A 113,596-nucleotide genomic window follows, 5' to 3' on the forward strand; every position below is an offset into this window, starting at 1 on the left:
CCTCGCCGCGCACCACCCAGATAATCTCGACATCCGCCGCGCTCTGCAGCACTTGCAGCTCTGCGGCATCGGCAATTTCGATCACCGCCAGCACCTTGCGCCCGGCGGGCAATTCTTCCAGGCGCCGGCCGATGGCGGGCAGGGCGGTTTCATCGCCGATCAGCAGGTAGCTGTCAAAGATATCCGGCACGATCATCGAACCCCGTGGCCCACCGATATACAGATGCTGGCCGACTTGCACCTGCTCGGCCCAGGTAGACGCAGGGCCATCGCCGTGCAGCACGAAGTCGATAACCAGTTCGCCACTGTTCAGGTCGTAACGCCGTGGCGTGTAATCGCGCATCGCCGGTTGCGGGCCGTCGCCCTTGATGGTGAACGTCGGGCTTTCCAGGGCCGCTTGTTCGGCGGGGTTCTGCGGGAACAGCAGCTTGATGTGATCGTCACTGCCCAGGCTGATAAAACCCGCCAGTTCCGGGCCGCCCAACGTAATGCGGCGCATGCGCGGGGTGATGTCCACCACCCGCAGTACCTGCAGGCGGCGACGTTTGATGTCGTGGGTCACGCGATGGATGGTTTGTGTGTTCATTGGTCTTTCCCGTCGGCAATGGCTTGCGCGGTGCGGTTGAGCAGCGCCGCGACACGCGTGATTTCGTCCGGGCTCCAGCGCCCGTGATGCGAATGCAAGGCATGGCGCAGGTTGTGCACCGCCTCGTGGATTTCCGGTGGCCGGTCCTGGCCGCGCAGCGAGCGTTTGCTTACGTCCATGCGCATGCGAATGCCTTCGAGGGCAACCGCCTGTTCGCTCAATAAGAGACGACCGGCATCGGTGATTGTGTAGCGTTTTTTTCCGCCCTCGGCGTCGCCCGTAATCAATTCGCTTTCTTCGAGAAAGGTCAGCGTGGGGTAGATCACCCCGGGGCTGGGGCTGTAGGCGCCGTCGAACAGGGTTTCGATCCGGCGGATCAGGTCGTAGCCGTGGCAGGGCATTTCGGCGATCAGCGCCGGTAGCAGCAATTTCAGATCACCCGGCGCAAAGACGCGCGGGCCACGCTCGGCCCGTTCGCGGCTGGAGCGTTTGTCAAAGATGTCGCGGCCGCTACCGGTTGCGCGGTGGGAATGAGGGTCTTTCATCGTCGTGCTCTCTGAAAAATCAAGATACAACTTAAGATATATCTTATCTCGCGTAAAGGCCTTCTCCGATGAACGGTTCGGCGGCCGCCAAAGGCGATGGCGGACTGGTTATGACGAAATACCGAGTTATTAAAAAACTAAGCTAGGATTAAAAGATTGAGTTAATACTCTAATTGAATGTTTGATTAAGCCCCGTTGTGTCGGTATGTCATACGTTTCTTACAGTCCGAGTTTTTAACGCGTGTAGGCCGTAAGTTTATAGTCTCTTTGTAGGATGTGTATTACAGGTGCTGATGGCATTATTTGTATTTTTTGTTTTTGTCTCACTAGTTGTATGGCCTATGGCTACATGCTTTAGAGAAGGCTCTGGCTTACTTTGTTTTTGATTCAGTGGAAGATATGCCTGCGTCCTAAGACACAGCCAGATATTGAAAAGATGTGCTCTTTAAACGCGTGAGAAAGTTGCAAGCTGATCGGGCTTTCAACTCAATTAATGCGATATACAGGTACCTAATAATGCTCAAGAAAACTGCTTTCGTACTGCCACTGGTTATGTTGGCCTTCGGTTCTTCCAGCGTCTTTGCTGCCGGTGAAGCCACCAGCGTCATCAACATCAAGGCAACCATTCCTACCAAACAGTTCCATGCACAACCGCTCAACCCGGACTTCGGTCGCGATGAGACCATGACCTACAACACCGTGACCGGTAACCTGAGCAGCCTGCGCGAAACCTACGCGGTAAAAAATACCGACGGTTCGATCAAGGCTTACATCGAAGGCGGTCCAGCTTCCCTGAGCAACGGCACTGCCTCCATTGCCCTGACCACCTCCTTCAACGGCGTCACCCTGACCGGCTCGCCGCTGGAAGTTGTCGATGATGCCAGCTCCACTCCAGGCACCCAGGCGGATCTGGTTATTGTTCCAGCCAAACCAGCTGACACGGATGCAGGTCTCTTCACTACCAACTTCACCGTGGTGTTCGACCACGAGCCTCGCGTCACCCTGTGAGGGTGAGAAGTTGACCCGTAAACATCGCTTTATTGGGTAGCGGTTACCGATCAACAGGCGGTTCTTCGTCGGTTGATCGGTTCTCAATAGTTTGATTTTCCGTATTCAGAGTATTCCGTTCATGTTCCCGATGACTCCCATCGCGGCAGCGCTTGCCCTGTCGTTTTGTGCGGGCGCGTTAGCTGCTCCAGTGGCCGATGGCACAACACCGCGCAGTTTGCTGGCTCAGAGCAAGGGTTTGCCGGCGGACTTTGAAGAGCACTTTTTCGATGTGCCCCTGGCCGTTCGAGTTGAGCGTGACCAAGAGTTCGTAGGGGAGGCAATGATTGTCTTGTCTCGTGAAGACACCCTGACCCTGATTTCGTTTAACGACCATGAAGGAAGCCCGGTCAAGGACGATGAACGTGAGCGCTGGGCCGAGTACCTCAAGCAGCAAGTGCCACTGGGCACCTGCGAGAGTAATTGCCCCGATCAGTTGCTGGCCGTGCACTACAACCTGGAAAAATCCCTGGTCTCACTGCTGACCGAGAACGCCGAGCGCGACACCGAAAGCCGGCGTTATCACGAGCTTCCCCATGAGGGCAGCGCAGGCCTGATTGTGCGTAACCAACTGAACCTTAACGGCGGCCAGGGCCAGGACACGGGCGGGCGCTTTGGGATTGACGCCAGCAGCAGCCTGGGCAATTGGAGCCAGGTGTTGAACGCGCAGTTCTCGCGCCTCGGCGGCCCGGACGACGACGCCCTCAACCATGCGGTGTACTCGCTCTACACCCAGCGCGAACTGGAAGGCCAGTTTTTGCGCCTGGGTTATTTCACACCCAATGCCGAAGGTCTCACCCGGCAACTGCGCACGTTCGGCGCCAGCCCCGACACCGCCATCGGCGTGATGTACGGCAGCTCCGACACCTTGATGATCAACAACCCCAAGGCCAGCATCTATCCGATTGCCATTACCGCCAACCGCCAGGGTTCGGTGGAGATTTATCGCAATGGCCTGTTGATCAACACCCAGCCTGTCACCAGTGGCCTGCAGAACCTGGACACACGTCCGTTGCCCGGCGGGATCTATGAGGTCGAGGTGCGCCTGATAGAAGACGGCCAGGTCACTAACACCACCCAGGAGTTGGTCTACAAGCCCAACAACTGGCGCAACAACGATGACCGCTGGCGCTATAACGTATTTGCCGGCCGGGAAAGCAAGTTGCTCAGCAACTGGGATGAACAGTCCAGTGGCGACACGACCGCCGGCGCCTCCCTCAACTACCTGGCCCACCCGCGCGTGGTGTTGGGCGTTTCGGGGCGCCAGGTCAAAGACAGCATGCAATACGGCACCTCCATCGACTGGACGCTTGCCAGCTCCGCCAGCGTGTACGCCAACGTCTACCAGACCGACAACTACGGCACCGGTGTCGACCTCAACGGGCTCTACAACTATGGTGCCGGCACGGTGGTGTTTAACCACACTCGCAGCTGGCTGGACACCCGTAATACCTACGAATACCTGCCCGATGGCACGCGTATTCGCCAGGTGAATGTGTTTGTCGGCCAGACCAGTAACTCATCGATTTCCCTGAATCACCGGCTCAGTAACCTGCGTTCGGTGAGTGCCAGACTGTCCCACACCGAAGGTAACGTAGAAGGTGTTGGCCTGGACCTGGGCTGGAGCGAGCGCACCCATCTGTTTGGCAGCGACGCCAACTGGCGCTTGTCCCTGTTCGACCGGCCGGGCAGCGCCAGCACTGGCGACAAACGTAATCGCGGCGTCGATCTGAGTGTCAGCGTGGCCCTTGGCGGCCCGGGTGAACAGTGGTCCGCCAGCCTCGGTACGCGCACCGCCCGGGACGGGTCGCGTGATAACAACGCTTCTGTGACCTATCGCAAAGACCTGCAAGACCACCTGCTGCAAAGCGTCTCGGCCACGGCAACTACCGACACCTACGGCATCGGCATGTCAGGCATGGCCAGCTTTGACACCGAAGCCCTGCAGGGCGATGCGTTTGTGCAGCAATCGTCGTTCAACAATGAGCTGAGCGGTGGCTTGAACCTGGAGAGCACCCTCGCCCTCGGCGGCCAGAAGATGGTCCTCACCAGCCAGTATTCCGGTACCGGCGCAGGAATGATTGTCGACGTCGAGACCGATATCGACGACATCGCCCTGCGCGCCGATGACTTCAGTGGCGGCAGCACCGCGTTGCGGATTGGGCGCAACTTTATCCCGATCACGGCCTACAAGGGTGGCTCGGTGACGTTCGACTTTGAGGGCAACCACGCGCCTTCGGCCTCGATCCAGCCGCACCGTGTCAGTTACCACCTGAACAAGGGCGGGGTGGAATACCTCAAGGTCAACGTGATGCAAACCGTGACCGTCCTCGGGCGCCTGGTCGACCCACAGGGCAAACCGCTCAAGGGCCATCACGTCATCAACCACGCCACCCGTGGGGTGAGCGAAGTGGATGGTTTCTTCTCCCTGGAGATGAACGCCAGCTCGCCGACCCTGGAAGTGCGCCACAACAATCAGTTGCTGTGCCAGTTCCGTCTTGATCCGTCCAAAGCGCCCAGCGAAAACAATGTGCTGATGATTGGTGATTTGCGCTGCACGCCGGACACCTTGGCCGATTCCACCCTTAACGCTCAGACCGCTGGTTGAATGTCATGACGAGGTCATCCATCAGCATGAAAACCATGAGCGCACTGTTTAGTCAGGTTGTGGCCGTGGCAGCGGCCCTGTTGTTCAGCTCGTCGGCGCCAGGCGTTACTGAAGAGATCACGGCAGTGTTCCGTCCGGATCCCGGCAACCCGATGGCGAACCAGTTTGAGAACACCACGCCGCCTGGAGGGTATTGCCGTGATCACCCGGCGTATTGTCAAAATGGGGTGTTCAGCATCAATTTTCCGATCAGCTTCAACGCCGTCGTTCCGATTCAGCCTTTGGACGAGATACGTAACGGGCCGATGTTCCAAGTCCCTTCTTCGTTAACGGCAGTGACTGTCAGGCATCGGGAGATAGGGCATACAGAACAGGTTCTCCTGCGGGTCAGCGGTATAGGCGGAGCCCATGAGCAGACGCAGCCACTGCATGAGGGTACATGGGAGGGGAGCAACTGGGTCAATGCTCCATCCCCGTGTCAATATGGCGGCGTAGGGTATGGCAACGCTTACTATTACGGGTTTTTCTGGCGGGTACCTCCAGGCGCCGGTGTTTGCTTCAAGCGCCCTACGCACATCCTCCCTGACTTCAAATACTCGAACTTGAGTATTTCCTATGAACTGATCACACCGAACCCTCTGGGTATGTTATCGGGCACTTATGAGGGGACTCATAATTTTCTGATCGGCCCTGGCCAGGACTTCGACATGGGTGACGTCATGTTGCCCGACGACAACCTATTAACGCTCAACTTCGTTCTGGACGTGGAGCACGCCCTTAAGGTCGAGCTTCCTCCGGGCGGTAATCGTATTGAGTTGGTCCCTCAGGGCGGCTGGCAAGCCTGGTTGAACCAGGGCCGCAAACCCGCGCGGTTGTTCCGCGATCAGACTTTCCACATCTTCGTGTCGTCGCGTTTCAAGATGCAGTTGGAGTGCGAGCGTGTAATCGGCGACACCTGCGCCTTGAAAAACGGTGACGGCCACGAGGTCCCCCTGGATATCAGCGTAAGCCTTCCCCACGGCCTGACTCGTCCCGATGGCTCCGGCGTTGACCGGCAACCTTTGCTCTTGAGCGGTGCTGGTACCGAGGAGTTCCAGCCAGGGTTCTACGTCAATCACCGCCCGGGAACGCTGCATTTTGAGGTCAAGAAAGAACACGTCGACACGATGGTGGCCCAGGGCGGTACCACCTATTCGGGCCAGGTAACGGCCATTTGGGAGTCGGAACTCTAAACGTGTCATTACCGGAGCTTGGAGATTTTTATTAAATGAAAAGTATATGGCTGAAACGTCAGATTCAGCGCGGTTCATTGGGCCTGTTGTTTTTCGGGTGGGGAAGCTGTGTGTTCAGTTCGTCGGCACTAGGCAGTACTGAAGAGATCACGGCAGTTTTCCGACCAGACCCCAGCAACCCCATGGTGAACAAGTTCGAGAACACTACGCCCATCAGTTCGATTTGCTCAGCCCATATTCCGGCCCGTTGCAAGGCACTGAACATTTTCAGCCTGCGAGACAACAACTTTACCGCGGCCTCCATTGCACCGATTGTGGCTAATCATGAGGATGAGCGGCAGGGGTTCATGGTCAAGGTGCCGTCCGATTGGCGTGACTTGACCGTAACGCACATGGCCACTGGAGAAACCGAGACCGTACAGCTGCGTATCGCCGGTATTGGGGGATTATGGACCGTTCCCCGGCCTCCAGGCGTCTCAGCGTGGGGGCAGCCCGGGATTGCGTGGACGACCCAGTGGCGGAGAGCTCCGAGTCCCTGCCAAAGTACCAACCACCTTGCAGCCGGTGTCACCACCGCTTCGTATTTTTGGCTGACACCTGAAGGGGCGGGGGCCTGCAGCCGGCAACCTTCTAAGGACCTGGCGACCTTGCGTTTTAATACCATGGAGTATGCCTACGAACTCAGGGCTCCCAACCCCTTGGAAATGTCCGGTGGTCAGTACAGGGGAGGTATCACTTACACCATGGGGCCGGGTGGGGACTACGACTTCGGTGACGTGATGATCCCCTCCAAAAACAGCATCACGTTTAACTTCACCTTGAGCGTGGAGCACGATCTCAATGTCGAGGTCCCAGCGGGGGGTAACCGTATCGAGCTGGTACCTCAGGGCGGCTGGCAAGCCTGGCTGAACCAGGGCCGAAAACCTGCACGCCTATTCCGCGACCAGACCTTCAATATCTCCGCGTCTTCGCGTTTCAAGATGCAGTTGGAGTGCGAGCGTGTAATCGGCGACACCTGCGCCTTGAAAAACGGTGACGACCATGAAGTGCCCCTGGATATCAGCGTAAGCCTGCCCCATGGATTGACCCGCCCGGACGGAGGCGCCGTGAATCGCCAGCCATTGCTCTTGAGTGGTGCTGGCACCGAAGTATTCCAGCCAGGCTTTTACGTCAACCGTCGCCCCGGAACTTTGCACTTCGAGGTCAAGAAAGAACACGCCGACACGATGGTGACCCAAGGCGGCACCACCTATTCGGGCCAGGCAACGGTCATCTGGGATTCGGAACTTTAATCATGCGAATGAAGTATCTATTTGCGCTGTCCGCGCTTTGTTGGTCGTCGCTGTCACAGGCCGCCCCCAACATCAATGTCGGGGTGTTCTACGACTACCTCGACGGCGATAAATCCACCTACCTCAAGCGTGTCTTCAATGGCGGCGACAGCACGGCGTTTATCAAGGTCGCGGTGATGGAAATTATCTACAACGCTGACGGCTCGTCTGAGGAAGTGGAGCTTAAGAGCAACGCCGACAACACCGCCCGCGACGGTCTGATGGCCACCCCGGCGCGCATGATCGTACCGGCCAATGGCATGCAGGGCACACGCTTGCTGTACCTGGGCGAGCGCGAAAGCGAGCGCTATTTTCGCCTGCGCTTCGTGCCGGTAATGCCCGAAAAAGACGATGAGTTTGGCGTTTCCAGCGACGATCGCGAGGCCTACAAAAACAGCCTGTCGGCAGGCGTCACGGTGTTGGCGGGATTCGGCACGGTGTTTTTCGTGCGCCCCAAAACCACCCGGTTTGACACGCGCACCGAAGACCGTGAGGGCGAGTACGGGTTGCGCAACGCGGGCAACAGTGTGGTGGTGGTCGATGAGTTCAAGGACTGCTCCACCGCTGAACCCCAGGACTGCCAGCCCACCACCAAGAGCCACATCCTGCCCGGTCGCGATTTCAGCTTTACCAAGCAGGCCGGTCGCACTTATCGCTTTACCCTGATCGAGGGCGGCGAGAAAAACACACATGAGGTCAAAGGCTGATGGTCATTGAGAGAGCTCATGCGGGCAAATTCCGCAAAGTCGTCCTGGGGATGTTGCTGTTGGTGATCGGGGTGTTGCTCAGTGCCCAGGCCTTGGCCATTCGCGAAGTGCAGGTCTTCGACGTGTCGGTGACCATTCCCACCCGCGACTTTTATGTACTGCCGATCAACCCCGGATTCCTGGAGCGTGAGCAGGAAATGGCCTGGCACCTGGTGCCGGGCACCCTCAAACCGCTACGTGAACACTTTGATGTGAAGAACAGCGGCGGCGGCATTGCGGCGCGCCTGAACCAGGCGCCCGTCCTGTCCAACGGCCCTCGTTCGATTGCGTTGAACGTCACCTTCAACGGCCAGGTGTTGAGCCTGGACGAAACCCTGGTGGTGCCGGAAGCCGAAGCCCGTTTCGGTAAACGGGTGTTGTTGGAGATTGCCGCGGTAGAGCCTGAGGGCGGTTATACGCCGGGTGAATACTTTGGCAGCGTACATCTGCTGTTTGATGCGGTGAGGCCGTGATGTCGAACGATTTAGCGAGGTGCTTATGAAATATCTATCTGCTGTGTTGGTGTTCTGCCTGTGGTCCGTCAATGTCCAGGCCGGGCCGGCCATTCATGTCGGGGATTTTTACGACTACTTGAGTGGTGATAAAAACAACTACCTCAAGCGCATATTCAATGGCGGCACCAGTACCGCCTTCGTCAAGATCAGCGTGACCGAGATGCTCTACAAGCCTGACGGCACGTATGACGAAGTCCCGGTCAAGAACCAGTTGGACGCCCTGATCGCCAGCCCGGCGCGGCTGATCGTGCCGGCCACCGGTATGCAGAACACGCGTTTTGTATTCATGGGCGAACGTGACCGCGAGCGGTACTTCCGGGTGCGCTACCTGCCCGTGGCGCCGGAGAAGGATGACGAGTTCCGGGCCACGGAAGAGGAGCGCAAGGCTTATGAGGACAAGGTCGCGGGTGGCGTGCGGGTGATGGCCGGCTACGGCACGGTATTTTTCGTGCGGCCCAAGGACAGCCGTTATGACACTCGGATCGAAAACGGCGGCCGCAACTACACCTTGCGCAATGCCGGCAACACGGTGGTGGTGGTGGATGAGTTCAAGGACTGTTCGGCCAGCAATCGAACCGATTGTGCACCCACTACCAAGAACCACATCTTCCCGGGGCGGGTGTTCAGTTTCGAGAAACAGCCCGGTCGCGTGTATCGCTTTCAGGTGGTGGAAGGCGGGACTGACAGGGTTGTGGAAGTAAACGGCTGAATCGTCTCGGCCCAGTACCTGTACGTCGCTTGTGACGCGTTCGGTTATTCGTACGCATCCAGCAGTGCTTGTCGCGTCAAACGGCGCGCCAACTCGTTGTAGTCATCCTGGATGTCACTGTAAAGCCGTCGCACAGTGGCATCGGAGAAGGGTTCTTCGGCCAGCACCACGGTATGGGGGATCGTCAGTTCATTGGCCAGCGTGATGATCTGTTCGCGCAAACGTGCCTTGCGCTCAGGCGTCACCTCGGCGCCGATCCATTCCGCGTGGGCATCCCGTAAATCCTCCAGTTGGCTGCCGGCGTGTGTGCGTTTCTCGGCTTGAGCCTTGAACGCTTCCAGATGGGCGTCATGCAGGTAGTCGGCCCAGAACGGTTGCTCAAGAATGCCATTGACCAGGCCGTCGCCCTGTGACAGCTCGATAACCTGGCGCACCGCAGTATCCAGATGTTCTTGAGTCAGCCCGGCCGTGTTGCGGTAGACCATGTGTTCGGACAGCCACGGCAGGTCGAGACGGCGTTTGAGCCCGGTTTGGTAGGCGAGGTACACCTGCACATCATCGACCTGGTTTTCACCGCTGCCAAACGCCTGGCCCAATCCGCCCTCGCTTTCTGGCGCGACGCGATGCTGGATTTCCTTGTGGGCGATTTGGTTGATCTGCTCCAGGCGCCAGGTCTGCTTGGCCAGTGTCACCAGGTGGCGTTCGAGGTGAGGGCTGTTGTCATTGCGGATGATTTCCAGCAGGGTTTCCACGCCGATACGGTTGAACGTATGGGCCCCGGCATCTGCGCACAGGGCCGGTGGGCCGGCCAAACTGAATACCCGCTCGCGAAACCCGGTGTTCTCATAGGCACGAAACACCACCTGCCAGATTCGCTGGGAGAGGTCCTCGCGACCTTGTTCAAACAACTGCGCATCGATTTCGGTTTGAAAACCTGCAGGCGGCTGCAACAGTCTGAACACCTCGAACAAACCCTGGGAGCCGTGTTCCGCTTCCACCTCGTCCCACACCTTCTGTGCCGTGTTGCGCTGTTCAGGTGTCAGGCCAACCATCCAGAATTGGCTGTCGGTTTTACCGCCGCGAGGCGTGGTGCGGTAAGGGTCGATCCCCTGGGCCCGGCGATAACTGACGAAGCGTTGTTCATCCTCGAATTCAAGCCTGGTCATATCCAGCCAACTGTTGGCCACAATCCCGGCGGCGGGAGTTTCTGGCGCAAACACGGGGACGGTGTTGATCGCCGTGTTTCTCAGGTCCAGTTTCAGCAGGGCGGGCCTCGGGCTTTCCAGCCCTTGCGGCCATTGAGTGATACCGGCTCTATTGAGTACCAGCAGGCGCAGCTCCGGCATTTGGCTGACATCCGGTGGGGTTTCCAGGCGGGTATTACCTTCCAGATTCAAGGCGCGCAACTGTGGGCATTGTTTAAGCGTGGCGTGGTCGGAGGGCGACCATGCAATAGGGTTGTCACCCAGGTTCAGGACGGTCAGGCCGTTCATGGGCAATATCTGCGACGGCACCTTGTCGAGACGATTGGCCGACAGGTCCAGGTCGCGCAGGTTGTGGAAATTATCGAGAAAGGGTAATTCGCGATCGCCCAGCGCTGAGCCGCTGAGATTCAAGCGGGTGACATGACTGAAGTCTGCTCGCAGTGGTCCCAGGCGTTCCAGGTGAAGACCCAGGGCCAGCCCGTTCAAGTCCAGCAGGGCACCGCGGGTTTTCGCTTCCATCGGTTGCATGCGCAGGTAGGCACCGTCTTCCCAGCAGGCAGTCAACCCATGGATGACCTGGTGCCGAGTGTGTATTTCAAGCAGGGCTTGATCGGTGCTTGCCATAGGGTCTACGAGTGGTTTTTTGCGGAACCTGTTCAGGTCTTCGTGCAGCGTCGCATGGTCAGCTTCAAGTGTGCCGAGCAGTTGCTCGCCTTGCAGAGTGCTCAGGTGGGGCAGCACTTTCTGGATCTGTTCCTCAGTCAAACGTGGGCACAGCTTCATCAGTGTTTCCCGAGGGGTCGGCGGCTGTGGGGGTTGCCTCAGGACCCATCGGCGGAAAGCCCCCCACATGGGTTTTTGCAGTAAGTGTTGTGTGGTGCGCTGCTCAGCCGGGGCTAGCGGGCTGTCCGCTATCACGTTGCGGCGTTCGGCCGGTGGCGCCAGTTGCGCTTTGAGCCATTCCTTGAAGTTCGCGCCTTGACCTGGCCGGTAGTCAAGCGTGTCCGTGGGGACCGCGCGCAACAACGCTTCATAAAAGGTGTACTGCGGCGGCGGGGTGGAAGGCGACGCAGCGTGCAGTTGGTAACGGCCCTGGCCCTTGTACAGGAGTATTTTTTTCGTGCCCGCGTCGGCCGGCCCCACCTGGCAACGCAGGCTGCCGCTGGGCGTCTGATCGTGAATGGCAACGTTCAAGTCGCCCAGGGCATCGGTGTGCAGGCGCACGATATTGAGGGCCATGCGCTCGGTGTCCGGGGTCAGCAAGGCGTCGTGGTAGAGGCCTTCACTGGCATGGCTGGCGCGGACTTCATTGGTCAGTTCCCGGGCCAGGTTTTTCAGGCGCAAGGGGATGCGCCGTTCACGGCTCATCACGCTCGACTCTTGTGGCGAGGTGCGCAGCAGCAACGTGGTCACCAGGTCTTTGGGCAATAGCGCAAACTGCTGTTGAATCAGTCGGCCCTGCGGGGTATTGAGCGCTTCATGGGTGCTGTAAAGGTGGTTGAACACGCTGGTGTTCTGCTGCACCAACTCATTGGCCAGGCGCTCACGCAGCGCCATGACGGGTTCGGGCAGGGTTTGCGCGCCGGGCGCTGCAAGCAAGGCCATCCGCTCGGTGTCGCTCAGGAACGCGATGACCTGTTCGAACCACTGGCCGGCTTCCACAGCCTGATAGCTGAGGCGCAGGGTGTTGGCAGCGGTGACGTCAGTGGCGCCGTAGACGATGGAGTGGCCGGTCAAGTCGCTGTTGATGAACACCTGGATGGCTTTGTTTGCTGGCCAACCCTGGAGTTCGGTGGTGGTTTGCACCGTCCAGTTGGGCGGCAGATCCGCACTGGCCCCGGTGCGAACCTGCTGCGGGGCACTTTCGAGTTGCTGGCGCAGCTTTATCCGTTTGAGGCTGTCGGCCAATAGCGGCGGTGGGGTGTTGCGTTGGGCGTACATCATGCGCAAGGCGTCGTCGTGGGTGCCGCTGGTCTGGCAGGCCTGTGCAAGTTGGGCGGGGCTGAGGTCCTCCACCGCAGGCCCGAGGCGCCGACGCAGCGTCTCGCTGTCCCAGGTGTTGGGGGCCTCGCCTTCATGGATCCACGCGCCACTGGCGTGATGCTCGATGCTGGGTGAATAGGCGCCGGGACGGGTGGGATGCTTGATGCGATGGGTGTGGTGGGTGGCGTCGTATTCGATGACGTAGTGCCGGTTATCCAGCGGCAGGACTTTCTGGTTCTGGTGCGTATGCAGGCCCAGTTCATCGGGCTGAGAGTCGCTCGCCAGCTGCAGGTTGTCGTGGGCGTAACGCGCCAGGTCCGGGTTCCACAGGCGCTGTTGCCCGCCGACTTCAACCGCGCGCAAATTGTCGACGAAGAGCGAGCGTTTGAACGCGCTCGCGACTTCTCCACCGACGGCGAAGAGTGCCAGTTGGATCGTATCGGTGGCGACCGTGACGAGGTGTTCGGCGGCTTCTATAAACTGCCCTTCGGCCAGGTCTACCACGCTTTCGATCACATCGCTGGCCAGTTGGTAGGCGGTGTATGCCAGCATCAGCTCGCCGAGGAACGGCACGAACGGAGTGATGACCAGCAGCGCGACATTGAAAATATCCGAGAGGATTTTTGTGAAGTTGTCCCACCAGGCCCAGCGCTCTGCTCTGTCGGCGTCGGCCGTAGGCACCGCGATGCTGCGTGCGTCGTTGAATATCTTGTTGAAGGATTGCTGGTAGCGGTATTCCCATAGATCGCCCTCAATGGCGGGCGAGGAGAAGTGCAGGTTGGGATTGTCCAGCGGCGCTTCCCGCCATTGAGGGCGCGGCTCCAGTGGCTGCGCCGGGTGCCACCGAACGTTGGGCAGCCGCTGATTGAGTCCGGCAAAGAAATGCCCGCGTTGGTTATGGTCGACAAACTGGCTGAAGAACTGTTGATAGGTTTGCCCCTGGCGAGACGGTATCGACGCATTGGTTTGCAGCTTGCGGGTCAGGTCGAGCATGAACGCAAGGCTGGAGGTGTACTCCTTGACGGGACTCTCGGGGTCATGGGGGATGTAGGCGATCAGTTTCGAGACGCTGGAAACCCGATCCAGGTCAGCGGCGATCAGCAGGATACCGCTCAGTGAAGCATCGAGGATGTGCAGTTGATAGAACCGCATCACGCCACGTTCGCCGCGCAACGCGCGCATCAACACGTGGTAGGCCGCGGCACTCAGGTCCGCGACCTGTTGGCCGTCGGTGGGCAGGTAAGCCAGGTGTGCCGCCGCCTTGAGCGCGGCTTTCTGGCTGGCGATGACCTGGTTTTTCAAGGTGGTGCGTGCGTCCAGATCCGTTGGCAGCAAGTAGTTGTTCAGGTGTTGTTGATAGCGTGCGCCGAGGTCCAGTTCACGGCACAAGGCCTTGAACTGTGGGATGGACATCGTGTCGCTCAACGCCAGGGGCTGGAAGTGGCCACGGTAGTCGGGACGGGTGATATAGCTGGAGTCGCTTTCGAAGGATTCCCCGACGGCAAAGTTCTGCAAGGCCGCGTCGAGCAATGACACCTTACGGCTGGTCACGCCCTTGAAAAAACTGTGGACGTACTTAGGCAGTTTCTTGGCGATATACAGGTGCAGAAACGTTGATTTGACGTTCAGGTCAAGGTGGTACTTGTCCAGAATGGCTTGTTTCAGCAGGGGTTGGGCAAAGGCATACACGTCCTGTATGTCGCGCAGTTGTCGGTCCACGGCATTTTGCGTCCGCCAGCCTTCAGCATTGGCCGTTTGCAGGTCTTGATGCTGTGCGGGGAGGGCGCGGGTGTAAGCGGGCAGTCGAGAAAGGTCGGCGGCGCTCATCTGATGGGCCCGGGCCAGGGAGGCGGTGGCAAGCCAGTCCGGAATTGTCTGTTTGATCAAGTCATAGTGAGGGCCTTTATAGGCACGCGCAGACGTGCTGGAAGGCAGTGAACGTATAGGCATCAAGTTGAACTCGTTAAGTGGCTCGAGTGCCTAGCCTATCCGTCGAAATCAAGAACAAACGTTCAATATATTGCAGCTAAGTTAGGACTGAAGTGTGCGGGTTGTTGTGCGAATGCAGAATTTATATTCTCAGAGTGAGTTTTAACCCTTTAAATCGGTAAGTTATTTTAACTTTGAAAGAGCTTGCTCCCCTGGCTGGCACTGCGTCCGGCTGCCGGGTTGCAAATAAGGGCTGAGCAGCGGCGCCATGCCCTTGAGCACTTGCACCGGCAATGCCGAGGTGAAGGTGAAGCCTTGGGCCGAGGCGCCGGGGACGAATGCGGTCAGCGTGCCGAAATGGCGGTCGCCGATATAGAACACAAAGGTGGCGGTGCGGTTGATCGCCTTGGAGCTGAGTAGGCGCCCGCCGGCACCGATTGCTTCGATGCGGTTGTCGCCGGTGCCGGTCTTGCCGCCCATGGCCAGGGGTGTGCCGTCAGCCAGTTTGAAGCTGCCGGCCACACGTTTTGCGGTACCGGCATCCACCACCTGGGACAACGCCTCGCGCAAGGCGTTGGCGACTTCACTGGGCATGACCCGCTTGCCTCGGTCCGGGTTGTTGACCAAGCGGGTTTCATACGGGGTGCCGGCTGCAAAGTGCAGGCTGTCGATACGCACGGTCGGCTCGCGCACACCGTCATTGAGAATGATCCCGACCAGCTCCGCCAGGGCCGCCGGGCGATCTCCCGAGCTGCCAATGGCGGTGGCCAGGGACGGCACCAGGTGATCGAACGGGTAGCCCACAGCCTGCCAGCGTTGATGAATATCCAGGAATGCTTCGATCTCCAGCATGGTGCGGATGCGACTGTCGCGGGCGCTCTTGTGGCGGCTCTTGAACAGCCAGCCGTAGACTTCCTGGCGTTCGTGCTCACTGGCGGCGACGGCCTGGGTGAAGGTGGCGTCGGGGTGGTTCAGCAGGTAACCGAGCAGCCACAAATCCAGTGGATGGACCTTGGCGATATAGCCTTGGTCCGGCAGGTCGTAGGCGCCGGGACCGTAATCCTTGTAGAGCTTGGCCAGGCGTTCATCGGTGAGTTTTTCCGGGGCCTTGGTGGGCAGGTGCGCGCGCACGAAACGGTTGAAGCTGTCCTGGTTGGCCTGGGGCAGTAGATAACGGTGCACTGCGGCCAGGCGCATGGCGGTGGGGTGCATGCTGTCGAGAAAAGTATCGAGCCGGGCCTGGGTGTCTTTGTTGCGGTAGCGCTTCCAGAAGCGCAGCAGGAAGGTGGTGCCCTCGCGGTCGGCGAATTGCGCCAGGTACTCCTGGCGGCGTGGGTCGCTGTCGTCCTTGAGCAACTCGGCGCTGCTGTTGGGGCCCTGATAGGTGCTGTAGCGCACCAGGTCGCGCATCAGGCGAATGAACGGCAGGTTGATCGACTCACGCAGGGCCTCGCGCAGCGTGGGGTTACGCCCGTTGTCTTCGTTGCGAAAGTTATTGAAGTGATGCAGGCCGCCACCGGTGAAAAAGCGTTCGCCGGGGCTGGCCGAATATTGCCGCTCGAGCGCCGCGTCGAGCATCTTCGGCAGGCTCCGGTCGCGGTTTTGCGCCAGGTAATCCACGGCCCAGCGCGACAGGCGATCCTGCTCGTCGACGCTAATCTTTTTCAGCTCGGCGGGGGGCTGGTCGGCATAACGATCGTGCAGTTCGCTGATGATTTGCAGGTAGGTGGTCAGCACCCGCAGCTTGGCGGTGGAGCCCAGTTCCAGCTTGCTGCTCTCGTTGATATCGAAAGGTTGGTCGGTGTTGTCGGTCTGTACCCGCACCCGTGCGCCATCGGCGGTCATCTCATAGAGCGTGAAGCTGTAGCGCACTTGCGCGGTGCTGGCGGGCGTCAACAGGCGCGGGCCGAGCAAGCCGATTTGCCCGGCGAAGGCGGGGTCGGCCAGGTGCTTGAGGTAGGTGGTGGCTCGGGTTTGCAAGTCATCCTGCAAGGTGCTGGTGGCGGACAGGTCCAGGCGGTCGAGGTCGTACAGCGGGCGATTGAGCAGGGCGGCCAGGCGGCTGCGGGCAACACTGATGCCTTTGTTGGTTTCAATCGGTTGAATCGTCGGCTGTTGCAGCCAATCGCGATAGCTCACCTTGCTGGCCAGGGCGGCCTGTGCCAGGGCCGGGTCGATGACCGCGTTCTGCGCGAGCAGGCGAATGTGGCTGTCGGTCAGGTTCGCCAGTTCGGCGTGGCCCTTGGACAGGTAGTGCGAGGGCCGGCGCTGGGCGATCATCAATGACAACACTTCACGCAGGGCCAGGCCTTTTTGCCCGAGGTTTTGCGCGCTGCTGTCGGCGAGCAGGGCGTTGGTGCGGTTGAAGTCGGCGCCGTACCACACCCGCAACCCTTCGGCCAGGCCATGCACTTCACCGTGACCGGGCACGGCGGACAACGGCACGCTGTTGAGGTAGTCGCGCACGATATTGCGGCGTGCCTGCAAGGTCTGCGGACCATCCTGGTAGGCGCGTACGCTGGCGGAAAACATCTGCCGCAGTTTCTCGCCGCCCGACAGGGTCAGGCCGTCGGGGGAGTGACGGTACTTTTCCAGCTGGGTCGCGAGGGTGCTGCCACCGGCGGTCTGCCCGGGCAAATGCAGGAGCCTGGCCACTTGTGACCAGGCCGCTTTGGCGAAGCGCGGCCAGTCCACCGCCGGGTTGGCTTCGGGCTGAGCCGGGTCGAGCAGGTCGCGGTTCTCGATGAACAGCAGGCTGTTGACCACCACCGGCGGGATCGCGGCGAAGTTTTCGTACAGTTGTTGCGGATAGTTGTATTGGTAGAGCGGCACGGCGCGGCAGTCGGTGATGGACAGCCCGGCCTGGATTTTTTCCGCGTAGGGCACGAACAGGCCCTTGGTGCTGTAGTCCATCAATTCGGCCGAAAAGCGCGCCTGGGTTTCAATCACATAACCGCGTTTGAGCAAGCGTGGCAGGAACGTGCCGAGGTCGCTGTAACCGAGACGCCGGTCGAAGGGCCCGGCGCCGGGATAGGCGATTGCCGGGCTGGGGCCGGGCTCCAACCGATAGGTCAGGTCACGGGCCAGGCGGCTCAGTTCCTGGGCCTGCAGGCGTGAGGTGCGCAGCTCCTTGGCGACGGCAAACCCCAGGGCCGCCAGCGCCATCAACACAATCAACCAGAACAGGCGCCGTGCGTAACGAGGCCTGGGTTTATTTTTGGATAAAGGCGCTGGGTCCGAACTGCCATGTACTTTCGCAGCCTTGCTCGATTCGGTTTGCCACAGTGCGCCCATAGTCGATTGATCCCTTCACGCAGATAGATCGGACTTGCCTGAAGTTTAGTCGCTGATGGCTGGGTGTGAGGGAATTGTGTTTTGAGTGTAGGAATTTTCCGGTGGATCTACAGCGGCGCCTCCGCGACGTTTTGTCGCCCGATGCAGGTCAGATGCTCCTGTAAAATTGCATTTTGACCAACGCTTCCCCTAAATTGCCTCGTTTTTATAGTGAAAGGCCCTACTCCGGGCTTTTTATACTGCACGCCCCGTTGATCTTGCCTGGCAAGACGGGCCCGTCCATGAGGCGGCCCCGGTTTCAACAAGGGCGCAGGCTTACCGGCTTGCACCGTGGAAACTCGACGGACAATCCAATAACAAGATGAGGTTGTATCCCTATGCCAGTCGGCAACCAACTGCCCCATGGCGAGACCGCTTCAGGCGGCCCGCTCAAACGCGAATTGGGTGAACGGCATATTCGCCTGATGGCCCTCGGTGCCTGTATCGGTGTCGGCCTGTTCCTCGGCTCGGCCAAGGCCATCGAAATGGCCGGCCCGGCCATCATGCTGTCCTACATCATCGGTGGCCTGGCCATCCTGGTGATCATGCGTGCCCTCGGCGAGATGGCCGTACACAACCCGGTCGCCGGTTCCTTCAGCCGTTATGCACAGGACTACCTCGGCCCGTTGGCCGGTTTCCTGACCGGCTGGAACTACTGGTTCCTGTGGTTGGTGACCTGCATCGCGGAAATCACCGCCGTGGCGGTGTACATGGGCGTCTGGTTCCCCGACACCCCGCGCTGGATCTGGGCCCTGGCGGCGCTGATCAGCATGGGCACCATCAACCTGATCGCGGTCAAGGCCTTCGGTGAATTCGAATTCTGGTTTGCCCTGATCAAGATCGTCACCATCATTGCCATGGTGATCGGCGGCGTCGGCATCATCGCTTTCGGTTTTGGCAATGACGGCGTGGCGCTGGGCATCTCCAACCTGTGGACCCATGGCGGCTTCATGCCCAACGGCGTGCAAGGCGTATTGATGTCGTTGCAGATGGTGATGTTCGCCTACCTGGGCGTGGAGATGATCGGCCTCACCGCCGGTGAAGCGCGCAACCCGCAGAAGACCATCCCCAGCGCCATCGGCTCGGTGTTCTGGCGCATCCTGCTGTTCTATGTGGGCGCGTTGTTCGTCATCCTGTCGATCTACCCGTGGAATGAAATCGGCACCCAGGGCAGCCCGTTCGTGATGACGTTCGAGCGCCTGGGCATCAAGACCGCAGCGGGCATCATCAACTTCGTGGTGATCACCGCCGCGCTGTCGTCGTGCAACGGCGGCATCTTCAGCACCGGGCGCATGCTCTACAGCCTGGCGCAGAACGGCCAGGCGCCCGCGACGTTCGGCACCACCTCAAGCAATGGCGTGCCACGTAAGGCGCTGCTGCTGTCGATCTTTGCCTTGCTGCTGGGCGTGTTGCTCAACTACTTGGTGCCGGACCAGGTGTTCGTGTGGGTCACCTCCATCGCAACCTTCGGCGCGATCTGGACCTGGCTGATGATCCTGCTGGCCCAGCTCAAATTCCGCAAAGGCCTGAGCCCGGCCGAGCAGGCGGGCCTCAAGTACCGCATGTGGCTGTACCCGGTCAGCTCCTACCTGGCGCTGGCGTTCCTGGTGCTGGTGGTGGGCCTGATGGCTTACTTCCCGGACACCCGCGTGGCGCTGTATGTCGGGCCTGCGTTTCTGGTGTTGTTGACGGTGTTGTTCTACGTGTTCAAGTTGCAGCCGACCAATGGGGCGGTGCGTTCTGTAGCCTGAGGGCTTGCCTGGGATGGTGGTGTGTCAGTCACACCGCCATCGGGGGCAAGCCCCCTCCCACATTTAGACCTGCAGCGACAACGCGATTCGTGCTGGTCCTGATTGGGCGTAGCATTGTCCTGATCGAATAAACGCCGCAAAACCCATGTGGGAGGGGGCTTGCCCCCGATGGCCATAGGTATCTACACAACTGTGTAGCAGCAGCCTACGCTAACCACGATGCGAAGCGAGCCGCTCTTGATCTTGCTCTTGATCTAGGCGCCCCGTTAAACCACGCTGGCCGGAATTCGACAGTGATTTGGGGGGTAAACCGGCAGGGATGCCGGTTTAGCCGCCCCGCGCCATGGATGGCGCGTGGCGGCGGCCCCCCAAATCACTGTCGGATTACGGGCACACCGAGCCTAGGCGAGGTGCCGAGTGGTGGGGCAAGAGCGTTTTGCTTACTTTTGCGCTTTTCAAAAGTGAGACGCCGTAAGGGCGGAACCCTAAGCCGCCGTTACCGCAGCAACGGATATGTACTCGCTCTGATCCAACATCCTGGTCGTCTGTCAGGCCGCCATCGGGGGCAAGCCCCCTCCCACATTTAGACCTGCAGCGACAACGCGATTTGTGCTGGTCCTGGTTGGGCGCATAGCATTGTCCTGATCGAATAAACGCCGCAAAACCAATGTGGGAGGGGGCTTGCCCCCGATGGCAGTATGTCAGCCAGCTAACATGCAGCTGATACACCGCCATCGGGAGCAAGCCCCCTCCTACATGTCAATCAGCCGGGCACTAACCAGGCGCGGCGACAGCGGCTCTGCGCTGGTCCAATTGCTTGTTGAATTCCAGCCACGCGGCAAACAGCATCATCACTGCGGCCCCCACCAGCGCGGTGAATATCCGCATGGCAATGGTGTCACCGGTCAGGGCGTTGGCCATGTCCGCCAACGGCGCCAACACCACACCCAGGCAAAAGACTTCCAGGGAGTAGCGCCCCATCCGCGCCAGTTGCCGGGCCAACCTGTGTTGCGTCCAGCCGACACCGGGGAGCAATTTGGCGGTGACATAGGCCAGGGCCAAAAAGTGCAGCAAGCGCACCGGTGACAGGTCGGTCTTGCTGATGGGGTACAGCCATTCGCCGATCAGGCTTGGCATCCAGGCGTCGTGCACCTCGGGCCAGCGCCACGACAGGGTGATCACGCAGCTCGTCAGCACATAAGCCGCCGCCGCCAGGAACAATGGTTGGCGCAGCACAGGCCGCGGGTCAGCCGGGCGTGCTGAACGCAAGGCCGCCGCGCCACCGAGGATAAACAGGCACTGCCAGGTCACCGGGTTGAAGTACCAGACCCCGCCGTTGCTGGCCGGCAGGTTCCAGCCCTGCCAGGGCGCCAGCAGGTACACCGCCACAGAAACGGCCACCGCGATCCTCGGCACACGCAACAGCAACGGCAGCGTGAGGGGCAGGCTCAGAATCAGCACGATATACAACGGCAAAGGGTCGGTCAGGTTGGGCTTGAACCGCAGCAGCAATTCATCGACCAGGGCCTGCTGGGTATTGTTGAGGAAATACTCCAGGCCCATCTCTTGCACCAGGTCGCGGGTTTCGATATGGCTGTTGGCGAATATCACGATGCCCATCAACAGCGCCAGCAGGAAAATATGCACCACGTAGAGCGTCCACACCCGGCGCAGGATCTTTAAACAGGCGATGAAATAACCATCACGCTGCAGGATCTTGCCGTACGCCAGTACCGCCGCGTAGCCGGCCAGGAATACGAAGATTTCGGCGGCGTCACTGAACCCGATGTTCTGCACGGTGACATGGGCCAGGGGATTGTGGGGAACGTGATCCCAGAAAATGAAGATCAACGCCAGGCCCCGAAAAAAATCGATGCGTGGGTCGCGTCCGTTCAGCATGGCAGCGGGCTCTTGAACAAGTTGTTGAGTGAAGAGTGGCGAGCGCGCGCGTTGTCGTACGCCGCACGCCGGGCGGGCGCAGGTTGGCGGTATTTGTAAGCAATTGCAAAGGCTGGGTATTACCGAATGTCTCAATGGCCTGCCCGAAGGCCGGGCAGGCTTCAACCGTGTGAATCAGGCGGCGGCTACTTCATGCGGTTCAAAACTGTCCGCCCGCGCCATCTGCCACATACGGGAATAGAACTCGCCATTCACCTCGCCGGTGAGCAGCTCGCCCGGTTTGAGGAACACATGCAACTGCGAGAACAGCTTGATCTCGGTCGCCGACATGCGTCGCACCAAGTGCTTGGCCGACAACTGCGACGGATGTTCCAGCCCGGCGGCGGCGAGCATTTCCGCCAGGGCGTGGAGGGTATTGCGGTGGAAGTTGAACACGCGCTGGGCCTTGTCCGGCACCACCAGCGCACGTTGGCGCAGTGGGTCCTGAGTAGCGACGCCGGTCGGGCATTTATTGGTGTGACAGCTCTGCGACTGAATGCAGCCGATGGCGAACATAAAGCCGCGCGCCGAGTTGGCCCAGTCGGCGCCGATGGCGAGCACACTGGCGATGTCGAAGGCACTGACGATCTTGCCGCTGGCGCCGAGCTTGATCTTGTCGCGCAGGTTCAGGCCCACCAGGGTGTTGTGCACGAACAGCAGGCCTTCGCGCAGCGGCACGCCGATGTGGTCGGTGAACTCCACCGGTGCCGCGCCCGTGCCACCTTCCTTGCCGTCGACCACGATAAAGTCCGGAAGGATGCCGGTTTCGAGCATGGCTTTGGCGATGCCCATGAACTCCCAGGGGTGGCCCAGGCAGAACTTGAACCCCACCGGTTTACCGCCGGACAACTCGCGCAGTTGGGCGATGAACTGCATCAGTTCGATCGGCGTAGAAAATGCGCTGTGGCGTGACGGCGAGATGCAGTCCTCACCCATCATGATGCCGCGGGTGTCGGCGATTTCCCGGGTGACTTTATGTTTGGGCAGGATCCCGCCATGACCGGGTTTGGCGCCCTGGCTCATCTTGATCTCGATCATGCGCACTTGCGGGTCCTGTGCTTGGGTGGCAAAGCGTTCCGGGTCAAAGCGGCCGTCACTGGTACGGCAGCCGAAGTAACCGCTACCCAGCTCCCAAGTGAGGTCGCCGCCGTTTTCGCGGTGGTAGGGGCTGATGCTGCCTTCGCCGGTGTCGTGGGCGAAGTTGCCGAGTTTGGCGCCCTGGTTCAGCGCGCGAATGGCGTTGGCGCTCAGTGAGCCGAAACTCATCGCCGAAATATTGAACACCGACGCCGAGTACGGCTGTGTGCACTGCGGGCCGCCGACCATCACGCGGAACGCGCTAGGGTCGCTCAACGGCGCGGGCCGCATGGAGTGGCCGATGAATTCAAAGCCCGACTGATAGACGTCGATCAAGGTACCGAAGGGCTTGTCGGCGGTTTCGTTCTTGGCGCGCGAATACACCAGCGAACGTTGGGCCCTGGAGAAGGGCAGGGCATCGCTGTCGGATTCGAGCAGGTACTGGCGGATTTCCGGGCGGATGGCTTCCACCAGGTAACGGATATTGCCCAGGATCGGGTAGTTGCGGCGCACGGCGTGGGGGCTTTGCAGCAGGTCGAAAATGCCGATCAAACTGAGCAGGCCGGTGACTATGGTGATGGGCCACAGCCATTCATGTTCGATAAAGGGCAGGCTGGTCAGGGTGAATATGACGCATGCGGCAAAGAACGCGTAACGGCTTAGTAACGACAGGCTCATACGGTTTTCCTTGGTTCGGACTCTTGAGGTCGATCCGCCATTCTGCGCCTGTACTGAAACAGGGAACAAGGATCGAAGGCCCTGGGGCGGTATTTGCACAGGCGCGGGCCATGGAACCGTTCGGCGAAAGGCGGCCACTATTGTGCAGGACGCCCTTTCTCTCATGCATTTGGAGTCATCGCTCATGTCGAACATATCTGCCGCTTTCGGCCCTTCCATTATTCATCAGGGCGCGTCCGCCGCGATCGACCGTGAGCAGCGGATGCAATCCGCTCAGCATCAGCACACTTCCCACGCGTTGCGCGACGGCACCCCACCGGGAAAATTCCAGCGGTTTGCCGCTGACGCGGCCAAGAGCCTGTGGTTTATCCCAGGCATGAGCAACGTGCTGCAGGGAATTGCAAAGGCTAAGCCAGGCCTTGATGGCGCCATCAGCGGGGCGCTGGACGGGTTTCGTAAAACCCGCGAAGACGGTTTTGACAAGGCGCTTCTCGGCGCGGTTACCGGAGACTACAAGGCGATGGCGGAGGGTTACGTTGGCGCGGTGGTAAAGAACGAAGCCACGCCTGAGTCCGTCAAAAAAGGGCTGCGCGAAGGTTCAGGCTTGTTAGACCTGGCCGCGACGCTGCGCCAGCAAAAAATAGCGCTGCAGGCTTGATGGGTCACTGGCCGTACCCGGCGGCGGGCCCTACGCCGCCGTCTGCCGAATCGGCAGCACCACCCGAAACGTCGTGCCCTTGCCCAGCTCGCTGCTGACCGAGATATGCCCCCGGTGTTTCTTGACGATGCCGTAGGATAATGACAGCCCCAACCCGGTGCCTTCGCCCACCGGCTTGGTGGTGAAGAACGGGTCGAAAATCTTCTGCACGGTGTCGGGAGCAATGCCGCAGCCGTTGTCCGCCACTTCCAACCAGATGGTGTCGCCGTCCACGCCGTTGCTGATGGTGATGGTGCCGCGCTCTGGCCCCATGGCCTGGGCGGCGTTGATCACCAGGTTCATCACCACTTGGTTGAGCTGCGAGGCCAGGCATTCGATGTCCGGCAGGGGCGTGTAGTGCTTGACCACATCGGCCTTGTACTTGAGTTCGCTGGCGACGATGTTCAGCGTCGAATCGATGCCCTGTTGCAGGTTGGCGAACTGCCAGGTCTGGTCGTTATCCACCCGCGAGAAGTTCTTCAGGTCCTTGACGATCTGTACCACGCGGCCAATGCCGTCCTTGGACTCGCGGATCAGCACCGGAATGTCTTCCTTGAGAAACTCCAGTTCCAGTTCTGTGCGCAACGCCTTGAGCCGGTCACGCTGATCCTGCGCCGGGATCAGCGCTTCGCTGTGTTGATATGCCTCCAGCATCTGTTGCAGCTGGTTGAAGTAGCTGTCGAGGGTGCTGAGGTTGGATGAGATAAAGCCCACCGGGTTGTTGATCTCATGGGCGACGCCGGCCGCGAGTTGCCCCAGTGAGGCCAGCTTCTCCGATTGCACCAGCTGGCTTTCCAGGTGCTTGCGTTCGTTGATTTCCAACTGCAACGCCTGGGTGCGTTGTTCCACCAGCTGTTCCAGATGCTGGGTTTGCAGGGACGCGCGCCGGGCCATGTCCCATTTATTGGCCAGGGTGTTGGCCATTTGCTGGACTTCGATGTTGTCGAACGGCTTCTTCAGGATCAGCAAGCGGTCATAGGCGTTCAGGCGCGACAACAGGTCATCCCAGGAATAATCTGAGTACGCGGTGCATACCACCACTTGCAGGTCGGGTGCGACCTTCCACAGTTGCTCGATGGTCTTCGCGCCGTCCCAGCCTTGGGGCATGCGCATGTCAACGAAGGCCAGCGCGTAAGGGCGTTGTTCGGCCATGGCGGTGGTCAGCAAGGCCAGGCCTTCTTCGCCGCCATAGGCGCAGTGCAGCTCGAACGCCTGGGCTTGCGGCGTGGCGGTGTCGCCAAACAGCGCCGACTCCATCTCGTCCAGCGCCAGGTTGGATTCTGCGCTCGGCATCAGGATCTTGCGGAAATCCTCATGGATGGACGGGGTGTCATCGATCAGCAGGATGCGCCGGTTGGGAGGCTGGTTCATGCGGTACTTCCGACAAGGGTCAAGGGAATCGTCAAGGTAAACACCGCGCCAAGGCCCGGTCCGTCGCTGTGAGCCGTGAGCTGGCCGTGCATTTCCACGGCGGCCAGGGCACAGCTGTGCAGGCCGAAGCCGTGGCCTTCCTTACGGGTGGTAAAGCCGTGGGTGAAGATCCGCGTCATGTTTTCGACCGGTATGCCTTCGCCATCGTCCTTCACACTGATTTTAAGGGTCTGGTCACCTACCTGTTCGACCCTCAGGGTGATTTGCCGTGGTCGCTCGGAAAGACCGGTCATGGCGTACTTGGCGTTGCTGATCAGGTTGACCATGATCAGCAGCAACCGATGTTTGTCCCCCAGAATCTGCGGCACCGGCGCGTATTCCTTGACCACCGTGACGTGGTGACGCGTCAACGCGCCGGCGTTCATGCGCAAGGCATCGTCCATCAAGCCACCAATGTCCACCGGCTCCAGCAGTGTGGAGGCGCCGGCATAGGATTGCTGGGTCGAGACGATGTCCTTGATGTGGTCGACGCTTTTGCTCAGCTGCGCCAGCTCATCGCTCATGCCTTGCTGCTCGATGGCAATCGCGTCCACCAGTTGGTTCAGGTAGCCCGGCAGCAATTTGCCTTTTTCATCCTCGGTGAGAAAGCTGCCCAGGTCGCCCTGATGCGCGTTGATCAGTTGCATGGCCTTGCCCAGGCCCAAGGCCTTGCTGCTGCGCAGTTTGCGGCTGACCAGGTCGGCGGAAATATTCACGCTGTTGAGCACGTTGCCGACGTTGTGCAGCACGTTGGTGGCGATCTCTGCCATGCCTGCCTGGCGGGCGCTGTCGAGCAGCTCGCTCTGGGCGTCCTTGAGTTGTTGCGTGCGCCGTTCCACCCGTTGTTCCAAGGTTTCGTTGGCCGATTGCAAGGCGCGGTTGACGCGGTTGATCTCGGCGAAACTGCGCAGCAGGCGCACGGCCAGGTAGAGCAGCAGCACCACCAGCAACGTCGAGAACACCAGCAGGTAGCGGTGGTATTGATGTTCGATGAGATCGGCGGCCTGCTGGTCCTGATCGAGGTGGGTGGTCAGCGCGTCGAGGTGCTCGGCCACGGGCACGGCAGCAATCCGTTCGAGCAGGCTGTTGACCACAGGCTGTTCGCGCAGGATCAGCGAAATATGATTGCTGAGGATATCCACCGGCGCCTGGAACTCGACGGGCAGGCTCTGTTTGTTGATCGCCAGTTTGCCCAGGCCCACCAGGATATCGGCGGCGCGCTCGTCGCTGGTGACCTGGGCGAACTCCAGGCTGCTGAGCAGCAGGTCGTAGGTGTCGGTGGCCACGCTTTGCATTTGCAGGCGGCCTTCGTCGTCAATGCTGTTGAATTGGGCCTGGATGTCATCTTCGGCGGTCGGCAGAAACGCCAGCGAATTACGCAACACCGCGTTGTGGGATTTGAACTGGTCCACCAGCCGGGCTTTGTCCTGGATGGCCGCCTGATAGGCCGCCTGGCTGGCTTGCCAACCCGGCAGGTCGGCAGCGCTGTGGTAGGCGCCGCGGCTCGCAAGTTCAGCGCCGATCCGGGTCATTTCCGTCAGGGGCATGACCAGCGGGTCGTAGTTATGGGTCAGCGCGATCCGCGCCTTGAGCACTTCGCTGTCCCACTGGGCATTGAGCTGCTGGAGCTGGCGGATCAGGTCGCGCGACAGGGTATAAGTGGCCGTCTGGTCGCGGGAAGACTTGAGGTACAAAAACACCAGCGTGGAGGCCAGAAACAGAGTCATCAGGCCAAGCAACACCTGGCTGGCGCGGCGGCGATACAGGCGTGACAAGCGTCTCATAGGGGCTTGCCCGCCCAGTTACCGGTCAGGGTCTTGAGAAATTGAATAATCAGGTCCTTGTCTTCCTGGGTCGGGTTACGCCCCAGTTGGTACTTGAACATCACATCGACTGCTTCTTCCAGGGTCTTGGCCGAAGCGTCGTGAAAATACGGCGCGGTGACGGCGACATTGCGCAGGCTGGGCACCTTGAACACATAGCGGTCCTCTTCGTCCTTTGTCAGCAGGTAGCGCCCCAGGTCCGTCTCCTGCGGGTTGCCGCGTGCCTGGAAGTAATCGCCCATCACTCCGAATTTCTGGAACATATTGCCGCCGATGTTCACGCCTTGGTGGCAGGCGATGCAGCCGTACTCCTTGAAGCGCTGGTAGCCGTACTTTTCCTGGGTGGTCAGTATCGCGGTGTTGCCCTGCAGATACTGATCGAAGCGCGAGTCGGGCGTGAGCAGCGTGCGCTCATAGGTAGCCAGTGCGTTTTGCACGTTGGCGGCGCTGAGGCCATCGGGGTAAGACTGGGCGAAGGCGCGTTGGTAGACGGGCAGGGCCGCCAGGTTCTGCACCACGGTGTTCCAGTCGCTGCCCATTTCCACGGGGCTGGTGACCACCTGATCAACCTGTGCTTCCAGCGTGTCTACCCGACCATTCCAGAACTGCTTGAAATTCAGGCTGGCGTTGAACACCGAAGGCGTGTTGAGCACCACAGGTTTACCGTCAACGCCGATCGAGAACGGCTTGTTGTCGGCGCCGCCGGACTCCAGGCGGTGGCAGCTGGCGCAGGACAGCGTGTTATTCGCCGACAGACGCGGCTCGTTGAACAACTGGCGGCCCAGCTCAACCTTGGCCGGGTCCAGCGCCGGTATCGCCGGCATGGGCTTGAGCGCCTCGTTCAGCGGTGCGGCGGCCAGCGGTGCGCCGCTGCCCAGGCACAACGCGAGAATGAAGCCGGTACGGACAGTTGAAACATGGCTCAAGCGAGCACTCCTTGCGGCCTGGGGCTATTGATCGGGCATCAGTGTCGCGCTACCCACCTGCAGCAACTGGACGAAATCCTTCGGCGCCAACGCTTTGCTGAAGAGAAAACCCTGGCCCTCCTCACAGCGCTGGGCTTTGAGGAAATTCAGCTGGTCGAGGGTTTCCACGCCTTCGGCAATGATGTCCAGTTTCAGGCTTTTACCCATGCCGATGATAGCGCTGATCAGTTGTTCGTCCTGACTATTAATGCTCAGGCCGCGCACGAAGGATTGGTCGATCTTCAGCACATCGATGGGAAAGCGCCGCAGGTAGCTGAGGCTGGAGTAGCCCGTGCCGAAATCATCCAGGGCCAGGCGCACCCCCAGCGCCTTGATCCTTTGCAGGATCGCCACGGTTTCGTCGACGTTCTGCATCAGCACGCTTTCGGTAATTTCCAGCTCCAGCAGGGCGGGCGGCAGGCCGGTTTGTTCGAGGATGGCAGCCAGGTTGTCGACGAAGTTGCGTTGGCGAAAGTCGATCGCCGAAATATTCACCGACATGCGCAGCGGCGCCAGGCCCATGTGCCGCCAGGCTTGGGCTTGTGCGCAGGCCTGGCGCAGTACCCACTGGGTCAGGCGCACGATCAGGCCGCTGTCTTCGGCGATCGGAATGAACTCGGCCGGGCTGATCCAGCCGGACCTCGGATGAAACCAGCGTGTCAGCGCCTCCGCGCCGACGATCCGCCCGGACTCCAGTTCCAGCTTGGGTTGGTAGTGCAGCACCAACTCATCGCGCTCAAGCGCCTGGCGCAGCGCGCTCTCCAGGTTTTGCTGGTGCCGGGCGCGCAGGTTCATGTCTTCGGTATAAAAACTGAAGTCGTTCGGGCCGTGCTCCTTGCTGGTGTGCATGGCAGTTTCAGCCTGCTTGATCAACCCCACCGCGTCGGCGCTGTCGTTGGGGTAAACGCTGATCCCAAGGCTCGCGGTCACGCTCAGGTCCTGCCCGGCGACGTGCCGCGTCGCGCTGATGGCATTCAGCACTTTTTGCGCAATGTGCTGGGTTTGCTGGGGGTGCTGGATATCGTTGAGCAGGATCACGAACTCATCGGCGCCGTAGCGAAACACCGAATCCGACGCACGTACCGTTGCCACCAGGTTCTGGCTGACCTGCTCGAGCACTTCATCGCCCACCGGGTAGCCCAGGGCATTATTGATGCGCTTGAAGCGGTCGAGCCCGATAAACATCACCGCCAGTTGCGTGTCATGTCGCCGGCCCAGGGCGATGGCCTGGGTCAGCCGGTCGCCCAGCAACGTACTGTTGGGCAGCCCGGTGAGGGCGTCGTATTGCAACAGGTGCGAGACCTTGAGCAGTTCCTGCACGCGTTCTTCGATGGTGCGCTCCAGGCTGATCACCTTGAGCGCCGCGTCCTGGGCCAGTTGCCATTTCCACGTCAGGGCGCTGGCCATCTGGCGGATTTCCAGGTGATCGAACGGCTTTTTCAGGATCAGCAACTGATCGTTGTACTTCAAGCGCGCTTCAATCGCCTCGAAGGAGTAATCGGAATAGGCCGTGCACAGGGCAATTTGCAGGTTGGGGTCGACATCCCACAGCTGTTCGATGGTTTGCAGCCCGTCCCAACCGGGGGGCATGCGCATGTCGATAAACACCAGCGCATAGGGCGCCTGGGCCTGCAGGGCTTTGTTCACCAGCGCCAGCGCTTCCTGGCCCTGGTAGGCGGAGTCCAACTCAAATGCCTGGCGTACCGGCGCGGCGGTGCCGAAAAGGGCCGACTCCAAGGTGTCCAGCGAGGGCTCGCCGTGCTCGTCGGCGCAGAGGATCTTGCGAAAATCCTGGTGGATCGAAGCCGTGTCATCGACGATCAGGATGCGACGGTTGGCCCGCCCTGATTCCGGGGTCATGGTGCCCTGCGCCTGTGCAGAAGACTCGACGGCATAACGATTCCTTCCCTGGTTTTACAAGCAAAGGGGTGTGAACATGCAGTGACAGCATAGCTGAGCTCCCTTGATATCGACGGCCAGTTGGCGTCAAATCAACAGCATTTTCGCGCTGCTGGCCTGGATCGGCACGGCGCACCGGTTCAATTGAGCTTCACATCGTTTAATTTGAAGGCAGAGTCGCCATGGATGAACAACTCGCTACGAAGTCCGCTGTGCTGCTGGTCGACGATGAAGAGTCGATCCTCAACAGCCTGCGCCGCCTGTTGCGCAGCCAGCCTTACGAGGTGGTGTTGGCCACCAGCGGCGCCCAGGCGCTGGAGATCATGGCAACCCGGCCCATCGACCTGGTGATGAGCGATGCGCGCATGCCCGGTATGGACGGGGCCACGCTGTTGGCGGAAGTCCACCGCCTGTACCCGGCCACCGGCCGCATCCTGCTCACCGGTTACGCCGACCTGACCACCATCGTCAAGGCGATCAACGATGGGCAGATTCACCGCTACATCAGCAAACCCTGGAATGACGAAGAGTTGCAGCTGGTCTTGCAGCAAACCCTCGAACATCAGCGGCTTGAACGCCTTGCGCGGGAGCAGAACGACCAGCTCAAAGCGCTGAACGCCACGCTGGAAAAGCGTGTGACGGCGCGTACCGCCGAACTGCAACAGACCGCCGACATGCTCGACCTGGCCTACGACGAGCTCAAGCGCAGCTACGTGACCGGTACCGAAGTGTTTTCGCTATTGGCCAACCTGCGGTTGCCCAAGGACAAGCAGACCAACCGCGCGTTGATCGAATTGATCCGCGTGTACTGCGCCGCCCAGGTCATGGATGAAGCCAGTACCCGCGACCTGACCATGGCTGCGGCGCTGTACAACATCGGCAAACTGAGCTGGACCGACAGCATGATGGTTGCGCCGTCCGACAAGCTGCACAGCACCCACCGCGCGCTGTATCGCGAATACCCGACCCAGAGCGAGTCGCTGTTGATGACCCTGGAGCCGATGAAGGACGCGGCGCGGATCATTCGTCATCACCAGGAGCGTTGGGATGGCTCGGGGTTTCCCGACCACCTCAAGGGCGAGGCGATCCCGGCGGGTTCGCGGCTGCTGAAACTGGCCGTGGACTTCATCGAGCTGCAAAAAGGCCTGATCCTGGAGCGGCACCTGAACAGCGACGAAGCGTTGCTGTATATCCGCAAGTACGCCGGGCGCCTTTACGACCCGGAATTGGTCGAGGATTTCGTGCAGGCCTGCGCCACCTTCCTCAGCGATGTGACCCTGGGCGACCCTACGGTCAGAGTCCTCACCACCCGCGAACTTGAGGACGGCATGGTCCTGGCGCGCAACCTCAACGCCGACAACGGTATGCTCCTGCTCAACGCCGGCAAGGTGCTGAACCTGCCGCTGGTGGACAAGCTGATCGCGTTCGAGTCGATGGAGGGCGCAAAATACAGCGTATTTATCAAACAACCCGACGAGATAACGATTCCCACATGAACTCTTCAATTATCCGCATCGCTGCAGCGGTCCTGATCGACAAGCACGGCCAGACCTTGCTGGTGCGCAAACGCGGGACCCTGGCGTTCATGCAGCCCGGCGGCAAGATCGACGCTGGCGAACAACCGGTCGAGGCGCTGGCCCGCGAGCTGCAGGAAGAACTGAACCTGCGTATCGATCCGGCACAAGCTGTGTACCTCGGCCAGTTCTCGGGGCCCGCGGCCAACGAGCCGGGCTTCACCGTGCAGGCCGACATGTTCCAGCTGCACATCGACGTGGCGGTCACCCCGGCCGCTGAAATTGAAGAAATACGCTGGATCGACCCCATGGGCGACGGCGGCCTGCCATTGGCGCCGCTGAGCCGTGACCAGATCCTGCCGCTCTACCGCGCGTCGCTGATCGGCGCATGACGATTCGCCCACTCAATCCCTGCGATGCCGAGGCCTATCGGGCATTGATGCTCGAGGCCTATGATGCTTATCCCCAGGCGTTCACCTCCAGCGTCGCCGAGCGCGCAGCGATGCCGTTGAGTTGGTGGCAAAAGCGCCTGGACGGTGCGTTGGACCGTTTGCTCGGCGCATATGCCGGCGACGCACTGGTCGGCATCGTCGGCCTGGCGTTCGAGCCTCGGGAGAAAGCGCGGCACAAGGTGACGTTATTCGGCATGTACGTGACTCAAGCCCATCAACGCAACGGCCTGGGCCGCCGGTTGGTGCAGGCGGCACTCGACCAGGCGCGCGAGCACCCGCGCCTCAAGGTGGTCCAACTGACCGTCACCGCCGGCAATGACGCCGCCTTTGCGTTGTACCGGCGCTGCGGCTTTATCCAGTACGGCCTGGAACCGTTGGCGGTGCGGGTGGGCCTGGACTATTTCGACAAGATCCACATGTGGCGTGAGCTGCGCGGCGAGGGTTAAGGGGGCATTACATTCCCCAGGCGACCGGCCTGGCACCGTGATAATCAAAGATACCTCGGAGTACGAAGACATCTTTGCCATCCTCTTTTGCGGTGCGCTCAATGGCCACCCGCCATCGACCACGGCCCGCGCCTGCCTCTACCTGGGGTAAATCAATATAGGTGTAGTTGCCGATTTTTTTGCGGCTGACACGACCTGCCTGAATGTCCTCGGTGATCTGCTCAAGTTTGTTTCTCGCACTGTCTGATAGCAGCGGGATCTGCGCTTCTAACAACTCGTCCTGCTTCACGATGTTGACTACGGGGGCTCGGGCCGTTGGGGGGCCGGGGAAGGTGTCGGTGTGGGGGATGGTTTTTCAATTTTTTTGGTGGGTACACGGGCGACGTCAAACTCTAAAGGCTCTGAAAACCGAGGGAGGTTCTTTTCAAATTTCGTGACGGCGACACTGTCGATCATTCTTACGCCAGACTCACCGCTCTTGTATGTACCGCTAGACATGGCGATATAGGGAATGCCGGATTTTTTAAAGTCCTCGGCGTAGGAGTCCACGCCAAGTTCCTTGAGCTTTTCCTTGAATTTTTCTGTTCTGAACAGGGTTAAGGATTCTCGTACTTTAGGGTCCGACAAATGCGATTCCAGCGCCATTGCGAGCGAAATTTTTTTATCGGTGGCTATTTTGGTAAGCATTTGCTGGCGTCCTTTTTCGTTCAGAAACGCGTTAAACGAATCCGTTGGCCAGGTTGAAAGTTGATATTTTTCATCAAATTTATTCAGGCTCTTCATCTGCTGAGGTGTGATCGCATAACCTACAAACTGTGCGTTTGTGTCGGGGTCCTGAATTGTAATGGAGGCTCGGATTTCTTTTGAAAAGTTGTCGTTTTTGCCAATTAGTCTTTTTATTTTTTTAAATAATTTATCTTTGTCCAACGGGAGCAGGGGAGGGACCAGATTCGAGGTTGATCTGTTTATGTGGACGTAAATCTCCGCTTCCGAATGCAGCCTCAACAATGCGTCACGTAATTCATTTTTGGCGCGCGGGCTTAAATTCTGCTGCCCCGAGACGCTGCGACGAAAGGTGGCTTCGTCGATATTGCCCATCTGCTGTCGTGCGTTCGCCAGCAGTGTTCGCTTCTGTAACTCGGTCATTTCTTTAATGAGGGGTTCGAAATACCTTAACTGCTCATCTGTTGAGTAAATACTAAGCGCCGCGATCAGGTCGGCATCGACTTGCTGTTCAGGCGTGAGCCCGCGCAGCCTGCCCATCGCCGTGCCGCCGCCCGCTGTCGTGCGTTCGAAACGTGGCTTCCAGCTTTTAGCGTTGCCCGGCACCACCATAAAGTTCGCACTGTTTCCTGCCGGGTCTTTTACATAGCGCGCACCGTCTTCGACAAAAGACTGATACAGGTGATAACGCCCGCCTTGATCCCTCATCGCGATCAGTTGGTTATTGTATTTGTCAAAAAGACACGGGGCATTGCCCGTTGTGCGCGACAGCGTGTAGTGGTTCGCCTGGGCAAATTCTTCCACGTCAAAGAATGCGTCGATCTGTTTGGGCAACCGATACGCGGCAACATCGACCCAGGCCGGCTCCAATGGCCGGATCGAGGCCGTTGTGAGCGCGATGCGGATCTTGTGGCGGGGGCCGATTTTTCGGACCAGCCCCGGCACACGGCGGCCCAGTTGTCTGACCAGGCTTAGGCCTTTATCGATGCCACTGCGCACCAACATCCGTGCGGCTTTGAAGGGCATCAGGTCGATAAAAAAATCGGCCACTTCAATGCCGAACATAACGGCGTTTACGGTGGACTCGCGGGAAATCTGCGCATTGCTGCGTGAATGGAAAGCGGTATACGAGAGTTGAAACCCGAGCTGCGCCAGATACAAATACGCGTGAAAATTGCCGGTTATTGTTATTAAGGCATAGCGGTGCACGCCGCGTGTATCGCTGAAGATTCGTGAGCGCTCCTGCGCATCGTTGGTGGCCATGCGCTCGCTGAAATAGGCTCGCCATTGCGGTTTTGCGTTCAGCACGTCCAGCTCCCCCAGGCCGTTGGGCAGTTCCCTGAAGGGCGCGTCATCCGGGGCATCCGGCGTATACAGCACGCAGACGCCGTCAGGCTTGGTGCGTTTTCGCTGAATGATCAACACGCCATTGATCACGTGCCCCCCTCGGCCTCCTTCCAGTACGCTGCCCATCACCAACAGATTCACGTCGATCTCGAACTCGCTGACCCGGGGGCGTTTTGTGGAATCGGGGTACTCGAGCACCGCCTTTATCCAGTCAAATCCGCTTCCGGGCGTCTTGAATATAAACAGCTTGTGAATATCGGGATTCAACCGGCTCTCCAGGGCGTCCTTGTGCATTTTCGCCGCGTTGGCGCGCTGCCAGGCGGTGGCGAAGCTGTTGCCTTCGCTGCCCTGCGAAAAGGTTGACCTCAGGTATTCGGCGTATTTTCCTCCAATGTCGGCTTCTTGGGCGAGCGCGCGTAAATCCGAATCGCCCAGCGTGCCCTTGGTGTTGCCGTCGGTATCGACGAGGGTGGCGGTGGCGCTGATGGTTCTGTTGAAGTCATGCGCGGACCATGGGTCGACATTGCGCTGGGCGTAACTGCCCAGTGTGCGCAGGTCTATGACGACCTGGCTCTTCCAGGTGCCACGGGTCAGTGTCTGGCCTTCCAGAAACCGTGGGATGCTTATCTTTTCATCGGCGGTGATGTAAACGACCGAGGTGTTCTCGTCGCGGTACCCCGTCAACTCGACCGGCAGGAGGAAGGACAGACGCAGACGAACCAGGCTTTTATACGGGGCAATATCCACGTCGGCATAGGCCGGTTTCTGTTTTTTCAGGACCTTGTCTGTTTGTTCGAGTGAAAACGCTTCCAGTGTCTGAACCTTTTCAAGAAAAGGCATGAGCGCCGCATTGCTGTCACTCATCGCCTGTTCCAGATGCCTGTAGCGGGCCTGGTCGTGCGCGTCGGCAGTTTTCAGCCACTCGGGTTCGCTTACGTCTATCAGGCGCAGATTACGTGTGACAAAGGCATCGGCGATGTCCAGATACTGGGTGATGTCCGCCGCCAGATCGAGTTCGCCGGCCACCGGCAATGTCTCCTTGCGCAGGGCTTGTCGCACAGCAAAATATTGTCGAATTCGTACTGAGCGAACACTGTACGCCACGATATCTGCCTCTATCGTTGGCGGGCTTGCGGCCAGCACGGGCAAACCGGACAGCCCTGCGCGGGCCGTTTTCGACAGGCTTGCGAGCAGGCGCTTGCCGGCCGGGCCGCCTTCGCGTAGGCGTGCCGCCACGGCCTGATTCAAACGGCCCAGGTTTTCATATTCCTCAAACTCCTCGCCCGGGCTGTACAGCATCACGCTGCCCGTAGGCGGAGTCTTGCCCGTGGCGTTGAGGATGAATGCCGCAGCGAACTCACTGCCGTCCTCCAGCATCAGCCGGTATACCGCAGGTCTGTCGTCGATGGCGAAGGCCTTTTCCCGCGCCGCCGCAGTGGGGTACTTGAGCACATTGTCGGCCAATGTCCGCCCGGCCGCCGACAACGTGCCATCCAGCGTGCGCAGCGCCAGTTGATGGGCCAGCACCTGGCGACGCAAGGCAATCAGTTGTTCCTCCGAGTCGGGTTGGTCATCCTCGGCGGTGCCCCAGAACGCGTTCAGACTTTGGATGACGGCGATTTCCGTCGAGCCGGCCAACTGCGCCGCCGTGCCGTTTGAAGACAGGTGCTTGTCCGCGTCCAACGTGTTGGGTTCCCGGTAGAAGGCACCGCTCTGTTGGGTCAAATAGGTGCCGCCGTCTGGCGCGCGCAACCGGATGAGTAACGACCCCAACGGTTCGCTGGACAAGAGTTGCCGTTGCCCCTCCTGATCCTCCCGGAAACGGCTGTAAAAGATCTGGTTGGGGTTGATGGGCCGGGGCAAATGGGGAAATGCTTCAGTCAATTTATGCTGATACACCCTGCCCATGCTTGGCTGTGACTGCATCAAGTCGTCGGTTTTGACGTTGAGTTTGGCGAGCTCGCCGATAAGGTGATCCTGCTGCTTCTCGGTCGAAGACGCCGGGGGTACCACAGGCAACGTCACAGGCTGAAAAGTGACGAGGGGCGTGTATTTGGCCTGGATCGGTTGTGGATCGTCACCCTGTTGGGCTGGGGAAGAAGGCAATGAAGTGTGCATGCGCGAACCCTTACAAAAGGGCGCAAGTTGAGCGAAGTTGCTGTGCGCCCGGATGAATGTGAGGGTCGAGTGTAGGTGCGGCGCCAAGGGGCTCAGCGGTGCATGTGTCTCGGACAGCCGAGCCTAAGCGAGGTGCCGAGTGGTGGGGCAAGAGCGTTTTGCTTACGTTGGGGCTTTTTGTACTGATCCAGCATCTCGGTCGGCTGTCAGGCCGCCATCGGGGGCAAGCCCCCTCCCACATTTGGAACGAGGCATCAGTTAGAGAGGCTTCGGCTCCCGAGCCGCTACAGGTTCAGGGCCGTGCCAAAGTTGGCAGGTAACGGGGAGCCTGTCGCGGGCCTCAGCGCACCGCACTCACGCCATCGAGCGTCGAAAATGACGTGTCTTTGGCCGTCAGCAAGAAGTCACGCATGTACGGCGCATCGAGCATGTCCGCCCGAATCCCCGCATACAGCGTGGCGAACAAACCTTTCTCGCCCAGCCGCTTGGCCTTCACATAACCGCGTGAGCTGTACTCGTGCAGCGCCCAGTGGGGCATGCCGCACACGCCACGGCCGCTGGCCACCAGTTGCATCATCATCACCGTGAGCTCCGAGGTGCGCACCTGGGCGGGTTCCACGTCGGCCGGCTCCAGGAAGCGGGTGAAGATGTCCAGGCGATCACGCTCCACCGGGTAGGTGATCAGGGTTTCTGTCAGTAGGTCTTGCGGCACGATGTAGGATTTATTCGCCAGCGGGTGCTGATTGGCCACGGCGAGCATGGCTTCGTAGGTGAACAGCGGCACATAAGTGATGCCCGGCAGCTCCAGCGGGTCGGAGGTCACCACCAGATCGAGGTCGCCACGGGCCAGGGCCGGCAGCGGCGCGAAGGCAAAGCCCGAGGCCAGGTCGAGCTCGACTTCGGGCCAGGCATCGCGGAACTGGTCGATGGTCGGCATCAGCCACTGGAAGCAGCTGTGGCATTCGATGGCCATGTGCAGGCGCCCGGCGGTGCCGCCGGCCAGGCGTGCGATGTCGCGCTCGGCGCCGCGCAGCAGGGGCAGGGTGGCGTCCGCCAGTTGCAGCAGGCGCAGGCCGGCGCTGGTGAAACGCACCGGTTTGGTCTTACGCACGAACAGCGGCATGCCCAGGCGCTCTTCAAGTTCCTTGAATTGGTGAGACAGCGCGGACTGGGTCAGGTGCAGGCGCTCGGCCGCCTCCACCAGGCTGTCGGCTTCGCGCAGGGCGTGCAGGGTCTTGAGGTGACGGATCTCGAGCACGGGCTCTCCATGAAGACAATTTGTGATGAAGTGGGATGGCGTGAGTTTGTCTCATGTTGCCGCGCATGTCGACCAGGACCGCCTGGCATTCTTCATCAAACTGTCATCGAACTGTGGCAGCGCGCTTGAACAAACTTCATCAGACTCGCGCTCTACTGGGGTTCTGCGTTTCGGTGTTTTTCATGCGCGTGTTGCTTTTACTGGCCGCTCTGTTGTTCGGCCTGCCGTCTTTTGCGGCTTCTCGATGTGACGTCAATGTCCCGACCCAAACGGTCGACCTGGCTCAGGTAAGCATCGCCTACCAGAGTATCGGGCGTGCGTCCGACCCTGCCTTGCTGCTGGTGATGGGCCTGGGCGGGCAGTTGATCCACTGGCCTGACGAAGTGGTCGTCGCCCTGTGCCAGCAAGGTTTTCGGGTGATTCGCTACGACAACCGCGATGTTGGCCTGTCCACCTGGCGCCAGGCACCGGCCAGCGCCAACCTGACTTTCGAGGTGCTGCGCTACAAGCTCGGCCTGCCGGTGGCGGCGCCCTACACGCTGACCGACATGGCCGACGATGCCTTGGGTTTGATGGATGCGTTGCAGGTCCGGCAATTTCATGTGCTGGGGGCGAGCATGGGCGGCATGATCGCCCAGCACCTGGCGGCGATGGCGCCGCAGCGGGTGGAAAGCCTGACCCTGATCATGACCAGCTCCGGCGCCGAAGGCCTGCCGGCCCCGAACGCGGCGTTGGTGCAGTTGCTGTCGCGACGCAGCGCGCCCAATCGCGAAGTCGCCCTGGAACAGCAAGCCGATCTGCTCGCCGCGTTGGGCAGCCCGAATGTGCAGGATGATCGCCAGGCATTGCTGCATCAGGCGGCGCTGTCCTATGACCGTGCCTTCAACCCCGAAGGCGTGAAGCGCCAGATCATGGCGATCCTCGCCGAGCCGAGCCGCGTGCCGTTGCTCAACCAGCTGCGGGTGCCGACCCTGGTGGTTCATGGCACCGCCGACCCGTTGCTGCCGGTGATGCACGGCGTTCATCTGGCCGCGCATATCCAGGGCAGCCAGTTGAAATTGATTCCAGGCCTGGCCCACCGTTTCCAGGAGGCGTTCAAGGCGCCATTGCTGGCGGCGGTGCTGCCTTACCTGCAAGCCCATCGCGAAGATACCGCGCACTGGGCGCAGATCGACCTGGGCGAGCCTTCGAAGCTGCTGTGAAGGTGGTGTATCGTGTCGCTTTTGCGGCGCATTAATGCCAGCGAGGTGGCCTGCCCATGAGTACTCCCCTGAAAATCGATTTCATCAGCGACGTGTCTTGCCCCTGGTGCATCATCGGCCTGCGCGGCTTGACCGAGGCCCTTGATGAGCTTGGCGCCGAGGTGCAGGCCGAGATTCATTTCCAGCCGTTCGAATTGAACCCGAACATGCCCGCCGACGGGCAAAACATCGTTGAGCACATCACCGAAAAATACGGCTCCAGCGCCGAGAAGTCCCAGGCCAACCGCGAGCGCATTCGCGACATGGGCGCCGCGTTGGGCTTTGCCTTTCGCACCGATGGCCAGAGCCGCATCTACAACACCTTCGATGCGCACCGCCTGTTGCATTGGGCCGGTACTGAAGGCTTGCAATACAACCTCAAGGAGGCGCTGTTCAAGGCCTATTTCACCGACGGCCAGGACCCCTCCGACCACGCGACCCTGGCGATCATCGCCGAAAGCGTCGGCCTGGACCTCAAGCGCGCCGCCGAGATTCTCGCCAGCGACGAATACGCTGCGCAGGTGCGTGAGCAGGAGAAGCTGTGGATCACCCGTGGCGTGACCTCGGTGCCGACCATCGTGTTCAACGACCAGTACGCCGTCAGCGGCGGGCAGCCGGCTGAAGCCTTTGTTGGGGCGATTCGCCAGATCATTAGTGAGTCCAAAAACTAAAGCCAGACACCGATCAAATGTGGGAGGGGGCTTGCCCCCGATTACGGTGTGTCAGTCACCAATAGTTGGCTGACACACTGCTATCGGGGGCAAGCCCCCTCCCACATTTTGATCTGCGCTGGTCTGAATATCTCCCTGGCCCATCCCTTGCATTGACCCCCTAAAGCCCACCCGGTCTGCGGTTGGGCGCTGCCATTAGGGATGAAACACTGCCTTGAACATTCTTGACCTCGACCACAGCCTCACCGCTCAGGCGCCGATTGCCCAGCGGTTGGCCAGCGGCCGGGCCACGCGCCTGGATCTGCTGGACCTGGGCCCGAAGCTGCGCCTGTGGTCCACCGAAAAAACCTGGAAACGTTTCGTCGAGCGCCTGGCCCAGCGGCCACGGCCCAGGGATGCGCGCCCGGAAATCCTGTTCGTCGGCTCCGGCGACTATCACCATCTCACGCCGGCGTTTCTCGCCGACCTGAAAGAACCCATCAGCCTGATCCACTTCGACAACCACCCCGATTGGGTGCGCTTTGCGCCCAAGCGCCACTGTGGTTCGTGGGTCAACCGCGCGCTTAAGATGCCGGCGATCAAACGCATCGTCACCCTGGGCCCTTGCAGCGACGACCTGCATAACCCGCAGTTGCGCGGCGGTAACCTCGGCGCCCTCAAGCGCGGGCAGTTGCAGCTGTTCCCCTGGCAGCACCCGCCCTCGAAAGTCTGGGGCCGGGTTGGCGATGGCGCCGGGCACCGGCAGCAGGAAAATCACCTGCACTGGCGCAACCTGGCGGAGCTGGACTGGGCCACGTTCCTGGATCAGATGATCGCCAGCCTGCCCACCGAAGCGGTCTGGATCACCCTCGACAAAGACGTGCTCGCCAGTGAAGACGCCGCCACCAATTGGGACCAGGGCGGCATGCGCCTGAGCCACTTGCTCCAGGCCCTGCGGGCGTTGGCCGCGCATAAACGCATCATTGGTATCGACGTGTGCGGCGAGTTCGCCGCGCCTGCCTTCAGCAACGCGTTCAAGCGCTGGGAAGCCAAGTCCGACCAGCCCCCGCCCGAGCGCTGGAGCGCGCAGGATTTGCAGCGCAATGCCGCGACCAATGCGGCGCTGATCGATCTGTTCGAGGAGTTGTTCCCGTGAGCCTGACCGTCATGATGTTGCTGGCGCTTTCCATCGTGCTCGATGTGGTCGGCCAGCTGTGTTTCAAACTGGGCGTGGACCGTTTGCCGCAACTCGATGGCGGTTTCCGTCTGCGCGCGTTCTGGGGCCAGGTGTTCAATGCGCCGCTGCTCTGGGCCGGCATCGGCGCCTATGTGATCGAGTTTTTCGTCTGGCTCGAAGCCTTGTCCCGTGCGCCATTGAGCCTGCTGTTTCCGCTTGCGGCGTTGGCCTATTGCCTGGTGGTGCTGGCAGGCAGGGTAGTGCTCAAGGAAACCGTCAGCCGACGCCGTTGGCTGGGCACGCTGGTGATTACCTTCGGCGTGATGTTGGTGGCGATTGCGGGGGGCCAGGCATGAGTACGCAAACCGTCGACGCGGGCTGGTTGCATGGGCGGCTTGGCACGCTGGTGCTGTGGGCGCTGTTGATCGCCACTGAAAGTGCCGGGCAGCTGTTTACCAAGGTGGCCGGTGATCAATTGGGGCAGATGGATTTCACCTGGCAGTGGCTGGCGGATGTCGCGCGCAACCCGGGGATTCTGGCGGCGATTGCCAGTTATATCAGCGCGTTTTTCGTGTGGATGCTGATCCTGCGGCGCAGCAGTTTGTCGTTGGCCTTTCCGTTGAGTTCGCTGGTGTTTGTGGCGGTGCTGCTGGGGTCTTGGCTGGGGTTGGGGGAGCACATCAGCCCGCTGCATTGGGTGGGGGTTGTGGTGATCATTGCCGGTATCGCCCTGCTGGCCGAAGGCGAAGAGAACTGAAACACGGGGCCATGTGGGAGGGGGCTTGCTCCCGATAGCGGTGTATCAGCCAAAGGTGTATTGACTGACCCACCGCCATCGGGAGCAAGCCCCCTCCCACATTTTGACCGAGGTGAATCAATCGAATGTGTAGCTGATCGCCGTCTGCACCTGGCCTTGGTTCACCTCGCCGGCTTGCCTGACGATGCTGCTGTTGGCCGCCGAGCCGACCAGGTGCACCCAACTCGCGCTGGTCAGCAATGACCAGTTGGGCGCCAGGGGGAACTGGAAGCTTTGGCTCAAGGTGACGTTCTGGAAACCGCCACTGGCGTTGTAGGCCTTGAACCCCGTGGCGGCCGCCTCGTTATCGTCCACCCCGAAAAACGTCTGGTTCTGGCGCGCGTCGGCAAAGTGCGCCACCAGGCCGCTGCTGCCGATAATCCCACCGCCCAGCGGGTAACCGAGTTCACCGCCGACCTTGCCCAGCACCCCGCTCTGGGAATGACCACCGCCCACGGCCTGGCCCAGCTGCGCGTAGACCCGCCAGAAATCGGCCGGCGCGTACTGGACGAAACCGCCGACCTCGGCCATGTCCGACACATTGCGCAGGCCTTGCAGCGCGCCGTTGGAGGTACGCCCTGACAAATAATTGATGTACGGGCCGGCGGTGAGGCCGTGGGCGTTCAGCGCGCTCCAGGTCAAGCCGTCATCGGTGCTCAGGCTGACGTCGCCCCAGTCCAGGTCCAGGTAGGGCACGGGGCGGGTTTCGTAGCGGCTGCCGGTCGGGTCGTGGGGCTGGTAGCTGACGCCTGCGCCGACGTCTCCAGTGATGCCACCGGCCTGGGCACTGAGGCTCAGCAGTCCGACGAGCGCAGCGCATGTGATCCTTAACATGGTCACAGTTCCTGATGAGTGAACAGGCGCGCATGAACGCGCAAACCCTGGCGCCGGCGCAAGCACTCATGTTGTTTGTAGCAAGCTACAAAAATTGTAGCTTCCAGCACACATATCACCCGGTGTATCGAGCAAACCCCCAGCCCCGCTGGGCTTTGGCCAATTGGCACGCTCCCTGCTCTACCGGTAGGCAAGCGCATACAGCGCGCCTCTTTCCAAAGGTAGACGCAATGATCCAATGGCATATCGTGTGTGACTTCGACGGGACCATCACCCCCACCGATGTCATCGACAACGTCCTCCAACGCTTCGCCGGCCCCGAATGGGAAACCATCGAACAGGAATGGCTGGACGGGCATATCGGCTCACGCGAATGCCTGAGCCGCCAACTGGCGCTGATCAAGGCGACCCCGAGCGAGCTGCTGGCCTATTTCGATAGCGTCGAGATCGACCCGGACTTTCCGGACTTCGTCGATCACGTCATGGGCCTGGGCGCGACCATCGAAGTGGTCAGCGACGGCATCGAGCAAGGTATCGCGCGCATTCTGTCGCGCAACTACGTGACCTTGCTGCCGATCCTCGCCAACCGTCTGCGCCAGGTCGACCAGAACAGCTGGCGCATCGACTTCCCGTACGCAAGCGCTGCCTGCCGCGCCGCTTCCGGCAACTGCAAATGCAAATCCACGCCGCGCAACAAGCGCGTGCTGGTGATCGGCGACGGCAAGTCCGATATGTGCGTGGCTTCCACCGCCGACTTCGTGTTCGCCAAGGGCAGCCTCGCAGAGTATTGCATCGCCCACCAGATTCCCCATGCGCGCTTCGACAGCTTTGCCGAAGTGCCTGCATTGCTGGCGCAACTGCCACAAGGCATCGCCGCCAACGCCACAGCCTTTACTGCCGACACTCAGGAAATTTTCCATCATGTCTGATATCCGTATCGCTACTACCGAAGACCAGATCCTTCTGGATAAGGAAGCCAAGTACTGCTCCTACGGCGACACCGTGCATTACATCGAGCCGCCGCGTATTTTCAGCCGTTGCGAAGGTTCCTACGTGTGGGACACCGAAGACCAGGCTTACCTCGACCTGCAGATGTGGTACTCGGCCGTCAACTTCGGCTACGCCAACCCGCGGCTGAATAACGCATTGAAGCAACAGATCGACACCCTGCCGCAGATTGCCAGCCAGTACCTGCACAAGGGCAAGATCGAGCTGTCGGAAATGATCGCGGTGGACGCCAAGAACAAGTTCGGCCTCGACGGTCGCGTGCACTTCAACGTCGGTGGCTCGCAGTCGATTGAAGACTCGTTGAAAGTGGTGCGTAACGCGTCCAACGGCAAGAGCCTGATGTTCGCCTTCGAAGGCGGTTACCACGGGCGCACCCTCGGTGCCTCGTCGATCACCTCCAGCTTCCGCTACCGTCGCCGCTATGGTCACTTTGGCGAGCGCGCCAACTTCATCCCGTTCCCTTATCACTTCCGTGGCCCGAAGGGCATGACCAAGGAAGAGTACGGCAGCCACTGTGTGCAGCAATTTGCGCGGTTGTTCGAGACTGAATACAACGGCGTCTGGGATCCGAAAACCAACCAGTGCGAATACGCGGCGTTCTACGTCGAGCCGATCCAGGGCACCGGCGGCTACGTGATCCCGCCGATGAACTTCTACCGCGAGCTCAAGCATGTGCTGGACCAGCACGGCATCCTGATGGTCAGCGACGAAATCCAGATGGGTTTCTACCGCACCGGCAAACTGTGGTCGATCGAGCACTTCGACGTGCAGCCGGACGTGATCGTGTTCGGCAAGGCGCTGACCAACGGTCTCAACCCGCTGGGCGGCATCTGGGCCCGTGAAGAGTTGATTAACCCTAAAATCTTCCCGCCAGGTTCGACCCACTCCACCTTCGCCTCCAACCCTTTGGGCACCGCGGTCGGCCTGGAAATGTTCAAGATGACCAGCGAAGTCGACTACGGCGCGATGGTCATGGCCAAGGGCAAATACTTCCTTGAAGGCCTGCAGGACTTGCAGAAACGTTTTCCGATCATCGGCGACGTCGACGGCCTGGGCCTAGCGCTGCGCTGCGAAATCTGCGGCCCGGACGGTTTCACCCCAGACAAGGCAACCCTGGACTACATGGTCGAGGAGGGCATGAAAGGCGACATGCTGGTGGATGGTCAGAAGCTCGGCCTGATCCTCGACGTGGGCGGCTACTACAAGAACGTGATCACCCTGGCGCCGTCCCTGGAAATCAGCTACCCGGAAATCGACCTGGGCCTGAAGCTGCTCGAGCAACTGCTGGTGCGAGCGACCACACGGTGAGTGTCGGCGAGATCGACCTCGGTGAAGGTGATGCCGGCTTCGTTCTCGGTGCTGGTCCGGTCGGGATCCTGTTGATCCACGGCCTGACCGGCACCCCGACGGAATTGCGCCAGGTCGCCAAGGGGCTGGTCAAGGCGGGTAACTGCACGGTGTACGTGCCCACCCTGGCCGGGCACTGCGGCGATAACAGCGACCTGCAGGCCACCGGCTGGCGCGACTGGTACGAAGGGGTGCGCAAGACCTTCGCGCAGATCGGGCGGCGTCACGCGCAAGTGTTCGTTGGCGGCTTGTCCATGGGCGCGGTGATGTCGATGTATGTGGCTGCCGAACACCCTGGGCGGGTTGCCGGGCTTCTGATGTACTCCACCACCTTGAAGTACGACGGCTGGAGCATCAACAAACTGGCGTTTCTCACGCCGTTGCTGATGAAGATTCCGTTCGGCGTGCACCTGTGCAGCTTCGAAGAAAAGCCGCCCTACGGCATCAAGAACGAACGCCTGCGGGCCGTCGTCGAGCGGCAGATGAAGCAAGGCGAAAGCAGCGAGGCGGGGTTGTTGACCATGGAAGGCATTACTGTGCGCGAGTTGCACCGCCTGAACGCCGTGGTCAGGAAACGCATGTCCGAGGTCAAGGTACCGACGCTGGTGCTGCACTCCATCGAGGACGACATCACCAGCCGCTGGAACGCCGATTATGTGGAGCGCCACCTCGGTGGCCCGGTGACCAAGATCCTGCTGGATAACTGTTACCACATGATCACCGTCGACCTGCAATACCGCCGGGTGATCGAGTTGAGTGCCGAGTTTGTCGAGCAGCATTCGGTGCAACTCAATCGTGTGGCCTGACCCGCCTACCTGTAGGAGCGAGCTTGCTCGCGAAGGTCGTTAACGATAACGCGTACTGCCAGGCTGAGTACGTTGTCTGGGCGATCTTCGCGAGCAAGCTCGCTCCTACAGGGGGGCGGTGTTGATAAGGAAAAACTGTGATAACCACCCAAGCCTTCCCGACCCTCCGGGCCATCCAGCGCGATGCCTGGAATGACTGTTTTCCCGGTGCCCTGGAGGACTGGGACTATTACCTCGCGGTGGAAAACGCCGCGATCGATGACTTTCAGTGGCGTTACCTGGCGGTTTACGAAGAGGGAACGCTGGCGGCAGTGGCTGTCGCGTTCATCACCCATTATCGTCTCGACACGACGCTGTCGGGCGCTGGCAAGCGCTTAACCGAACGTGTGGCGCGACTGTGGCCGGGTCTGTTGCAACTGGGGTTGTATGCCCTCGGTTCGCCGGTGGCCGAGCGCTGCGACGTTGGTTTTGCCAGTGGCGTGGCGGATGCGCGGCGCCCGCAGTTGCTCAAGCACTTGCTGGAGGTCGCGCGCCGGGATGCGGATGACTTTGGCATCGGCCTGCTGGCAGTCAAGGACGCACCGAGCAACGACCCGCATTGGGCCGAAAGTTGCCGTGCGGCTGGCTTTCAAAGCATGCCGAGCCTGCCCACGGGCGTGTTGCCGCTGCCCTACGGCTCAGTGGACGCTTACCTTGGCTCGCTGGGTAAATCCACCCGCAAAGACCTGCGCCGCAAACTGCGCGCACCGGGGCCGCGGGTGGAGTGGCGGCGCAATATCGATGATGTGCTTCCCGAGGTCATGCGCCTCTATGAAGCCACGCTGATGCGCGCGGACTTGCAGTTCGAACGCCTGCCCGCCGGTTACTTCACGGGGATTCTCGAACAGCTGCAAGCGCGTGCGGTGTGTGTTCTTTACTGGGTGGACGAGCACCTGGTGGCGTTCAATCTGATCCTGCTCGACGAGCATCGGCTGATTGACAAGTTTTTCGGGCATGACATCGCGTTCAGCCGTGAGTACAACCTGTACTTCCGTAGCTGGCTGACCAATGTCGACTACTGTATTCAACACAATATTGCGGTGTACGAGTGCGGCCAGGCCGGGTATGCCAGTAAACTGCGCCTGGGCTGCCAGTTCCAGGGCAACAGCCTGTTCTTCCGCCACCGCAATCGGTGGGTCAACGGCGTGCTCAAGTTAGTCAAAATGTTGTTCCGACCGGATCGTTCCGACCCTGCCATGGCTGCTGCGATAAGCGAAACCTGATGATCACCAAGACCCGCCAGAAAGCCCGCCCCTTTGCCATTTCGCGATGGAGCGTCCAGCGCAAGCTGGTGCTGGCCTTCTGGCTGGTCAGCGTCATTCCGACCATGATCGCGGCGGAATTGGCCGCCACCACGCTGTCGCAGATTTTCGACAGCAACGTGCGTATCTGGCTGCAGGAGTCGACCAAGATCGTCAAGGACGAGATCGGCGACATCCTTCACGACAACGCGCGCATGGCCAAGCTGTTCCTGCGCTACACCAGCCCACCCTCATCGCGGCAGGCCGAACGGCATGACCGGCTCACCGCCGACATCGCCGATGCCACCGACATCGATGTGGTGGCGCTGATTCGTAGCAGTGATCACAAGGTGGTGTTCAGCACCGCCGCCGACGACATCGTCAAGCAGATCAACCTGACCAGCAACACGGTGTTGCAGACCGTACAGGTGGCCGGCGTCAGCACGGGCCTGGTGGTATCGACCTTCGAAACCAACCGTGATGGGGTCGATTATCTGTTGCTGGTGGCCACCTACCTGGACAGCAGCTTCCTTACCAGCGTGGCCGATGTGCATTCTCTCGACCTGCGCCTGTACCTGGCCAATGCCACGGGGTTTTCCGAGATATTTTCCACCCAGCGCTTCGAAAACCACCCGGCGCGCATCCCGAAGAATGTCGAAGCCGAGCTGCGCAGCACCCGGCAGCCGAGCGAGCAGTTCACCAACCAGTACAGCGGCTTGTACTGGCCGATATTCAACGATGCCGGCGAGCTGCAAGGCGTGATCTTCAGCGGCCTGCTGCGCCACACGAGCCTGGTGGGGCTGGTGAATCAGAGCAACTTGTTCGTGCTGATTTTCCTGGTCAGCTCGGCGCTGTCACTGGCGGCAGGGGTGTGGGTGTCGCGGCGCCTGACCCAGCCGCTGCGGGACTTGTCCCAAGGCGTGAACGCGGTGATTTCCGGCAACTACGCGCACCGGGTAGAGGTCAGCGGCGGCGACGAGCTGGCGCAACTGAGCAGCACCTTCAACCACATGACTGAACGCCTGGGCGAATTGCATCACCTGGAAGCCCAACTGCGCCGGCGTGATCGTCTGCACGCCCTGGGTGAAGTCGCCATGGGCCTGGCTCATGAAATCCGCAACCCGTTGGGTATCATCAAGACGGCCACTCAACTGTTGCACCGGCGCGCCGACCTTCCGGACGCCGACAAACGCCACTTGGAGTACGTCATCAGCGAGGTCAGCCGGATCAACGACCTGATCACCGAATTCCTCGACTTCGCCAAGCCCAATCCGCCGATACGCGTACAGCAACCGGCCCGCCCGTTGGTGGAAGACATCCTCGGCTTCTGTGGCCCGGAGTTGAGTACTCACAATATCGATGCACAGATAGACGACCAGGCGCCCGACGCTACGCTCTACGCGGATGCCAAGCAGCTCAAGCAGGCCTGCCTGAACCTGATTCTCAACGCCATCGACGCGATGCCTGAAGGCGGGCGCCTCACCCTGGGTATCCGCAGCGTGGGTGACACCACCGTGATCAGCATCGCCGATACCGGCCAGGGCATCCCGGCGGATATGGTCGAGCGCATTTTCACGCCGTTCGTCACCACCAAGGCCTCGGGTACAGGGCTGGGCCTGGCCAAGGTCTATTCGATCATGGAGAGTCACGACGCCAGCATCGAGTGCGTCAGTGAGAAAGATGCCGGCGCCACCTTCAACCTGTACATTCCGGCTAACGGTGAAGACGACGGCGAGGATGAGAACGGGCATGACGCATAACGTATTGGTGGTCGACGACGAGCCCAAGCTCTGTGACCTGTTGTCATCCGCCCTGAGCCAGAACGGCATCCAGGTGTTTACCGCCGGTAATGGCCTGCACGCGCTCAAGGTGCTGGAGCAGGAGGACATCGACCTGGTCATCAGCGACTGGCGCATGCCGGGCATGGACGGGCCGGCGTTGCTGGCGGAAATCAAGCAGCGCTATCCGCAGTTGCCGGTGATCGTGATGACGGCCTACAGCACCGTGAAAAATGCCGTGCAGTCGATGCGCAATGGGGCCTACGACTACATTGCCAAGCCGTTCGATATCGACGAGCTGGACATCACCGTGGCCAAGGCCCTGCAGTTTCGCGACATCATGCGCGATAACGCGCGCCTGCGTGCCGAGCTGGATGAACATGCACAGTTCGACAGCCTGGTGGGTGACAGTCCAGCGTTTCGTAAAGTGTTGCAAGCGGTGGACTCGGTGCGTGACAGCAGCGCAACCATCCTGCTGACCGGCGAAAGCGGCACCGGCAAGGAAATGGTCGCCCGCGCGATCCACAAGCATGGCAGCCGTGCCGACCAACCGTTCGTGGCGGTCAATTGCGCGGCGATTCCCGAAGGTCTGCTGGAAAGCGAGATGTTCGGTCATCGCAAAGGCGCTTTCACCGGCGCCGTGGCCGACCGGGTAGGGCGCTTCATGCAGGCCGACAAGGGCACGCTGTTTCTTGATGAAGTCGGTGATATGCCGTTGGCCTTGCAGGCCAAGATTTTGCGTGCCTTGCAGGAACGGGTCATCGAACCGGTGGGTGATCCCCGCGAGCGCAAGGTGGACGTGCGGGTGATTGCCGCGACCAACAAGAACCTGCTGGACGCGGTGGCCAACAAGGAATTTCGCGAAGACCTGTATTACCGGCTGAATGTCTTCCCGATTCCTTTGCCGGCTCTGCGCGAGCGCGTGGAAGACATCGCACCCCTGGCCCGGCACTTCGCCCGCACCCTCAGTGCGACCGCCGGCAAACGCATCACCGGGTTCAGCCCCGAGGCCTTGCAGGCCATGGCGGCGTACCACTGGCCGGGCAATATCCGTGAGCTGCAAAACTGCGTGGAGCGGGCGACCATCGTGGCGGCTTCGTCGGTGATCGAGGATATCGATTTGCCGGGGTATTTGTTTGCTTCGAAACCGAGCGAGGGCGGGGTGACGGCGATCCTCAGCGACGGGCCGGGTGTGCCACAGGACCTGGATGCGGCGCTGGCGGAAGTGGAGAAAGCCTACATTTTGGCGGCGTTGCAGGAGAGCAATGGCGTGCAGGCTGCGGCGGCAACGAAGATCGGTATCTCGGAGCGCAGCTTCTGGTACCGCCTGAAGAAGCTGGGCATCCAAGTCGACAAAATAGTCCGCTGAAACACTGTGGTTAAAACTGTGGGAGGGGGCTTGCTCCCGATAGCGGTGTGTCAGCCACAGATATATTGACTGACCCACCGCAATCGGGGGCAAGCCCCCTCCCACATTTGGACTGTGGTGTGTCAGGTGTGCAGGCGTACCCAGACACTAACCAGCACCGTTGCCGCCATCAGCCAGGCCACTGCGGCCACGGCGAGCGATGCTTCCAACCGCATCCGATCCACCATCACATACAAGGTCGCCAAGTACACGAAGTACGGAATGATCGACCACATCCCAAACACAATGGTGGTCTTGAGATCCTCGACCGAACGGCCCTTGCCGACGATGTAGTGGGCAATCAGCGCGAAGGTCGGAAACAGCGGCACCAAGCCTGCGATGTAATAGTTTTTGGTCTTGGCCAGTGCGGCCAATATAAGCACCACCGCCGCGCCGAGGGCGGCTTTCAAGAATAGATCCATCAGTGACTCAACCCGTATTTTTTGACCTTGTCGAACAGCGTGGTCTTGGCCATCCCCAGTTCCTGGCTGGCCTGGGTCAGGTTGCCGCCGCTGCGTTGCAGGGCGTCAACGAGCAGGTTGCGTTCGAAGGCTTCCACCGCCTCGGTAAAGGCCAGGCCGTGGGTGCTGCCGCCCGTGCCGCTTTTCTTGAACGCGGGCAGGCCCAGGGCGAAGCGTTCGGCGACGTTGCGCAGTTCGCGCACGTTGCCCGGCCAGTCGTGGCTCATCAGGCTCGACAGGGTCTGGTTGTCCAGCTCCGGGGCGATGCGATCGAAGCGCAGTGAGGATTGCTGCAGGAAGTGTTCGAACAACTGCAGGATATCTTCACGGCGCTCGCGCAGTGGCGGCAGTTCCAGGGTGACCACATTGAGACGGTAGTACAGGTCACTGCGGAACTGGCTGGCGCGGCTCAGTTCATCGAGGTCGGACTTGGTGGCGGCGATCACCCGGCAATCCACGGCCACGCTCTGGTTCGAACCCAGGCGTTCGAGGGTGCGTTCCTGCAGGACCCGCAGCAGTTTGATCTGCAGGTTGATCGGCATGCTTTCCACTTCATCGAGAAACAGCGTGCCTTCATGGGCGTGCTCGATCTTCCCGATGCGGCGCTTGCCGGCGCCGGTAAACGCGTTGGCTTCGTGGCCGAAAATCTCGCTTTCGAACAGGTTCTCCGGCAGCCCACCGCAGTTCAGGGCGACGAACTGGTGGGCGTGGCGCCGGCTGAAGTCATGCAGGCAGCGCGCGACCAGCTCCTTGCCGGTGCCGGTTTCGCCTTCGATCAGCACGTTGGCCGACGTGTCGGCAACGTTGGCGATCAGTTCGCGCAAGTTTTGCATCGCCGGCGAGCGCCCGATGATGCGGCCCTCCAACGAATCGCGCTCGGCCAGTTGGCGCCGTAGCGACCAGACTTCCCGCGCCAGCCCACGCTGTTCAAGGGCACGACGGGCGACGTCTACCAGGCGCTCGGGGGAGAAGGGTTTTTCCATGAAATCGTAGGCGCCGTTGCGCATGGCGCCGACCGCCATGGAGATGTCGCCATGCCCGGTGATCAGCACCACCGGCAGGCTTTTATCCAGCGCCTTGAGGCGAGTGAGCAAGGCCAGGCCATCTATGCCCGGCAGGCGAATATCGCTGATGACAATGCCGGCAAAATTCTCGCCGATATGGGTCAACGCTTCTTCGGCACTGCCCACGCCAACGCTGGGGATGTCTTCCAGCGCCAATGCCTGCTGGCAACCCAGCAGCACGTGGGGGTCATCTTCGACGATCAGGACGGTGAGGTCTTGGGGTTCAATATTCATGTCGACTCAACTTTTTCAGCGCCCGCCAGCGGCAGGTTCAGGACAAACGCGGTACCACCAGCGGCCGGATGTTCTACGGCCAGGCTGCCGCCGGTGGCCGCCGCAAGGCTTGCGGAGAGGGTCAGGCCCAGGCCCAGCCCTTGCTCGCCGGGCTTGGTGGTGAAGAAGGGCTCGAACAGGTGTTTGCGTGCCTCGGGGTCGATGCCGTGGCCATTGTCGCGCACCCGCAGGCGATATTTACCCTCGGCGCTCTGGCCTTCCAGCCACAACTGCGGCGCCGGTTGCGCCTGCATCGCATCGAGGGCGTTGCCGATCAGGTTGACCAGGATCTGCTCCAGGCGCGTCTGATCGATCTGCAACTGGGCATGGGTGAAGTCACGGTGCACGGCCAGGGACAGGTTGTCCAGGCGCGCGCCGAGCACCTGGAACGCGGCGTCCACCGCCTTGGCCAGGTTCGCTTCGCCCTGGTCGTCACCGCGCCGGGCGAACGAGCGCAGGCTGGCGGTGATGCGACCCATGCGATCGATCAGTTCGTTGATGGTCTTGAGGTTGGCGCTGGCGGTGTCCAGGGCGCCACGTTCGAGGAAGCGCACGGTGTTGCCGGACAGGGTGCGCAGCGCGGCCAGGGGTTGGTTCAATTCGTGGGCGATGCTGGTGGACATCTGGCCGATCGCTGCGAGTTTGCCGGCCTGCACCAGTTCGTCCTGGGCACGGCGCAAGGTCTCTTCGGCCTGGCGCCGTTCGCGGATCTGGCCTTTGAGGCGTTCATTGCTGGCGCGCAGGTCGGCGGTGCGTTCGGCAATCCGTCGTTCCAGCTGGCTGTTGGCTTCCTGCAAGGCCTCCCGTGCGGCGAGGCGGGTGGCGATGACCTTGCGCCGCTCGTTCCAGGCAATCAGCAAAAACGCGACCAAGCCAAACGCGACGGCGACCAGGATGCCCTGGTTGATCGCGGCGCGGCGTAGTTCATTCAGCGGGGTGAGCAGGGTGAAGTTCCACGGTGTGTCATTCAGTGGCCGGGTTTGCGCCAGGTAACTGACTTCTTGCTTGTCGTTGACCACTTCGCTGTTGGCCGGGAAGGTCAGCTTTTCGCTGCCTTCGTTCAGCCGCTCGCGGGCCAGGGGTTCCAGGGCGTCCAGTGTCGCCCAATAATATTGCAGGCTGTTAGCCAGCCGGTCCCTGGTGTCTTCGCTCAGGGGACGCACGGCCTTGAGGCGGCGGGCCGGGTCACTGGACAGGATGATGATGCCGTTTTCGTCGCTGACAAAAGCTTCGAGGCGCGCGCGTTGCCAGCGCTCTTCAAGCGCCTCCAGGCGGACCTTGACCACGGCGACGCCGATGATTTTGCCATGCTCTTCCAGGCCGTGGGCCAGGTAGTAGCCGGGTTCGCCGTTGGTGCTGCCGATGCCGTAGAAACGACCGGGCTGGCCGCGCACGGCGTTCTGGAAATAGGCGCGAAAGGACAGGTCTTCACCCTGATAACTGTCGGCGTCGCGCCAGTTACTGGTGGCCAGCACCCGGCCGGTGGTATCCATCACGTAGATGGCGCGGCTGCGGCTGCGGCGGTTCAAGCCTTCGAGGTAATCGTTGACGGTCGTGCGGGTTTCCTGGTTGGGGTCAGCCAGGAGCAGGGAAACGCTGGATTCCAGCTCAAGCAGGCTGGGCAGGTAGGTGTATTTGCTCAGTTCGCTTTCGACGGTGCGGGCGTGCAACTCCAACTGGCGTTCGCCGTTGTCGCTGAGGGTGCGGATGCCATAGTACTCACTGACCCAGAAGCCGATATAACCCAAGCCGATCATCAGGGCGATGATCAACGGCGGCAGGAACAGTTGACGTATCAGGCGAGGCTTCACGGCAAGTGATGGCGGCGCAGCGCGATAGGGGGTGGGGTCGCATTTCATCACAGATGCCTTGGGTCAACCAGCGCTGCCGGCCTGTGCGGTCAGTGTGGGAGGGGGCTTGCCCCCGATTGCAGTGTGTCAGTCGGTATATCTGTCGCTGATCTACCGCTATCGGGGGCAAGCCCCCTCCCACATTGGTCCGGTTTCTTCAGTGGATGCGCTGTAATACTTAGTGCTGCAGGATTTTCTCAAGGAAGTGCTGCGCACGTTCGGAGCGGGCGCTGATGTCGCCGAAGAACTCTTCTTTCGGGCAGTCTTCGATGATCTTGCCAGCGTCCATGAAGATCACGCGGTCGGCCACTTTGCGGGCGAAGCCCATTTCGTGGGTCACGCACATCATGGTCATGCCTTCGTGGGCCAACTGCACCATCACGTCGAGCACTTCGTTGACCATTTCCGGGTCGAGCGCCGAGGTCGGTTCGTCGAACAGCATGACGATCGGGTCCATGGCCAGGGCGCGAGCAATCGCCACACGTTGTTGCTGGCCACCGGACAGTTGGCCCGGGTGCTTGTGTGCATGGGCCGACAGGCCGACGCGCTCCAGCAGTTGCAGGCCCTTCTTGGTGGCTTCTTCCTTGCTGCGGCCGAGCACCTTGATCTGCGCGATGGTCAGGTTCTCGGTGATGGTCAGGTGCGGGAACAGTTCGAAGTGCTGGAACACCATGCCCACGCGCGAGCGCAGTTTCGGCAGGTTGGTCTTCGGGTCGGCGATGGAAGTGCCATCGACGATCACGTCGCCTTTCTGGAACGGCTCCAGCGCATTCACGCACTTGATCAGGGTGGACTTGCCCGAGCCGGACGGCCCGCACACCACGATCACTTCGCCTTTTTTAACCTCGGTGCTGCAGTCGGTCAGCACTTGGAAGTCGCCATACCACTTGTTGATGTTCTTGATAGAGATCATACGGCAAACCTTTTTTGCAGACGCTTGACCAGCAGCGAGGCGGAAAAGCTGATGATGAAGTAGACGACACCGGCGAAGATCAGGAACTCATTGGAGCGGCCGATGATGTCGCCGTTGGAACGGGCAGAGTTGAGGAAGTCCACCAGGCCCACGGTGTAGACCAGCGACGTGTCCTGAAACAGGATGATGCTCTGCTGCAGCAGCAGCGGGGTCATCTTGCGAAACGCCTGGGGCAGGATGATCAGGCGCATGGTCTGCCCGTAGGTCATGCCCATCGCCTGCGCGGCGGCCATCTGGCCCTTGGGGATCGACTGCACGCCGGCCCGCACGATTTCGCAGAAGTACGCGGCTTCGAACATCATGAAGGCCACGACGCAGGAGGTGAACGCGCCGATCGGCGTGTCTTCACCGGTGATCCAGCGCAGGACGAACGGCACGGCCAGGTAGAACCAGGTGATCACCAACAGCAGCGGGATCGAACGGAAGTAGTTCACATAGGCGCCGGCCACACGGGACAGCAGCTTGCTGGACGACAGGCGCATCAGCGCGAGGATCGTACCCAGGATGATGCCGCCGACCACGCCCATGACCATCAACTGCAGGGTCATGACCATGCCGTTCCACAGGCCCGGGATCGCGGGGATGATACCGCTGAAATCGAAGTCCATTATTTACCCCCCACGGAGATCAGGCCGGGCACCGCGACTTTCTTCTCGACCACGCGCATCAGCAGCATCAGGCTCATGTTCAGGGTGAAGTAGATCAGCGTGGCCAGGGTGAAGGCTTCAAACAGGTTGGCCGAAAACTCGGCGGTCTGCTTGGTTTGCGCCAGCAGTTCCATCAGGCCGATCAAGGACGCCACGGAGGAGTTCTTGAACACGTTGAGGAATTCGGAGGTAAGCGGCGGAATAATGATGCGATAGGCCTGGGGCAGCAGCACGTTCCAGTAGATCTGCGGCAGCTTGAAGCCCATGGCGCGCGCGGCGGCTTCCTGGCCACGGGGCAGCGCCTGGATGCCGGTGCGCACTTGTTCACACACACGGGCGGCGGTGAACAGGCCCAGGCACACGACGACGCTCAGGTAGGCCGAGGTGGTCGGGTTCAGGTCTTGTTTGTACCAGTCCTGCAGGTTCTGCGGCAGCAGATCGGGTATCAGGAAATACCAGATGAACAGCTGAACCAGCAGCGGCACGTTACGAAACAGTTCCACGTAGCAGGTCGCGATGCCCGATACGAGGCGGTTTGGCACGGTGCGCATGACCCCCAGAATGGAGCCCAGCAGCAAGGCAATGATCCATGCCACGACAGCGATGGCGATGGTCCAGCCCAGGCCGGCGATGTACCAGTCGAGATAAGTCTCGCTGCCAACGCCGGTGGACTTGAAGAACACGCCCCAGTCCCAGTTGTAATTCATTAGGGTCTCCCCTCGAGATCGATCGATGTACAAGCACCCGCTTGGGACAGTCCGTTCCCTCCTGACGTTGAACGTCAGGCACACGCAATCGGCTCGAAAACCGCCAGGTCGAGTGTTCCAAGTTAAAGCCAGCAGGTAATTACAAACGCCTGAGGGAGTTTGACTCCCTCAGGCGATAAGGTTAGCCAGGTTTTAGATCTTTACTTCCGGAGCCGGTTTGTCGCTCGGGTTCTTGATCAGTTCCTTGACCTTGTCGCTCATCGGGAAGTTGAGGTTCAGGCCTTTTGGTGGAATCGGGCTTTCAAACCACTTGGCGTAGATCTTGTTGATTTCGCCGGACTTGTACAGGCTGGCGATGGCGTCATCCACGGCTTTCTTGAAGTCTGGGTCGCCTTTGCGAACCATGCACGCGTAGGCTTCGAAGGACTGCGGAGTACCGGTGATCACCCAGTCATCCGGCTTCTTGGCCTTGGCTTCTTCGCCGGCCAGCAGGGCGTCGTCCATCATGAAGGCAACCGCGCGGCCGCTTTCGAGCATCTGGAAGGATTCGCCGTGGTCTTTGGCGGAGATGACGTTCATGCCCATCTGCTTGTCGGCGTTCATCGCCTTGATGATGCGCTCGGACGTGGTGCCGGCGGTGGTCACGACGTTCTTGCCTTTCAGGTCGGCAAAGTCAAGGTAGGACGGCTTGCCATCCTTGTCTTTCTTGACCAGCAGACGGGTGCCGATTTCGAAGATGTTGGTGGTGAAGTCAACTTGCTGGGCGCGTTCGGCGTTGTTGGTGGTGGAGCCGCATTCCAGGTCTGCGGTGCCGTTCTGGATCAGCGGAATACGGGTCTGCGACGTCACCAGGTTGTATTTGACCTGCAGATCGGGCTTGTTCAGGTCTTTTTTCAGGGCTTCAACGACGGCCAGTTGAATGTCATGGGAATAGCCCACGGGTTTGCCCGAGCCATCCGCAATGTAGGAAAACGGAATAGAGCTGTCGCGGTGAGCGAGAGTGATAGTGCCGGAGTCGTTGATTTTCTTCAGCGTGCCGGTGAGTTCGGCGGCGAAAACTGGAGTGCTGATCAGAGCAGCAGCAATAGCTGCGCCCAGGATATGGGGAACGATGCGCATCAATACTTCCTCGACATTTGTTTTTTTTATAAAGCCAGCTAAACGGCTCTCTTGTACAGCGAATGCCTTGACGGCTGCTGAGGCGTCTCAGGCAATCGTCAGGAAGTGTAGAGCATGAGTCGTGCCATACCCGAAACAAAAGCTTAACTTCATGATTTATATGGTTATTAACTTTGTGTGACAGTGTCAGCTCACTACCGGGGTACGGCAAACCGAATAGGAGCAGGTTCTGCGTTCGGAAAACCGAATGGCAGGCACTCCTAAGGTAGGAGCGAGCTTGCTCGCGAAAAACGCAAAAACGCCGCGTTTATTCTGGATAAACGCGGCGCTCTCGGGTTTTTCGCGAGCAAGCTTGCCCCTACAGTCTCGGGATGGCGTCAGGCCGCTTCGATCTTGCTGCGCGTCTGTTCAACCTTGGACAGGTAGCGTTGCAGGTTGTCCTGCTCTGCTGCAGTGGTGAACAGGCCCAGCTTGGTGCGGCGCCACAGCACGTCTTGAGGCTGGGTTACCCATTCTTCGGCGCACAGGTAATCGACTTCGCGGGTGTAAAGCCCACCGCCCAGGTGCTCACCCAGATCAGCCAGGGTTTGCACACCTTCCAGCAGGCGCCAGGTGCGGCTGCCGTAGGTGGTCGACCAGCGACGGGCGATCTCGCTCGGCACCCAGTCGAACTTGTTGCGTATGGCCTCGGCCAGGGCTTCTGGTGTGGTCATGTCTTCGCCGCCCGGCAGGCTGGCCTTGGCGGTCCAGCTTGGGCGCATCTGGGTGAAGTACGGCGCCAGTTGCGCCATGGCCGATTCGGCCAGCTTGCGGTAGGTCGTCAGCTTGCCGCCGAACACCGACAGGATCGGCGCCTCGCCGCTGCCGCCGGACAGCGACAGGGTGTAGTCGCGGGTAATGGCCGATGGGTTGTCCGATTCGTCGTTGCACAGCGGGCGCACGCCCGAATAGGTGTGGACGATATCGTCACGGCTCAGCTGTTTCTTGAAGTGTGCGTTGACCACCTTGAGCATGTAGTCGGTTTCACCTTCGGTGATCGCAACTTTCGCCGGATCGCCGGTGTATTCGCGGTCGGTGGTGCCGATGATGGTCAGGTGATTGAGGTACGGAATCGTGAACACGATGCGCTGGTCTTCGTTCTGCAGAATGTGCGCATGGGCACCTTCGTAGAGTTTCGGCACGATCAGGTGGCTGCCTTGGATCAGGCGAATGCCGTACGGCGAATCCAGCTTCAGGTCGTCCTTGATGAACTTGGCGACCCATGGGCCGGCGGCGTTCACCAGCGCCCGGGCGCGGATCGAGAACAGGCTGCCATCGGCGCGTTGCATGTTCATTTCCCACAAGCCGTTGCTGCGGTGGGCACTGACGCAACGGGTCTGGGTGTGGATATGCGCGCCTTTCTCGCGCGCGGCCATGGCGTTGAGCACCACAAGGCGGGCGTCGTCGACCCAGCAGTCGGAATATTCGAAGCCTTTGGTGATTTCGCTTTTCAGCGGGCTGTCGGCACCGAACTTGAGGCTTTTCGAACCGGCCAGCTTCTCGCGTTTGCCCAGGTGGTCATACAGGAACAGGCCGGCACGGATCATCCAGGCCGGGCGCAGGTGCGGACGGTGCGGCAACACAAAGCGCATCTGCTTGACGATGTGCGGGGCCTTCGCCAGCAGCACTTCACGCTCGGCCAGGGCTTCGCGTACCAGGCGGAACTCGTAGTGTTCCAGGTAGCGCAAGCCACCGTGAATCAGCTTGCTGCTGGCAGACGACGTGTGGCTGGCCAGATCGTCCTTTTCGCAAAGGAATACCGACAAACCGCGCCCGGCTGCGTCTGCTGCAATGCCGACGCCATTGATCCCGCCGCCGATAACGGCAACGTCATAGACTTCGGCAAGCGGTGGTGCAGGCAAGGTAGAAGGGTTCATCGGCTGGCCTCGCGATCTTTTCGTATTGGAATTCGAACATTAATGTTCATTTGCGAAAATGTTAGCTGATAAATGCGCGCGCAGCCAGCCAACTTCGATTGAAAAAACTCATCGAAGGGTGGGGAAAGGAAAATTTGTGAACTGATAGTTCCCACGCTCCCGCGTGGGAATTGAGCCCATGACGCTCTGCGTCACAGCGGACGCGGAGCGTCCTGCGGTGCATTCCCACGCGGAGCGTGGGAACGAGATGTCAGACGACTTCCAAACGAACCTTATGCTGATTCAACAACTGCACCAACGCCGGCACCGGCTGCTGATCAGTCACCAGGCAGTCCACCAGACTGATCGGCCCCAGGCGGATCATGGCGTTGCGCCCGAACTTGCTGGAGTCCGCGGCCAGAATCACTTGTCGCGCGTTGGCGATGATCGCCTGGGAAACCCGCACTTCCTGATAGTCGAAATCCAGCAGGCTGCCATCCTCATCGATGCCACTGATACCCACCAGCGCAAAGTCGACCTTGAACTGATTGATGAAATCCACACTGGCCTGGCCTACCACGCCGCCGTCACGGCGCACATTGCCGCCGGTCAGCAACACATCGAAGTCGTCCTTGGCACTGAGCATGGTGGCGACGTTGAGGTTGTTGGTGATGATTTTCAGGTGATGGTGATTGAGCAGCGCACGGGCGATGGATTCGGTGGTGGTGCCGATATTGATGAACAACGAGGCGTGATCGGGGATCTGCGCCGCGATGGCTTCGCCGATACGCTGTTTTTCATCGCGCATCTGGTCGGCACGCATGGCGTACGCGGTGTTCTCGACACTGGAGTCATAGGCCGCGCCGCCGTGGTAGCGGCGCAGCAGATTGGCGTCCGCCAGCTGGTTGATATCGCGGCGGATGGTTTGCGGGGTGACAACGAACAACTGCGCCATTTCCTCGATACTGACGTAGCCGCGTTCGCGGACCAGTTCGAGGATTTGTTGTTGGCGGGGAGGCAGATTCATGGGGCGTCCTTTGGGCTGCCATACAAAAGTGGCCCATGATGACGCAGGAATCCGCTCCCTGCCAGTTACAACCGGTGTAGATCCGGCGCTTGGCTTATTCGGCGCCTTCGTGCGGCTCCCAGTCGCGGGTGCGGCTGACTGCTTTTTGCCAGCCCGCGTAGAGTTTCTCTTTAGCCGCTTCATCGAGCTGTGGTTCGAATTCGCGCTCGATCACCGCTTTGCCGCGCAGCTCGTCCAGGCTGCCCCAGAAGCCACAGGCCAGGCCTGCCAGGTAAGCAGCGCCGAGGGCGGTGGTTTCGCGCATTTGCGGTCGTTCGACCTGGGTGCCGAGGATATCGGCCTGGAATTGCATCAGGAAGTTGTTGGCGACTGCGCCGCCGTCCACACGCAGGGCTTTAAGGCGTTCGCCCGAGTCCTGTTGCATGGCGTCGAGCACGTCACGGGTCTGGTAGGCAATCGACTCCAGGGCTGCACGAATAATGTGATCCACGCGTACGCCACGGGTCAGGCCGAACAATGCGCCACGGGCATACGGGTCCCAGTACGGCGCGCCCAGGCCGGTGAAGGCCGGCACCAGGTAAACGCCGTTGCTGTCCTTGACCTTGCCGGCAAAGTATTCGGTGTCGTGGGCGTCGTTGATGATTTTCAACTCGTCACGCAACCACTGCACGGTGGATCCGCCGTTGAAAACTGCGCCTTCCAGTGCGTAGGCCACTTCGCCACGCGGGCCGCAGGCGATGGTGGTGAGCATGCCATGCTTGGATTTCACCGCTTTGTCGCCGGTGTTCATCAGCAGGAAGCAGCCGGTGCCGTAGGTATTTTTGGCCTGGCCGGGTTCGACGCACATCTGGCCGAACAGCGCGGCTTGCTGGTCGCCGGCAATGCCGCCGATGGCGATGCCGCTTTTGGTGCGGCCGTAGATCTCGGACGAAGATTTAACTTCCGGCAGCATTTCCCGTGGAACGTCCAGAATCTCCAGCATCTTCGCATCCCATTCCAGGGTGTGGATGTTGAAGAGCATGGTGCGCGAAGCATTGGTGTAGTCGGTGACGTGGGTCTTGCCGCCGGTAAATTTCCAGATCAGCCAGCTGTCGATGGTGCCGAACAGCAACTCGCCGTTGCGCGCACGCTCGCGGCTGCCTTCGACGTTGTCGAGGATCCACTTGAGTTTGGTACCGGAAAAGTAGGGGTCGGTGACCAGACCAGTGGTGTCGCTGATGTATTGCTCGTGGCCGTCGCGCTTGAGCTGCTGGCAGATCTCGGTACTGCGGCGGCACTGCCAGACAATGGCGTTGTAGATCGGGCGGCCAGTGATCTTGTCCCATACCACGGTGGTTTCGCGCTGGTTGGTGATGCCGATGGCGGCGACCTGGTCGTGGTGCAGGCCAGCCTGGGCCAGCGCCTCCACCATCACCGCGCTCTGGGTGGCGAAGATTTCCATCGGGTCATGCTCGACCCAGCCCGCCTGCGGGTAATGCTGGACGAACTCGCGCTGGGCGGTGCACACCACGTTGGCGTCACGATCGAAGATGATCGCGCGGGAACTGGTGGTGCCCTGATCGAGGGCAATGATGTAGTTCTTATTCTGAAGGTCGGTCATGTCAATTGCCTTGGACGAAATAAGGAGTCAGAAATCAGCCGGGGTCACGAAGGGCAGGGACCCTGGCTGGCGCTTTCAGGAAATACGGGTGTTGCCGTTGACAGCCGTGTCAGTTGTTTCAGCTATAGCAGGTGCGGCGCTCGGCAGGTGACGGGCAATTAGCCCGCGATACGCTGCGGCGCCGAGGCATGCGCCCACAATCGGCGCGAAAATCGGTACCAGGAAGTAAGGAATATCGCGACCGCCAGTAAAGGCCATTTCACCCCAGCCGGCGAAAAAGGTCATCAGCTTGGGCCCGAAATCCCGCGCCGGGTTCATCGCAAAGCCGGTCAGCGGGCCCATCGCGCTACCAATCACAGCGATCAACAGGCCGATCAGCAGCGGCGCCAGCGGGCCACGGGGCAGGCCATTGTTGTCGTCGGTCAGGGCCATGATCACACCCATCAGGATCGCGGTGATGACCATTTCCACCAGGAACGCCTGGGCCGTGCTGAGCAATGCATGGGGATAGGTGGAGAACACCGAAGCCAATTCCAGGCTGGCCTGGGAGCCACGCACCATGTGGTGGGTTTGTTCGTAATCGAAAAAAAGATTGCTGTAGAGCGTGTACACCAGCGCGGCGGAGCAGAAAGCACCGGCGATTTGGGCGAGGATGTAGAAGGGCAGTTTGCGTTTTTCAAAGTCGGCAAAAATACACAGGGCGATACTCACCGCCGGATTGAGGTGAGCCCCGGAAATACCGGCACTCAGGTAGATCGCCATGCTCACGCCGACCCCCCAGATAATGCTGATTTCCCACAAGCCAAAGCTCGCACCCGCGACCTTGAGCGCAGCGACGCACCCGGTACCGAAGAAGATCAGCAGCGCAGTGCCGAGGAATTCGGCCATGCATTGGCTCGAAAGTGAAGGCTGTTGAAGAGCAGTTGTCATGGAAAACCTCAGTTGTTGTTCTTGTCTGGCGCAGGCCTCAACGGGCCGTTGCGCGATTTTCACCGAGACGAGGATCCCCATCCTGTGTCACGGCTTACTGCTCGAGTACCGAGGGCTATTCCTACAGTATTCGGAAACGAAAAAATATAGACAAGAATGACTGCTGTCAAAGGTCGAAAGTGAACTACCAGTCACTTTCGAACTATAGGTTTGATGAATGATCACGCTCATCACATTAAATAAGATTGGCGGATAGGGCGGACTAGAGCGTTTTGTGCGGGGTTGGCCTAGAATCGAGTCTCAGTTTGCTACGTCCGGAGAGGTCATGACCCCCGCATTGGATTTGTTGAAAAAAGTTCGCGCCGAACATCGCATCCATAGTTATGAGCACGATCCCAAGGCGGCTTCGTATGGCCTGGAGGCCGCGGAGAAATTGGCTCTCGACCCGGCGCAGGTGTTCAAAACCTTGCTTGCCAGCAGTGAGAAGGGCGAATTGCTGGTGGCGGTGGTGCCGGTCGTCGGAAGTCTGGATCTGAAAGCCCTGGCTCACGCGGCGGGCGTCAAGAAAGTCGAAATGGCCGACCCGGCGGCGGCGCAGCGCTCCACCGGCTATCTTTTGGGCGGCATCAGCCCTTTGGGGCAAAAGAAGCGCTTGCGCACGTTCATCGATGTGACGGCGCAGCCGTTTGCGACGATTTTCGTCAGTGCCGGTCGGAGAGGGTTGGAAGTAGAGTTGCCAGCCAGTGTGTTGGCTGAGCATACCCAAGCCATCTTCGCGCCGATTGGCCGGGCCTAATGATCAGCCCTGTGGTGATCCAATGTGGGAGGGGGCTTGCCCCCGATGGCGGTGGGCCAGCTAGAGATAAGCTGACTGACCCACCGCTATCGGGAGCAAGCCCCCTCCCACAAGGTAGCGGCTTATTCCTGGAACAGCACCAGATGCTCGGCGGCCACTCGAATGCCCACATCCGTGCCCATCTGCTGATCGACGTGGCTGGGGAAAATCGACTCCAGCTGCGCGCCCGTCGCAAGTTGCAGACGGTACAGCGTTGACGCACCAAGGAAGGTCTTGCCAACAATCCGCGCTTTTAGTGCACTGTCCGGCGCATAGACGATGTCATCCGGGCGCAGCAGCACCTTCACCGCGCCACCGGTGGGCCAGGTATATGCACGGTTGCCACGCAGCTCGCCCAGCTCAGTGCTGACGGACTCGGGCGAGCTCAATTGACCCTGGATGAAATAGCCCTGGCCAATAAAGCTGGCCACATACGGTGTCTGCGGTTCGTGGTAGAGGTTGTAGGGCGTGTCCCACTGCTCAAGACGACCCTCCTTGAACACGCCCACATGATCGCTGACGGCGAAGGCTTCTTCCTGATCATGGGTGACCAGGATCGCGCTGGTGCCGCGCGCCTTGAGAATGTCGCGCACTTCATGGCTGAGCTTGCGCCGTAATTCGCCATCCAGGTTGGAAAAGGGTTCGTCCAGCAGCAGCAGCTGCGGCTCCGGCGCCAGGGCGCGGGCCAGGGCGACACGTTGCTGCTGACCACCGGAAAGCTCGTGGGGGAAGCGCTTGTCCAGGTCTTTGAGGTTGACCAGTTCCAGCAATTCGGCCACTACGCGTTCTTTTTGCGGGTGCTTGCGGATGCCGAAGGCGATGTTGTCGGCCACGCTCAGATGAGGAAACAGCGCGTAGTCCTGAAACACCATGCCGATGCGACGTTTCTCGGGTGCCAGCGTGAAACCGGCACTGGAGATCACTTCGCCCGCCAGGCTGATTTCGCCTTCGTGCACCGGCTCGAACCCCGCAATTGCGCGCAGGGTGGTGGTCTTGCCGCAGCCCGAGGAGCCCAGCAGGCAGCCGATGTCTCCAGCGTTGAGGTGCAGATTGAGGTTCTGCACCACCCGTTGATCTTGATAGCCGCATGCCAGATTGCGCAGGTTCAGCAGTAATGGCTGGCTCATGCGTGGTGGTACGACGGCGGAACGAGAAATTCGAGCAGGGCCTTTTGCGCATGCAGGCGGTTTTCGGCCTGGTCCCAGGCGACCGAGCGTGGGTCGTCGAGCAGGTCGAGGCTGATTTCTTCGCCACGGTGGGCAGGCAGGCAGTGCATGAACAGCACGTCCGGCGCGGCCAGGTCGAGCAGCGCGCGGGTCACCTGGAACGGCGCGAAGAGGGCCAGGCGCTTGGCGGTTTCGTCTTCCTGGCCCATGGAGGTCCAGACGTCGGTGCTGACCAGATGGGCGCCGACCACCGCGTCTTTCGGATCGCGCAGCAGTTGCACGCGGCCATCGGCCTTGGCCAGGAACTCGGCGCTGGGTTCGTAACCCTCGGGGCAGGCGATACGCAGGTGGAAGTCGAACTGGATCGCGGCTTCTATATAGCTGTTGCACATATTATTGCCGTCGCCGATCCAGGCCACGGTCTTGCCCTGGATCGAGCCGCGGTGCTCGAGGAAGGTTTGCATGTCGGCCAGCAATTGGCACGGATGCAGGTCATCGGACAGGCCGTTGATCACCGGCACACGCGAGTTGGCGGCAAATTCGGTCAAGGTGCTGTGGGCGAAGGTACGGATCATCACGGCGTCGAGCATGCGCGACATCACGATGGCGCAGTCGCTGATCGGCTCGCCACGGCCCAATTGGGTATCGCGCGGCGACAGGAAGATCGCCTGACCACCCAATTGGATCATGCCGGCTTCGAAGGACAAGCGGGTGCGGGTCGAGGACTTCTCGAAAATCATCCCGAGCACGCGGTTTTTCAGAGGCTCGAACAGTACACCGCGGTTACGCAGGTCTTTAAGCTCAATGCCTCGACGGATCACGCTGACCAGCTCTTCGGGCGTGCAATCCATCAGGGAGAGAAAGTGCCTTGCGCTCATCATTAACTACCTTTTGCAACAGACCGCAGATACTCAAAGCCTTGTTTATTGTGACAACGGGCGAGACCTGCGGCGAAAGCCGCACGGGGCGACGAAATAGGGGAAGGCGCGATATTGACATTAAATGTCGCGTCTTACCAATAGGGCTACGGTTTTTAAGGGTGTTCAAGCAGGGCGCCGAAGCGCGTTTGAAGACGGTTTCCTGACAGCAGCGGCCCATTTGTACACTGGCGCCGAGACCTTTTGCAATGCGCAGGGGCGGCTCCGGGCCTGGTTTTAGCGGTTTCAGGCGCGTGCGGGGAGGTTTCCGAAACATTTGCTCACTCTTGGCCCTGCTTTGGCCTATGGCTGCCGATTCACCGCGCGAACGTTGCTGGCGCACCGAGCGGTCGCGGCCCATAGTTGAACAAAGCCCTTATAAAGAGACTGGCCATGACCAAGACTCTCCATCACCGTGCCTGCCACCTATGCGAAGCGATCTGCGGCCTCACCCTGGAAACCAGCCAAGGCGACGACGGCAGCCTGGCGATCACCTCGATCAAGGGCGACCCGTTGGACACCTTCAGTCGGGGGCACATCTGCCCGAAAGCGGTGGCGTTGCAGGATATCCAGAATGACCCGGACCGCCTGCACCAGCCTATGTTGCGGGTGGGTAATGAATGGCAACCAATCCCGTGGGAAGACGCCTTCGCGCTGGTAGCCGAACGCCTTGCGGGCATTCAGGCCCGGCATGGGCAGAATGCGGTGGCGGTGTATCAGGGCAACCCCAGCGTGCATAACTACGGGCTGATGACCCACAGCAACTACTTTCTCGGCCTGTTGAAAACGCGTAACCGGTACTCCGCGACGTCGGTAGACCAACTGCCCCACCACCTCTCCAGCCACCTGATGTACGGCCATGGCTTGTTGCTGCCGATTCCGGACATCGACCACACCGACTTCATGTTGATCCTGGGCGCCAATCCTCTTGCCTCCAATGGCAGCATCATGACCGTGCCCGACGTGGAGAAGCGCCTCAAGGCCATTCAGGCCCGAGGCGGCAAAGTTGTGGTGGTCGACCCGCGCCGCAGCGAGACGGCGGGGATTGCCGATCAGCACCTGTTCGTGCGTCCTGGCGGTGACGCGGCCTTGTTGTTCGGGCTGCTCAACACCCTGTTCGCCGAGGGCTTGACCCGCGACAGCCATTTACCGGTTGAGGGTTTGGAGACCGTGCGCCAGGCGATCGCCGGGTTTACCGCCGAGGCCATGAGCCGTCAGTGTGCGGTGCCAGCCGAGCAGATCCGCCAACTGGCGCGGGACTTCGCGGCGGCGGATAAAGCGGTGTGCTATGGGCGCATGGGCGTCTCCACCCAGGCGTTCGGCACCCTGTGTCATTGGCTGGTGCAACTGATCAACCTGGTGACCGGCAATCTGGATCGGGTAGGCGGCGCCTTGTGCACCACGCCGGCGGTGGATTTGGTGGCCTCGACCGGCGGCGGGCATTTCAATCGCTGGCAGAGCCGCGTGTCCGGGCGGCCCGAGTACGGCGGAGAACTGCCGGTATCCGCCTTGGCCGAAGAGATGCTCACCGAAGGCGAAGGGCAAGTCCGCGCCCTGGTGACGGTGGCCGGTAACCCGGTATTGTCGACGCCCAACGGCCGTCAGTTGGAGCAGGCGCTGGATGGGTTGGAGTTCATGGTCAGTATCGACCTCTACATCAACGAGACCACGCGCTATGCCGATCTGATCCTGCCGTCCACGTCGGCACTGGAGAATGATCACTACGACACCACCTTCAATATGTTCGCGGTACGCAACGTCACGCGCTTCAATCGCGCGATCCTGCCCAAGCCTGAAGGTGCGCTGCACGATTGGGAAATCTTCGTCGGCCTGGCCAAGGCGTTCTCGGCCCATACCGGCGTGGTGCTCAAGCCGACGATGCCGCCTGCGCAGATGATCGACTTCGGGTTGCGCGCCGGGACTTATGGGGATGCATCTGCGCGCAAGCTGTCGGTGGCGATGCTGGCCGATCATCCCCATGGCGTGGACCTGGGGCCGCTCCAGCCAAACCTGGCCGAGCGGCTGAAAACCGCCGATGGCAAGGTGCAGGCGGCGCCGCTAGTGATCCTGGCGGACCTGGCGCGTTTTGCGGCGCAACCGGTGCCCGTGGCTGACGAACTGCTGCTGATCGGTCGTCGCCATGTGCGCAGCAATAATTCCTGGATGCATAACTATCATCGGCTGGTGAAGGGTAAGCCGCGCCATCAACTGCTGATGCATCCTGACGACCTGGCCAGCCGGCAATTGAACGACGGTCAGCGGGTGCGCGTCAGCTCACGCATCGGCATGGTCGAAGTCGAGGTGGTCGCCAGCTTGGACATGATGCCCGGCGTGGTCAGCCTGCCGCATGGCTGGGGGCACGGGCGCCCGGGTGTGCAGATGAGCATCGCCAGCGGCCAGCCGGGGGCAAGTGCGAATGATTTGACCGATGAGCGGCAGTTGGACGAGCTCTCCGGCAATGCGGCGCTCAATGGCGTGCCTGTGAAAGTTGCAGCGGCGTGAGGCTGGCTGTCGGCGCGCCCGAGCATCCTGCAGGTTTTTTGCGTTACAATGCGCCACCGTGCCGACCCGTGAGTCGCAAAGTTCCTGCAGAGGTGTTCCATGGATATCATCGAAACGATCAAAGAGCAGATTGCCAACAACACCATTCTGCTTTACATGAAAGGCGCGCCAAACGCTCCCCAGTGCGGTTTCTCCGCGAAAGCGTCCCAGGCCATCATGGCGTGTGGCGAGAAGTTCGCTTACGTGGATATCCTGCAGAACCCGGAAATCCGCGCCAACCTGCCTAAATATGCCAACTGGCCGACTTTCCCGCAGCTGTGGGTGGCCGGTGAACTGGTTGGCGGTAGCGACATCATCACTGAAATGGCGGCTGATGGCTCGTTGCAAGCGTTGATCAAAGATGCAGCGGAAAAAGCGGCAGCCAAGACTGAAGCTTGATGCTTTGGTAAAAGGCCACGCAATAAAAAGCCCCGCCTCTCGTAAGAGGGCGGGGCTTTTTTTTGGCTTCTCTGTAGGAGCGAGCTTGCTCGCGAAGCACTTAAGGCCCCCGCGTTTATCCAGAATAAACGCGTTGCCTGGGCGTTTTTTCGCGAGCAAGCTCGCTCCTACAGTAAACAAGAACTACGGGGTTATTCGCCCATTTGCGATTGCAGGTAGTTCTCCAGGCTGACTTTGTCGATCAGGCCCAGTTGGGTTTCCAGCCAGTCGATATGCTCTTCCTGGTCTTCAAGAATATCTTCCAGCAACTCGCGGCTGCCGTAGTCGCCAGTGGCTTCGCAGTGAGCGATGGCGGCCTTGAGGTCGCTGTGGCTCTTGCGTTCAAAGCCCAGGTCGCTGCTGATCATTTCCTGGGTGTGCTCGCCGATATTCAGCTTGCCCAGGTCCTGTACATTCGGCAGGCCTTCGAGGAACAGGATGCGTTTGATCAGCGCATCGGCGTCCTTCATGGCCTTGATCGATTCCTTGTATTCGCGTTTGCCCAGCTTTTCCAGGCCCCAATCGTCATACATGCGTGCATGCAGAAAGTACTGATTGATCGCGACCAGTTCATTGGCAAGGATTTTGTTGAGTTGCTGGATGACTGTGATGTCGCCTTTCATGACTGGGGTCCTGCCCTGTAATCGCTGTGTAGGGGCAGAGTTTGAGCGGCGAAAAACCTGGTGTCAAACCTAAGTTATTGAATAATAAATGAAAATTAATCGGAATAAGAATGTTTGTGTTCCGCGTCTTGACGCTAACTAATTGAATTGCAGGCATAAAAAAACCGGACACGGAGTCCGGTTCTTTAAAACACGCCTATTTAAGCGTGTGTAAATTCTGCTGAGTAGGGCACGCCAGCCTGGGCTGTCTGCAACTGCGTGAGCGTTTCCCGTACCACTTGCTTGGCGAGGCATGCGCATTTACCGCACTGGCTGGCAACGCCGGTGGTTTCGCGCACTTCCTTGTAGCTGCAGCAACCTTCATAGATTGCTTCGCGGATTTGTCCGTCGGTGACGCCAGTACAGAGGCACACATACATAAGGGAGAACCGTCGCGGGTTTAGGGCTTGAGTGCGATGGATCTTAATGTTAACGAGAATGATTGTCAAAGTAGTTTCATCAACGATCGCACGCACATTGCCCGCGCGCTGACGAACGGTTTTTTCGGTGTATGATGGTCAGTCTTTACGAAGCGTGACCGCGTCACAGGTTTGTCGCTGACACAAGGCAGACTCGACGCTGGTCCTGTTACTTCAATCGTCACCCCTTCATCAGGAGATATCCAATGAGCGTACTCGTCGGCAAACAAGCCCCGGATTTCGACGTACCCGCCGTTCTCGGCAATGGCGAAATCGTAGACAGCTTCAAACTGTCTGAAGCCATCAAAGGCAAATACGGCCTGGTGTTCTTCTACCCGCTGGACTTCACCTTCGTCTGCCCATCCGAGCTGATCGCTCTGGATCACCGCATGGACGATTTCAAGGCGCGCAATGTTGAAGTGGTCGCCGTTTCCATCGACTCCCACTTCACTCACAATGCCTGGCGCAACACCGCCATCAATGATGGCGGCATCGGCAAAGTCCAATACACCATGGCAGCCGATATGAAGCATGATATCGCCAAGGCCTACGACGTTGAGTCCGAAGGCGGCGTGGCATTCCGTGGCGCGTTCCTGATCGACGACAAGGGCGTTGTGCGCTCGCAGATCATCAACGACCTGCCGCTGGGCCGTAACATGGAAGAGCTGATCCGTCTGGTCGACGCTCTGCAATTCCACGAAGAGCACGGCGAAGTCTGCCCTGCCAACTGGAAAAAAGGCGACAAAGGCATGACCGCTTCCACCGAAGGTGTTGCGGCTTACCTGACCGAGAACGCTGGCAAGCTGTAAGCCAGATTCAAGGTAAAAAAAACCGGCCTGGAAAGGCCGGTTTTTTTATGCGCGGGATTCAACCTCAGTCGTTGAAGTCTTCCCAACCGCCCATCTGTTTCCAGCGATTGACGATGCCACAGAACAGCTCGGCGGTCTTCTCGGTGTCATAGCGAGCCGAGTGCGCCTCGCGACCGTCGAAATCGATACCGGCTGCCTGGCAGGCTTTTGCCAGTACGGTCTGACCATAGGCCAGGCCGGCAAGCGTAGCGGTGTCGAAGCTGGAGAATGGATGGAACGGGTTACGTTTCATGTCCAGGCGCGCCACGGCGGCATTCAGGAAGCCCAGGTCGAAACTGCTGTTGTGCCCGACCAGGATCGCGCGTTTGCAGCCATTGGCCTTCAGCGCTTTGCGTACGCCACGGAAGATGTCGGTCAGCGCCGCTTCTTCACTCACTGCCATGCGCAAGGGGTGATCGAGCTTGATCCCGGTGAACTCCAGGGCTGCCGCTTCGATGTTGGCCCCTACAAACGGCTCGACGCGGAAGAAGTGGGTGTGTTCCGGGTACACGAAGCCTTGCTCGTCCATGCCGATGGTGGTCGCGGCAATTTCCAGCAAGGCATCGGTGGCGCAATTGAAGCCGCCGGTTTCTACGTCGATAACGACAGGCAGGTAGCCGCGGAAACGTTCGGCCATCGGGTGGCGCGAACCGCCCCCACCGGCGTGTTCCTGGTCGTCATCGTAATGGTCTTCACTCACTTGCTTTCCTCCAGCAGGCGCCAGCGCAGTGTTTCACCGGCGCGCAGCGGGATAACGGTCAACTCGCCAAAGGGCAGGCTGGCAGGGGCGGTCCAGTCTTCACGAACCAGGGTGATGCGATCGGTATTCGCCGGCAGGCCATAGAAGCGCGGGCCATTGAGGCTGGCGAAGCCTTCGAGCTTGTCCAGGGCGTTGCGTTGTTCGAACGCTTCCGCGTACAGCTCGATGGCAGCAAACGCGGTGTAGCACCCCGCGCAACCGCAGGCGGCTTCCTTGGCGTGCTGCGCGTGGGGCGCGGAGTCGGTACCGAGGAAGAACTTCGGGCTGCCGCTGGTGGCGGCATCCAGCAAAGCCACCTGATGGGTGTTGCGCTTGAGGATCGGCAAGCAGTAGAAATGCGGCCGAATCCCGCCCACCAGCATGTGGTTGCGGTTGTACAACAGGTGATGTGCGGTGATGGTCGCGCCGACATTGGCCGAAGCCTCGGTGACGAACTGCACGGCCTCTGCGGTGGTGATGTGTTCGAACACCACCTTGAGCGTCGGGAACAGCTCGACCACGCGGCGCATGTGCTCGTCGATGAAGATCTTCTCGCGATCGAACACATCGACATCGCCACGGGTGACTTCACCGTGGATCAACAGCGGCATGCCGACCTCAGCCATGGCTTCGATGGCCGGCAGGATCTTGTCGATGCTGGTGACGCCGGAATCGGAGTTGGTGGTCGCGCCCGCCGGGTACAACTTGGCGGCGTAAACGTAACCGCTGGCCTTGGCCTCACGAATTTCTTCAGGCTGGGTGCGGTCGGTAAGGTAAAGCACCATCAGCGGTTCGAAGCGGCTGCCGGCCGGGCGCACAGCGAGGATTCGCTGGCGATAGGCATCGGCTTCGGCCGCGTTACGCACCGGGGGTACCAGGTTAGGCATGATGATGGCACGGCCAAACGTGCGCGCTACATCGGCCACGGTTTGGGGCAACGCAGCACCATCGCGAAGATGAATATGCCAGTCGTCGGGACGCAGCAGGGTCAGGCGGTCGGACATTGGGGATTCCAGGCGGGTCAATCTGGAGGGAATGCTACCGGAAAAGACTCGTGCAGGCACTCGCTATCAAGTTTTGCAGGATGCGACCGATAGCTCTGGGTATGCCTTAACGATGTATGACGCTTTGAAGTGTTGTAGAAACCAGTGGAGCCTCCCGTGCGCCAGCATTATCTAGCCCTGCTCAGTGTGTTCGCCAGCCTGCCCGCGATGGCCCTCACGTTCCAGACACGTCTGGAGAATATTGAGTGGAAGGTGGAGGGCGATCAGTTCGAATGCCGACTGACCCAGCCGATCACCGATTTCGGCTCGGGTGAGTTCGTGCGCCGGGCGGGTGAGCAGGCGACATTTCGTCTGAAAGCCTATAACGGTTCGCTCGGTGCCGGCTCCGCCACATTATTGGCCGCCGCCGCGCCCTGGCAACCGGGCCGCGGCGATATCAACCTCGGTGCGGTACGCGTCGGCAGTGGTGATGTGCTGTTTAACAGCTCCCAGGCCCAGGCCGGGCGGTTGTTCACCGGCTTGCTCGAAGGACGCAGCCCGACCGTGCGACATTACGGTCGCGAGGGTGGTTACTCGGAGATTCGCCTGCTGCCGGTGAAATTCAACAAGGCCTACACCGACTATCAGCTGTGTACTACCAAGCTGTTGCCGATGAATTACGATCAGGTCAAGCAGACGGAAGTCGGCTTCCCCGGTGGTGGCATCGAGCTGGATGCTGCGGCCAAGAAGAAGCTGTCGGTGATTGTCGCGTTCATGAAAGCCGACCCCACCGTCAACCATATCGAGTTGAACGGCCATTCGGATAACAGCGGCAACCGCTTGACCAACCGCGATGTCTCGCGACGCCGCGCCTTGGCGGTGATGGACTACTTCAAGGCCAATGGCATCCAGGAGTCGCAGATCACCCTGCGCTTCCACGGCGAAAGCTACCCCTTGGCGCCCAACACCAATGCCGCGAACCGCGCCCGCAACCGTCGGGTCAACGTGCAGCTCGAGCGCGTGGCAGCGCCCGAGAGACCGGCGCCCCAGGCAACCGCACCCAGTAACCCCGCAGCGACCTCATAGCGTGCGACCATCGGTCGCGTGTTCGACATAATCTGTCGCTTTATCTTCATTTGCTGTCGCGCCCCTGTAATTTCACGGTTTTGATCGGTAGAATCGTCGCCTTTCCGTACAACCCCGTGGAGTGATGGCATGGCCGACGTAAACAAGGTCGTTCTCGCGTATTCCGGCGGCCTGGACACTTCGGTGATCCTCAAGTGGCTGCAGGATACTTATAACTGTGAAGTGGTGACCTTCACCGCTGACCTGGGTCAGGGCGAAGAGGTCGAACCTGCACGTGCCAAGGCGCAAGCCATGGGCGTGAAAGAGATCTACATTGACGACCTGCGCGAAGAGTTCGTCCGCGATTTCGTCTACCCGATGTTTCGCGCCAATACTGTCTACGAAGGCGAGTACCTGCTCGGTACCTCCATCGCCCGTCCGCTGATCGCCAAGCGCCTGATCGAAATCGCCAACGAAACCGGCGCAGATGCCATTTCCCATGGCGCCACCGGCAAGGGTAACGACCAGGTGCGTTTCGAACTGGGCGCCTACGCCCTCAAGCCTGGCGTGAAAGTGATCGCACCGTGGCGTGAATGGGACCTGCTGTCCCGTGAAAAGCTGATGGATTACGCTGAAAAGCACGCGATCCCGATCGAGCGTCACGGCAAGAAGAAGTCCCCTTACTCGATGGATGCCAACCTGCTGCACATCTCCTATGAAGGCGGCGTGCTGGAAGACACCTGGACCGAGCACGAAGAAGACATGTGGAAATGGACCGTCTCCCCGGAGAACGCTCCAGACAAGCCGCAGTATCTGGAACTGACCTACCGCAACGGCGATATCGTCGCGCTGGATGGTGTCGAGATGACCCCAGCCACCGTACTGGCAACCTTGAACCGTATCGGTGGTGAACACGGTATCGGCCGTCTCGACATCGTCGAGAACCGTTACGTGGGTATGAAGTCCCGCGGCTGCTATGAAACACCGGGTGGCACTATCATGCTGCGCGCTCACCGCGCCATCGAGTCCATTACCTTGGACCGTGAAGTGGCCCACCTCAAAGATGAGCTGATGCCCAAGTACGCCAGCCTGATCTACACCGGTTACTGGTGGAGCCCTGAGCGTCTGATGCTGCAGCAGATGATCGACGCCTCCCAGGCTCATGTGAACGGTGTCGTGCGTCTGAAGCTGTACAAGGGCAATGTGATCGTGACCGGTCGCAAGTCTGATGAATCACTGTTCGACGCTAACATCGCTACCTTCGAGGAAGATGGCGGTGCCTACAATCAGGCGGATGCAGCGGGCTTCATCAAGTTGAACGCCTTGCGCATGCGCATCGCGGCCAACAAAGGCCGCAAGTTGTTCTGAGTGTTTCGCTTGTCCTGAAAAGGCCCCTTATGCAAGGTAATGCTGTTCACTTAAGCGGAGCAGCATTGCGATCCACTGGAAATCGGGTTTTTGAGATCTTCACCGTCCTCGGCCTTGCAGGTCTGGGGCGGTGATCCAGAAACAAGCTGCCGATACCCTTCCTTAGTTCGGCCAAGCGTCTGCCTGTGGCTGATACCGGATTGGCTGCCGCCATCACGATCAACTGCACGGCGATATACTGGCAAACGGGCTTAAAGCGTATGTCCGACGGAGCTCGACCAAACGCTACCGCTGCTTGACCGGCCTCCCGGCGAATCACGTTGTAAGCGAGTAAAAGCCCCCAGACCTCCTGATAGACCAAGTCGATTTTTTTACTGCGCAAGGTCACGGCATTCTGCTGCATAGAGCTTTTGATATCCCTAAAGCCCAATTCGATTTCCCAGCGTTCCTGATAAAGTTTGGCAACGACCTTGGTGCTGTAGGTGTTGGCTGGTAACGACGTCATGACAGTTTTTAATCTGCCTTGGATTTCATAGCTGACTTCGCGGGCTTCCCAGTGGGTGCCAAGAGCCGGATTTCTCTTTCTGGCTTGCGGTGAGACCTTCATGCGCACCAAGCGGTCGTGCTCGCCGTAACGGATCACTTCTTCACAGACCATGCCTTTTTTGGCGGGAATCAACCAATGACGGTGGGTTCCGGTGTTACTCAGGCTCAACAGCATTTCTGCGCCCCAAAATCCTTTATCGAATAGCGTCACGGAGTGGTCGGGGACTTGCTGCAAAAACTCGTCGGCCAAGCGCATTTCACTGCGCCGGTAAGGCCCTAATTGTGCATCCAGGATTAAGTGCGAACGCACGTTCATCAGCGCTACCAAGCGCATCATGGGGAAGGGAGTCTGACGATCACTGGGCGTATTTCCTGACCCGAAATGATCTCGAAGCTCGGGTGTGTCCGGCGTGCGCAAGAGCGCACCGTCCACCGCGAAGACCTGCAAACCGTGCCAGTCGTCCTCGTCGTAGCGCTCCAAGCCCCATTGAGTGCCGGTTTTGCGGAATAACCACTCAACGGGATCGGCCCCTAGTCGCTTGCGGGCTTCAGTGACGCCGCTTCGGGCCAACAAGTGGTCGGAGGCGAGGCCTTGAGCGCAAATGTTCAACCGTCTAGCGACCTCATGGACAGGCTCATCACGAAACAACGCCATGCCAAGCACCAACCAAAGCACCTGATCGGCGGGCAAGCGACGCCGACGAATAGTGGCCTGACTGGATAGATCCAGCGCAGACGCAACCCATTCAATGGGGATGTTCTGGGTGAAAGTGCTTAGGTCGCAGAAGTTGAAAAGGTCGCCGAGGTCGAGCAGGTCCTGTTGAACAGACATAAAAAAATCCGATGCCAGAGGTCTGGCATCGGATTTTCTAGGAAGCCCCGCTTTAGCTCAAATGCTTAAGTGAACAGCATTACCTTATGCAAGGGGCTTTTTTTTTGTCCTGAATATACCCATACGGGCATTAATTGAGGTACGACGTTTACAAACGTTTAGTGTTTGTTTAAGGATTCTGCTTCAAATCCATGCAGATGTTTTTTTAATTTCAGCATTTTACTTCTCCAAGGAAAGGTTTTTTACATCTGAATAGGAACTATGTCTTACAGAATTTTCACTCATGTAGGAGCAATTGATATGTAATTTATGGAATTTTCTGTAGGAAAATGGAGTGTGTATAAATATGTTAAATGGAACTGAAGCTGATGCGGTTTTTTTAGCCCTTCGTTTACGTTGCGGCGTCATACAAGGGGCATTTCCTGAAAGACGTGTGCGCCACGTTTACCGCGTACGCACGGGGATGAGGATATTTCACTCAAAATATGTACGAGCAGGGAAAGGTCTGAAAGGCTCCATAAAGCCGAATACCTCAAAGTTGGCGAATTTTTGTAGGTTAATTCCTATTTTGCTGTGGGTTGGGTCTCTGCCTACTGTTGCTCGGGGGGGGACGCTATGCCAACTAGCAGATGACTAGGCTATTGTGCTTTCTCTAAATAATTCGAACAGCGAAATTGGACTTTCTCATGAATAAAGTGCTGATCGTGGATGATCATCCCGTCATTCGGCTTGCTGTGCGCATGCTAATGGAGCGTCATGGTTATGAGGTCGTTGCCGAGACTGATAACGGTGTCGATGCGTTACAACTTGCGCGGGAACATATGCCGGACATTGTCATACTGGATATTGGAATACCCAAGCTCGATGGCCTTGAAGTTATTTGTCGGTTAGCTTCAACCAAGCAAGCCGTATCGTTCAAGGTACTGGTGCTGACGTCCCAGGCACCTGGTCATTTTTCCATGCGCTGCATGCAGGCCGGGGCTGCCGGCTACGTGTGCAAGCAGCAGGACTTGACCGAGTTGCTGAGCGCCATCAAGGCAGTGCTTTCCGGCTACAGCTATTTCCCGAACCAGGCGCTCAATTCGGTACGCTCCACGATGGGCAACACCAGTGAAGCTGACATGGTTGAACGTTTGTCGGGGCGGGAAATGATGGTGCTCCAGCAACTGGCCCGTGGCAAAACCAATAAGGAAATCGCCGATGGCATGTTCCTCAGCAACAAGACCGTCAGCACCTACAAGACGCGCCTGTTATTGAAGCTCAATGCCCGCTCCCTGGTCGACTTGATAGAACTGGCCCAACGCAATGGCTTGGTGTGAGCAGGGCGCTCCGCCGCTCTGACGTTCCTGTAACAACCGGCACAAAAAAGCCTCCGTCAGGGAGGCTTCCGACCGTCTGCCAGAGGGTCAAAGATCGAAGTCGTAATCGGCCAATTGTTTCTGCAAGCGTCGCTCTTCCAGAAGATTGTCGATAGTCCGGCGTTTGCTCAAATTGGTCTTGGCTACCTCTGCGACGGGCGCTGGCGCCTCATCGTCTTCCAACTCCACCAGGTCGTCATCAACTTCGATTTGTTCTTTGCCAGTGCTCATAGGTTCACTCCAGGCTAAGACTGCCGTTGGCGCCCCTTATAGCGATAATCCACGAACGGGTAAAAAAGATTTTTTCAATCGATGGATAGAGAAAACCCCGGAACCCTCAATCGTCGGATGTCTTGTGCTTGTATTCGCATAAATCTTCGATCCTGCAGCTGCCACATCGAGGCTTGCGCGCCTGGCAAACATAGCGCCCGTGAAGAATCAGCCAATGGTGTGAATCGAGCAGATAAGGCTTGGGCACGAATTTCATCAGTTGTTTTTCGACCTCGACCACATTCTTGCCGCGAGCGATGCCGGTTCGGTTGCTGACGCGAAAAATATGGGTGTCCACCGCCATGGTGAGTTGACGGAACGCGGTGTTGAGCACCACGTTAGCGGTCTTGCGCCCGACTCCGGGCAGCGCTTCCAGGGCTTCCCGGGTTTGCGGCACTTCGCTGGCGTGTAGCTCCATGAGCAGGCGGCACGTTTCGATCACGTTCTTGGCCTTGCTGTTGTACAAGCCGATGGTCTTGATGTACTCCGATAATCCCTCCACACCCAAGGCATAAATAGCCTCTGGCGTATTGGCCACAGGGAATAGCTTGGCCGTGGCCTTGTTGACGCCAACGTCGGTGGATTGGGCCGACAGGATCACCGCGATCAACAGCTCGAACGGCGAGGAGTACGCCAGCTCAGTCTTAGGTTCCGGATTGTCTTCGTGAAACCTGCGGAAAATTTCCAGGCGTTTTGCAGCGTTCATAGGGGCGGACGTTTCCTTGCAGGCGGTCGACGGGATTGTAGCAATACACAGTGCAGCATCAGCTGTGGGTCAGGTGTTGCCGGTGGCGTCGGCCTCGGCATCATGCAGCGTCTGCTCGGCGGCGTTCAGCGCGGCGCTCAGGCTGGCCAGTTGTTGTTCATCAGCCTGTTGAGCCTGGGCCTTTTTCAACTCGGCCCGGCGCATCGCCAGTTGAATCTTGGCGCGTTTGAGCTCAGGGCCCTGGGTGGTCGGCAGCGTTGGCGGGCTGTTGCCTTCCAGCGCGGCAAGCGCCTGCTCCGAGGCTTCGAACTGCCTTTGCAGGACAATCAATTGCGACTGCTGCTCAAAGGTCGGCGGATGCCCAAACGCTTTCAGGGACTTGTGCAGTTGAGCACGGCTCATGGCGAGATTGATTTTGGCTTGCTTGATCGCGGCATCCTGAGCGGCCTGATGGGGATCGGCTTGTGCCGCGGCCACCGGGGCCGTGCGCTTGGCCCGCGCCAGGCGCTCGGCGAGCTTGCAGGCTTCCTCACGTTGCAGGCGCGCGTTGCGCTGTTCGAAACGCCGCCGAGCGCGGTCGCGTTTGAGGCCACGTTCGTGCCGTTCGTGATCGCTGCCCGCCAGGCCGCCTACGATAGGCAAGACGTCAGCGAGTGGGCGCAGCTCGATGCAGTCGACAGGGCAGGGCGCTACACACAGGTCGCAACCGGTGCACTCGTCGATAATTACCGTATGCATCAACTTGGCGGCGCCCACGATGGCGTCCACCGGGCAAGCCTGGATGCATTTGGTGCAACCGATGCATTCGGCCTCACGGATATAGGCGATCTGCGCCGGCGCGTCTCCACGGCTGGTATCCAGGGCCAGCACTGGCACACGCAGCAATTGCGCGAGCCCGGCGATGGTTTCCTGGCCTCCGGGTGGGCACTTGTTGATTGCCTCGCCGTTGGCGATGCCTTCGGCGTAAGGCTTGCAGCCCGGGTGCCCGCACTTGCCGCATTGAGTCTGCGGTAGCAGCGCGTCGATACGTTGAATGAGGTTCATGCTTTGATCATAGCGTTGACGCCAGGCCCACCGGTGCAGGCAGGCTGAAAAGCCCCGGCGCCGAAGCGCCAGGGCATCTTGCAGGGGTTACTTGATGCGTTGACCCGGCTTGGCGCCGCTGTCCGGGCTCAGCAGGTAGATTTCTTCGCCGCCAGGGCCAGCCGCCATCACCATGCCTTCAGATATGCCGAACTTCATTTTCCGTGGCTTGAGGTTGGCGACCATCATGGTCAGGCGGCCATCGAGCTCGGACGGGTCAGGGTAAGCGCTCTTGATGCCGGAGAACACATTGCGTCGCTCGCCGCCCAAATCCAGGGTCAGGCGCAGCAGCTTGTCGGCACCTTCCACGGCTTCGGCCTTGACGATCAGTGCAACGCGCAGGTCCACGGCGGCAAAGGTGTCGAACTCGATTTCATCGGAAATAGGGTCCTTGGCCAGCTCGCCGTTACCTGCGGGCGCAGTCGAGCCTGTATCCGTCTGGCTGGCGACCAGGTCTTCTTTCGAAGCGTCGGTCATGGCCTGGACTTTCACCGGGTCGATGCGGGTCATCAGGGGCTTGAACGCGTTCAACTGATGGTTGCTGAGCAGCGTGGCGTGGTCATTCCAGGTCAGTGGCGCGACGTTGAGGAACGCTTCTGCGTCGGCGGCCAGCAGCGGCAGCACCGGCTTGAGCAAGATCACCAACTGACGGAACAGGTTGATGCCGGTGGCGCAGATCGCCTGAACCTCGGCCTCTTTGCCTTCCTGCTTGTTCAGCGACCAGGGTGCCTTGTCCGCAATCCAGGCATTGGCACGGTCAGCCAGGCCCATAATTTCGCGCATTGCACGGGCAAAGTCACGGGCTTCATAGGCGTCGGCGATGCTCGGCGCGGCGGCCAGGAACGCATCGGTCAGTTCCGGAGCGGCATTTTCAGCGACCAGTACCCCCGCATTTCCCTTATGGATGAACCCGGCACAACGGCTGGCGATATTGACGACCTTGCCGACCAGGTCCGAGTTGACCTTCTGGACGAAGTCTTCCAGGTTCAGGTCGAGGTCGTCGACGCCACGGCCCAGCTTGGATGCATAGTAGTAACGCAGATACTCCGGCGACAGGTGGTCCAGGTAGGTGCGCGCCTTGATAAAGGTGCCACGGGACTTGGACATCTTCTGCCCGTTCACCGTCAGGTAGCCGTGCACGGCAATGCCGGTCGGCTTGCGGAAGCCCGAACCTTCGAGCATCGCCGGCCAGAACAGTGCGTGGAAGTTGACGATGTCCTTGCCGATGAAGTGGTACAGCTCGGCGGTGGAGTCCTTGCCCCAGAACGCATCGAAGTCCAGCTCTGGCGTGCGGTCGCAGAGGTTCTTGAAGCTGGCCATGTAGCCGATCGGCGCATCCAGCCACACGTAGAAGTATTTGCCCGGCTCGCCCGGGATTTCAAAGCCGAAGTACGGCGCATCGCGGGAGATGTCCCACTGCTGTAAGCCGCTGTCGAGCCATTCGGCGAGCTTGTTGGCCACGGCGTCCTGCAGGGTGCCGCTGCGCGTCCAGGTTTGCAGCATCTGCTGGAAATCCGGAAGCTTGAAGAAGAAGTGCTGGGAATCCTTGAGCACCGGGGTGGCGCCGGAGATGGCCGACTTCGGATCCTTCAAGTCAGTCGGGGCATAAGTCGCGCCGCATTTTTCACAGTTGTCGCCGTACTGGTCTGCAGTGCCGCATTTCGGGCAGGTGCCCTTGATGAAGCGGTCGGCCAGGAACATTTTCTTTTCCGGATCGAAGTACTGGGTGACCGACCGCTGGTCGATGTGCCCGGCTTCCTTCAATCGCAAATAGATCTGGCTCGAAAGCTCACGATTTTCGTCGGAGTGGGTCGAATGGAAGTTGTCGAAATCCACCAGGAACTCGGCAAAGTCGGCGCTGTGTTCAGCCTGCACATTGGCGATCAGTTGTTCCGGGGTGATGCCTTCCTTTTCGGCGCGCAACATGATGGCCGAACCGTGGGCGTCGTCCGCGCAGACGTAAATGCATTGATTGCCGCGATGCTTCTGGAAGCGCACCCACATATCGGTCTGGATGTACTCAAGCATATGGCCAAGATGGATGGAACCATTGGCATAGGGCAGGGCGCTGGTGACGAGGATCTTGCGTGGCTCGGACATGGGGCTCGGCTACTTGATGAAACGGAGGTCGGCCACTATAAAGCGCCGGGAAATTTATTTCACCCCGTGGTGCTGTTTCAGAATTTTCCATCCCTGCGAAAGCATGCCGCTGGCGGCCTGGAACGGTTAGGATAGCCGCCTGTTTCAGTCAGTCTTTTTTCGGGAGTTGCCCATGAGCGCCGTCAATCGCGCAGCGGTGGAAGCCGTTCTTCGCCAGTACACCGACCCCTATTTGAACCAGGACCCGGTCAGTGCCGGCTGTGTACGGGCTATTGAGGTCCAGGGTGACCAGGTATCGGTCCAGTTGGAGCTGGGCTATGCCGCTGGCCTGTTCAAAAGCGGATGGGCGCAGATGTTGCAAATAGCCATCGAAGGCCTCGATGGCGTGCGCTCGGCCAAGGTCGATATCCAGTGCGTGATCGCGCCACACAAGGCCCAGGCGCAGATCCCTGGCCTGGCCAATGTCAAGAATGTGATCGCCGTGGCGTCGGGCAAGGGCGGTGTGGGCAAATCCACCACCGCCGCCAACCTGGCTCTGGCCCTGGCCCGCGAAGGCGCCCGCGTGGGCATCCTCGACGCCGATATCTATGGTCCAAGCCAAGGTGTGATGTTCGGCATCACCGAGGGCACACGGCCGAAGGTCAAGGACCAGAAATGGTTTGTGCCGATCGAGTCCCTGGGCGTGGAGGTCATGTCCATGGCTTTCCTGACCGATGACAACACGCCGATGGTCTGGCGCGGGCCGATGGTCTCCGGTGCGTTGCTGCAACTGGTCACCCAGACCGCCTGGGGCGATCTGGACTACCTGGTGATCGACATGCCGCCCGGTACCGGCGATATCCAGCTGACGCTGGCGCAGAAAGTCCCGGTGGCCGGCTCGGTGATCGTCACCACGCCTCAGGACCTGGCGTTGCTGGACGCGAAGAAAGGCGTGGAAATGTTCCGCAAGGTCAACATTCCGGTGCTGGGTGTGGTGGAAAACATGGCCGTCCACATCTGCTCCAACTGCGGCCATGCCGAGCATCTGTTCGGTGAGGGTGGTGGCGAGAAGCTGGCGACTCAATATGGCGTCGAACTGCTGGCCTCGTTGCCGCTGTCGATGGCCATTCGTGAACAGGCCGACGGCGGCAAGCCCACTGTGGCTGCCGAGCCCGATGGTCAGATTGCCATGGTCTACCAGGAGTTGGCCCGCCATGTGGGCGCGCGGATAGTGCTGCAGGAAGCGGTTGCTCCAGCGATGCCGACGATCACGGTCAGCGACGACTGAACCTTGCGTAGGAACGTTACCCTGTCAGCTCGTTACGCTTTTTCCGCAGTAACCTGTGTAAGCATTCGCTTACTTTTTTGTAGGTATTCGGTTTTTTTACAGGGTGTGAGCGTCTCGAATCTGTGAGCGATGTTTCTAACTGATTGAAATAAAACAGTTATTAATCCGTGATTGAACGCCTACGCCCTGCAGTTGCCGAGTTGGATCCCGTTGAACTTATTTTTGGATTCTCTAACATCAGCCCTGTGTCCACGGATTGGCACGACCATCAAAGAATGATGGTTTGAAGGAATGTCGCAGGATGCGATTCATCAGGACGATGAAAAGGAATACAGGGACTAGGGAAAAAATGTGGGCGGGTCATACCGCCCCTTTTTTCGCCTGTAGAAAAGTGAAACCGGCCACGTAGAAACGCAAAAAGGCCCGCAAGGGGCCTTTTGGGGCGGTGACGCTATCAGCGTTCGAGCTGTGCAATCTTACCTTTTTTGCCGTCCCACTCCGCTGCATCGGGCATCGGATCTTTGCGTTCAGTGATGTTCGGCCAAATCTCTGCCAGCTCGACGTTCAACTGAATAAATTCCTGCATCTCTGCCGGGACTTCGTCCTCGGAGAAAATCGCAACGGCCGGGCATTCTGGTTCACACAGGGCGCAGTCAATGCACTCGTCCGGGTGGATGACCAGGAAATTCGGGCCTTCGTAGAAGCAGTCCACCGGACACACTTCTACGCAGTCGGTGTACTTGCACTTGATGCAGTTGTCGGTGACGACGAAGGTCATTTCTAATTTTCTCCTCAGGCGGCGGCAGCGAAACCCTGTGTGGCAGGGCTCGCGAGGTTCGGGAGCGATAGTCTGCAGGCCAGGCTCATAGCCCGCAGCATCCCAAACCGCGCGAGAGTCTACCAGCTTGCAAGCGTCAGCGTTATATCCGAGTCTTCAGTGCATATAACATTTCGAGCGCTTTGCGTGGGGTCAAGTCATCCACGTCGAGCTTAGCCAACTCATCGAGTACCGGATGGGGCAGGCTGGCGAACATATCGCTCTGATGCGGCACGGCGGATTTCTTGCTGGCCTTGGCTGGGCTGGCGACGACCGTTTCATGGGGCAGGGCCGTGGTTTCGAGGCGGCTGAGGTGCTCGCGGGCGCGGGTGATCACATCATTGGGCACACCGGCCAATTGTGCGACCGCCAAGCCATAACTCTGGCTCGCCGGGCCCGGCAGCACATGGTGCAGGAACACGATGCGCTCGTTGTGCTCGGTGGCATTGAGGTGCACGTTGGCTACCAGCGGCTCGCTTTCCGGTAACACGGTCAGTTCGAAGTAGTGGGTAGCAAACAATGTGTACGCGCGCAGGTGAGCCAGACGTTCAGCCGCGGCCCATGCCAGCGACAGGCCGTCGAATGTGCTGGTGCCGCGCCCGACTTCGTCCATCAGCACCAGGCTACGCTCGGTGGCGTTATGCAGAATGTTGGCGGTCTCGCTCATTTCCACCATGAACGTCGAGCGCCCACCGGCCAGGTCATCACTGGAACCTATCCGGGTGAAAATCCGGTCCACCAGAGACAGCTCGCAACTGGCCGCCGGCACGAAGCTGCCGATGTGGGCCAGCAGCACGATCAATGCGGTCTGGCGCATGTAGGTGGATTTACCACCCATGTTCGGACCGGTAATCACCAGCATGCGGGTATCGTCGTCCAGCGACAGGTCGTTGGCGACGAACGGCGTGGTCAGCACCTGCTCGACCACCGGATGGCGCCCTTGCACGATACGCATGCACGGTTCGCTGACAAACCGTGGGCAGTTCAAATCCAGGTTCAGCGCACGCTCCGCGAGGTTGCTCAGCACATCCAGCTCCGCCAGGGCGGCTGCGGTGTCTTGTAGCGGCGCCAGGCGGCCGATCAAGTCTTCGAGCAAGGCTTCATAGAGCATTTTTTCCCGCGCCAGGGCGCGGCTTTTGGCTGACAGCGCCTTGTCTTCGAAGGCTTTAAGCTCTGGAGTGATAAAGCGTTCGGCACCCTTGAGGGTCTGGCGACGTTGATAATCGATAGGCGCCGACTCGGCCTGCTTGCTCGGCAACTCGATAAAATAGCCGTGCACCCGGTTGTAACCGACCTTCAGATTAGCCAGCCCGGTGCGGGCTTTTTCGCGCGCCTCCAGGTCAATCAGGAACTGCCCGGCGTTTTCGCTCAGCGATTGCAGCTCATCCAGTTCACTGTCGTAACCCGTCTTCAGAACACCGCCATCCCGGATGATCGCCGGCGGGTTGTCAATAATGGCCTTTTCCAGCAGGGCCGCGAGATCCGGATAAGTGCCAGCGGTGACGGCCAACTGTTGCAGGTGCGCAGTGTCCAGCTCGGTCATCGCCGCCTGCAATTGCGGCAGGGCACCGAGGGCATCGCGCAGGCGCGCCAAGTCACGTGGACGCGCGTTGCGTAGGCCGATTCGCGCCAGGATGCGCTCTATATCGCCAATTTCTTTGAGTTGCGGCTGCAGCTTTTCAAAGCGATAGCCGTCCAGCAGGCAGGTAATGGAAGACTGACGCGCTTGAAGCACGCTCAAATCCCGCAGCGGGCGGTTCAGCCAGCGGGTCAGCAAGCGGCTGCCCATGGCGGTCTGGCAGCGGTCGACCACCGATTGCAGCGTATTGTCACGCCCGCCCGACAAGTTGGTATCCAGTTCCAGGTTGCGACGGCTGGCGCCATCGAGTACCACGGTATCGTCCAGACGCTCATGCCGCAGGCTGCGCAAGTGCGGCAGGGCCGTGCGCTGGGTTTCTTTGGCATAGCTGAGCAGGCAGCCGGCGGCGCCGATGGCCAGGGTCAAGGTTTCGCAACCGAAGCCTTTGAGGTCCTGCACGGAGAATTGCTGACACAGGCTTTTAAGCGCCGAATCTCGCTCGAAATCCCACGGTGCGCGCCGCTTGGTCCCACGGCGCTTCTCCGCCGGCAGGTCCTTGGGCCAATCGTCCGGAATCAACAACTCCACCGGGTTGATACGTTCCAGCTCCGCCAGCAGGTTCTCCCAGCCCTTAATCTCCAGCACACTGAAATTGCCGCTGGTGATATCCAGTACCGACAGGCCGAACAAACGCTCATCACCCAGGACAGCCGCGATCAAGTTATCGCGCCGCTCATCCAGCAGCGCCTCATCACTCACCGTCCCCGGCGTAATAATGCGCACCACCTGGCGTTCCACCGGCCCCTTGCTGGTCGCCGGATCGCCGATCTGCTCACAGATCACCACCGACTCGCCCAGCTTCACCAGCTTGACCAAGTAACCTTCCAACGAATGGTAAGGAATCCCACACATCGGAATCGACTGTCCCGCCGATTGCCCGCGCGCGGTCAGGGTGATATCCAACAACTTGGCGGCCTTCTTCGCATCCTCATAGAAGATCTCGTAGAAGTCGCCCATGCGATAGAACATCAACTGATCAGGGTGCTGGTTCTTCAGGCGCCAGTACTGCTGCATCATGGGGGTATGGGAGGATAGATCGGAGGCGTTTTTACTCATTGGGTAATAGGCAAATTCGTTGAAAGTGATGGGGCAAAGGGCGCGCTTGGCCCAGCATTTTTTGCGATGGCGGCAAGGTTAACACGCGAGGTCGGGGGTTCGCAGTTTGCAAAAGGCCAGGTAATACGCGGGAAGAAAAGCGGCTATGCATTAAAGGTGCACGAAGTGCCGTCTGTAGAGGCTTTACTTTGCCCTGCGACCGCTGGCAGGAAACAAACCTCTGATAACACCCAGGAAAGCCGCAAACAGATTGATCGAAGTTGCGGTGGTGATGGCCATTAACACGTTATCCGAGAACGGCGCTTTACCGGAGTAATACGTCGACCAGCCATTCCACACGAGGAGGACCGCCCAGAAGATCACTCCGCAGGCAGCAAACCAAAAGGCGCGCCCCGCATATTTCTTGCGCAGCTGCCTTTCGGCTTTCTGGTCTTTCAGATTCTGGTTTCTTTCATCGTCGGTGCCTATGGCTTGCTCGCCACCGGCTTGGGAGTCCTGGTCAGGCCCTGCCACGGGGGGCAGGGTGAGTTCCAGGTTGTCGAGTTCTTCACTCACGGATGCGGCTCTTTGGGTGGATAAGTGCTGCCATGTCTTCCCAGTCAATGGCGGAGCCGTCGGCGCCCTTGAGGGCCCAGGCTGTGCCGTCCTCGTGGGAAAGGTTGGACAGTTGAGTGCCGGACCATTTGCCGTATTTATTAATGATCCGGTCAATCAAACGATGGGTGTAGGTATCGCTCTCAGGAACCCTCGGTGTAACGAAGACAATGTCTTCGGCGTCGGGCTTCAGGTTGCTGAGCAGCGACGTCACCGGGCGATTACCGTAGGACTTCAACTCATGGTAAAGCGACGGAATGACCGGGCCATATTGCCAGCGGGCAAAGTGGTCATCCATAAGCGGTTGATCCCGCTCGCGCAGATGCCAGGACTGGGTATAGAACAGCAGCTTTTGCAGCTTCATCGGCGTCAGGCCTGAAAGCTTGCCTTCCTTCGCGCGTTCAATGAAGGCGTTAGCGACAGCTAGAGCTGAATAAGCCATGAGCACCTCCGTCGTTGCTGGCTAGGTTGTTACAGAGTTTATACATAGGCCCTGAATTGTCGATAAGCAAGGGCGGCTGTCAATCTGCGCCCTTTTTACATCCGGTCGCCTGCGAGTATATGAAGTCGCACGGAATGATAGAGGCTGTTTGACTGTTCGTATATACAGTATTTTGTTTCAGATTCGCCTAATCAGCTTGTTTAATGCATAAATATGCAAATTAGCATTTGCCATCCGCAAAAACTCTCGTCACTATTCCGGTTATGCAAAAACGCAACGTTTCTATCGTCTTGAAAGAGCTGCTGGATCGCGACCGAATCTCCCCCACGGAGCTTCATCGGCGCACTGGCGTGCCTCAGTCCACCCTGTCCCGGATCCTCAGCGGCAAGATCGTTGATCCGTCGGACAAACACATCTCACGCATCGCCGAATACTTCCGCGTCAGCACCGACCACCTGCGCGGACGCGCAGCGGTAGGCACCTTGCGTGATGACGGGCGTGACCCGATGCATTCGGAACTCAAGGACATAAGCCTGTGGGACGACGACACCCCCGTTAATGATGACGAGGTGTCGATCCCCTTTCTGCGTGAGGTTGAATTGGCTGCTGGATCAGGAAGATTCGTCATCGAGGAAAGCGAGAAGGCCAGCCTGCGCTTTGGAAAGCGCAGCCTGCGGCATAACGGCGTGCAGTTCGACCAGGCCAAATGCGTGACGGTACGTGGCAACAGCATGTTGCCGGTGCTGCGCGATGGCGCGACGGTGGGGGTGAATGCCGGCAAGAGCGGGATTGGCGACATTGTCGATGGTGACCTGTACGCCATCAATCATAATGGCCAGCTGCGGGTGAAACAGCTCTACCGCCTGCCGTCCGGGATTCGTCTGCGCAGTTTCAATCGTGACGAGCATCCGGACGAGGACTACAGCTTCCAGGATATCCAGGATGAGCAGATCAGCATCCTCGGCCATGTGTTCTGGTGGGGCATGTATGCCCGCTGACCTACTTACGTAAGACAAAGCCCGCCAACGAGCGGGCTTTTTTTCGTCTGCAGAAAACCGGCAAACCCTCTGCCCGTCAGGCTTTTCATGCATGAGCGCATTCTTCCGGCAAAAATAAATGCATTTATGCATTGACTGTATATGCATACATGCATATTCTCCATCTCAAGCCAGCCAACAAGGCCTGGTGGAGGCGGCAAGGATGCTGCCAAGGAAGACAAGGAAGGCACGTAACACCGGCAAGGACGCCATCGAAGCGATGGCAAGGATGCCAGGCAACACCGGCAAGGATGCCGACGCTCTTTAGTGGTAACGCTTCAAAAACAGGCAGCGATGAACCGGCCTTAACGGTTCAGAGGGTTGGCAACTGACCCGGGTGTGCAGCGTAAAGCACCAGAAGCAGTTATCCGGCAGACAGGGATCGTGGTCGGAAAAACATTGAGGAAAGGACCGTACCGCGCCAGTAGCGCCGAAAGTCCGCAGGCAGCATTACTGAAAAGCCTGGGCAACCGGGCTTTTTGGAATGCCTACCTATCGAAGTATGTGTAAGTGAAAAACGGACTATCAGTGCTCAGCCAGGAGGCGTGACATGACAAACGAACAACAAGCGTTAGCGGAAATGCCTATCTGGCTGGTGATTATCTTGGCGTTGATCGGCGGGGTGTCCGGCGAAATGTGGCGCGCCGACAAGGAGGGCGCCCGCGGCTGGTCGCTGATTCGGCGCCTGGCGCTCCGCTCCGGGGCGTGCATGGTCTGCGGGGTTTCGGCCCTGATGCTGTGCTACGCCGCCGGTATGTCGATCTGGACCGCCGGCGCCATTGGTTGCCTGACCGCCATGGCCGGTGCCGACGTGGCCATCGGCCTTTATGAGCGCTGGGCGGCCAAGCGCATCGGGATCAATGAAGGTTCCCGTCAGGACCCGCAGTAACCGCAAGGACGCTACTCAAATGACCCTTATCGAAAAGCCATCCCAACTCCCCCAGGCTATCGGCGTGGCGCTGCATGTTGCCTTCCCCGACCTCAGGGTCGGCAGCCACCAGGACTTCCAGAGCGACGCAGAAAAAACCGGCGTGATGGTCACCGTTGAAGGCAATGGCCCTGGCATTCGCTCTCGCGAAGGCCGCAAGGCCCATGCCCTGGCCATTTCGCTCACCGTCATGGTTGCCCCTGGCGCCTTGCCGTTCGATGCCTGCGACCTGGCCAGCCAGTTGATGGACCTGGTGCTGGACAACCGTTGGAGCCTGCCCCAGTCCCAGTGCGATTTGCCAACCAATATCGTCGCCGCTCCCTCTGGGCGTGCGACCGCAGCAACGGACTACGACACCTGGACAGTGTCCTTCACTCAAACCCTCTACCTCGGACCCGTGTTGCTCGAGGATCCTACAGGCCAACCGCTGTTTGCCTCTACCTGGGACGTCTTGGACATCAATGATCCCGATCAATACAAGCCACTGGCGGAGTAGCCCATGTTCGACGCGCTGTTACGCATGCAACTGGGACCGATTGTCGAGCGCCTGGCGGAAATGGAGGCCCAACTCGAAGACCTTTACCGGCGCGCTGAAAGCTTCTGCCGCATTGGCGTTTGCCAACAGGTCGATGCCGCCAGCAATACCTGCAGGGTCAGCCACGGCGAGTTGCTTACGCCGGCCATCCGCTTTTTCAACCCCAGCGCCGGTGCGCAAACCGAAACCCGTATTCCATCCGTGGGCGAGCAATGCCTGCTGCTCAACTACGGCGGTGGGGAAGGGGGCTCACAGTCTGTGGCGTTGTTCGGCCTCAACAGTAGTCGCTTTCCGCCTGTTTCCACTGTGCCTTCCTTGACCCGGCGGCGCCATCAGGACGGCACACAAAGCGACTATGACGACGCCAGTCATACGTTCAATTGGGTCAACGGGCCGACGATGCTCAGCGCTTCTCGCGAACAGGTCGACGTCAAGGTCGGCGCCGCCAGACTGACCCTCAGCCCGCAGGGCATCATCCTGCAAATCGGCGGCACCGCACTGTTACTGGATGCCGGCGGCGCTCACTTCAGCGGCCCGGTGATAGACCACCAAGGTCGAGTCATCAGCCCCTGATAAGGACATTCCATGATCGGCATCGATCGCAACACCGGGGCAGCCGTCGATGACTGGCTGCAATTCGTGCAGCGTGCCACCCGAGCGCTGACCACACCTGTCGGCACGCGGCAGAAGCGTCCGCTGTATGGCTCGCTGATCCCGCAACTGCTCGGGCAGAACCTTGGCGATGACCTGCTGCTGCTCGCTCAAAGCCACGCCGCCCAGGCGTTTTACAACGCGCAGAACGGCATCGGCGATTTCCAGCCCGAGGTCATCGTCGCCACCCGCCAGGGCGCCGGGCTGCTACTGCGCTTTGCCGGCACCTGGAAAAACCGCCAACAATCCTTCGAGGTCGTGACATGAGCATGCTGATCCCTGGCCAGAACCAACTGGCCGAGCCGGCGATTATTGCAGTCGATGAGTTCGAGCCGCTGCTCGCCGAATTCAAGGCGTTCGTGGTCGATTACGTCGCCACCCGTGCACCGCATAGCGCGGCCAAACTCAAGGTCAGCCTCGACAACGAAAGTGAACTGCTGACGTTGGCGCTCGAGGCCTTTTGCGTGCGCCTGCAAACCCATGAGCGCAAATACAATGCACGCATCAAGCAGATGCTGGCGTGGTGGGCCACCGGCAGCAATCTGGATGCGCGCTTGGCTGACATGGGCCTTGAACGCCAGGTGCTCGATCCCGGTGACCCGGCGGCCTTCCCGCCCGTGCCGCCGACCCTGGAAAGCGACGACGATGCTCGCTTGCGCTATTACCTCGCGCCCCATGCCCCGGCCGCCGGCTCGCGGATGCAGTATCGCCGCGAAGTGTTCACCCTTGGCGAGAGACCCACGGTCAAGGTACAGAGCGCCTCGCCGGGCGTGGTGACCGTCAGCTACACCTTCGACCCGGACGGCTATGCGGCACAGGTCAAGGACGGCAATGGCCGTCGCATCGCGCCCGGCGAGGTGATGGTCACCGTGTTGTCTCGTGAGGGCGACGGTACCCCCTCTGCCGATTTGCTTGACGGTGTACGCCGACATTTCGCACGGCCGGATGTACGGCCGGAAACCGATCTCGTCACCGTCCAGGGCGCACAGATTCAACCCTACAAGATTCGCGTCATCGCCAAGATCAACGCCGGCCCGGACTCGGGCCTGACCCAAGTGGCGGCGCAGCAATTGCTGCAGACTTACGCGGACTCCTGTCATCGCCTGGAAGGGCGCGTCGACCCCAGCTGGATCGACTACGCCATCCACAGTGCAGGGGCGGCGCAACTGCAAATCCTTGAACCGCTGGCGCCGATTGTCAGCAGCGCGTTCCAGGCCCCGTATTGCACGGGTGTCGATGTGGAGGTGCGTACGCTATGAGTGAACCTGACGCGAGTTTGTTGCCGGCCAACAGTTCACCGCTGGAAAAGGCCCTGGACTTGGGCTTCGGCCAGTTGCTCAAGCGAGTCACGCCGCCGTTTCCTGCGTTGATGAACCCACTGCAAACCCCCAGCGAATTTCTTCCTTACCTGGCCGCCGACCGCGGCGTCAGTGAATGGGATGCCGATGCCAGCGAATCGGAAAAGCGCCTGACCGTGGCCTTGTCCTGGCAGATCCAGCGCCAGGCCGGCACACCCAAGGCGCTGAGCTATGCGGTGGAGTCACTGGGATTCACCCCCAACATCAGCGCCTGGTATCAGCAGCGGCCAATCGGTACGCCCTATACCTTCGACGTGCAGGCGATCATTGGGCGCAGTTGGTCCAGTGGTGACCACAACCGGCTGATCCGCCGCATCAACGCAGCCAAAAGCGAGCGGGATCAGGCGACGATTACGGTTGTTCACGAAACCGAAGGTCGGCTTGCGTTGACGCAGGTCCTTCATGCCCCGCTAAGCGACGGCGAGCTGTGTTTAAACGGCGCGCTGCCGGAGTTTGCATTGGCTGCTCGACTTAACAGTGTCGGCGTTGCCCGGCACTACACCATTAACGACTACGACCTCAGGGCGCAGCCATGACAGATGAAATCACGCGCCTGGTGCGCTTCACCTCCAAGGGTTTGGATGAAGTGCTGCAGGCGAAGAACCAGGGCCTCAAAGGCGAGATCACCCACATCGGCGCCGGTACCGGCCGCTACAACCCTGATGGCACGGAATTGGCCTTGCGCGATGAGCGCCAACGGGTCGCCATTGTGGATTACGAAGACCTGGGCGAGCGCCAACTCAGGATGGCCGCGCTGTTTGACGGCGACGGTGAGTATGAGATTGGCGAGTTCGGTTTTTACCTCGCCAGTGGGACTTTGCTGGCGGTGTATTCCGTGGCAGGGAAGTTGCTGACGTATAAAGCAGCGGCGGCGCGGGTACTGCAGAAGTTCACGCTGGATATTTCGCCGTTGCCGGCGGATAGCGTGACGATTGTGGTGGGGAATGACAATTTGAATGTGCTATTGACTGATGAAATTGCGGCCTTATCAGCTGCGAGCATAGACAATATGGCACGCGGTGTAGGGGTTCTATTTCGAGTGATGGAAGTCGAAAGAAAATAGAGCGTTTTTAATTGATTTTATATGACGCTTTCCATGCGTTTAGGAGCATTCATTTGAGTACCGAACAGCAACTTGCTGCCGTCGTAAACGCGGCAAATAACTTGACTAACGTCATTACCGGAAAAGTTGGAGAAATTGATAGGGCGATAGTAGATGCCCGCCAAGCGTATGACGCTCAATTGGCGGAGTTGAAAAATAGACTCCCAAGATTGGCGGTCACCAAGAACTTCAATTTGTCCCCGAATGCCGACGGAACACTGATTGAAAATTGGGGGATTCATGCTGAAGTGACGCCCACCAAGCTGCGAACTATCACCTCTGTCTCTCAAGCGGCCGGACGCCCGCAAGCTGATGTGGATTTCTTGCTTCAGGTGCAGGCAGACGTGCGTGAACAATATCCAAACTTTGAAATCAGGGCCAGCGACTATTGGCGCACGTTCGTATACCTGTGGCAAATGAAGTGGTCGGTGTCAGGCGTTAGTCCTTGGCTCGCGTTCCCTTACACTGTCGATATGGCGCTCGCGAATGGCTCTGGCGCAGTACCGCAGAACTCCTACCTGACGGTTGGTGCCTTCGTACGTCTTTTGGAGGGTAACGTGTCTGGGGCATGGAGTAATGGCGTTGAAAAAGGCAAATGGCGCTGGTGTTCCAGTGTTATTTCTCCTACAGAATTGTTTGGAACTTATTACCACCTGCACCCGATGCGCACCTCTTCAACCGGCGTTGTTGAGGTGATGCTCGCAGGGGCATGCACAGGCGTTGTAACCAACCCAGGTGATTGGGGAACGATGTTGGCCCTAGGCTGAGGAGAGAATATGAAACCACTATTTATACCTGCTGAACTTCATCCGATTATCAAGTGGGAAATGATTCGTAAGGCAAGGGATCAAGACTTGTCGGCGAGTGATTATGCAGCAATGCCAGACTATCCGATGCTCGACACCCATAAGCTCTTATTCGCTGAATACCGTCAAAAACTGCGTGATATTCCTGATCAGGGAGAGGATCCAGACGCAGTGCTCTGGCCATCCAAACCCGATTTCCTGAAATAACTGATAACCGCGAAAGCGGTTTTTTTTCGCCCTCCCAAAGCCCCTCCCCGCAGGGGCTTTGGCGTTTCTCACCCGGAGAATCCTACCCATGCCCACCCGCCAAACCTACACCGTCCTCATCCCTTTCCCCATCGGTAACGGCCACTGGTCCACCGCTGGCGAGGAGCTTGAATTGCTGGACGTCGAAGCATCCGCCCTGCGCACCGCTGGCCGCCTGGAACTGACCAGCGTCCTCAACTCCACCCCCAAGAAGGCTGACTAATCATGGCTGAGGTTTTGAACTTCGAGCACAACGGCATCACCGTGAATGCCACCGAATCCCCCGAGGCCATGGGTGGCCTGGGTGATAACGTCATCGGCCTGGTGGGCACCGCCCCCAACGCCCATGCATCGATCCCGAAAAACGCCCCGTTCCGCATCAACAGCTTTACCACCCAGGCGCTGCTGGACCCTACCGGTACCGAGTCGGGCACGCTGTTCCAAGCGGTGTACCAGATCCTCAAAGTGGTGAAGGTGCCGGTCTATGTGGTCATCGTCGAAGAAGGCGCCACGCCGGCCGACACGGTCAACAATGTGATCGGCGGCAACGACCCCGTCACCGGCCGCAAACTCGGCCTGGCTGCCCTGGGCAGCGTGCCTGAAGACCTGACCATCATCGGCGCCCCGGGCTTTACCGGCACCAAGGCTGTGGCCGGCGAGTTCGCCTCCTTCGGCAAGCGCATCAAGGCCCGTGTGGTGCTGGATGGCAAGGACGCTTCGGTCGCCGATCAAGTGACCTACAGCGGCGAACTGGGCGGCGCCGACCTTGGCTTCGACCGTTGCCTGTTGGTGCACAACATGCCGTCGGTGTATTCCAAAGCCGCGAAAAAGAACGTGTTCCTGTCGCCGTCCTCGTTGGCCATCGCCGCGCTTGCCAAGGTCAAGCAATGGGAAAGCCCAGGTAATCAGGTGACCTTCGCCGAAGACGTTTCCCGCGTCGTCGAGTACAACATCCTCGACACCTCCACCGAAGGCGACCTGCTCAACCGTTATGGTGTGAGCTACTACGCCCGCACGGTGCTCGGCGGTTTCTCGCTGCTGGGTAACCGTTCCATCACCGGCAAGTTCATCAGCTACGTCGGCCTCGAAGACGCCATCAGCCGCAAACTGGTCAAGGCCGGCCAGAAGGCCATGGCCAAGAACCTCACCAAGTCCTTCATGGACCAGGAGGTCAAGCGCATCAACGACTGGCTGCAAACCCTGGTTGCCGACGAAACCATCCCTGGCGGCAGCGTCTACCTGCACCCTGAGTTGAACAGCGTCGAGAAGTACAAGAACGGCACCTGGTTCATCGTCATTGACTACGGCCGCTACGCGCCGAACGAACACATGGTTTATCAACTCAACGCCCGCGATGAAATCATCGAGCAGTTCCTGGAGGACGTTCTCTAATGTTTACCAACCGAGTCAGACAGGCCATTGCGGCCACCCTTCAAGGCCTGCCGTTGTCGGCAACGGTCGATTCCTTTACGCCGCCGAAGATCGAGTTCGAAATGGACCCGATGACCGGCGGGCGTTTCATCGCCGAAGAGGTGGCCAAAAGCGCCAAGGTGCTGGGCGCAACCCTGGTATTGCAAGGCGTTGGTGCAGAAATTCTGCTGGCGCTTGGCGTCACGCAGGGTGATGACATCCTGTTGAACGTGCGTGAAGCCGGCCAGGACCAGGATGGCAAGACCTACTTCACCTACCACACCGTAGGCGGCAAGTTGAAGTCTCTGAGCGAAACCGCGCTGACGATGAACGCCAAGCCGGTCACCACCCTGGAACTGTCCTGCCGCACCTACAGCCGTCTGGAAAACGGTATTCCGGTGATCGACATCGATGTGCGCACCCAGAAGTTCGTGCTCAACGGCGTCGATATCCTCGGTGACGCGCGCCGCGCCGTGCTGATGCCTTAATCCCCCTGGGGGCGGGTCAGCTCGCCTCCATACCCCATCAAGGAATTGCCCCATGGCCTGGATGCCTCCGTTACACATCCTGCTGTCCCCGATCACCGCCGACACCGGCGTCGTGATCGAGCAGATTCAACTGAAGCCGTTGTTCTACGCGCCACAGAAAGAAGCCCTGGCACGCGCTGGCGACGATGAGGATGACCAGTTTTTTGAACTGGCAAAGCTCGCCACCGGCCTGTCGGAAAAAGAACTCGACCAACTCAAGCGCCCGGACTACGTCAGCATCGCGCAGTACGTACACGAGATGTCGACTCAGCCTGCATCGTTCTTCCTCGATCAAGCCGATGCGCCACGCGAATCGTTGACCTGCGAGCAGGTCGCGCTGCTGCTGCCCCTTGAGGCCAGCGGCCGCACGCTCACCCACGTCACCCTGGAAATGCCCGCCCTGCGCGCCACCAAAGTGATGAAAAAGCTGCCCACCAATAAAGAACGTGCCGAGTTCATCACCGCGCATTGCGCCGGCCTGATGATTCCCGATCTCGCCGGACTCACCGTGCCCGACTGGACAGAGTTGCAGGGGCGCATCGACGATTTTTTAAACAAACCGGCGGACTTCTTTCGGAACGCGACATCGAAGTGATCCTCGATGTAGTACCGCTGGTTTACTCGGTAAGCGAAGCGGAAATCCTCGATTGGGAAGCCGGGAAAGCAATGCGCCGCTATGACATCGCGATCAGTCGCCTTGGGCTCAAACAGGAGTAGAGCGGGATGGCAGACAGTAACTATGCGGGCGGGTCGGCCATCGTCAAGGACGGCTGGCTGACTCAAGGCTCACTGGCACAGGGTGGGGGGCAGGCCAGCCTCAACCCGTTCGCGCAAACGCTGACGGGTCCGGCTGAGGCCGTGCCGGGGAGTGCTGCGAACCTGGCATTGGCATTGGCCGATGCCAGCCTGCAGATCAATCATCTGGCCGAAGGCCAGAGCCGGCTTGTGGAGACGCTCGAGCTGTTCAACGTCTCGCTGCTCAAGGTGATGGACGCTCGGCAAGCCGACGTCGAGCTGGCGGGAGCGAGCGATACCACTACCAGCACGACGGCCAATACAGGCACACCGTCGCAGGCACTGGATGCCGCGATGACCGACCTGGGCCAACTGTTGCAATTCGTCGGACGCGAGCGCAAGTCAATGCGTGAAGCCAACCTCGCCATGGCGTCGGAGCCTGTGGTGGCGGCCAGTGGCGCAAGCGCCGTTGACCTTGCGAAGGTCGAGTACGTTGCCGCCAAGTCGGGTATCGGCAGCGACCGAGTTGACGCTTCAGGCAATATCGACCAGGCCGGGCGCCAGGCTGACCTGCAGCAGTTTGCCCGCGACGCCGCGATCATGGCGACGGCATTCAAAATCGATGTCAAGCACGCCGGCGACCTCATCGGTGGCTGGCGCGAGTCAATGCATCTGGACCGTGCACAAACCCTGGACTTGGCCGACGCGACAACTGTGCTGGGCAATGTTGTCTCGCTCAAGGCCGAATCGGCGGATATCGCGGCCATCGTGCGACATCAGGGTGCTGCCGCGACGGATGCGGGCATGAGCCCCGCGCAGGCGGCGGCACTGTCGGCGGCGTTGCTGAGTGCCGGTAACGGCAAAGGCGCTGCTGGCCTCGGGCTGGAAAAAATCAGTGCCGCCCTGGCTAAAGGCGACAGCGCTTCCCCTGGGCAGCGTAACGCCTGGGCAGCGCTGAAGCTTGACCCCGAAATGTTGGCCGGCGGAATGAAACAGGATGCTGCGCAGACCCTGGTCACCGTGCTGGAGGCACTCAAAGCGCAACCGGCCGAAAGACAGGCGGCGCTGGCGACGCAACTGTTCGACGGTAACCAGGCGATTCTGAGCCTGGTGCCGATGATCGACACTGTGAAGCTGGCCTTTTCGCAAGTGGCCGACACATCCAGCTACGCCACATCGGCGCTGGGGGATCATGGCGCTCTCCTGCGCTCGGCAGCGGTTCGCGCCGATTCCACCCAGGCCCGTCGGCAGGCCTACGAGGCCAGTACTACACGTTTGCAAACCGCTTCCGACACCGCCCTGGCGCCTGTTGTGGATACCTCGCTGACGGCGATGACCGGTTTGGTCAATCGCGTGAGTTGGTTGGCCGAAGCCCTGCCTCAGGCCACTGCCGCTGTCACGTTGGCGGGGGCTGCGCTGGTGCCGGTGATTTCCGGCGTCTTTGATGCGGTGAAGGACAAGGTCTTTGAAAAGGTCGCCGGGAAAATTCTTGGCGAAGGCGGCGCCATCGACTCATCCGCCCGCCCGCAGCAATCTCAGAGTAACGAAACACCTGCAGGCAAACGTCCGCCGGGTTCGGCGCCGGGCGCTGGTGGGTCGCGCAGAACGGCGAAGGCCAGCAAAGCCGCCAAGGGGGCTGCATTGGGGCTGGTGCTGGCGAACGCCGGAGTCGATGTCACCAAGGGCGCGCTGTCGGGGAATCTGGGTGAAGCGGTTGGCACCAGCGTGGGCTCGGTAGGCGGCGGGGTTGCCGGTGGTTTTGCCGGTGAGTTCGCCGGCATGGCGCTTGGCCGAGCTGTCGGTACGCTGGCGGGGGCGGTGATCGGTTCGGTTGTGCCGGGTGCCGGCACGCTGCTGGGTGGCGTCATGGGCGGCGTTGCCGGTGGTGCCATCGGCAAGGTGGTCGGCGGTGCCGTCGGGACGTTCGTCGGCAGCGACGTTGGCGCCTGGCTGGCTGAAAAAGTGATGGGGTCCGAGGATCGCTTGCCGCCCCCTTCGGAGGTCAGCCACAACCTCAACAACCCTCAAGCCGATAACCGCCAAATCAACTTTGCCCCGCAAATCACTATCAACGCGCCGGAACAAGCCAGCTATCAGCAATTGGCGACACTCGTGGTGCAACAGATCGAAGCGCAATTTACCCCGCTGTCGATGGACAACCTGCTGGCGACGCGACGTGGCGCAGCACTCACCGATGGAGCTGTGTGATGCGACAACAGATGGTGTTGGGCACTTTTATTTTCGGGCTGTCGCGCGGGTTCGCCTACGACACCCTGGATCGTGGAAGCACTGGTGGCTGGGTCAGCCTGAACATCATTGCTGGCAAACCCAAGTCGAGCCAAGTGGGGCAGGGTCTGGAAACACTGGCCTTTGGTGGCAAGGCAGCGCGTGCCAAGGGCATGCAGCGCCTGGATGAGTTGCGCGCCTTGCAAGACCTGCGGGCACCGTTGCCGTTGGTGGACGGCCTGGGGCGTAACTGGGGTTTGTGGACCATCAAGTCGATCAGCGAAAAACAAACCAGCGTGATCGACGACGGTACGGCGATGGCGATCGGTTGGTCGCTGGTATTGGAGGAGTTCGTCAATGCGTAGGGTTCGAAGTATCGCTGGCGACTCGGTGAACCTGCTGCTCTACCGAGAGCTGGGGCGTTGTGATGATGCCGCAGAAGAAGCGCTGTGGCGCTTGAATCCGGAGCTGGCGGAAAAGGGCGCGGTATTGCCGGCAGGCGTCAGCGTGCTGGTGCCCGAATTGGACGCGCAACCTGCTGCGAGCCGGCCGGTTTCAGCCTGGGATTAAGGAGCGATCATGGCACTTGGATTCACACCTGTAGTGGAGCTGTATGGCGCCAATGCTGCGCTGTTCAACGAGCGGCTATTGGAATGGGAGCATGTCGACGCAGCGGGCTTTGTATCCGACCAGCTCACGTTGACCCTCGATATCGAGGGCCTTGAAGGGTTGCCCGAGCTGGGCGGCAAAATCGGCTTGCGCGTGGGGTACCTTGAGTCCGGTCTGGTGGATAAGGGCGTGTTCAAGATCACTCAGCGAACACCGTCGCTGTTCCCGATGCGCTTGGCGCTGGTGGCCACGGCAGCGCCGTTCGATCAGCACGAATTCAAGCAGCGCCGTACCGCCAGTCATGGGCCGATAACCTTGGGCGCACTGTTTCGCCAATTGACCAGCCGCTACGGTTTTTCGCCGCGTGTGGCGCCTGAACTCGAGCGCGAGCAGATCGCGCACATCGATCAGACCAATGAAAGCGACATGGCCTTTCTGACCAGGCTGGCCAAACGCTTCGATGCGGTGGCCAAGCCTGTCGACGAGCTGTATGTGCTAGGGCGTAAAGGCCAGATCAAGTCGTTGTCGGGCAAGGCACTGCCGGATGTGCAGTTGTCCGTTACCCGTAGCAATCGCCCGGGTGACCAGGCCTTTATCAGCGCCAGCTTCACCGAAGCCTGCCGTGCCAAATACAACGGCGCGCAAACGTCCTGGTGGGATGCGGCGGCCGGCAAAAAGCATGTCGTAGAGGTGGGCATCGCGCCGTTCAAGGTGGTGACGCAACGCTACCAGAGCGAGGACGAAGCGCGCTCAGCGGCGCAGGGAGAGATGCGGCGTGTGGGACGGGAAGGGTTGCAGATCAATGTGGTTTGCCCCGGTAATCCGTCGTTGGCCGCTGAAGGCTTGTTGCTGCTGGACGAGTCGTGGCCAAGCTTTATGCAGGGGCGCTGGTCGATCAAGAAGGTAACGGCCAGCGGTAAACGAGCAGACGGCTATCGGTGCACGATCCAGGCCAGCGGTTTGTCGGTGTAGACACTTTTTCAGAGTAAAACCAATGCTGATGACACTTGCCCAGCTTCTGGGTGTGATGCCTGGGGCCCGCCTTCGAGCGGGCATTTTTTTGTCTCCTTTAAATGAAGCCTTCGTCCGGTACGACGTTAACAGTGCCAAGCGCATCGCCGCTTTCCTCGCCCAGATCGGCCACGAATCCGCCGAATTGCGCTACGTGCGCGAGCTGGGCAGCGATCACTACCTCAGCAAGTATGACACCGGCACCCTGTCCGCCCGCTTGGGCAATACCTCGGAGGCGGATGGTGATGGGCAGAAGTACCGGGGCAGGGGGCTGATTCAGGTCACGGGACGGCGCAACTACCTGGCGTGCAGCCAGGCATTGTTTGGCGATGACCGCCTGCTGCAACAACCGCAGCTGCTCGAACAACCCCAATGGGCCTGCGAATCCGCCGCCTGGTTCTGGCAAACCAACGGCCTCAACGAATTGGCCGACAAGGACCAGTTCACCACGATTACCCGGCGTATCAACGGCGGCCTGAACGGCCTGCAGGACCGTGTGCAATTGTGGGAACGGGCGAAGGCGGTGTTATGCGTTTCCTAGGCTGGTTGCGCTGGGTCGGCATTTGCCTGCTGCTTGCGCTGGTGTGGCAAGTGCAGGCCTGGCGCTATGGTGCGCAGCTTGAGCAGCAGGCGGCGGGTCATGCGCTGGCGCTCAGCCAGCAACGCCAGGCCGCGTTTGAGCAGCAACAGGCAGAACAACAAAAGCGCCTGGCTCTGGAGCAACAGCTCAACGCCAGCGACCACCAACACACCCAGGAGTTGAGCGATGCCCAACGTAACCAAGCTGCTCTGCGCGACCGCCTGGCCACTGCTGATGTGCGGTTGTCAGTCCTTCTCGACGCCACCGAACCCGCCGGCGGCGCGCCTGTGCCCGCCTGCGCCACCCCCGGCGGCGTGGTTCATGCAGCCCCACGAGCCCGACTTGACCCGGCGCATGCTCAGCGAATTATCCGCATCACCGACGACGGCGACAACGCCCTGATCGCCTTGCGCGCCTGCCAGGCCTATGTGCGGGCCGTCGCGCGTTAGTCTTTTGATGCACTCTGCAACTTGCATGACCGATGGGCTGCTGTAGGGTAGGCGAACCACCGCCCATTCCTGGAGACGACCGTGAAGGAAATCACTCAACTGGCTGCTGAACTGGGGCGCCGTTTGCAGGTGCTCAATGCCCATGTCACCACCGCCGAGTCCTGCACCGGCGGCGGTATCGCCGAAGCCATCACGCGCATACCGGGCAGTTCGGCGTGGTTCGAGGCGGGCTATATCACCTATTCCAACCGACAGAAAACCCGGCAATTGAACGTGCCGGAAGAGCTGTTTTCCAAAGTCGGCGCCGTCAGCCAGGAAGTGGTCGAAGCGATGGCGCGAGGGGCACAGGAAAAAAGCCTGGCGCGGTTTGCCGTGGCGGTCAGCGGCGTGGCTGGCCCGGACGGTGGTACGCGGGACAAACCGGTGGGCACGGTATGGCTGGCGTTCGGCGTGGGCGATGAGGTCACGGCCGAGCTTGCGCACTTCCCCGGTAACCGCGATGAAGTCCGGCGACAAACGGTAAAAGCCGCGCTGGAGGGCTTGTTGCGACGAGCTGCAGCAGAAATAGACAATCAGGGGTAGGCGATCTTCGATCTTTGTGGAACAATACTGTCTACTTATACAGGTGTTGGCCGTCAGGCCTTATTGATTACGTGAGGACTTTAATGGACGACAACAAGAAGAAAGCCTTGGCTGCGGCCCTGGGTCAGATCGAACGTCAATTCGGCAAGGGTGCCGTAATGCGTATGGGCGATCACGACCGTCAGGCGATCCCGGCTATCTCCACTGGCTCTCTGGGTCTGGATATCGCGCTCGGCATTGGCGGCCTGCCAAAAGGCCGTATCGTTGAGATCTACGGTCCTGAATCTTCCGGTAAAACCACCCTGACCCTGTCGGTGATCGCCCAGGCTCAGAAAATGGGCGCCACCTGCGCATTCGTCGATGCCGAGCACGCCCTGGATCCTGAATACGCCGGCAAGCTGGGCGTCAACGTCGACGACCTGCTGGTTTCCCAGCCAGACACCGGTGAGCAAGCCCTGGAAATCACCGACATGCTGGTGCGCTCCAACGCCATCGACGTGATCGTGGTCGACTCCGTGGCTGCCCTGGTACCCAAGGCAGAAATCGAAGGCGAAATGGGCGACATGCACGTGGGCCTGCAAGCCCGCCTAATGTCCCAGGCGCTGCGTAAAATCACCGGTAACATCAAGAACGCCAACTGCCTGGTGATCTTCATCAACCAGATCCGTATGAAAATCGGTGTGATGTTCGGCAGCCCGGAAACCACCACCGGTGGTAACGCGCTGAAGTTCTACGCTTCGGTTCGTCTGGATATCCGTCGTACCGGCGCGGTGAAAGAAGGTGACGAGGTTGTCGGTAGCGAAACCCGCGTCAAAGTCGTGAAGAACAAAGTAGCCCCGCCTTTCCGCCAGGCAGAGTTCCAGATTCTTTATGGCAAAGGCATCTACCTGAACGGCGAGATGATCGACCTGGGCGTGCTGCACGGTTTCGTCGAGAAGTCCGGTGCCTGGTATGCCTACAACGGCAGCAAGATTGGTCAGGGCAAGGCAAACTCGGCCAAGTTCCTGGCAGACAACCCGGATATTGCCGCCACGCTTGAGAAGCAGATTCGCGACAAGCTGCTGACCCCTGCGCCAGACGTCAAAGCCGCCGCCAACCGTGAGCCGGTTGACGAGATGGAAGAAGCCGACACTGACATCTGAAGCAAACGATGACTGTTGTACTGGATACACTCGTTGCTGTTCGGCGCACTGCAATGGACCTGCTCGCACGGCGCGAGCATGGTCGAGTCGAGCTGACGCGCAAATTGCGTCAGCGCGGCGCAGAGCCCGAAATGATTGAAACGGCCCTCGACCGCTTGACGGAAGAAGGGCTGCTATCGGAAGCCCGATACCTCGAAAGCTTTGTGTCCTACCGCGCGCGCTCCGGTTATGGCCCTGCTCGGATTCGAGAAGAGCTCAGCCAACGTGGCCTGCAACGTGCCGATATCGACCTCGCCCTGCGTGAGTGCGGTATCAGTTGGCAGTCGCAGCTGGAAGAGACTTGGCGTCGCAAGTTTTCAGGGCATCTGCCAATTGATGCCAGGGAGCGTGCGAAGCAAGGCCGCTTCCTGAGCTATCGTGGGTTTTCGATGGACATGATCAGCCGCTTGTTAAGTGGTCGGGATATGGACGACTGAACGCCACAAAACGAAAGGCCCACTATGAAAATAGTGGGCCTTTTTTTTTGCCTGCAGAAAATCACGCAGGCTCTGGCGCCACCCGCTGCTGCGCCTCACCTTGAGCCTGGACCCAATTTTCCGGCAGGTTGATGTAATCCACCAATTCGCGCAATCGCCCCTGGTCACGGCCATTGAAGTTGAAGACCAGTCGCGTCAAATGACTGAACCTTGACTCGTCATGGTCTTCGCCTGTGTAGGCAAGCTGCTGGAACGCTCCGCTCAGCCGCAGGCTGGCAAACTCATCCTGCAAATGAGCCAGGGCGCGGTCACTGAGCGGATGATTCATGCGCACTACAAACTCACGCTTCAGCCAGCGCGTTGAATGGAAGTTGGCATAAAACCGATTGATCTCGTCCACGGCTTCTTCTGCGCTGTATACCAGGCGTATGAGCTTGAGGTCGGTCGGCAGGATATAGCGATTAGCCTCCAGCTGGCTGCGGATAAAATCCAAGGCGCCTTGCCAGAAGCCGCCGCCGGGTGCGTCCAGCAGTACCACCGGCACCAGCGGGCTTTTGCCGGTCTGGATCAGGGTCAGCACTTCCAGGGCTTCGTCCAAAGTGCCGAAACCACCTGGGCACAGGATCAGTGCGTCGGCTTCCTTGACGAAAAACAGTTTGCGGGTAAAGAAGAAGTGGAAGGACAGCAGGTTGTCGGTGCCGTCGATGGTCGGATTGGCATGCTGTTCAAACGGCAGGGTGATGTTGAACCCCAGGCTATGCTCCAGGCCCGCGCCCTCATGCGCCGCAGCCATGATGCCGCCGCCGCCGCCGGTGATGACCATCAGGTCGGAACGCGCCAACGTCGCGCCTACCTCTCGAGCCAATGCATACAGGGGGCTTTCCACCGGAGTACGTGCCGAGCCGAACACCGTGACCTTGCGCCGCCCCTTGAACTGTTCGAGCACACGGAAGGCGTGGTCCAACTCACGTATGGCGCGCAAGGTGATCTTGGCGTTCCAACGGTCGCGGTCGTCCTGGGCCATGCGCAGAACGGTGAGGATCATGTCGCGATACAAGGGGATATTTGCACTGTTGGGGGCGATCAGCTGGAGTTGCGCGTCCACCTGTTGCGTGAGGTCGGTGCCATTTTGTTCAAAAAGCTGGAGCAGGGAGTCATTCGATTCATAAGGCATTCAACTTCTCCTTTTTCACAGGGCCTGGATCGCCGACGAGCGTCGGCAGGGGCCACGACACTGCATGTGTCGTTGCTTGCCGCAGGAGGGCAGGCCTCTTTTGCCCTGAAAAAACGTTGCAGAACAGCAGTGAATGCTGCTGCGGGCGGGCGGATGGAATGATGCGATCATGGGCCGAAAAACCCTTGGCTGGCAACCGCTTATTGGTCACTCGTCATGGCGTTAGTCGTTGAGGCGGGGAGTGCGCGTCGCCAGGCGGCCACGCGCGAAAGGCAAGCCAGGGTTACTTTTTCTTCTTGGTCGGAGCCGGGCAGTCGGCTTCGGCGAACTTTACCGAGGCTACAGGACGGTTGGTCTTGTTCTCGGTGATTTCGTAGCGCATCACCGCGCCCTTCGCCATCAGCTCGCGGTAGCCTGGGTTGGTGCAGACACTGCGGCCCAGTTGGAAATACACCGCCTTGGGATTGGCACGCATCTGTTCGGCACGATCAGGCAGCACGCTCAGATGATCGATCAGTTGCGTGCCTTCAACGGTGTAGGCCACTTCCAGGGTTTTTTCATCAATTTCCCGGGGCAGGTCCTTGTTGCTTTCGGTCGCGACGCTTTGCAGCTTCCGGTTCATTTGAGCCTCCAGCAGCGAGGCTGCATGGGCGCCCACAGGCAAGGCCAGCGCAATAGCGACGGATGGGGCAACGAGGCGCAGCATGGAACGCAGCATCAAACTCTCCTGATTCGGTTACTGGTGCATAGACCAGCCACTGCGCTGTGCGTTCAGTGGCGCGCAATTATAGGTGAGCGCTTGCCACTACAGCCAGGCGTATCGCTGGTAAACTGCGCGCACTTCAATTGCTCTTGAGTGACCCTGTGTCGATTTACCCGTCTGTATGGCGCATCCGATGAGCCACGCCGTCTCCCGCTTGCGTACCGAGCGCCTGGCCCGAGCCGTCAGGCCTTTCCTTAATCGGGGATCGCGTGCCGAGCGGTGCACCGGTTGCCGAGTGATTCCCGAGTATTGCCTGTGCGCATGGCGACCAACGGTTCAGGCCAACGCTGCCATGTGCCTGTTGATGCACGACGTCGAACCGATGAAGCCCAGTAACACCGGCTGGCTGATCGCCGACGTTATCGACGACACCACGGCGTTCGCCTGGTCGCGCACCGAAGTCGATCCGGGCCTGCTCACCTTGCTGGCCGATCCGCAGTGGCAGCCTTACATCGTGTTCCCCGGCGAATTCGTGGCGCCCGAGCGGGTGGTCAGCGCGGTGAATACCCAGGCGGGCAAGCGCCCACTGTTCATCCTGCTGGACGGCACTTGGAGCGAAGCGCGCAAGATGTTTCGCAAGAGCCCCTATCTGGAGCATTTGCCTGTGCTGAGCCTGGCGCCGGAGCAGCTATCACGCTACAAGTTGCGCCGCTCCAAGCGTGATGATCATTTCTGCACCGCCGAGGTTGCCGCGCTGTGTCTGGAGTTGGCCGATGATCAGCTCGCCAGCGAAGTCCTGGACGCCTACCTCGATGTATTCAGTACGCATTATCTGGCCGCCAAGTTTCAGTTGCCTCTGGACGCGACGGACAGTGTCCACACGCGTTTGGCGCCTTATATCCAGGCGGCCTGACCCCTCGACGTTCGCATGATGGCACCTTAATCGCGTAACCCGCTAAAATCCCCATGGGCGTAGCGCTTGACCCCCCAGGCTGCGCTGGGCATGCTGGGCGCCGATTGGGGCGCTAGCTTGGTTTTTTCAACGTTGTTTCGCATGTTTTTGACGTTGAGCGTGCCCCGTGGCGATGGCTGCCTGGCTGTTGCTTGTGTACTGGCGGACCCTGAACCCATCAGGGCTCCCCTAAAAACAGGATCATTTAATCAATGGCCACATACGAAATCCTGATAGCCGATGACCACCCGCTGTTTCGCAGTGCGCTGCATCAGGCCGTAACCCTGGGCCTTGGCCCGGACGTGCGCCTGGTCGAAGTCGCCAGCATTGCCGAGCTGGAAGCCCGCCTGACTGAAAAATCCGACTGGGACCTGGTGCTGCTCGACCTGAACATGCCCGGCGCCTATGGTTTTTCGGGATTGGTGCTGCTGCGCGGGCAATATCCGCAGATTCCCGTGGTGATGGTCTCGGCCCAGGAAGACGCCGATGTGGTGGTGCGCTCCAAGGAGTTCGGTGCCAGCGGCTTCATTCCCAAGTCCAGCGCGATGGAAGATATCCAAAAGGCTGTGCGTGCCGTACTGGACGGCGATGTGTCCTGGCCACCGCAAGCGTTTGAAGAAATCAACGTGTCCGAGGAAGCCAAGGCGGCCCGTGATGGCTTGGCGAGTTTGACGCCCCAGCAGTTCCGGGTGTTGACCATGGTCTGCGAGGGTTTGTTGAACAAGCAGATTGCCTACGAGCTGAGCGTGTCGGAAGCGACCATCAAGGCCCACGTCACGGCGATTTTCCGTAAGTTGGGGGTGCGAACGCGCACCCAGGCGGCGTTGCTCTTGCAACAACTTGAGTCAATTTCGCAGCATTAAGTTACAACCGGTTCACGCTTTTTTGACTTTGCGTGATCTAGCTTCCCCACTTCTTTGGTTCAGTTGCCTACATCTATGTCGCCTTTCAAGGGTCAAACCGGTATCAAACGTATCTTCAACGCAGGGGGCTATTCCCTGGATGGCCTGCGCGCGGCTTTCACCGGCGAGGCGGCGTTCCGCCAGTTGGTACTGCTGAACGTCATCCTGATTCCGTTGAGTTTTTTCCTGCAGGTCAGCCGCGTCGAACGGGCGTTGCTGATTGCCGTGTGCCTGCTGGCGCTGATCGTCGAATTGCTCAACTCGGCGGTGGAGGCGGCGATCGACCGCATTTCGCTGGACCGCCACCCGCTGTCGAAAAACGCCAAGGACATGGGCAGCGCCGCGCAATTCGTGGCCTTGACCATGATCACGCTGGTGTGGGCGGTCATTCTGATCTAACGATCAGGCGATGCTCGGCAATACGATTTCGTCGCTGCGCTGAACCCCGGCGGTAAAAGCGCGGCACAGTTCCAGGAACTCGCGCATCGCCGAGGTCTGGTACTTCTGCTTATGCCAGATAAAGTAGAACTGCCGGGCCAGGTCCAGGTCCGGGGTTTCTACCGGCACCAGGCTGCCACGCCGGAACGCATCGCGCAGTGCCAGTCGCGAAATGCAACCAATCCCCAAACCCGACTCCACTGCTCGTTTGATCGCCTCGGTGTGTTCCAGCTCCAGGCGGATATTCAGTACGCTGCGGTGATGGCGCATAGCCTGATCAAATGTCAGGCGCGTGCCTGAGCCTTGTTCCCGCAGGATCCACGCCTCATGGGTCAGCTCATCCATGCTGGCCATGCCACGCTTGGCCAAGTGATGCTGGGGCGCGCAGAACACCACCAGTTCATCCTCCACCCAGGTCTGCACTTCGATGTCCGGATGGCTGCAATCGCCTTCAATCAGACCCAGGTCAATTTCGTAATGCGCCACCTGATGCACGATATGTGCAGTGTTTTGCACATGCAGTTTCACCTGACTCTCGGGGTGCTGCTGCATGAAGCTGCCGATCAGCAGGGTGGCCAGGTAATTGCCGATGGTCAGGGTGGCGCCCACGGCCAGTGAGCCAAAGCCGGACTTGCCGTTGAGCAGGTCCTCGATCTCCTTGGCCTGGTCCAGCAGGGCCACCGCTTGAGGCAGCAATTGATGCCCGAGCGCATTGAGGCTCAGGCGTTTGCCGGCGCGGTCGAATAATTGGCAGCTGGATTGACGCTCCAGCTCGGTAATCGACGTGCTGGCGGCGGATTGGGATAAGGCCAGAAGGCCAGCAGCGCGGGAGACGCTTTCCTGCTGGGCGACGGCGACGAAGACTTGCAGTTGACGGAGAGTGAATCGCATATCGATATAACCGATAACCCTTATCTTAATAATCCAGTTAACAGATATTGTCGCCGCCATTAGAATGCTGTGCAATTGCGCACTTCACCTGTGGCGCAGGCCCATTTCCAGGAGTCCCCCGTACATGAGCAACATGAACCACGAGCGTGTCCTCAGTGTTCATCACTGGAACGACACTCTGTTCAGCTTCAAGTGCACCCGCGATCCGGGTCTGCGCTTCGAGAACGGTCAGTTCGTGATGATCGGCCTGCAACAGCCCAACGGCCGCCCGCTCATGCGCGCCTACTCCATTGCCAGCCCGAACTGGGAAGAGCATCTGGAATTCTTCAGCATCAAGGTGCCGGATGGCCCGCTGACCTCCCAGTTGCAGCATTTGAAGGAAGGCGACGAGATCATCATCAGCAAAAAACCGACAGGCACCCTGGTGCTTGACGATTTGAAGCCGGGTAAACACCTGTACCTGCTCAGCACCGGCACGGGCCTCGCGCCATTCATGAGCGTGATCCAGGACCCGGAGACCTACGAGCGTTTCGAAAAAGTGATCCTGTGCCACGGCGTGCGTTACGTCAACGAAGTCGCCTACCGCGAATTCATCACCGAGCACTTGCCGCAGAACGAATTCTTCGGCGAGGCCCTGCGTGACAAGTTGATCTACTACCCGACTGTGACCCGCGAGCCGTTCGAAAACGAAGGCCGCCTGACCGACCTGATGCGCAGCGGCAAGCTGTTCAGCGACATCGGCCTGCCACCGATCAACCCCGAAGACGACCGCGCCATGCTGTGCGGTAGCCCAAGCATGTTGGACGAGACCAGCGAAGTGCTGAACAGCTTCGGTCTGAAAGTTTCGCCGCGCATGCGTGAGCCGGGTGATTATCTGATCGAGCGTGCGTTCGTCGAAAAATAAAACGCGATCAAAAAATGTGGGAGGGGGCTTGCCCCCTCCCACATTTGTTTCCGGTTTATTTGGCCGGCACCACTTCCAGCACACAAATCAGCCCCGCCTCGGGATAGTGCCAACGCACATCCACATCCCAGAACTGCACGCCGTATTCACGTTCAGGCCCGGGCGTCTGGTAGGCAGGACGCGGGTCCTGCGCCAGGCACTGATCGATCAACTCCACCAACGGCTCCCCAAGACGCTGCGCATGGCCCTGGGCCTGTTGCAGTGCAGTCTTGAGCCACTGCACGCCAATCAGTTGCGGCGCACCGCTGGCGATGCCGTTGGTGGCGGTCTCAACGCTGTCGGCATAGGGCACATACGGCTTGATATCCAGCACCGGCGTGCCATCGAGCAAATCGATCCCGGAAATCCACAGGCGCCCCGGTTCTACCTTGTCCAGCTTTACCACCGACTGGCCGATGCCATTGGGCCGATGGGTCGCGCGGGTGGCGAATACGCCCATGGCGGTGTTGCCGCCCAGGCGTGGCGGGCGCACTTTAAGGCGTGGCTTGTCTTCCAGCGCCTGGTGGAACAGAAACAGCAGCCACACATGGCTGACCTGTTCCAGGCCCTGCACGGCTTCGCCGCCATCGAACGGCGCCACCAGCTCCAGCACACCACGGGCGGCCGGCGCCAGTTGCGGCTGGCGCGGGATAGCGAACTTCTCCTTGAAGCAGGAGCGTACGAAGCCGACGGGCGCGACCTGATAACTCATGGCTTACGCGCGAACCCGCAGCGTCAGCCCCTTGAGGAAGTTGCGCAGCAACTGGTCACCACAGGTGCGGTAGTTGGTGTGACCGAACTTGCGGAACAGCGCGCTCAGCTCCGGCTTGGACACCGGGAACTCGGCAGCCTTGAGGATGGCATGCATGTCGTCTTCCTTCAATTCGAAGGCCACGCGCAGTTTTTTCAGGATGATGTTGTTGGTCACCGGGGTTTCGATCGGCTGCGGCGGACGGCTTTCGTCCTTGCCGCGCTTGAACATGACCAAGCCATCGAGGAAATGCGCCATCACCTCATCCGGGCAGAACACGAAGCCTTCTTCCTCATCTTTCTTGAGGTAAGTCAGCACGTCTTCCTTGGTTACGTCCATGCCGCCGAGCTTGATGATCTCGACCATCTTGTTGTCGCTGATGTCGAGCATGTAGCGCACGCTGCGCAGTACGTCGTTGTGAATCATGGTGGGCAATCCTGGTTTTCAACGGGGTAGACACTGCCCAGTCAGGCAGTGTCGGGAAAAGGGCACCGGCTTAGAACTTCTCTTTGCCGGACAGGTAACGCCATTGGCCCACGGGCACCTTGCCAATGGAGACGCCACCGATGCGAATGCGACGGATGGCGACGACTTTCAAGCCAACGGCTTCGCAGAACAGCGCGATCACCCCCGGCTGCGGGTTTTTCAGCGCAAACCGCAGGCGGTTCTCGTTCTGCCAGCTGGCTTTCACGGCCGGCAGCTCCTTGCCTTTGTAGGTCAGGCCGTGGTTCAGGCGGTTGAGGCCGTGGGCGGCCATGTCGCCCTCGACTTCCACCACGTATTCCTGCTCGATCTTGGCGGCATCGGCGGTCAACTTGCGCAGAATCTTCCAATCCTGGGTGAACACCAGCAGGCCGCTGGCCTTGGCTTGCAGGTCGGCACTGGCGGTCAGGCGCAGGAAGTGACCCTTGAGCGGGCGCTTGCTGAAGCGGTGCTCTTCCGACAGCGTCTCGGCGCTGATCGACGCCATGGCCGTCTCGGCGTCCATGCCCGCCGGAGCGTGCAGCAGGATGGTCACCGGCTCAGGCACGGTGGCTTTGGCTTGCGGGTCCAGCTCGACCTTTTGGGTGGTGACCTTGAACTGCGGTTCGTCGATCACTTCACCGTCCACCGAGACCCAGCCGCCTTCGATAAACAGCTCAGCCTCCCGACGGGAGCAACCGACCAGTTCGATAAGGCGTTTGGAGAGGCGTATGGGGTCAGTCATGACAAGGGCCGTAACAAAAGGGGGCGGCTATTGTACCTGTGTGGGGCCGGTTAATCCCGGCCCCATTTCAGCGCGGTGCTTTATTGATAAAGCCCGATCAACAGGTGGGTCAGCCACTGCCTAAGTGCTGTTGCTGGCGCAGGCGCATATGCAGCAACGGATAAGGCTGGCCCAGGCCGTCGTGTTCCGTGCGTCCGATCACTTCAAAGCCTTGCTTGAAGTAGAACCCCAGCGCTTGCGGATTCTGCTCGTTCACGTCCAACTCATCGGCATTCATGCACTCGATCGCATAGCGCAGCAATTGCCGGCCCAGGCCCTGGCCTCGAAAGGATGGGTCGATAAACAGCATTTCGACCTTGCCCGAAGCCACTCCGGCGAACCCGGTGATGCGTTGGCGCGCGTCCTTGGTGCAGATCAGCATCACGGCGTCCAGATAGCGAGTCAGCACCTGATTTTTCAGGCGCAGGATGTAGCTGTCCGGCAAGAAGTCGTGGGTAGCCCGCACCGAAGCCTCCCAAATGCGTGTCAACTCTGGGTAGTCGCAGGTGTTAGGTGTGTGGATGACCGAATGCTGACGCATGCCCGCGACCCTTTGCCTTATGGGGAGTGATGGGCAAAACGATAGACGTAAAAAAGCCCCGCATCCTGTTCAGGAGCGGGGCTTTTTCATTTTTTTACAATCAATCGCGCTTTTCAGCCCACAAGTCGTACTCGTCGGCGTCAGTCACCGTGCACCACACCTTATCGCCTGGTTTCAGGCCGCTGGCATCGTCGATAAACACGTTACCGTCGATTTCCGGCGCATCGAAGAAGCAACGGCCAACCGCGCCTTGCTCGTCGACTTCGTCGATCAGCACTTCGATTTGCTTGCCGATGCGCAGTTGCAGGCGCGCCGAGCTGATCGCCTGCTGGTGCGCCATGAAGCGCTCCCAACGGTCTTGCTTGACGTCGTCCGGCACCACGGCCAGGTCCAGCAGGTTGGCCGGGGCGCCTTCAACCGGCGAGTACTGGAAGCAGCCGACGCGGTCCAGCTGGGCTTCGGTCAGCCAGTCCAGCAGGTACTGGAAGTCTTCCTCGGTTTCGCCGGGAAAACCGACGATAAAGGTCGAGCGAATGATCAGGTCCGGGCAGATTTCGCGCCAGTTCTTGATGCGCGCCAGGGTCTTGTCTTCGAAGGCCGGGCGTTTCATGGCCTTGAGCACCTTGGGGCTCGCGTGCTGGAACGGGATGTCCAGGTACGGCAGGATCTTGCCGGCGGCCATCAATGGGATCAGCTCGTCAACGTGCGGGTACGGGTAAACGTAATGCAGGCGCACCCACACGCCCAGGCTGCTCAAGGCTTCGCAGAGTTCGGTCATGCGAGTTTTTACCGGCGCGCCATTCCAGAAACCGGTGCGGTATTTGACGTCGACGCCATAGGCGCTGGTGTCCTGGGAAATCACCAACAGCTCTTTCACGCCGGATTTGACCAGGCGCTGGGCTTCGTCCAGCACATCGCCGACCGGACGACTGACCAGCTTGCCGCGCATCGACGGAATGATGCAGAAGCTGCAGCTGTGGTTGCAGCCTTCGGAAATCTTCAGGTAAGCGTAGTGACGCGGGGTCAGCTTGATGCCTTGCGGCGGCACCAGGTCGATCAGCGGGTTGTGGTCCTGGCGCGGCGGCACCACGGCGTGTACGGCGTTGACCACCTGCTCGTATTGCTGCGGGCCGGTCACGGCAAGCACGCTTGGGTGGACGTTGCGGATATTGCCTTCTTCCACGCCCATGCAGCCGGTCACGATGACCTTGCCGTTTT

At 59.8% G+C, this 113,596-nt stretch carries 106 protein-coding genes (2 of these 106 running past the window's edge); 58 read left to right on the forward strand and 48 right to left on the reverse strand.

Annotated elements, in window-relative coordinates:
* On the reverse strand, positions 1 to 586 hold the 5' portion of the coding sequence (locus C4J90_RS05385; protein WP_124419368.1) for a siderophore-interacting protein. 182 nt of this gene lie to the left of the window's left edge; the window shows 586 of its 768 coding nt (coding positions 1-586); its start codon is at positions 584 to 586; its stop codon lies beyond the left edge, outside the window.
* Positions 583 to 1,131, reverse strand: a complete 549-nt coding sequence (locus C4J90_RS05390) for a PadR family transcriptional regulator (protein ID WP_124419369.1) — start codon at positions 1,129 to 1,131, stop codon at positions 583 to 585. Before C4J90_RS05390 ends, C4J90_RS05385 begins: the two co-directional genes overlap by 4 nt.
* A 516-nt stretch (positions 1,132 to 1,647) precedes the next feature.
* Between C4J90_RS05390 and C4J90_RS05395 the strand changes: the two genes are divergently transcribed.
* The 7 genes from C4J90_RS05395 to C4J90_RS05425 all read left to right on the forward strand — a co-directional run bounded on the left by C4J90_RS05395 (position 1,648) and on the right by C4J90_RS05425 (position 9,319).
* A complete protein-coding gene (locus C4J90_RS05395; RefSeq protein WP_124361469.1) occupies positions 1,648 to 2,139 on the forward strand; it encodes a CS1 type fimbrial major subunit in 492 nt (163 codons plus the stop codon).
* Between the two features lie 121 nt (positions 2,140 to 2,260).
* Positions 2,261 to 4,786, forward strand: coding sequence for a CS1-pili formation C-terminal domain-containing protein (locus C4J90_RS05400; RefSeq protein ID WP_124419370.1), 2,526 nt, complete (start codon positions 2,261 to 2,263; stop codon positions 4,784 to 4,786).
* Between the two features lie 26 nt (positions 4,787 to 4,812).
* The gene (locus C4J90_RS05405) at positions 4,813 to 6,018 is read left to right on the forward strand and encodes a hypothetical protein (protein WP_256658915.1); all 1,206 of its coding nucleotides are present in this window, start codon (positions 4,813 to 4,815) and stop codon (positions 6,016 to 6,018) included.
* Between the two features lie 647 nt (positions 6,019 to 6,665).
* Positions 6,666 to 7,310 carry a hypothetical protein gene (locus tag C4J90_RS27280; RefSeq protein WP_305955584.1) on the forward strand — a complete coding sequence of 215 codons (645 nt, stop codon included), beginning with the start codon at positions 6,666 to 6,668 and terminating at the stop codon, positions 7,308 to 7,310.
* Positions 7,311 to 7,318: 8 nt separating this feature from the next.
* Complete coding sequence (locus tag C4J90_RS05415; protein ID WP_124365110.1) at positions 7,319 to 8,056, forward strand: molecular chaperone; 738 nt, start codon at positions 7,319 to 7,321, stop codon at positions 8,054 to 8,056.
* Positions 8,056 to 8,568: a CS1 type fimbrial major subunit gene (locus C4J90_RS05420; protein WP_256658917.1), complete on the forward strand. Its 513-nt coding sequence runs from the start codon at positions 8,056 to 8,058 to the stop codon at positions 8,566 to 8,568. The genes C4J90_RS05415 and C4J90_RS05420 overlap by 1 nt, the downstream gene beginning before the upstream one ends.
* 25 nt (positions 8,569 to 8,593) lie before the next feature.
* Positions 8,594 to 9,319, forward strand: a complete 726-nt coding sequence (locus tag C4J90_RS05425) for a molecular chaperone (protein WP_124361471.1) — start codon at positions 8,594 to 8,596, stop codon at positions 9,317 to 9,319.
* Between the two features lie 44 nt (positions 9,320 to 9,363).
* On the opposite strand, the gene C4J90_RS05430 is transcribed toward C4J90_RS05425, so the two are convergent.
* Positions 9,364 to 14,457: an NEL-type E3 ubiquitin ligase domain-containing protein gene (locus C4J90_RS05430; RefSeq protein ID WP_124419371.1), complete on the reverse strand. Its 5,094-nt coding sequence runs from the start codon at positions 14,455 to 14,457 to the stop codon at positions 9,364 to 9,366.
* Positions 14,458 to 14,619: 162 nt separating this feature from the next.
* On the reverse strand, positions 14,620 to 17,730 hold the full coding sequence (locus tag C4J90_RS05435) for a transglycosylase domain-containing protein (protein WP_124419372.1): 3,111 nt from the start codon (positions 17,728 to 17,730) through the stop codon (positions 14,620 to 14,622).
* Between the two features lie 377 nt (positions 17,731 to 18,107).
* Here C4J90_RS05435 and C4J90_RS05440 point away from each other — a divergent pair, with 377 nt between their 5' ends.
* A complete protein-coding gene (locus C4J90_RS05440) occupies positions 18,108 to 19,520 on the forward strand; it encodes an amino acid permease (protein WP_124361474.1) in 1,413 nt (470 codons plus the stop codon).
* A 774-nt stretch (positions 19,521 to 20,294) separates the two neighbouring features.
* Here the strand turns inward: C4J90_RS05440 and C4J90_RS05445 are convergent.
* On the reverse strand, positions 20,295 to 21,419 hold the full coding sequence (locus tag C4J90_RS05445; RefSeq protein ID WP_124419373.1) for an OpgC family protein: 1,125 nt from the start codon (positions 21,417 to 21,419) through the stop codon (positions 20,295 to 20,297).
* A 174-nt stretch (positions 21,420 to 21,593) separates the two neighbouring features.
* Complete coding sequence (locus C4J90_RS05450) at positions 21,594 to 23,213, reverse strand: FMN-binding glutamate synthase family protein (protein ID WP_124419374.1); 1,620 nt, start codon at positions 23,211 to 23,213, stop codon at positions 21,594 to 21,596.
* A 142-nt stretch (positions 23,214 to 23,355) separates the two neighbouring features.
* Here C4J90_RS05450 and C4J90_RS05455 point away from each other — a divergent pair, with 142 nt between their 5' ends.
* On the forward strand, positions 23,356 to 23,871 hold the full coding sequence (locus C4J90_RS05455) for a hypothetical protein (protein WP_124361478.1): 516 nt from the start codon (positions 23,356 to 23,358) through the stop codon (positions 23,869 to 23,871).
* A gap of 30 nt (positions 23,872 to 23,901) precedes the next feature.
* Here C4J90_RS05455 and C4J90_RS05460 read toward each other — a convergent pair whose 3' ends face one another.
* The 4 genes from C4J90_RS05460 to C4J90_RS05475 are packed head-to-tail and all read right to left on the reverse strand — an operon-like array spanning position 23,902 to position 29,968.
* Positions 23,902 to 25,281 carry an ATP-binding protein gene (locus tag C4J90_RS05460; RefSeq protein ID WP_124419375.1) on the reverse strand — a complete coding sequence of 460 codons (1,380 nt, stop codon included), beginning with the start codon at positions 25,279 to 25,281 and terminating at the stop codon, positions 23,902 to 23,904.
* Entirely contained in the window at positions 25,278 to 27,104 is a 1,827-nt protein-coding gene (locus C4J90_RS05465) for a DAHL domain-containing protein (protein WP_124413953.1), read from the reverse strand. Before C4J90_RS05465 ends, C4J90_RS05460 begins: the two co-directional genes overlap by 4 nt.
* Positions 27,101 to 28,069 carry a cytochrome-c peroxidase gene (locus tag C4J90_RS05470; protein WP_124419376.1) on the reverse strand — a complete coding sequence of 323 codons (969 nt, stop codon included), beginning with the start codon at positions 28,067 to 28,069 and terminating at the stop codon, positions 27,101 to 27,103. Before C4J90_RS05470 ends, C4J90_RS05465 begins: the two co-directional genes overlap by 4 nt.
* Positions 28,070 to 28,093: 24 nt before the next feature.
* Positions 28,094 to 29,968 carry a bifunctional diguanylate cyclase/phosphodiesterase gene (locus C4J90_RS05475; RefSeq protein WP_124419377.1) on the reverse strand — a complete coding sequence of 625 codons (1,875 nt, stop codon included), beginning with the start codon at positions 29,966 to 29,968 and terminating at the stop codon, positions 28,094 to 28,096.
* Between the two features lie 221 nt (positions 29,969 to 30,189).
* Here C4J90_RS05475 and C4J90_RS05480 point away from each other — a divergent pair, with 221 nt between their 5' ends.
* The 3 genes from C4J90_RS05480 to C4J90_RS05490 are packed head-to-tail and all read left to right on the forward strand — an operon-like array spanning position 30,190 to position 32,419.
* Positions 30,190 to 31,503, forward strand: coding sequence for an HD domain-containing phosphohydrolase (locus tag C4J90_RS05480; protein ID WP_124419378.1), 1,314 nt, complete (start codon positions 30,190 to 30,192; stop codon positions 31,501 to 31,503).
* A complete protein-coding gene (locus C4J90_RS05485; protein ID WP_124361484.1) occupies positions 31,500 to 31,913 on the forward strand; it encodes an NUDIX domain-containing protein in 414 nt (137 codons plus the stop codon). Before C4J90_RS05480 ends, C4J90_RS05485 begins: the two co-directional genes overlap by 4 nt.
* Positions 31,910 to 32,419, forward strand: a complete 510-nt coding sequence (locus C4J90_RS05490; RefSeq protein WP_124361485.1) for a GNAT family N-acetyltransferase — start codon at positions 31,910 to 31,912, stop codon at positions 32,417 to 32,419. The genes C4J90_RS05485 and C4J90_RS05490 overlap by 4 nt, the downstream gene beginning before the upstream one ends.
* 7 nt (positions 32,420 to 32,426) lie before the next feature.
* On the opposite strand, the gene C4J90_RS05495 is transcribed toward C4J90_RS05490, so the two are convergent.
* From C4J90_RS05495 to metR, 3 genes are all read right to left on the reverse strand, one after another.
* Positions 32,427 to 32,708 carry a hypothetical protein gene (locus C4J90_RS05495; RefSeq protein ID WP_124419379.1) on the reverse strand — a complete coding sequence of 94 codons (282 nt, stop codon included), beginning with the start codon at positions 32,706 to 32,708 and terminating at the stop codon, positions 32,427 to 32,429.
* An 8-nt stretch (positions 32,709 to 32,716) separates the two neighbouring features.
* Positions 32,717 to 36,607, reverse strand: coding sequence for a dermonecrotic toxin domain-containing protein (locus tag C4J90_RS05500; RefSeq protein ID WP_124419380.1), 3,891 nt, complete (start codon positions 36,605 to 36,607; stop codon positions 32,717 to 32,719).
* 340 nt (positions 36,608 to 36,947) lie between these two features.
* Positions 36,948 to 37,865: a transcriptional regulator MetR gene (gene metR, locus C4J90_RS05510; protein ID WP_124361487.1), complete on the reverse strand. Its 918-nt coding sequence runs from the start codon at positions 37,863 to 37,865 to the stop codon at positions 36,948 to 36,950.
* A gap of 182 nt (positions 37,866 to 38,047) precedes the next feature.
* Here metR and C4J90_RS05515 point away from each other — a divergent pair, with 182 nt between their 5' ends.
* From C4J90_RS05515 to C4J90_RS05535, 5 genes are all read left to right on the forward strand, one after another.
* Positions 38,048 to 39,067, forward strand: a complete 1,020-nt coding sequence (locus C4J90_RS05515; RefSeq protein WP_124361488.1) for an alpha/beta fold hydrolase — start codon at positions 38,048 to 38,050, stop codon at positions 39,065 to 39,067.
* 56 nt (positions 39,068 to 39,123) lie between these two features.
* Positions 39,124 to 39,777: a DsbA family oxidoreductase gene (locus C4J90_RS05520; RefSeq protein WP_124419382.1), complete on the forward strand. Its 654-nt coding sequence runs from the start codon at positions 39,124 to 39,126 to the stop codon at positions 39,775 to 39,777.
* A gap of 214 nt (positions 39,778 to 39,991) precedes the next feature.
* Positions 39,992 to 40,912 carry an arginase gene (locus C4J90_RS05525; RefSeq protein ID WP_124419383.1) on the forward strand — a complete coding sequence of 307 codons (921 nt, stop codon included), beginning with the start codon at positions 39,992 to 39,994 and terminating at the stop codon, positions 40,910 to 40,912.
* Positions 40,909 to 41,289 (forward strand): EamA family transporter, encoded by a 381-nt coding sequence (locus C4J90_RS05530; RefSeq protein WP_124413960.1) that lies wholly within the window; start codon positions 40,909 to 40,911, stop codon positions 41,287 to 41,289. Before C4J90_RS05525 ends, C4J90_RS05530 begins: the two co-directional genes overlap by 4 nt.
* Positions 41,286 to 41,690 (forward strand): EamA family transporter, encoded by a 405-nt coding sequence (locus C4J90_RS05535; protein ID WP_124419384.1) that lies wholly within the window; start codon positions 41,286 to 41,288, stop codon positions 41,688 to 41,690. The genes C4J90_RS05530 and C4J90_RS05535 overlap by 4 nt, the downstream gene beginning before the upstream one ends.
* Before the next feature lie 117 nt (positions 41,691 to 41,807).
* Here C4J90_RS05535 and C4J90_RS05540 read toward each other — a convergent pair whose 3' ends face one another.
* The gene (locus C4J90_RS05540) at positions 41,808 to 42,563 is read right to left on the reverse strand and encodes a MipA/OmpV family protein (protein ID WP_124419385.1); all 756 of its coding nucleotides are present in this window, start codon (positions 42,561 to 42,563) and stop codon (positions 41,808 to 41,810) included.
* Positions 42,564 to 42,793: 230 nt separating this feature from the next.
* Between C4J90_RS05540 and C4J90_RS05545 the strand changes: the two genes are divergently transcribed.
* From C4J90_RS05545 to C4J90_RS05570, 6 genes are all read left to right on the forward strand, one after another.
* A complete protein-coding gene (locus C4J90_RS05545) occupies positions 42,794 to 43,492 on the forward strand; it encodes an MtnX-like HAD-IB family phosphatase (RefSeq protein ID WP_124419386.1) in 699 nt (232 codons plus the stop codon).
* On the forward strand, positions 43,485 to 44,879 hold the full coding sequence (locus C4J90_RS05550; RefSeq protein ID WP_124361495.1) for an aspartate aminotransferase family protein: 1,395 nt from the start codon (positions 43,485 to 43,487) through the stop codon (positions 44,877 to 44,879). Before C4J90_RS05545 ends, C4J90_RS05550 begins: the two co-directional genes overlap by 8 nt.
* Positions 44,876 to 45,724 (forward strand): carboxylesterase, encoded by an 849-nt coding sequence (locus C4J90_RS05555; protein ID WP_124419387.1) that lies wholly within the window; start codon positions 44,876 to 44,878, stop codon positions 45,722 to 45,724. Before C4J90_RS05550 ends, C4J90_RS05555 begins: the two co-directional genes overlap by 4 nt.
* Positions 45,725 to 45,861: 137 nt before the next feature.
* Complete coding sequence (locus C4J90_RS05560; RefSeq protein ID WP_124361497.1) at positions 45,862 to 46,986, forward strand: GNAT family N-acetyltransferase; 1,125 nt, start codon at positions 45,862 to 45,864, stop codon at positions 46,984 to 46,986.
* Positions 46,986 to 48,764 carry a HAMP domain-containing sensor histidine kinase gene (locus C4J90_RS05565; protein ID WP_124361498.1) on the forward strand — a complete coding sequence of 593 codons (1,779 nt, stop codon included), beginning with the start codon at positions 46,986 to 46,988 and terminating at the stop codon, positions 48,762 to 48,764. Before C4J90_RS05560 ends, C4J90_RS05565 begins: the two co-directional genes overlap by 1 nt.
* Positions 48,754 to 50,151 (forward strand): sigma-54 dependent transcriptional regulator, encoded by a 1,398-nt coding sequence (locus tag C4J90_RS05570; RefSeq protein WP_124361499.1) that lies wholly within the window; start codon positions 48,754 to 48,756, stop codon positions 50,149 to 50,151. The genes C4J90_RS05565 and C4J90_RS05570 overlap by 11 nt, the downstream gene beginning before the upstream one ends.
* A 122-nt stretch (positions 50,152 to 50,273) precedes the next feature.
* On the opposite strand, the gene C4J90_RS05575 is transcribed toward C4J90_RS05570, so the two are convergent.
* The 11 genes from C4J90_RS05575 to C4J90_RS05625 all read right to left on the reverse strand — a co-directional run bounded on the left by C4J90_RS05575 (position 50,274) and on the right by C4J90_RS05625 (position 62,736).
* Entirely contained in the window at positions 50,274 to 50,612 is a 339-nt protein-coding gene (locus C4J90_RS05575) for a GlpM family protein (RefSeq protein ID WP_124361500.1), read from the reverse strand.
* Positions 50,612 to 51,949: a sigma-54 dependent transcriptional regulator gene (locus tag C4J90_RS05580; RefSeq protein ID WP_124403236.1), complete on the reverse strand. Its 1,338-nt coding sequence runs from the start codon at positions 51,947 to 51,949 to the stop codon at positions 50,612 to 50,614. The genes C4J90_RS05575 and C4J90_RS05580 overlap by 1 nt, the downstream gene beginning before the upstream one ends.
* Positions 51,946 to 53,847, reverse strand: a complete 1,902-nt coding sequence (locus C4J90_RS05585) for a sensor histidine kinase (protein ID WP_124361502.1) — start codon at positions 53,845 to 53,847, stop codon at positions 51,946 to 51,948. The genes C4J90_RS05580 and C4J90_RS05585 overlap by 4 nt, the downstream gene beginning before the upstream one ends.
* Before the next feature lie 169 nt (positions 53,848 to 54,016).
* Complete coding sequence (locus C4J90_RS05590) at positions 54,017 to 54,751, reverse strand: amino acid ABC transporter ATP-binding protein (protein WP_124361503.1); 735 nt, start codon at positions 54,749 to 54,751, stop codon at positions 54,017 to 54,019.
* Positions 54,748 to 55,419: an amino acid ABC transporter permease gene (locus tag C4J90_RS05595; RefSeq protein ID WP_046071144.1), complete on the reverse strand. Its 672-nt coding sequence runs from the start codon at positions 55,417 to 55,419 to the stop codon at positions 54,748 to 54,750. The genes C4J90_RS05590 and C4J90_RS05595 overlap by 4 nt, the downstream gene beginning before the upstream one ends.
* On the reverse strand, positions 55,419 to 56,165 hold the full coding sequence (locus C4J90_RS05600; RefSeq protein WP_024073702.1) for an amino acid ABC transporter permease: 747 nt from the start codon (positions 56,163 to 56,165) through the stop codon (positions 55,419 to 55,421). Before C4J90_RS05600 ends, C4J90_RS05595 begins: the two co-directional genes overlap by 1 nt.
* A 192-nt stretch (positions 56,166 to 56,357) precedes the next feature.
* Entirely contained in the window at positions 56,358 to 57,284 is a 927-nt protein-coding gene (locus C4J90_RS05605; protein WP_124413966.1) for a glutamate/aspartate ABC transporter substrate-binding protein, read from the reverse strand.
* 377 nt (positions 57,285 to 57,661) lie between these two features.
* Entirely contained in the window at positions 57,662 to 59,200 is a 1,539-nt protein-coding gene (glpD, locus tag C4J90_RS05610; protein WP_124365112.1) for a glycerol-3-phosphate dehydrogenase, read from the reverse strand.
* 250 nt (positions 59,201 to 59,450) lie between these two features.
* Complete coding sequence (locus C4J90_RS05615; protein WP_124361506.1) at positions 59,451 to 60,206, reverse strand: DeoR/GlpR family transcriptional regulator; 756 nt, start codon at positions 60,204 to 60,206, stop codon at positions 59,451 to 59,453.
* A gap of 94 nt (positions 60,207 to 60,300) precedes the next feature.
* Positions 60,301 to 61,806 carry a glycerol kinase GlpK gene (glpK, locus tag C4J90_RS05620; RefSeq protein ID WP_124419388.1) on the reverse strand — a complete coding sequence of 502 codons (1,506 nt, stop codon included), beginning with the start codon at positions 61,804 to 61,806 and terminating at the stop codon, positions 60,301 to 60,303.
* A gap of 75 nt (positions 61,807 to 61,881) precedes the next feature.
* On the reverse strand, positions 61,882 to 62,736 hold the full coding sequence (locus C4J90_RS05625) for an MIP/aquaporin family protein (RefSeq protein WP_124361508.1): 855 nt from the start codon (positions 62,734 to 62,736) through the stop codon (positions 61,882 to 61,884).
* 325 nt (positions 62,737 to 63,061) lie between these two features.
* On the opposite strand from C4J90_RS05625, the gene ybaK reads away from it, so the two are divergent.
* Positions 63,062 to 63,532, forward strand: a complete 471-nt coding sequence (gene ybaK / locus C4J90_RS05630; RefSeq protein ID WP_124361509.1) for a Cys-tRNA(Pro) deacylase — start codon at positions 63,062 to 63,064, stop codon at positions 63,530 to 63,532.
* 122 nt (positions 63,533 to 63,654) lie between these two features.
* Here ybaK and C4J90_RS05635 read toward each other — a convergent pair whose 3' ends face one another.
* Both C4J90_RS05635 and argF read right to left on the reverse strand, forming a co-directional pair.
* Positions 63,655 to 64,698: an ABC transporter ATP-binding protein gene (locus C4J90_RS05635; protein ID WP_124419389.1), complete on the reverse strand. Its 1,044-nt coding sequence runs from the start codon at positions 64,696 to 64,698 to the stop codon at positions 63,655 to 63,657.
* Positions 64,695 to 65,615, reverse strand: coding sequence for an ornithine carbamoyltransferase (gene argF / locus C4J90_RS05640; RefSeq protein WP_124361511.1), 921 nt, complete (start codon positions 65,613 to 65,615; stop codon positions 64,695 to 64,697). The genes C4J90_RS05635 and argF overlap by 4 nt, the downstream gene beginning before the upstream one ends.
* A gap of 432 nt (positions 65,616 to 66,047) precedes the next feature.
* On the opposite strand from argF, the gene C4J90_RS05650 reads away from it, so the two are divergent.
* The gene (locus C4J90_RS05650) at positions 66,048 to 68,156 is read left to right on the forward strand and encodes a molybdopterin oxidoreductase family protein (RefSeq protein ID WP_124419390.1); all 2,109 of its coding nucleotides are present in this window, start codon (positions 66,048 to 66,050) and stop codon (positions 68,154 to 68,156) included.
* 99 nt (positions 68,157 to 68,255) lie between these two features.
* Positions 68,256 to 68,594, forward strand: coding sequence for a Grx4 family monothiol glutaredoxin (gene grxD, locus C4J90_RS05655; RefSeq protein ID WP_110624405.1), 339 nt, complete (start codon positions 68,256 to 68,258; stop codon positions 68,592 to 68,594).
* Positions 68,595 to 68,785: 191 nt separating this feature from the next.
* Here the strand turns inward: grxD and bfr are convergent, their stop codons facing one another.
* Both bfr and C4J90_RS05665 read right to left on the reverse strand, forming a co-directional pair.
* Positions 68,786 to 69,256, reverse strand: a complete 471-nt coding sequence (bfr, locus tag C4J90_RS05660) for a bacterioferritin (RefSeq protein WP_124361513.1) — start codon at positions 69,254 to 69,256, stop codon at positions 68,786 to 68,788.
* A 200-nt stretch (positions 69,257 to 69,456) separates the two neighbouring features.
* The gene (locus tag C4J90_RS05665) at positions 69,457 to 69,675 is read right to left on the reverse strand and encodes a bacterioferritin-associated ferredoxin (protein ID WP_124365113.1); all 219 of its coding nucleotides are present in this window, start codon (positions 69,673 to 69,675) and stop codon (positions 69,457 to 69,459) included.
* A 245-nt stretch (positions 69,676 to 69,920) separates the two neighbouring features.
* On the opposite strand from C4J90_RS05665, the gene C4J90_RS05670 reads away from it, so the two are divergent.
* Positions 69,921 to 70,523, forward strand: a complete 603-nt coding sequence (locus C4J90_RS05670; RefSeq protein ID WP_124361514.1) for a peroxiredoxin — start codon at positions 69,921 to 69,923, stop codon at positions 70,521 to 70,523.
* A gap of 64 nt (positions 70,524 to 70,587) precedes the next feature.
* On the opposite strand, the gene rnt is transcribed toward C4J90_RS05670, so the two are convergent.
* Positions 70,588 to 71,262 carry a ribonuclease T gene (rnt, locus tag C4J90_RS05675; RefSeq protein WP_124361515.1) on the reverse strand — a complete coding sequence of 225 codons (675 nt, stop codon included), beginning with the start codon at positions 71,260 to 71,262 and terminating at the stop codon, positions 70,588 to 70,590.
* Positions 71,259 to 72,305: a dihydroorotase gene (pyrC, locus tag C4J90_RS05680; RefSeq protein ID WP_124361516.1), complete on the reverse strand. Its 1,047-nt coding sequence runs from the start codon at positions 72,303 to 72,305 to the stop codon at positions 71,259 to 71,261. Before pyrC ends, rnt begins: the two co-directional genes overlap by 4 nt.
* A 156-nt stretch (positions 72,306 to 72,461) precedes the next feature.
* On the opposite strand from pyrC, the gene C4J90_RS05685 reads away from it, so the two are divergent.
* Both C4J90_RS05685 and C4J90_RS05690 read left to right on the forward strand, forming a co-directional pair.
* A complete protein-coding gene (locus C4J90_RS05685) occupies positions 72,462 to 73,370 on the forward strand; it encodes an OmpA family protein (protein ID WP_124419391.1) in 909 nt (302 codons plus the stop codon).
* A 129-nt stretch (positions 73,371 to 73,499) separates the two neighbouring features.
* Positions 73,500 to 74,717, forward strand: a complete 1,218-nt coding sequence (locus tag C4J90_RS05690) for an argininosuccinate synthase (protein ID WP_065886002.1) — start codon at positions 73,500 to 73,502, stop codon at positions 74,715 to 74,717.
* Positions 74,718 to 74,763: 46 nt separating this feature from the next.
* Here the strand turns inward: C4J90_RS05690 and C4J90_RS05695 are convergent, their stop codons facing one another.
* Positions 74,764 to 76,095 carry an IS4 family transposase gene (locus C4J90_RS05695; protein ID WP_124361991.1) on the reverse strand — a complete coding sequence of 444 codons (1,332 nt, stop codon included), beginning with the start codon at positions 76,093 to 76,095 and terminating at the stop codon, positions 74,764 to 74,766.
* Between the two features lie 686 nt (positions 76,096 to 76,781).
* Here C4J90_RS05695 and C4J90_RS05700 point away from each other — a divergent pair.
* The gene (locus tag C4J90_RS05700; protein WP_124361518.1) at positions 76,782 to 77,414 is read left to right on the forward strand and encodes a response regulator transcription factor; all 633 of its coding nucleotides are present in this window, start codon (positions 76,782 to 76,784) and stop codon (positions 77,412 to 77,414) included.
* An 87-nt stretch (positions 77,415 to 77,501) separates the two neighbouring features.
* On the opposite strand, the gene C4J90_RS05705 is transcribed toward C4J90_RS05700, so the two are convergent.
* The 4 genes from C4J90_RS05705 to metG all read right to left on the reverse strand — a co-directional run bounded on the left by C4J90_RS05705 (position 77,502) and on the right by metG (position 81,612).
* Positions 77,502 to 77,684: a PA3496 family putative envelope integrity protein gene (locus tag C4J90_RS05705; RefSeq protein ID WP_124361519.1), complete on the reverse strand. Its 183-nt coding sequence runs from the start codon at positions 77,682 to 77,684 to the stop codon at positions 77,502 to 77,504.
* A gap of 106 nt (positions 77,685 to 77,790) precedes the next feature.
* The gene (gene nth / locus C4J90_RS05710; RefSeq protein WP_124361520.1) at positions 77,791 to 78,429 is read right to left on the reverse strand and encodes an endonuclease III; all 639 of its coding nucleotides are present in this window, start codon (positions 78,427 to 78,429) and stop codon (positions 77,791 to 77,793) included.
* 69 nt (positions 78,430 to 78,498) lie between these two features.
* Positions 78,499 to 79,473 carry an electron transport complex subunit RsxB gene (gene rsxB / locus C4J90_RS05715; protein WP_124419392.1) on the reverse strand — a complete coding sequence of 325 codons (975 nt, stop codon included), beginning with the start codon at positions 79,471 to 79,473 and terminating at the stop codon, positions 78,499 to 78,501.
* A gap of 87 nt (positions 79,474 to 79,560) precedes the next feature.
* On the reverse strand, positions 79,561 to 81,612 hold the full coding sequence (gene metG / locus C4J90_RS05720) for a methionine--tRNA ligase (protein WP_124413972.1): 2,052 nt from the start codon (positions 81,610 to 81,612) through the stop codon (positions 79,561 to 79,563).
* A 172-nt stretch (positions 81,613 to 81,784) separates the two neighbouring features.
* Here metG and apbC point away from each other — a divergent pair, with 172 nt between their 5' ends.
* Complete coding sequence (apbC, locus tag C4J90_RS05725; RefSeq protein ID WP_124419393.1) at positions 81,785 to 82,879, forward strand: iron-sulfur cluster carrier protein ApbC; 1,095 nt, start codon at positions 81,785 to 81,787, stop codon at positions 82,877 to 82,879.
* Between the two features lie 454 nt (positions 82,880 to 83,333).
* Here the strand turns inward: apbC and fdxA are convergent, their stop codons facing one another.
* From fdxA to C4J90_RS05745, 4 genes are all read right to left on the reverse strand, one after another.
* Positions 83,334 to 83,657: a ferredoxin FdxA gene (fdxA, locus tag C4J90_RS05730; RefSeq protein ID WP_124361524.1), complete on the reverse strand. Its 324-nt coding sequence runs from the start codon at positions 83,655 to 83,657 to the stop codon at positions 83,334 to 83,336.
* Positions 83,658 to 83,799: 142 nt separating this feature from the next.
* Positions 83,800 to 86,391 (reverse strand): DNA mismatch repair protein MutS, encoded by a 2,592-nt coding sequence (gene mutS / locus C4J90_RS05735; RefSeq protein ID WP_124369820.1) that lies wholly within the window; start codon positions 86,389 to 86,391, stop codon positions 83,800 to 83,802.
* Positions 86,392 to 86,574: 183 nt separating this feature from the next.
* Positions 86,575 to 86,946, reverse strand: a complete 372-nt coding sequence (locus C4J90_RS05740; RefSeq protein WP_124361526.1) for a hypothetical protein — start codon at positions 86,944 to 86,946, stop codon at positions 86,575 to 86,577.
* Positions 86,939 to 87,427, reverse strand: coding sequence for a Panacea domain-containing protein (locus C4J90_RS05745; RefSeq protein ID WP_065951834.1), 489 nt, complete (start codon positions 87,425 to 87,427; stop codon positions 86,939 to 86,941). The genes C4J90_RS05740 and C4J90_RS05745 overlap by 8 nt, the downstream gene beginning before the upstream one ends.
* 263 nt (positions 87,428 to 87,690) lie before the next feature.
* Here C4J90_RS05745 and C4J90_RS05750 point away from each other — a divergent pair, with 263 nt between their 5' ends.
* The 23 genes from C4J90_RS05750 (at position 87,691) to recX (ending at position 103,837) form a co-directional block, all read left to right on the forward strand.
* On the forward strand, positions 87,691 to 88,425 hold the full coding sequence (locus tag C4J90_RS05750; protein WP_124361528.1) for an XRE family transcriptional regulator: 735 nt from the start codon (positions 87,691 to 87,693) through the stop codon (positions 88,423 to 88,425).
* A gap of 589 nt (positions 88,426 to 89,014) precedes the next feature.
* Positions 89,015 to 89,353, forward strand: coding sequence for a phage holin family protein (locus C4J90_RS05755; protein ID WP_124357270.1), 339 nt, complete (start codon positions 89,015 to 89,017; stop codon positions 89,351 to 89,353).
* 19 nt (positions 89,354 to 89,372) lie between these two features.
* The gene (locus C4J90_RS05760; protein ID WP_124419394.1) at positions 89,373 to 89,888 is read left to right on the forward strand and encodes a hypothetical protein; all 516 of its coding nucleotides are present in this window, start codon (positions 89,373 to 89,375) and stop codon (positions 89,886 to 89,888) included.
* Between the two features lie 3 nt (positions 89,889 to 89,891).
* Positions 89,892 to 90,500 (forward strand): phage baseplate assembly protein V, encoded by a 609-nt coding sequence (locus C4J90_RS05765; RefSeq protein ID WP_124419395.1) that lies wholly within the window; start codon positions 89,892 to 89,894, stop codon positions 90,498 to 90,500.
* Positions 90,501 to 90,512: 12 nt separating this feature from the next.
* On the forward strand, positions 90,513 to 90,845 hold the full coding sequence (locus C4J90_RS05770; RefSeq protein ID WP_124361531.1) for a phage baseplate protein: 333 nt from the start codon (positions 90,513 to 90,515) through the stop codon (positions 90,843 to 90,845).
* A complete protein-coding gene (locus C4J90_RS05775) occupies positions 90,842 to 91,837 on the forward strand; it encodes a baseplate J/gp47 family protein (RefSeq protein WP_124419396.1) in 996 nt (331 codons plus the stop codon). The genes C4J90_RS05770 and C4J90_RS05775 overlap by 4 nt, the downstream gene beginning before the upstream one ends.
* Complete coding sequence (locus tag C4J90_RS05780; protein WP_124361533.1) at positions 91,834 to 92,472, forward strand: phage tail protein I; 639 nt, start codon at positions 91,834 to 91,836, stop codon at positions 92,470 to 92,472. Before C4J90_RS05775 ends, C4J90_RS05780 begins: the two co-directional genes overlap by 4 nt.
* Positions 92,469 to 92,999 (forward strand): hypothetical protein, encoded by a 531-nt coding sequence (locus C4J90_RS05785; protein WP_124361534.1) that lies wholly within the window; start codon positions 92,469 to 92,471, stop codon positions 92,997 to 92,999. Before C4J90_RS05780 ends, C4J90_RS05785 begins: the two co-directional genes overlap by 4 nt.
* 53 nt (positions 93,000 to 93,052) lie before the next feature.
* Positions 93,053 to 93,805 carry a hypothetical protein gene (locus C4J90_RS05790; RefSeq protein WP_124361535.1) on the forward strand — a complete coding sequence of 251 codons (753 nt, stop codon included), beginning with the start codon at positions 93,053 to 93,055 and terminating at the stop codon, positions 93,803 to 93,805.
* Between the two features lie 9 nt (positions 93,806 to 93,814).
* Positions 93,815 to 94,051, forward strand: a complete 237-nt coding sequence (locus C4J90_RS05795) for a tail fiber assembly protein (protein WP_124361536.1) — start codon at positions 93,815 to 93,817, stop codon at positions 94,049 to 94,051.
* Positions 94,052 to 94,139: 88 nt separating this feature from the next.
* The gene (locus C4J90_RS26835; RefSeq protein WP_164484513.1) at positions 94,140 to 94,313 is read left to right on the forward strand and encodes a hypothetical protein; all 174 of its coding nucleotides are present in this window, start codon (positions 94,140 to 94,142) and stop codon (positions 94,311 to 94,313) included.
* Between the two features lie 2 nt (positions 94,314 to 94,315).
* Positions 94,316 to 95,482, forward strand: coding sequence for a phage tail protein (locus C4J90_RS05800; RefSeq protein WP_124366027.1), 1,167 nt, complete (start codon positions 94,316 to 94,318; stop codon positions 95,480 to 95,482).
* Entirely contained in the window at positions 95,482 to 95,988 is a 507-nt protein-coding gene (locus C4J90_RS05805) for a phage major tail tube protein (RefSeq protein ID WP_124419397.1), read from the forward strand. Before C4J90_RS05800 ends, C4J90_RS05805 begins: the two co-directional genes overlap by 1 nt.
* A gap of 52 nt (positions 95,989 to 96,040) precedes the next feature.
* A complete protein-coding gene (locus C4J90_RS05810) occupies positions 96,041 to 96,622 on the forward strand; it encodes a phage tail assembly protein (RefSeq protein ID WP_124361539.1) in 582 nt (193 codons plus the stop codon).
* Between the two features lie 128 nt (positions 96,623 to 96,750).
* Positions 96,751 to 98,970 carry a phage tail tape measure protein gene (locus C4J90_RS05815; protein ID WP_124419398.1) on the forward strand — a complete coding sequence of 740 codons (2,220 nt, stop codon included), beginning with the start codon at positions 96,751 to 96,753 and terminating at the stop codon, positions 98,968 to 98,970.
* The gene (locus C4J90_RS05820; protein WP_124419399.1) at positions 98,970 to 99,353 is read left to right on the forward strand and encodes a phage tail protein; all 384 of its coding nucleotides are present in this window, start codon (positions 98,970 to 98,972) and stop codon (positions 99,351 to 99,353) included. Before C4J90_RS05815 ends, C4J90_RS05820 begins: the two co-directional genes overlap by 1 nt.
* Positions 99,346 to 99,558 carry a tail protein X gene (locus C4J90_RS05825; protein WP_124403261.1) on the forward strand — a complete coding sequence of 71 codons (213 nt, stop codon included), beginning with the start codon at positions 99,346 to 99,348 and terminating at the stop codon, positions 99,556 to 99,558. The genes C4J90_RS05820 and C4J90_RS05825 overlap by 8 nt, the downstream gene beginning before the upstream one ends.
* Positions 99,559 to 99,567: 9 nt before the next feature.
* On the forward strand, positions 99,568 to 100,569 hold the full coding sequence (locus C4J90_RS05830; RefSeq protein WP_124419400.1) for a contractile injection system protein, VgrG/Pvc8 family: 1,002 nt from the start codon (positions 99,568 to 99,570) through the stop codon (positions 100,567 to 100,569).
* A gap of 22 nt (positions 100,570 to 100,591) precedes the next feature.
* A complete protein-coding gene (locus C4J90_RS05835) occupies positions 100,592 to 101,149 on the forward strand; it encodes a glycoside hydrolase family 19 protein (RefSeq protein WP_124413981.1) in 558 nt (185 codons plus the stop codon).
* Entirely contained in the window at positions 101,137 to 101,637 is a 501-nt protein-coding gene (locus C4J90_RS05840; RefSeq protein WP_124419401.1) for a lysis system i-spanin subunit Rz, read from the forward strand. Before C4J90_RS05835 ends, C4J90_RS05840 begins: the two co-directional genes overlap by 13 nt.
* A gap of 81 nt (positions 101,638 to 101,718) precedes the next feature.
* On the forward strand, positions 101,719 to 102,219 hold the full coding sequence (locus C4J90_RS05845; protein WP_124419402.1) for a CinA family protein: 501 nt from the start codon (positions 101,719 to 101,721) through the stop codon (positions 102,217 to 102,219).
* 83 nt (positions 102,220 to 102,302) lie between these two features.
* On the forward strand, positions 102,303 to 103,361 hold the full coding sequence (gene recA, locus C4J90_RS05850; RefSeq protein ID WP_005785454.1) for a recombinase RecA: 1,059 nt from the start codon (positions 102,303 to 102,305) through the stop codon (positions 103,359 to 103,361).
* 8 nt (positions 103,362 to 103,369) lie between these two features.
* Positions 103,370 to 103,837, forward strand: coding sequence for a recombination regulator RecX (recX, locus tag C4J90_RS05855; RefSeq protein WP_124366036.1), 468 nt, complete (start codon positions 103,370 to 103,372; stop codon positions 103,835 to 103,837).
* Between the two features lie 61 nt (positions 103,838 to 103,898).
* Here recX and C4J90_RS05860 read toward each other — a convergent pair whose 3' ends face one another.
* Positions 103,899 to 105,011 carry a TIGR00730 family Rossman fold protein gene (locus C4J90_RS05860; protein ID WP_124419403.1) on the reverse strand — a complete coding sequence of 371 codons (1,113 nt, stop codon included), beginning with the start codon at positions 105,009 to 105,011 and terminating at the stop codon, positions 103,899 to 103,901.
* A 283-nt stretch (positions 105,012 to 105,294) separates the two neighbouring features.
* A complete protein-coding gene (locus C4J90_RS05865) occupies positions 105,295 to 105,729 on the reverse strand; it encodes a PA3611 family quorum-sensing-regulated virulence factor (protein ID WP_124366038.1) in 435 nt (144 codons plus the stop codon).
* A gap of 178 nt (positions 105,730 to 105,907) precedes the next feature.
* Between C4J90_RS05865 and C4J90_RS05870 the strand changes: the two genes are divergently transcribed.
* From C4J90_RS05870 to C4J90_RS05880, 3 genes are all read left to right on the forward strand, one after another.
* Entirely contained in the window at positions 105,908 to 106,627 is a 720-nt protein-coding gene (locus C4J90_RS05870; protein ID WP_124419404.1) for a tRNA-uridine aminocarboxypropyltransferase, read from the forward strand.
* 251 nt (positions 106,628 to 106,878) lie between these two features.
* Entirely contained in the window at positions 106,879 to 107,529 is a 651-nt protein-coding gene (gene erdR, locus C4J90_RS05875; RefSeq protein WP_124361551.1) for a response regulator transcription factor ErdR, read from the forward strand.
* 75 nt (positions 107,530 to 107,604) lie between these two features.
* Complete coding sequence (locus C4J90_RS05880) at positions 107,605 to 107,967, forward strand: diacylglycerol kinase (protein ID WP_003189051.1); 363 nt, start codon at positions 107,605 to 107,607, stop codon at positions 107,965 to 107,967.
* Between the two features lie 3 nt (positions 107,968 to 107,970).
* Here C4J90_RS05880 and C4J90_RS05885 read toward each other — a convergent pair whose 3' ends face one another.
* Entirely contained in the window at positions 107,971 to 108,897 is a 927-nt protein-coding gene (locus C4J90_RS05885) for a LysR family transcriptional regulator (RefSeq protein WP_164487590.1), read from the reverse strand.
* Between the two features lie 124 nt (positions 108,898 to 109,021).
* Here C4J90_RS05885 and fpr point away from each other — a divergent pair, with 124 nt between their 5' ends.
* Positions 109,022 to 109,801 carry a ferredoxin-NADP reductase gene (fpr, locus tag C4J90_RS05890; RefSeq protein ID WP_003189055.1) on the forward strand — a complete coding sequence of 260 codons (780 nt, stop codon included), beginning with the start codon at positions 109,022 to 109,024 and terminating at the stop codon, positions 109,799 to 109,801.
* A 55-nt stretch (positions 109,802 to 109,856) separates the two neighbouring features.
* On the opposite strand, the gene tsaA is transcribed toward fpr, so the two are convergent.
* The 5 genes from tsaA to rimO all read right to left on the reverse strand — a co-directional run.
* Positions 109,857 to 110,552 (reverse strand): tRNA (N6-threonylcarbamoyladenosine(37)-N6)-methyltransferase TrmO, encoded by a 696-nt coding sequence (gene tsaA / locus C4J90_RS05895; RefSeq protein WP_124361553.1) that lies wholly within the window; start codon positions 110,550 to 110,552, stop codon positions 109,857 to 109,859.
* A 3-nt stretch (positions 110,553 to 110,555) separates the two neighbouring features.
* Complete coding sequence (locus tag C4J90_RS05900) at positions 110,556 to 111,017, reverse strand: DUF1456 family protein (protein ID WP_124361554.1); 462 nt, start codon at positions 111,015 to 111,017, stop codon at positions 110,556 to 110,558.
* Positions 111,018 to 111,087: 70 nt separating this feature from the next.
* Complete coding sequence (locus tag C4J90_RS05905; RefSeq protein ID WP_124361555.1) at positions 111,088 to 111,798, reverse strand: rRNA pseudouridine synthase; 711 nt, start codon at positions 111,796 to 111,798, stop codon at positions 111,088 to 111,090.
* 109 nt (positions 111,799 to 111,907) lie between these two features.
* Positions 111,908 to 112,378, reverse strand: a complete 471-nt coding sequence (locus C4J90_RS05910) for a GNAT family N-acetyltransferase (protein WP_124419405.1) — start codon at positions 112,376 to 112,378, stop codon at positions 111,908 to 111,910.
* Positions 112,379 to 112,478: 100 nt separating this feature from the next.
* Positions 112,479 to 113,596, reverse strand: the 3' portion of a protein-coding gene (rimO, locus tag C4J90_RS05915) for a 30S ribosomal protein S12 methylthiotransferase RimO (protein ID WP_124419406.1). Its footprint extends 223 nt past the window's final position; 1,118 of the gene's 1,341 nt are visible here — the last part of the coding sequence; its start codon lies beyond the right edge, outside the window; it ends in the stop codon at positions 112,479 to 112,481.

The sequence above is a fragment of the Pseudomonas sp. R2-60-08W genome (assembly GCF_003852335.1).
Taxonomy (GTDB): Bacteria; Pseudomonadota; Gammaproteobacteria; order Pseudomonadales; family Pseudomonadaceae; genus Aquipseudomonas.

Bases quoted from the DNA above. Each gene is read 5' to 3' on its own strand.
- C4J90_RS05390 (WP_124419369.1), bottom strand. From the start codon at position 1,131: ATGAAAGACCCTCATTCCCACCGCGCAACCGGTAGCGGCCGCGACATC.
- C4J90_RS05395 (WP_124361469.1), top strand. From the start codon at position 1,648: ATGCTCAAGAAAACTGCTTTCGTACTGCCACTGGTTATGTTGGCCTTC.
- C4J90_RS05400 (WP_124419370.1), top strand. From the start codon at position 2,261: ATGTTCCCGATGACTCCCATCGCGGCAGCGCTTGCCCTGTCGTTTTGT.
- C4J90_RS05405 (WP_256658915.1), top strand. From the start codon at position 4,813: ATGAAAACCATGAGCGCACTGTTTAGTCAGGTTGTGGCCGTGGCAGCG.
- C4J90_RS05415 (WP_124365110.1), top strand. From the start codon at position 7,319: ATGAAGTATCTATTTGCGCTGTCCGCGCTTTGTTGGTCGTCGCTGTCA.
- C4J90_RS05420 (WP_256658917.1), top strand. From the start codon at position 8,056: ATGGTCATTGAGAGAGCTCATGCGGGCAAATTCCGCAAAGTCGTCCTG.
- C4J90_RS05425 (WP_124361471.1), top strand. From the start codon at position 8,594: ATGAAATATCTATCTGCTGTGTTGGTGTTCTGCCTGTGGTCCGTCAAT.
- C4J90_RS05430 (WP_124419371.1), bottom strand. From the start codon at position 14,457: ATGCCTATACGTTCACTGCCTTCCAGCACGTCTGCGCGTGCCTATAAA.
- C4J90_RS05435 (WP_124419372.1), bottom strand. From the start codon at position 17,730: ATGGGCGCACTGTGGCAAACCGAATCGAGCAAGGCTGCGAAAGTACAT.
- C4J90_RS05440 (WP_124361474.1), top strand. From the start codon at position 18,108: ATGCCAGTCGGCAACCAACTGCCCCATGGCGAGACCGCTTCAGGCGGC.
- C4J90_RS05445 (WP_124419373.1), bottom strand. From the start codon at position 21,419: ATGCTGAACGGACGCGACCCACGCATCGATTTTTTTCGGGGCCTGGCG.
- C4J90_RS05450 (WP_124419374.1), bottom strand. From the start codon at position 23,213: ATGAGCCTGTCGTTACTAAGCCGTTACGCGTTCTTTGCCGCATGCGTC.
- C4J90_RS05460 (WP_124419375.1), bottom strand. From the start codon at position 25,281: ATGAACCAGCCTCCCAACCGGCGCATCCTGCTGATCGATGACACCCCG.
- C4J90_RS05465 (WP_124413953.1), bottom strand. From the start codon at position 27,104: ATGAGACGCTTGTCACGCCTGTATCGCCGCCGCGCCAGCCAGGTGTTG.
- C4J90_RS05475 (WP_124419377.1), bottom strand. From the start codon at position 29,968: ATGACCCCGGAATCAGGGCGGGCCAACCGTCGCATCCTGATCGTCGAT.
- C4J90_RS05480 (WP_124419378.1), top strand. From the start codon at position 30,190: ATGGATGAACAACTCGCTACGAAGTCCGCTGTGCTGCTGGTCGACGAT.
- C4J90_RS05485 (WP_124361484.1), top strand. From the start codon at position 31,500: ATGAACTCTTCAATTATCCGCATCGCTGCAGCGGTCCTGATCGACAAG.
- C4J90_RS05490 (WP_124361485.1), top strand. From the start codon at position 31,910: ATGACGATTCGCCCACTCAATCCCTGCGATGCCGAGGCCTATCGGGCA.
- C4J90_RS05500 (WP_124419380.1), bottom strand. From the start codon at position 36,607: ATGCACACTTCATTGCCTTCTTCCCCAGCCCAACAGGGTGACGATCCA.
- C4J90_RS05515 (WP_124361488.1), top strand. From the start codon at position 38,048: ATGCGCGTGTTGCTTTTACTGGCCGCTCTGTTGTTCGGCCTGCCGTCT.
- C4J90_RS05520 (WP_124419382.1), top strand. From the start codon at position 39,124: ATGAGTACTCCCCTGAAAATCGATTTCATCAGCGACGTGTCTTGCCCC.
- C4J90_RS05535 (WP_124419384.1), top strand. From the start codon at position 41,286: ATGAGTACGCAAACCGTCGACGCGGGCTGGTTGCATGGGCGGCTTGGC.
- C4J90_RS05540 (WP_124419385.1), bottom strand. From the start codon at position 42,563: ATGTTAAGGATCACATGCGCTGCGCTCGTCGGACTGCTGAGCCTCAGT.
- C4J90_RS05545 (WP_124419386.1), top strand. From the start codon at position 42,794: ATGATCCAATGGCATATCGTGTGTGACTTCGACGGGACCATCACCCCC.
- C4J90_RS05550 (WP_124361495.1), top strand. From the start codon at position 43,485: ATGTCTGATATCCGTATCGCTACTACCGAAGACCAGATCCTTCTGGAT.
- C4J90_RS05565 (WP_124361498.1), top strand. From the start codon at position 46,986: ATGATCACCAAGACCCGCCAGAAAGCCCGCCCCTTTGCCATTTCGCGA.
- C4J90_RS05570 (WP_124361499.1), top strand. From the start codon at position 48,754: ATGACGCATAACGTATTGGTGGTCGACGACGAGCCCAAGCTCTGTGAC.
- C4J90_RS05575 (WP_124361500.1), bottom strand. From the start codon at position 50,612: ATGGATCTATTCTTGAAAGCCGCCCTCGGCGCGGCGGTGGTGCTTATA.
- C4J90_RS05580 (WP_124403236.1), bottom strand. From the start codon at position 51,949: ATGAATATTGAACCCCAAGACCTCACCGTCCTGATCGTCGAAGATGAC.
- C4J90_RS05585 (WP_124361502.1), bottom strand. From the start codon at position 53,847: ATGAAATGCGACCCCACCCCCTATCGCGCTGCGCCGCCATCACTTGCC.
- C4J90_RS05590 (WP_124361503.1), bottom strand. From the start codon at position 54,751: ATGATCTCTATCAAGAACATCAACAAGTGGTATGGCGACTTCCAAGTG.
- C4J90_RS05595 (WP_046071144.1), bottom strand. From the start codon at position 55,419: ATGGACTTCGATTTCAGCGGTATCATCCCCGCGATCCCGGGCCTGTGG.
- C4J90_RS05600 (WP_024073702.1), bottom strand. From the start codon at position 56,165: ATGAATTACAACTGGGACTGGGGCGTGTTCTTCAAGTCCACCGGCGTT.
- C4J90_RS05605 (WP_124413966.1), bottom strand. From the start codon at position 57,284: ATGCGCATCGTTCCCCATATCCTGGGCGCAGCTATTGCTGCTGCTCTG.
- glpD (WP_124365112.1), bottom strand. From the start codon at position 59,200: ATGAACCCTTCTACCTTGCCTGCACCACCGCTTGCCGAAGTCTATGAC.
- C4J90_RS05615 (WP_124361506.1), bottom strand. From the start codon at position 60,206: ATGAATCTGCCTCCCCGCCAACAACAAATCCTCGAACTGGTCCGCGAA.
- glpK (WP_124419388.1), bottom strand. From the start codon at position 61,806: ATGACCGACCTTCAGAATAAGAACTACATCATTGCCCTCGATCAGGGC.
- C4J90_RS05625 (WP_124361508.1), bottom strand. From the start codon at position 62,736: ATGACAACTGCTCTTCAACAGCCTTCACTTTCGAGCCAATGCATGGCC.
- ybaK (WP_124361509.1), top strand. From the start codon at position 63,062: ATGACCCCCGCATTGGATTTGTTGAAAAAAGTTCGCGCCGAACATCGC.
- C4J90_RS05635 (WP_124419389.1), bottom strand. From the start codon at position 64,698: ATGAGCCAGCCATTACTGCTGAACCTGCGCAATCTGGCATGCGGCTAT.
- argF (WP_124361511.1), bottom strand. From the start codon at position 65,615: ATGAGCGCAAGGCACTTTCTCTCCCTGATGGATTGCACGCCCGAAGAG.
- C4J90_RS05650 (WP_124419390.1), top strand. From the start codon at position 66,048: ATGACCAAGACTCTCCATCACCGTGCCTGCCACCTATGCGAAGCGATC.
- grxD (WP_110624405.1), top strand. From the start codon at position 68,256: ATGGATATCATCGAAACGATCAAAGAGCAGATTGCCAACAACACCATT.
- bfr (WP_124361513.1), bottom strand. From the start codon at position 69,256: ATGAAAGGCGACATCACAGTCATCCAGCAACTCAACAAAATCCTTGCC.
- C4J90_RS05665 (WP_124365113.1), bottom strand. From the start codon at position 69,675: ATGTATGTGTGCCTCTGTACTGGCGTCACCGACGGACAAATCCGCGAA.
- C4J90_RS05670 (WP_124361514.1), top strand. From the start codon at position 69,921: ATGAGCGTACTCGTCGGCAAACAAGCCCCGGATTTCGACGTACCCGCC.
- pyrC (WP_124361516.1), bottom strand. From the start codon at position 72,305: ATGTCCGACCGCCTGACCCTGCTGCGTCCCGACGACTGGCATATTCAT.
- C4J90_RS05690 (WP_065886002.1), top strand. From the start codon at position 73,500: ATGGCCGACGTAAACAAGGTCGTTCTCGCGTATTCCGGCGGCCTGGAC.
- C4J90_RS05695 (WP_124361991.1), bottom strand. From the start codon at position 76,095: ATGTCTGTTCAACAGGACCTGCTCGACCTCGGCGACCTTTTCAACTTC.
- C4J90_RS05700 (WP_124361518.1), top strand. From the start codon at position 76,782: ATGAATAAAGTGCTGATCGTGGATGATCATCCCGTCATTCGGCTTGCT.
- C4J90_RS05705 (WP_124361519.1), bottom strand. From the start codon at position 77,684: ATGAGCACTGGCAAAGAACAAATCGAAGTTGATGACGACCTGGTGGAG.
- nth (WP_124361520.1), bottom strand. From the start codon at position 78,429: ATGAACGCTGCAAAACGCCTGGAAATTTTCCGCAGGTTTCACGAAGAC.
- rsxB (WP_124419392.1), bottom strand. From the start codon at position 79,473: ATGAACCTCATTCAACGTATCGACGCGCTGCTACCGCAGACTCAATGC.
- metG (WP_124413972.1), bottom strand. From the start codon at position 81,612: ATGTCCGAGCCACGCAAGATCCTCGTCACCAGCGCCCTGCCCTATGCC.
- apbC (WP_124419393.1), top strand. From the start codon at position 81,785: ATGAGCGCCGTCAATCGCGCAGCGGTGGAAGCCGTTCTTCGCCAGTAC.
- fdxA (WP_124361524.1), bottom strand. From the start codon at position 83,657: ATGACCTTCGTCGTCACCGACAACTGCATCAAGTGCAAGTACACCGAC.
- mutS (WP_124369820.1), bottom strand. From the start codon at position 86,391: ATGAGTAAAAACGCCTCCGATCTATCCTCCCATACCCCCATGATGCAG.
- C4J90_RS05745 (WP_065951834.1), bottom strand. From the start codon at position 87,427: ATGGCTTATTCAGCTCTAGCTGTCGCTAACGCCTTCATTGAACGCGCG.
- C4J90_RS05750 (WP_124361528.1), top strand. From the start codon at position 87,691: ATGCAAAAACGCAACGTTTCTATCGTCTTGAAAGAGCTGCTGGATCGC.
- C4J90_RS05755 (WP_124357270.1), top strand. From the start codon at position 89,015: ATGACAAACGAACAACAAGCGTTAGCGGAAATGCCTATCTGGCTGGTG.
- C4J90_RS05760 (WP_124419394.1), top strand. From the start codon at position 89,373: ATGACCCTTATCGAAAAGCCATCCCAACTCCCCCAGGCTATCGGCGTG.
- C4J90_RS05765 (WP_124419395.1), top strand. From the start codon at position 89,892: ATGTTCGACGCGCTGTTACGCATGCAACTGGGACCGATTGTCGAGCGC.
- C4J90_RS05770 (WP_124361531.1), top strand. From the start codon at position 90,513: ATGATCGGCATCGATCGCAACACCGGGGCAGCCGTCGATGACTGGCTG.
- C4J90_RS05775 (WP_124419396.1), top strand. From the start codon at position 90,842: ATGAGCATGCTGATCCCTGGCCAGAACCAACTGGCCGAGCCGGCGATT.
- C4J90_RS05780 (WP_124361533.1), top strand. From the start codon at position 91,834: ATGAGTGAACCTGACGCGAGTTTGTTGCCGGCCAACAGTTCACCGCTG.
- C4J90_RS05785 (WP_124361534.1), top strand. From the start codon at position 92,469: ATGACAGATGAAATCACGCGCCTGGTGCGCTTCACCTCCAAGGGTTTG.
- C4J90_RS05795 (WP_124361536.1), top strand. From the start codon at position 93,815: ATGAAACCACTATTTATACCTGCTGAACTTCATCCGATTATCAAGTGG.
- C4J90_RS26835 (WP_164484513.1), top strand. From the start codon at position 94,140: ATGCCCACCCGCCAAACCTACACCGTCCTCATCCCTTTCCCCATCGGT.
- C4J90_RS05800 (WP_124366027.1), top strand. From the start codon at position 94,316: ATGGCTGAGGTTTTGAACTTCGAGCACAACGGCATCACCGTGAATGCC.
- C4J90_RS05805 (WP_124419397.1), top strand. From the start codon at position 95,482: ATGTTTACCAACCGAGTCAGACAGGCCATTGCGGCCACCCTTCAAGGC.
- C4J90_RS05810 (WP_124361539.1), top strand. From the start codon at position 96,041: ATGGCCTGGATGCCTCCGTTACACATCCTGCTGTCCCCGATCACCGCC.
- C4J90_RS05815 (WP_124419398.1), top strand. From the start codon at position 96,751: ATGGCAGACAGTAACTATGCGGGCGGGTCGGCCATCGTCAAGGACGGC.
- C4J90_RS05820 (WP_124419399.1), top strand. From the start codon at position 98,970: ATGCGACAACAGATGGTGTTGGGCACTTTTATTTTCGGGCTGTCGCGC.
- C4J90_RS05825 (WP_124403261.1), top strand. From the start codon at position 99,346: ATGCGTAGGGTTCGAAGTATCGCTGGCGACTCGGTGAACCTGCTGCTC.
- C4J90_RS05830 (WP_124419400.1), top strand. From the start codon at position 99,568: ATGGCACTTGGATTCACACCTGTAGTGGAGCTGTATGGCGCCAATGCT.
- C4J90_RS05835 (WP_124413981.1), top strand. From the start codon at position 100,592: ATGCTGATGACACTTGCCCAGCTTCTGGGTGTGATGCCTGGGGCCCGC.
- C4J90_RS05840 (WP_124419401.1), top strand. From the start codon at position 101,137: ATGCGTTTCCTAGGCTGGTTGCGCTGGGTCGGCATTTGCCTGCTGCTT.
- recA (WP_005785454.1), top strand. From the start codon at position 102,303: ATGGACGACAACAAGAAGAAAGCCTTGGCTGCGGCCCTGGGTCAGATC.
- recX (WP_124366036.1), top strand. From the start codon at position 103,370: ATGACTGTTGTACTGGATACACTCGTTGCTGTTCGGCGCACTGCAATG.
- C4J90_RS05860 (WP_124419403.1), bottom strand. From the start codon at position 105,011: ATGCCTTATGAATCGAATGACTCCCTGCTCCAGCTTTTTGAACAAAAT.
- C4J90_RS05865 (WP_124366038.1), bottom strand. From the start codon at position 105,729: ATGCTGCGTTCCATGCTGCGCCTCGTTGCCCCATCCGTCGCTATTGCG.
- C4J90_RS05870 (WP_124419404.1), top strand. From the start codon at position 105,908: ATGAGCCACGCCGTCTCCCGCTTGCGTACCGAGCGCCTGGCCCGAGCC.
- erdR (WP_124361551.1), top strand. From the start codon at position 106,879: ATGGCCACATACGAAATCCTGATAGCCGATGACCACCCGCTGTTTCGC.
- C4J90_RS05880 (WP_003189051.1), top strand. From the start codon at position 107,605: ATGTCGCCTTTCAAGGGTCAAACCGGTATCAAACGTATCTTCAACGCA.
- C4J90_RS05885 (WP_164487590.1), bottom strand. From the start codon at position 108,897: ATGCGATTCACTCTCCGTCAACTGCAAGTCTTCGTCGCCGTCGCCCAG.
- fpr (WP_003189055.1), top strand. From the start codon at position 109,022: ATGAGCAACATGAACCACGAGCGTGTCCTCAGTGTTCATCACTGGAAC.
- tsaA (WP_124361553.1), bottom strand. From the start codon at position 110,552: ATGAGTTATCAGGTCGCGCCCGTCGGCTTCGTACGCTCCTGCTTCAAG.
- C4J90_RS05900 (WP_124361554.1), bottom strand. From the start codon at position 111,017: ATGATTCACAACGACGTACTGCGCAGCGTGCGCTACATGCTCGACATC.
- C4J90_RS05905 (WP_124361555.1), bottom strand. From the start codon at position 111,798: ATGACTGACCCCATACGCCTCTCCAAACGCCTTATCGAACTGGTCGGT.
- C4J90_RS05910 (WP_124419405.1), bottom strand. From the start codon at position 112,378: ATGCGTCAGCATTCGGTCATCCACACACCTAACACCTGCGACTACCCA.